Raw genomic sequence first — 115,343 nt, 5'->3', positions numbered from 1 at the left:
ATGTTTTTCTCAGGAAACCAGGTTTCTTCTTCTTTATAATAAGTGAAGTAATTGGTCGCACTGATGTCTAATATTCCCTTAAAACGATAAATTGATTTTGCAATGGCATAACTTTCCTTGTCGATGTACAATATCCCTTCCAGTTTTGATTTCTTCTTTTGATTTTTGTGCTTGAAGTGAATCATAAAAGCCTTTCGGTTACCTAAAAAAACGGTATCAAGAATTTTATAATTGTAGTGGCTCAGCGCGTCCTCTGCGACCGGATTGGCATATTTGGTTTCGAAGAGCACTATCTTATCCTCGTAAACAGAGAAGGACTGTAACTGCAAACCTATGAATTCATAAATGGGCTGTTTAAAACCGGCCATTCGCGTTGCTAAAACGGTTTCTTTTCGTCCCTGTTTTTTATTGAACTGTATTTCAGAAACTTTTTCAGTCTGGTACAGGTGTTGTTTCTGAATGATTTTTTTGAGTTTGAAATCCGACGAATCCAGTTTCTGGAAACGGGCCCCGAGTTTTTGGTAAATGAAAACGGAGTCAATTTTCCCGATGATGGAATCCGGGTTGGCAGTAATAATCAGCTTGTTGTACATCTTAAACTGAAAACTACTGAGTTTCTTCTCGGGATCATTGGCGCTTTTGGAAGCAATGGTTTTTCGGATAATGTCCAGCGCGGGATTTTCGCCGATCACCAGTTCATCAAGCTGCTGGGATTTCTCTTTGAGTTTTACCTCATAAAATTTCTGGTTGGTTTTCAGAAATACTTTTTCAGGGATGTAGCCGGTATAAGAAACACTAAAACTGATTACGTCGGCTGTGTTTTCAATGATGAATTTCCCGTCGACATCAACAATGATGGTTTTTCCGTTGCTCAGGTGAACCGTGGCAAAAGGGAGCGGTTTGTCGTTATTGCCGCGTACAATCCCGGAGACAGGATGCTGAGCATTAACCAAAATGCTGAAAAGGAAAAACAAAATGAGAAAAAATCGCTTCAAGATGCAGACGAGCTTTCGGATTGAATGTGTAAAGGTAGCTAAAGATATGAAATAAAAAATCCCGATGAAAAATCGGGATTTATAAATTATACTTTCATGATTTCGGCTTCTTTGATAGCCAAATGCTCATCGATTTTTTTGATGAAAGAATCCGTAAGCTTTTGAACATCGTCTTCTGCCGTTTTACAGATGTCTTCAGAAGTACCTTCTTTCTCTAATTTTTTGATATCGGTATTGGCATCTTTACGTGCATTTCGGATACTTACTTTTGCATCTTCTGCTTCCGCTTTGGCTTGCTTTACCAAATCTTTACGACGCTCTTCCGTTAATGGCGGAACGCTGATGATAATGTTTTCTCCGTTGTTCATCGGGTTGAAACCAAGATTGGCAATCATAATGGCTTTTTCAATAGGATGCAACATTGCTTTTTCCCATGGAGTAACGGTAATTGTTCTCGCATCGGGAGTGTTTACGTTAGCTACCTGAGAAAGCGGAGTCTGAGAACCGTAATAGTCCACAAAAACACTTCCCAGCATTTGTGGAGAAGCTTTTCCGGCACGAATGTTTAAAAATGATTTTTCCAAATGGGCGATAGAGCCGATCATCGATTCTTTAGTGCTATCTAAGATGAAATTAATTTCTTCGGTCATGATACTAATTTTTATAAATCAATATTAAATGTTAACAGTTGTTCCTACGTTTTGGCCTTCGCAAACTTTCAACAAATTTCCAGGTTTGTTCATGTCAAAAACGATGATCGGTAATTTGTTTTCCTGACTCAACGTGAAAGCGGTTGTGTCCATGATGTTCAGTCCTTTGCTCAATACATCATCAAAAGTAATGTTGTCGAACTTAACGGCATTGGCATTCTTTTCCGGATCCGAATCATAAACGCCGTCTACACGTGTTCCTTTTAAAATAACGTCACAGTCTACTTCAATTCCTCTTAAAACTGCTGCCGTATCTGTTGTGAAATATGGGTTTCCGGTACCGGCTCCAAAAATTACGATTCTGTTTTTCTCTAAATGACGAACTGCCCTTCTTTTGATATAAGGTTCCGCAATGGCTTCGATTTTTAAAGCGGTTTGAAGACGTGTTTGCATTCCGGTAGCTTCCAAAGCGCCCTGTAAGGCCATCCCGTTGATTACCGTTGCCAACATTCCCATATAATCGCCTTGCACGCGGTCCATTCCGTTACTGGCTCCGGCTACCCCTCTGAAAATATTACCGCCTCCGATTACAATGGCAATCTGAATGCCTTTGTCGTGAATTTGTTTAATTTCAGCTGCATATTCCGCTAAGCGTTTTGGGTCGATGCCATATTGATTCTCTCCCATTAGCGCTTCGCCACTCAGTTTCAGAAGAATTCTATTGTATTTCATTACGATGATTCGATTAGTGGTGCAAATATAGTTATAATCTCTTTTTTTAAAAGAGGTTAGGTGAAATTTATGGCAGAAGTTCTTCGTATGATTTTTTGGCGGCTTCATAACCTATTTTGAAAATCTGGTCCATCTTGGTTTTGCTGGTTTCGAAAGTGCTAAATTTTGCCAGTTCATCGGGCTGAATTATCCAATCACAAATATTGAATTTGCTCATGTTGGAGTTGGCGGATAACAAATCGAAAGCCCTTGCAGTAACTGCTTTTATGGAAGAAAGATCATTGGCCTCAATCTTTTGGATGGGGCTGACATATACTCCGATGAGGGTTTCGCACCGTCCTTGTAAAATATCAGTCGGGAAATGATTCAGGATTCCGCCGTCGCTGTACAGATTGCCATCAATTTCATAAGGTGAAACCACGCCGGGAAAGGAGGATGATGCCAGTATTGCATCAGTGACTTTCGTTTCCGGACCAAAAACCTTCAATTTCCCTTTTACAAGATCCGTTGCGGTTATGTGGGTGTGAATTTTTAAATCGCCAATCCGGGTATCTCCGAAAATCGAATGAAAGTAGAATTTGAACGCACTGGAATCGATAAATCCCGCTTTTTTAAACGTGAAGTGCTTCCAGTTAAAAAAATAGATGGATTTGAAAAATTCCAGGATCTCTTTCGGCGTTTTTCCATTGGCATACAACGCGCCAACAATGGAACCTGCGCTGGTTCCCGCGATATGATGCGGTTTTATGTTTTGCTCTTCCAGAAACTGTAATGCACCGGCATGGGCCAGTCCTTTCGTGCCGCCTCCTGAAAGTACCAATCCTAACGATTTTGTTTTTAGATCCATGGTAATTGTTTGCTATAAAATTACATTTTTTGATCCGTTAAGCTGACATTTATCAGCTACCAAATGCGATTTTTGGAGTAATTTTGTAGTATTAAATCTGAAGAATGAAAACAATTATAGAAAATAGCCTAAATAACAGCTACAATTATCCGGAATTCAGAGCAAAAGTATCAACATTACTGGCGGAAGGAAAATCATCCGGAAACGAACAATCCGATGATTTACTTCATTACAGTCAGCTAAATGAAGTGCGCATGAACCGTTTGGACAAGACCATTGTGGTTCCTGAAGATATAAAAGAGCAGTTAGGAAAACTGACCAAAAAATACATCTGGTTGGTTTTGGCGGAAGGCTGGTGCGGAGATGCTGCGCAGTTACTACCGGTAATGCAAAAAATGGATGAGGTTGCCGGCAACATAGACTTTAATATCGTCTTTCGCGATGAAAATGATCCGTTGATGCAGGAGTTTTTAACCAATGGTGCGCGTTCGATTCCGAAACTGATAATTCTTAATGCGGAAAGTCATGAAGTTTTAGCTGCGTGGGGCGCAAGACCGGAAGGAGCTACAAGGCTGATCAAGGAATTCAAAGCAAAATTTGGCGTAGTCAATGAAATCGCTAAAGCGGAACTTCAGAAATGGTACCTGCATGACAAGGGATTGTCAACAATGGAAGAAATTTCAAGAATTATGCTTGCTCTGGAATAAAAGTAGTTTCAAAATCGGTTATCGGTGTAGCATCTGTTACATTGAATTCCCCGATTTTTGTTCGGCGTAAGGCTGTTAAATGCGCTCCGGAATTTAAGGCCATTCCAAAATCATAAGCCAGCGAACGGATGTAGGTCCCTTTGCTGCACTTTACCCGGAAATCGATTTCGGGTAATTCGATTCGTGTGAGCTCGAATTCATAAATTGTGGTTTTTCTGTGTGCGATTTCCACTTCTTCTCCCGCGCGCGCGTGTTCGTATAAACGTTTTCCGTCTTTTTTAATTGCCGAAAAAATTGGCGGTTTCTGGTCGATTTCGCCTAAGAAACTCACGCGTACCTGCTCGATTAATTCAGGAGTGATATGCTCGGTCGGAAAAGTTTCGTCTACTTCAGTTTCCAGATCATACGAAGGTGTTGTGCCACCGATATGAAAAGTTCCCGTGTATTCTTTAGGCATGCCCTGTAATTCGGGAATCCGTTTTGTGAATTTTCCGGTGCAGATAATAAGCAGACCACTTGCTAACGGATCCAATGTGCCGGCGTGTCCGATCTTGAATTTCTTAGGAAGTCCGACTTTATTGATCAACGTATATTTCAATTTGTTGACCGCCTGAAACGAACTCCATTTCAAGGGTTTGTCAATCAGTAAAACTTGTCCGTTTATGTAATCTTCCGGTGTCAGCACTGTGGTTTATTTTAAATATGAGAAATAGATCAAAAGACCGATTCCGGCAATAATACGGTACCATCCCCAAGGTTTGAAACCGTATTGTTTGATGATTCCGATGAAGAATTTAATGGCTAAAACCGCAACGATAAAAGCAACTACGTTTCCGATGATAAACATTTTGATCGTATCGGAAGATTGTAAAATCAGCTCGTATCCTTTCATCTGAGTGTGTTCGTACGTTTTAAGAAAAACGGAATAGCAGGTTACGGCCAACATCGTAGGAACCGCCAGGAAAAACGAAAACTCGGCAGCGGCATGTCGGGTCAGTCCCTGTTGCATTCCGCCAATTATTGAAGCAGCAGAACGACTTGTTCCTGGCATCATTGCCAGACATTGCCAAAAACCAATGATAACCGCTTTTTTTATCGTAATGTCTTCTTCATTGGTAATCGTCGGGTTTTGAAAACGGCTGTCGATGAACAGCAGGATGATTCCGCCCACGATCAGGGTAATGGCGATCGGAATAGGATTTCCTAAAACCGCTTCAATTTTATCATCGAATAATTTTCCTAAAACCAAAGCGGGAACTACGGCACAGGCTAATTTTATGAAAAAATTCAGTTTGGAAAAGTTGAAAAATTTCTTCCAGTATAATGCTACCACGGCCAATATTGCTCCAAATTGGATGGAAACCTGAAACAGTTTTACAAAATCATCTTCCTGAATACCGAAATACGAGCTTGCAAATACCATATGTCCTGTGGAGGAAACCGGTAAATATTCTGTCAGACCTTCAATGATGGCAATTATTAAAGCTTGAAATAAATCCATTATTGCTTGTACTGTTGATCCGATTTTTTGAAAATGGAATAGATCGTGATGCCAAAACCGATTAAAACTACGGTTGGCGCAATTTTGATTCTGCGCGCATCAAAAATAGCATCGCTGAAAACTTTCGGATCATCGCTTCCGCCGCCGGCCATCAGGATAAAACCTAAAGCAATAACGCCTAATCCGACTAAAAGGATCTTGTAATTGATGTTTTCGAAAAGAAAATCTGGTTTTTGTTTGTTTTTCATATTGTCATTTTGAGGAACGAAGCAATCGCATCCTTATTATTTTCATATTAATAAAGATCGTCAGTGCGTAAGTTTAAAAAACGTTGAGTGGCAAAGAAGGTACTGATCCACGTGATTACAATTCCAACCAGTAAAACGCCGCCTAAAATGATGACCATGGATAAATAATCTTTGGCGATTCCCAGTTTCGGGAATAATCCGTCAACATAGAACGTCAAAGCGATAAGAGCAATGATGGCTAATCCGGAACCGATTAATCCCAAACGGATGCTTCTCCAGATAAACGGTCTGCGGATGAATGATTTTGTTGCGCCCACCATCTGCATGGTTTTGATGATAAAACGGTTGGAGTAAACCGAAAGACGCAGGGAACTGTTGATCAATAACATGGAAATTACGCCAAAAACGCCACTGATCACTAAGATCCAGAAACTGATTTTTTTGATGTTCTCGTTAGCTAGTTCGACTAATTTTTTATCATAGATGACCTCTGAAACCATTTCGTTGGTTTTGATGTCGCTTTCGATCTGTTTGATTTTCGATGATTCCACATATTCACTTTTTAAGTGGATGTCGAAGGAATTTGGCAATGGATTCATTCCTAAAAATTCCAGGAAATCTTCCCCTACAATGTCTTTGTTGTTTTTTGCTGCATCTTCTTTGGATACAAAAGCAAAATCTTTCACGAAAGCAGAACCTTTCAATTTGGTTTCAAATGCTTTTAGAATGGTATCATTTGCTTCGTCTTTGAAGTAAACCGACATTGGGATGTCTTCTTTAAAACTGTTCGAAATTTTTTCAGAATGGATTACAAATAAACCCAGTGCGCCCAAAAGGAACAACACTAAAAAAATACTTAAAATCACAGAAAAATAAGACGAAATAAGGCGTCTTCTCTGAAAGTTCTCGAATGATGGTGCCATAAGCAATCTGAATTTAAGCCGTAAAAATAGTAAAGAAAATCGTTTTTAACCTTTATAACGGTCAAAGTTTTATCTTTCTTATAATATAATGTATTTTTGCGCCTTGAATTTTAAGTGAGAACGACTTTGAGACTTTATCACTTTGCAACTATGAAGCTTTAAAAATGAAATACTTCCACAACGAAATAGAAGCCAAATGGCAACAGTATTGGGCAGAAAACCAAACGTTTGCTGCAAAAAATGATTCTGATAAACCAAAATATTATGTGTTGGACATGTTTCCTTATCCTTCGGGAGCAGGCTTGCATGTGGGGCATCCGCTGGGTTACATTGCCTCGGATATCGTAGCGCGTTACAAAAGACATCAGGGTTTCAATGTGTTGCATCCGCAAGGGTATGATTCTTTCGGATTGCCGGCCGAGCAATATGCGATTCAAACCGGACAACATCCGGAAAAAACCACGAAAGAGAATATTGCGCGTTACCGTCAGCAGTTGGATAAGATTGGTTTTTCGTTTGACTGGAGTCGTGAAGTGCGTACTTCAAATCCGGATTATTATAAGCATACCCAATGGATTTTCATTCAGTTGTTTAATTCCTATTACTGTAAAGACACAGATCAGGCCCGTCCTATTGAGGAACTGATCGAAGTTTTTCAACAGGAAGGAAATACCCGAATCCATGCGGTTTGTGATGAGAATGTTGCAACATTTAACGGAGAGGAGTGGAATGCATTTTCATCCGAAGAACAACAAAAAATCTTATTGCAATACCGATTAACCTATTTGGCGGAAACTGAAGTTAACTGGTGTCCTGCATTGGGAACTGTTTTAGCGAACGACGAAATTATCAATGGTGTTTCTGAGCGTGGAGGTCATCCGGTTATCCGTAAAAAAATGACCCAATGGTCGATGCGCATTTCAGTTTATGCAGAGCGATTATTACAAGGTTTGGAAACTATCGACTGGACAGAATCATTGAAAGAAAGTCAGAGAAACTGGATCGGAAAATCAGTTGGAGCTTCTGTTACTTTCAACCTGAAAAACCATGATGAGGTAATTGAAGTATTTACCACTCGTCCTGATACTATCTTCGGAGTAACGTTTATGACTTTGGCACCGGAACACGAATTGGTGGCTAAAATAACGACTCCGGAGCAAAAAGCAACCGTGGAAGCTTATGTGGAAGCTACTGCAAAACGTTCGGAAAGAGAGCGAATGGCCGATGTAAAAACCATTTCAGGTGTATTTACCGGGGCGTATGCCGAGCATCCGTTTACCAAAGAACCGATTCCGGTTTGGATTGGTGATTACGTATTAGCAGGTTACGGAACCGGAGCGGTAATGGCGGTACCTTGCGGGGATGAGCGCGATTACGCTTTTGCGAAACACTTCAGCCTTCCGATTGTAAATATTGTGGAAGGTGTGGATATTTCTGAAGCAGCTTACGACGATAAAAACAACACGATTTTAGCGAATTCCGAATTCTTGAACGGATTGAATTACAAGGAAGCGACTAAAAAAATCATAGAAGAATTAGAGAAAATAGGTGCAGGAACAGCGAAAGTGAATTACCGTTTGCGTGATGCTGTTTTCTCCCGTCAGCGCTATTGGGGAGAACCGTTCCCGGTGTATTATGTGAAGGGAATGCCGCAGATGATTGCCAAAGAACATTTGCCGGTCGTTTTACCGGAAGTGGAAAAATATTTGCCAACTGAAGACGGTCAGCCGCCACTGGGAAATGCATCCGTTTGGGCATGGAGTACGGAAACTAATCAGGTGGTAAGCAATGATTTAATTGATAATGTAAAAGTATTTCCTTTAGAATTAAACACGATGCCGGGTTGGGCAGGAAGTTCATGGTACTGGATGCGTTACATGGATGCGCACAATGATGCTGATTTTGCCTCAACCGATGCTTTGAAATACTGGGAAAATGTTGATTTATATATTGGTGGAAGCGAGCATGCGACCGGTCACTTGTTGTATTCCCGTTTCTGGAACAAATTCCTAAAAGACAGAGGTTTTGCACCAACGGAAGAGCCATTTAAAAAACTGATCAACCAAGGGATGATTTTAGGAAACAGTGCGTTTGTATATCGTACGGAAGATTCCAAAAAAATCATTTCAAAAGGATTAATCAAAGACTATAATGTTCATGCAATCCATGCTGATTTATCGGTAATCAACGACATCACCAACGAGTTGGATATTGAAAAATTCAAAGCACATCCTTTATATTCGGATTATAAAGATGCAGAATTCATTTTGGAAGATGGTAAATACATTGTAGGTCGTGAAGTGGAAAAAATGTCCAAATCGAAATACAACGTCGTGAATCCGGATGACATCTGCGAGCAGTACGGTGCTGACACGCTTCGTTTGTATGAAATGTTCTTAGGACCATTGGAGCAGGCGAAACCTTGGAATACGGCTGGAATTACGGGAGTATCCGGTTTCCTTAAAAAACTTTGGCGTTTGTATTTTGACGATAATGGTCTGATCGTAACCAATGATGAGCCGACAGCAGAGATGTACAAATCATTGCATAAGACCATCAAAAAAGTAACGGAAGACATTGAGAATTTCTCGTTCAATACATCGGTGTCGCAATTTATGATATGTGTGAACGAATTGGCACAGCAAAAATGCCGTCACCGCGCTATTTTAGAACCGTTGGCGATTTTGGTTTCTCCATACGCACCACATATTGCTGAGGAATTATGGAGCGCGTTAGGTCACGAAGGTTCTGTATCGACTGTGAAATTCCCGATTTTCGAAGCCAAATATTTAGTGGAGAGCGAAAAAGAATATCCGGTATCCTTTAACGGGAAAATGCGTTTTACGATTAAACTTCCATTGGACCTGAATGCGGCACAAATTGAAGAAATCGTAATGGCCGACGAAAGAACTCAGGGGCAATTGCAAGGCAGAATGCCGAATAAAGTAATTATCGTACCTGGTAAAATCATCAATTTGGTTGGATAATTTATAAATCAAAATAAATAAAAACGTCCCAAATTCTAACAGGAATTTGGGATTTCTTTTTGTAACCTTTTTCGGTTTTTACGTATAATAGTTATGTAAGGTGGTGAATGTCAAAATGGCATTAATTAAATCTGGTGCAAAATTTGATGTTTTCTATACGTTAATAAAGATAATTAAAACTACATAATTATGGTATTGATTTTAATGGGGGCCATTATGCTGGCGAGCTATTTGGTGAGCAGCAGGCTTCAAAGCAAATTTGATCATTATTCGAAAATGCACTTGCAGAATGGAATGAGCGGGGCAGAAATCGCCGAAAAAATGCTTGCCGATCATGGGATTTATGATGTACGAGTAATTTCAACTCCGGGACGTCTGACCGATCATTATAATCCGGTGGATAAAACCGTGAATTTAAGCGAAGCGGTATACAATCAGCGCAATGCGGCTGCGGCAGCAGTGGCGGCTCACGAATGCGGGCACGCGGTACAGCATGCGCAGGCATACAGTTGGTTGACTTTGCGTTCCAAACTGGTTCCGGTCGTTTCGGTTACGTCTAATTTTGTACAATGGATTTTACTGATTGGGATTTTAATGGTTAAAGTATTTCCAACGCTTTTATTGGTAGGAATCGTAATTTTCGCTTTAACCACTTTGTTTTCCATCATTACCTTGCCAGTGGAATACGATGCGAGTAACAGAGCGTTAGCTTGGTTGGAAAACAAAAGAATGTTAAGCCAGGCGGAACATGCCGGTGCTGCAGATGCTTTGAAATGGGCGGCAAGAACCTACGTGGTAGCTGCTATCGGTTCAATCGGAACTTTGCTGTACTACATTATGATTTATATGAACCGACGTTAATTCCTTTTGAATAGAAAAAGAAAAATTCACTGCCTACGTAGTGAATTTTTTTTGTTCCGACTTTTAGGTTTGAGAAATTGGAGGGCTAATTATAACTGAATCTGTCGTTCAATCTGCTGGTCCAGTGAAATGAACGTTTCCGTTCTTGAAACACCATCAATGGCTTGTATTTTTTTATTAAGCAATTGCATCAGATGTTCGTTGTCGCGGCATAGGATTTTGATCAGTATGCTCCAGTTTCCGGTGGTGTAATGGCATTCCAGTACTTCCGGGATTTTTTTTAGTTCTTTGACCGCTTCCGGATTACGGGCTGCTTTGTCAAGATAAATCCCAACGAAGGCCATCGTGCTGTAGCCTAGTACTTTTGTGTTGATCATTAGTCGGGATTCGGAGATGACGCCGGCCTGTTCCAGCTTTCGCAGTCGCTGATGAATTGCCGCACCGGAAATCCCGATCTTATGGGCGATCTGCAGAATAGGTTTTCTTGCATCTTCCATCAATTCGCGAAGAATCTGCTTGTCTATCCCGTCTATTTCTATCTGTAAGTGATTTAATTTCATATTTGAAAATTTGTAAGTTGTTATAACTTAAAAATATCAAATTTAGTAAAAAATGTTTTATTTGATTAAAAATTTTAAAACGTGTAAAAAATTACGCATCTTTAAAATATATAGGTTGACGTTATAGGTCAATCTGTAAATGATGTTTTGATATCAGATTACTATTAAACCCAAATCTAGTAAAATGAAAAATTTAACTCTAAAATCATGTCTTGTGGCCTTAATTGCGCTGCCGACATTTGTTACGGTCCAGGCTCAGGATATCGAAGCCGTGGCTGAGAAGCCGATCACCAAATCCACAGTTGAAAATCAGGTTAACGGAATTGTTGCTAATTCCGCCGAGCAAAATGGTGTAAAACTGGTCAGGAAGACAGATCTTGAAACGTTAAGATTTGATGTGATGACGCTTTTGTCCAGAAATGAAAATGATCTGGCAGATTCAAAAAAAGCAATTGAATCCAAAAACGGAGAACTAAAGGAATTGACGTTGAAATTGGACGAGGCAAACGCGAAAGCGTCAACCATCGATACGGCGAATGAAACGTTTTTGCTTTTTGGTATGTCGTTGTCTAAAACTTTATACCATTCCGTAATGTGGTCTCTGGTTTCCGTGTTACTGATATTTGCGGTTTTTTTAAGCGTTCGTTTTAAAGGGGCTAACAATATAACAAAAGATGCCAAACAGAAGTTGACGGAAGTGGAAGAAGAATTCGAAATGTTTAAACGCAATGCAATCGAGCGGGAGCAAAAACTCCGCCGTCAGTTGCAGGACGAAATTAACAAGCAAAAGAAAAAGCTTGCTGATGTTTCATAAAAAAAGCCCCTCCAAAGAGGGGCTTTTTGTTAATTATATCCTTTGTATTCGACAGCTTTTTCATTGAAAACCACACCATAGTCTTCTAATTCTTTTAAGATTGGCAAGTAGACTTCTTTGTTCAGCGGCAATTGCACACCCGGGGTTTTTATGTTGCCGTTTAAGATTTGCAATGTGGCCATGGCAACCGGCAATCCAACCGTTTTCGCCATTGCGGTGTAAGTCTGGTCATCACCAAGACATACCATGGTAGCGTCGATCTGTTTTTTCTCGCCGTTCAATTCGTATCCTATTTTGTGATACATGACAATCATGTCTTTATCGTCCGGTTGTAATGCCCAGGTGTCGGAAAGTATTTTTTCTAATATCTGTGCCGGAGTCGCATTTTTAAGGCCTATGATTTTATCTGCGTTGAATAAACCCAGTTCCACTAATTTATCCCACATGGCATCGTCCTGGTCAATTTTCAGGATATGGCGTAACTTTATTTCTATCGAATCGGTTGGGTGGTACGGCAGAAATAAATTAACGAATTCGCGATAGTTCATTGTTTCCGAATCATCAATCATATAACTGTCGTCGGTCATCCCCAATTGCACAAACATATCCCATGCTTTTGAAAATCCACAGCGACGGATGGTGCCTCTGAAAACGGTCAGTGCATCGTTTAAACCATATACGCCTCTGTATTTTAGAGAATCACGGTTCGCATAGCCTTCAAATTTTCCATAACCTTCTACTTCTAAAAATTCGGTTCTCCGGAATAATTTATGATACGGGATGTATTTGTATGTGCCTTCCTGAATGAATTTTGCAGCTCCGCCCTGACCGGCCAAAACCACATTTCTCGGAGCCCAAGTAAATTTATAGTTCCACAGGTTTGTGTCCGATTCCGGGGCAACCAATCCGCCGCAGAACGATTCGAACAAAATGATTTTTCCTCCTTTTTCACGGATTTCATCAATCACTTTCATGGCGCTTAAATGATCGATTCCCGGATCAAGGCCAATCTCGTTCATGAAGACAAGATTGTTCTCTTTAGCCGCTTCATCGAGGCTTTGCATAGCATCGGAAATATAAGAAGCCGTAACCATGTGTTTTTTATAAGTGATGCAGTCTTTAGCTACTTCTACGTGTAATTGGGCAGGTAGCATGGATATTACGATGTCTGCTTTCTGAATTTCTTCCCTACGCTGGTTTTCGTTGAAGATATCCAAAGCAATGGCCGAAGCGTTTTTATGGTTTTGTGTCTTTTTTTGGGCTAATTCTAAAGATAGGTCACCTATGGTGATGTGTAGTTTTTCGGCTTCCGATTTTTCCAGCAGATATTTAATAAGTGAGGATGCTGAACGACCCGCTCCTATGATTAGAATATTTCGCATGATGAGGTTTGTTTTAAAAAGTTCACGAAAATAGGAAATTGTTATATTATTACGAAATCGAAATCGGATTAGTTTTATTATTTAACGTTAAAAATTGTAGTAACTTTGGGCGTAATTTGAAAATTATGGATAGAAAAATCATTGCAATGGCTGCTTTTATGGGGGGTGTGGCTATTATTTTAGGTGCTTTTGGAGCACATGGCCTGAAATCAGTTTTAAGTGAAGCCGAATTAGCTACCTTCGAAACGGGGGTGCGTTATCAGATGTACCACGCCCTGTTTCTTCTTTTTGTCGGAATGACCGGTCTGATATCCTCAAAAACAAAAAAAATAATCGTAGGATTGGTTGCGACCGGAGTGATTATGTTTTCCGGTTCGATCTATTTGTTGTCGACCGCTTCGGTGACTTCGATCAACACAAAAATCATTGGTCCCATAACGCCTTTGGGAGGATTATTGATGATTTTAGGATGGATTGTGCTATTTGCTAAAATTCAGGTAGAAAAAGCAGAATAAATGGTTAAAAAAGGTCGACCGAAATTAATTTTTTTTATTTTTGCAATCTTATAAAACAAACAAACAACACATTTTTAATTATGAATGTTACCAAAACAATTTCATTAGAGAAATACGGGATTAAGAATACTGTGGAAGTTATCTATAATCCGTCTTATGATTTCTTGTATAATGAAGAGCTGAATCCTGCATTGGATGGTTTTGAAAAAGGGCAATTATCAGAACTTGGGGCGGTTAACGTAATGACGGGTGTATTCACGGGAAGATCTCCAAAAGATAAATATATTGTAAAAGATGATGTTACTACCGATACTATCTGGTGGACATCTGACAAAGCTGTAAACGATAATAAAGCAATTTCTCAGGATACCTGGAATGCTTTGAAAGAAACGACGGTTAACCAACTTTCTTCAAAAAGATTGTTTGTGGTGGATGCTTTTTGCGGTGCCAATGAAGATACACGTTTAAAAGTGCGTTTCATCATGGAAGTGGCATGGCAGGCACACTTTGTGAAAAACATGTTCATCCGTCCTACTGAAGCGGAATTGGAAAACTTCGGAGAGCCGGATTTCATCGTGATGAATGCTTCTAAAACAAGTTTTAAAGATTATGCTGCTCACGGATTAAATTCCGATGTTTATATTGCTTTCAACCTTACCGAGAAAATCCAGTTGATCGGAGGAACCTGGTATGGTGGGGAGATGAAGAAAGGATTGTTCTCAATGATGAACTATTATCTTCCTTTGAGAGGTATCGCTTCAATGCACTGTTCGGCGAATAAAGGAAAAGATGGTGATGTTGCTGTTTTCTTCGGATTATCAGGAACAGGAAAAACGACCTTATCTACGGATCCAAAACGTGAATTGATCGGAGACGACGAGCACGGATGGGACAATGATGGTGTTTTCAACTTTGAAGGAGGTTGTTATGCTAAAACCATTGATTTAAGTAAAGAAAACGAACCGGACATTTTTGGTGCTATCCGTCGTGATGCTTTATTGGAAAACGTTACGCTTGATGCAAATGGTGTGATTGATTTCAAAGATGGCTCATGTACGCAGAATACACGTGTTTCTTACCCGATAGACCATATTGACAACATTGTTAAACCGATTTCAAAAGCGGGTCATGCTTCCAAAGTAATCTTCTTAACTGCAGATGCATTTGGAGTAATGCCGCCGGTTTCGAAATTAACCCCGGAGCAGACAAAATACTATTTCCTTTCCGGTTTCACCGCTAAATTGGCCGGTACAGAAAGAGGAGTTACGCAACCGGAGCCAACATTCTCTGCATGTTTCGGAAAAGCATTCTTGTGCTTACACCCAACAAAATATGGGGAAGAATTGGTGAAGAAAATGGAAGAGCACAATGCCACGGCTTATATGGTAAATACAGGCTGGAACGGAACAGGAAAACGTATCTCAATTAAAGATACTCGTGCGATCATTGACAGAATCCTTGACGGTTCAATGGAGAAAGCAAATACGCAAATTGTGCCTATTTTCAACCTGGAAGTACCAACTGCTTTAGAAGGTGTAAATACGGAAATTCTTGATCCTAGAAACACTTACGCAGATGCTTCAGAATGGACTGAAAAAGCAACTGATTTAGCGGGAAGATTCGTTAACAACTTCGTTCAGTATACCGATAACGAAGAAGGTAAAAATCTTGTGAAGGCCGGTCCTCAATTGTAATTCATAAGAATACTTATATAGAAAATCCCACCCGCTTTGCGTGGTGGGATTTTTGTTTTTATGACCGTGCTGCTTCAACCCGGAAGAAATATTTGGGCATAAAAAAAGCAGTCATCGGACTGCTTTAGTATGGAATATGAGTAATGTTATTTTTCCTTAGATTCTTTATTAGCTTTAATGATATACTTCTCTAAAGCCATTGTCATGGAAGGAGTTTCCGGAGTTGGTGCCATAATGTCCACTCGTAAGCCGTGATCTAAGGCTTCTTTCTGAGTAGTGCTTCCAAATACCGCGATTCTCGTATTGTTTTGTACGAAATCCGGGAAATTCTTGAATAAGGATTTGATTCCTGTCGGGCTGAAGAAAGCCAAAACATCATAATAAACGTCTTTTAAATCGGAAAGATCGCTCATTACAGTTCTGTAAAAAGTTCCCGGAATCCAGTTTACTTTCAGGCCGTTTAATGTTTGCGGTACATCCGCATTCAATTGATCGGAAGAAGGTAAAAGAAATTTTTCATCCTTATATTTTTTGATAAGCGGCGACAAATCAACGAAGTCTTTCTGACCTACATAGATCTTACGCTTACGGTACACCACATATTTCTGTAAATAGAAAGCGATGGCTTCGGATTGGCAGAAATACTTTAAATCTTCAGGTACTTTATAACGCATTTCTTCAGCAACTCTAAAGAAATGATCCACCGAGTTTTTGCTGGTTAAGATGATCGCTGTAAAGTTGTTTAAGTCGATTTTCTGCGCTCGTACCTCTTTGGCTGGGACGCCCTCTACGTGAATAAAAGGTCTGAAATCAACTTTGATCTTCAGCTTTTGCTGTAGTTCAAAGTACGGTGAATTCTCCACTTTAGGCTCTGGTTGAGAAACCAAGATAGTTTTCACTTTCATAATCTAAATAAAATCAATTTATTCTAACTTTTTGTAAACCAATAATACATGAAATAATAGGGCGCTATTTCAAGTGCGCAAAGATACAAAATAAAATAAAAGAACTTGCTTAGGATTAAGTTTTGATAATTCTTCAAAGAAAAGAAGTATGTAGTCACGTTAATTATCAAAATGATTGAAATCACAACGAGAAGCAAGGTTTTTGACAAAAAATCATTGTAGAAAAGTAAAATATTCACCGGTAAAACCAAAAGTCCGATGTAGGTCCTATAGTTAACTTTCTGTAAATTAAACTGTTCGTTAAATTCCTCAATATTGAAAGTTGTGGCAATAATTTTCTCGATAAGGTACTTAGAAAGGATGAAAACACCTAGTAATGTTGTAATCTGTATGTAGGTTATCCAATTGTACTTCGTTGTCAACCCGAAATAACTCAACGTAATTTGAATCAAAAAGGCGAATGAGATCAACTGTACGAGAAACATAGAGATGGTAAACCAACTGTTCATGTTCCCGCTGTCTTTATAGATTTTCAGGTACTTATCCGAAACTGCGATTTTTATGAATTCGTTAAATCGGACTTCAAAGATAGTCCTGTTGATGGCAAGTATGGTAAAACACAGGACAAACAGTACCGTGGCCCAGTCTTTGCTTTCTATAGCTCTTTCGTTAAGTAGTAGATCCATCATATCGGATGTAAAAGTACTAATTTTTGCTTTCAAATGCACACCTCCTGATTTGGCCCGTTGTTAATGAACAGGTAGGGTTGCGCATTTTGTCGAAAGAAGTCAGTTTTCTGACAGATTGCGAAAATTTATTATAATTTTATTATGAAAAGCGAGTTATAAATAATGTATTTTTGCACGTAAATTTGAATTAAAAAATGAACAAAGGCGTAGTCATTATACCTACTTATAACGAAATCGAAAATATTGAAGCCATTATCCGCGCCGTATTTTCTTTAGCTACACCTTTTCATGTTTTAATCGTGGATGATAATTCACCCGATGGTACCGCTGCAAGAGTGGAAGAACTTCAGGCTGAATTTTCCGAGCGTCTTCACATTGAGAAACGATTGAAAAAAGCCGGTTTAGGGACCGCGTATGTTCATGGATTCAAATGGGCTTTGGAAAGAGGTTTCGATTATATTTTTGAGATGGATGCCGACTTTTCACATAACCCAAAAGACCTGGAGCGTCTTTATCAGGCCTGCATTAATGGTGCCGATTTGGCCATAGGTTCACGATATGTGACGGGTGTAAATGTTGTTAATTGGCCTCTTAACCGTGTGTTGATGTCCTATTTCGCATCGATGTATGTTGATTTTATAATGGGAATGCGAATTCACGATGCGACAGCCGGATTTGTTTGCTACCGCAGAAATGTACTGGAAACAATCAATCTCGATAAAATAAAATTTATCGGATACGCCTTCCAGATTGAAATGAAATACAGGACCTTCGTCAACAAATTTAAAATTGTGGAAGTGCCTATTATTTTTACCGACCGGACCAAAGGACAATCCAAAATGAGTAATGCCATCATCAAAGAAGCGATTTTTGGTGTGATTTCCTTACGAATCAGAAAAATATTCAACAGATTATAAAAAGCATGAATTCTACATTAATTAAAAACGCAAAGATTGTAAATGAAGGAGTAATTTTTGAAGGCGATGTGCTTATTGAAGGTGAATTCATTAAAGAAATTGGCACGGATATCAGTAATAAGCCGGGAATTGACCATGTGATTGATGCCGAGGGGAATTTTCTGATTCCGGGCGCTATCGATGATCAGGTGCATTTCCGTGAACCGGGACTGACCCATAAAGGAAACATCGCTTCCGAATCGCGTGCTGCGGTTGCCGGAGGGATTACCTCGTTTATCGAGCAGCCCAATACGGTTCCGAATGCGGTTACCCAGGAATTGCTCGAGCAGAAATACGAAATCGCATCTCATACTTCCTATGCCAATTACTCATTTATGATGGGCGGGACCAATGATAATCTGGAAGAAGTTTTAAAAACCAATCCGAGAAATGTAGCCGGAATTAAACTGTTCTTAGGTTCGTCAACCGGAAACATGCTGGTGGATAATGAAGAGGTATTGGAAAGGATTTTTTCAAGCACGCCGATGCTGATCGCGGTACATTGTGAAGACGAAGCTACTATAAAAGCGAATTTAGAAAAATATAAAGCGGAATACGGCGATGATATTCCAATGAAGTTTCATCACTTGATCCGAAGCGAAGAAGCCTGTTATCTATCGTCTTCGAAAGCTATTGAACTTGCTAAGAAAACAGGAGCACGCCTGCATATTTTCCATGTTTCCACAGCCAAAGAAACCGAATTGTTTAGTAATAAAATTCCGTTAGAGGAGAAAAAAATTACCGCAGAAGTTTGCGTACACCATTTATGGTTTACCGACGCGGATTACGATACTAAAGGGACTTTGATCAAATGGAATCCTGCGGTAAAAACACAAGCGGATAAAGACGGACTTTGGAAAGCTTTGCTGGATGACCGAATCGATGTAATCGCAACCGATCACGCGCCTCACACCTGGGAAGAAAAACAAAATCCTTATACCACTGCTCCTTCAGGCGGGCCTTTAGTACAGCATGCTGTCGTGGCTATGTTTGAAGCGTATTTGCAGGGGAAAATTTCGGTGGAGAAAATTGTGGAGAAAATGGCGCACAACCCGGCCAAAATTTTTAAAATAGAAAAAAGAGGTTTCATCCGTGAAGGGTATTACGCGGATTTAGCGATCGTGAATACCGCTCTGCCTTGGAATGTAAATAAAGACAATATTTTATATAAATGTGGTTGGTCTCCGTTTGAAGGGACGAATTTCAAATCGCGAATCTCACATACTTTCGTTAATGGACAATTAGTGTATTCGAATGCTAAAGTGAAAGAAGGATGTTTTGGTCAGCGTTTATTATTTGACAGGTAATATGAAAAGACTGCTATTTTTGTTTGCTTGCCTTGCTGTTTTCAGTTGTACTGATAAAGCAGTGGAGAAACCGGATAATCTCCTGAGTGAGGATGTTATGGTTGATATCTTGTATGATATCAGCGTACTTCAGTCGGCCGAGAATTTAAATTCGACGGAATTCGCCCAAAAAAGCATAAAGGTGAACGAGATCATTTATAAGAAATATAATATCGACAGCTTGACGTTTGCAAAGAGCAATCGTTATTACGCTTCGGATCCGCACCATTATCAGAAATTATTCAAGAAAGTGGCTGAAAAAATTGAAGCAAGTAAAAAAGCACTTAACGTACAGTCAGTGAAAGAAACCGGAAAGGAATTAAAACCTACTTATACGCCCGGCATACAGTAGTCAGGCAGTGTTCCATCGGTTGGAAGGAATGTTTCAGCTGATTGATAACTTTGGAATTATCGTAAATTTCGGTGGAATGGGATGATTTGGCAGTGGCTTTCGTAAACGTTCTCTTTTTATTCAAGAGTTTGGAAAGCAGCCAGTCCAGTCGCCAGTAAATAGAAGTCATATAAGGTCTTGCGTAAATGTAAGGCCTTTTTTTCTGCATCGTATCAGCAAGATTGTTTAACAGGTTCTGCAGCATAATGTTTTCGGATACGATCGTAAAACGCTCTCCGCTGATGTTGGCTTTCATCAACTGCATCATGATTTTTGTGACATCTTCCACGCAGGTGATTCCGGTTGAGCCTTTGGTGTAAAAAGGAAATCCGTTTTGGATTTTTTGCAGCAACTGACCGCTTCCCGCATCGCCAAATCCTTTGCCGAAAATCACACCCGGATTTACAACCACTACCTCAAGTCCTTCCTGAGAACCTCTCCAGACTTCCGTTTCGGCTCCGAATTTCGTAAGCGCATAATCACCGTGATTTTTTTCCGGATTCCACTCGGTTTCTTCGGTTATGATATTTTCACCTTCTCGTACATCGCCCAAAGCCGCTATGGAACTGACATGGCACAGTTTTTTTACGTCGAAATCAATGCAGCAGTTAACAATATTGGCTGTTCCTTCAATGTTGATTTTTCGCAGTTGGTCTTCATCTTTTGCATCAAATGAAATCAGTGCCGCACAATGGTAAACATATCCGATATTTTCAAAAGCTTTTTCCAGAGCTGGAATGTCGGTGATATCCGCCTGAACCCATTCGATTTTTTCAAACAGATCTGTCTTATTCTCGATTTCGAAAAGATTTTTTGTTTTTGCAATGGAAGCCGGATTACGGTAGATGGCCCGAACCGCATCATTTTCCTGAAGTAGCTGAAGTAGGAGATGAGCGCCTACTAATCCTGTGCCGCCGGTGACTAATATCATATAGCGAAAATACTAATTTAATTGCGATTGACAAATTACGAATTTGGGACTTAAATAAGAGGGTAACCAAATCCGCGAATTCATAATAAGTTTTATCTTTGCGGACGTACGGCCAAAAAGGTTGTAAACGAAAGTAAACCGTTTTTTAAAAATGAGAAATATAGTAGAAGAATTACGTTGGAGAGGATTGGTTCACGACATTATGCCGGGAACAGAAGAGCAATTGACAAAAGAATCTACCGCAGCATATATCGGATTTGATCCTACATCAGATTCATTACACATCGGAAGTTTGGTGCCGATTATCTTATTGGTACACCTGAAAAATTTCGGGCACAAACCTTTTGCTTTGGTAGGAGGTGCAACCGGAATGATTGGTGATCCGTCGGGAAAATCAGATGAGCGTAATTTATTGGATGAGGCTACCTTAGATAAAAACGTAGCTGGGATTAAAAATGTATTGTCCCGTTTTTTAGATTTTAGTTCTACTGATGCCAATGCGCCTGTTTTAGTGAATAACTACGACTGGATGAAGGATTTTTCGTTTATCAATTTTGCACGTGATGTGGGAAAACGCATTACCGTGAATTACATGATGTCGAAAGACTCGGTTAAAAAACGTCTGAGTGGAGAGGTTGGAGAAGGAATGTCGTTTACGGAGTTTACCTACCAGTTGATTCAGGGTTACGATTTTTACCATTTATATAAAGCAAACAACTGTCTGTTGCAGATGGGTGGTTCGGATCAGTGGGGCAATATCACTACGGGAACGGAGTTGATCCGAAGAATTGGTGGGGAAGGAGCGAAGGCTTATGCGATGACCTGTCCGCTGATCACAAAAGCTGACGGTTCTAAATTTGGTAAGTCTGAAGGTGGAAATGTGTGGTTGGATGCTGATAAAACGTCGCCATACAAATTTTACCAGTTCTGGTTGAATACTACAGATGTTGATGCGGAAAAATACATCAAAATTTTTACGTTTATCGGTCAGGAGGAAATCGAAAAACTGATTGCTGAACATCACGAGGCCCCGCACGTGCGTGTATTGCAAAAACGTTTAGCAGAAGAGGTGACTAAATTCGTTCATGGTAAAGAAGAGCTTGAAAAGGCAATTGAGGCTTCGGCGGCATTTTTCAGTCCGAGTATGGACGACCTGAAAAAATTGGATGAAAAAACGTTTTTAGAGGTTTTTGAAGGAGTGCCTCATGCGGAAGTAACGATGGCTGATGTTGAAGCGGGGATGGATATGATCGCTGCTCTTGCTGCCAAGACCGGATTCCTTGCTTCCAACAGCGACGCAAGAAGGGAATTGAAGCAAAATGCGGTTTCTTTGAATAAAGAGAAGGTGACTGAGGATTATATGATTTCAGTAAGCGATCTTATCAATGAAAAATTCCTGTTATTGCAAAAAGGTAAGAAAAATTATTATGTGATTAAAGTCAGATAATCAATTTAAAATATAAGTTAAGCCTGCAGTTCTTCTGCAGGTTTTTTTATGTCCAGATGTTTGTGATCAGTGAATCGGATTAGATAACCATCAGGTTACAGCCACGGATATCGGAATTGTCAAAACGTCCCAATACTTCGAAGGAATGGTTGGGATATTTTTTGCCCAGATCCTGAGTAGCGATGAACGAACAGGAGTTGATATTGGCCAGATCAATTACGTTGATACCGCCGGTTTTGCCTTCAGCTATGTAAGAAAGAGCATCTTCGGTATCGCGAATGAGAACTTCCATCCAGGGCGGACATTCGAAAATACCATCGCCTAACGAATAGGCTTGCGACAATAATTCTGTCATGCCATATTCCGAATGGATTTTGGAAACACCAAAACCATTACACAGGATTTCGTGCAATTCTTCTCGGATGATTTCTTTGCGTTTTCCTTTCATGCCGCCGGTTTCCATGATGATGGTGTTCTTTAGCTGAAAGTTTTGCTTCTCGATCAAATCCAATAAAGCATAGGTGACACCGATCAATAAAACGTTTTGTCCCGCGTTGTCCAATTCGGTTAATTTCTCAATCAGTTCATCGTAATTGTTTAGATAAAAGCCGCTTTCCGGTTGGTTGGAGCGTTCGATCAGATCTTCCACCATATAAATCAAAGAGGAACCTTCGCGTTCTAAATAAGAAGGGAGTAATGCTAAAACCACGTAGTCTTCAATGTTTCCGTAAAATTGGGAAAACCCCAGTCGGAAACTTTCTTCATAAAAATTCAAATCGGTCACCATATGACGGCTTGTGGTCATTCCGGTTGTGCCGCTGCTGGTAAATGTGGTTTGAACCGGTTCGGTGGAACTTAAGATTTCGTGCGTTTTGAAAAACTGTATGGGTAAAAACGGAATTTCTTTTAGTGATTTTACGTTTGTTTTGTCCTTCTTCAGCAGCTTGCAGAAATTTTGGTATACCGGATTGTTATCGTACTGATAACGGAATACCTTGAGCGTGATTTTCTCAAACTCTTTTTTGGAAGCGATGTGAAAAATGTCGGACGTTGAAAACATAGGGCAAATGTACAAAAATAAAAAAGCACCAACTTTCGTTGATGCTTTCTTTATAAGGTGAAAAAGAATTATTTGATAACTAGCTTTCTGTTAGCTGTTTTTCCTTCTTCAGTAATTTTAACCATATAGATACCAGCGTTTAATGAGGAAACGTTGATTACTTCGTTTGAAGTTGTTGTGTTTAATACCTGTTTTCCAACTACATCATAAATAGCAATGGTTTTAACGCCGTTTGCTGCTGTAGTGATGTGTAAATAGTCGGTAGCAGGGTTAGGGTAAACATTCAATCCTGAAATATTGTTAAAACTTGCTGTTGACAAAGTAAAGTTTGGAGTCGTAGCAATTCTTAACTCATCGATATTGATGGTTGGAGTTGTGTTTGCTGAATCCTGACGGAACATAAATCCTCCAATTGAACTTGGGCCGGATGTTAAAGTAACTGAAACTGAAGGGGCTGAACTACCTCCGATTGCAGGGTTTTCATTTAAAGTTAACAAGCTGTTTGCAAAGTTGTATCCAAGTGATAAATACTGAGTCGTTCCAGGATTGTACAAGTTGGAAGACCAAACAATGTTAGCACTGTTGGTTGTTGTTGATAAACCGTATTGGAATTGTGTTCCGTTTCTTCTCAGCCATATTCTGGCAGGAGTACTTCCGCTGCCATTATCGTTGAATACCGCAAAATAAGTTAGGTCTGTCAGATCATTTACAATATTCGAAATGTCCGAGATATTGATAATAAAGGATGCGAATATTGTTCCTGAAGTTGTTGGTGTGAACGGCGTTCTCGCTTCAGCTCCACCCCCAACAAAATTAATAGAGTTCCCTGTAGCTGTGATTCCGGTATAAGATAAGTTGCCTGAAACTGCGACAATGTCATCACCTGTGTTGTCTGTTGTCCACATTTGTGTTGCTCCTAAAGCCGTTCCTGCAGTGTAGTTGAATGGCTCGTTATATGGTAAAGTGTTTACTGGTTTACATTGTGTGGCAGGGATGAATTTGCTTAATCCACAAGTTCCTGTAATAGTTAGGGTTACATTTGTTCCTTCCGTTACATTTGAAATAGTGATGTTACCACTTGCCATTGCTGAAGGATTATCGCCTCCGATTGTACCGGCGTTGGTGGACAGGTTGTATGTTCCCGAGTTTCCGCCCGTAAAAGGAATTGTTATGTTGTAAGTGTCGATTCCCGTAGTTACAGCATTACAAGCAGCTGTTTCTGTTCCTAAAGTAAGGCTGCATGGCGTTGTACCCATCCAAGTTGAAGAAACATATAAAGCGTCAATGGTTTCATTTTGAGTTGAAGCAAATTGTCTTAAACAAATACGGTCAATATTTGCTTGTCCGCTTCCGGTTGCAGTTGCTTCCGGTGCTCCGGCAGCCGCTTCGTTAGCAGGAATTCCGCTTGATTTTATCCAAAGGCTGCCTGCTCCCGTAGTGGAATTGTTGTATTTGACAATAACCAGGTAGGTGGTGTTTAGACTTAATTCGGTTGTACCAAATGCAGATGTTGTAGTGGTAGTGTTCGAAAGACCAATATTGAAACTGGTGGTTGGGTTTGTCGCGGACGGCCTTACATACACTCTGGCAGCTTGGTTTGATGCGTTGCTTGGTGAAAGGTGCATGAAAAATCCAGTGGTTGCATCAGTAACATTAAGTAAAAAAGACACATAAATATCACTTCCGGCACCTGGAACAGTAGTAAGTGCTTTATTTACATCTTCTCCGGTATTGTCTACTTTAGCGGCATTTCCGGCGGTAGCTCCTGTGATGCTCCCAGCGCCGCTGTTGTAACCGGCATAAGTTAAGCCATTGGATGCGCCAACGTCAATTGCATTGGTTCCTCCACCGCTATGCGCGGTCCATCCGTTGCTGGTTAATAATGAATTGTCAGTATAGTTAAAGCTATCGTTAAGATAGTTTACCTGTCCGAACGAAAGTGTGCTAACCATCAATGTTAACAATAAAGCGTAAATTTGTTTCATTTTTGATTGAAATTAAAAATTGGACGACAAATATAACAAGTATTTACAGAATGTAAAACTTTTCAACGTAAAATTAAGGTAAAATACTAATGAACAGCCGAAACGTAATTATTTCACTATCAGCTTTCTTGTAGCTGTAGCTTCGCCTTCTCTTATTTTGATAATGTAAACGCCGGCATTTAGGTTGCCTATGTTTAGTTCCCTAGAACTAAGTGTGGTCTGAAGGATTCTTTTTCCAAGCACATCGAATATCTCTACCTCCTTGTCAAGCGCCAATTTAGATACGATGTAAATTTTATCCCCGCTGGTTGGGTTGGGGTAAATGCTTAATCCTTCAATAGTGTTTTCTTGGGTTTTGTTCACAGGTGCGGCCTTACCCTCCTGAGCCATTGCGCTCGCGGAAAATAAGAAGGCCGAAATAAGAATAATATAAAAGTAATTTCTCTTCATGTGAACTAATATTGTGTAAAGATATAAAAATATTTTCAAAATACATGCCAAAAAAACGCTCTTTGTAAAAAAGAGCGTTTTTGGCAGTAATTACAAGTTATAACTTATTGAATTAAGTTAATTCCGCTAACCGTAGACCATGTACCCGCTTGTAAAGAAGCCCCTGTAGCAGTGGTGTTAGTGGTGAATTTTCCAGCTGGGAAAGTTACTGTAATGGATGGTGTAGCACCCGCAACATTTTGAGATGTGTTAGTGATTTTAACACCTGTCAATTTAATTTTAGAGCCATTTACCTGATTATTATTAGTAGTGGCGTCCTGAATTTTAACAGCAGCACCTTGGTAAGTAGTACCTCCTTCAGTGTAGTTTCCGTATCCGTCGATAACAACATTTGTAAAGTCTCCGTTACCTTCTTTTTTGAACTGAATTGCATCAATCTGTACGTCCCCTGCAACTTCAGGAGTACATCCTGCTGCTCTTTTTAAAGTTACGTTAGTGAATTTAGGATAGAAATCATTGTTGTTTGCAGAAGCTTCGATTTCAATACCAAAGTTTCCTTTGTTTGTTTGGTAAGCATACCAGTTCGTGTTGTTCTGACCTTGCCATCCGTCTTGCCAGTCAAATGAATCATCATAGTTACCGTAAGAAATAGCATTTGTTAAACTTACAGTTCCTCCGTAAAATTCGAAACCGTCATCCGCGCCCATATAAGATACCAAGTGATCAAGAGTAGTTCCTGAACCTACTGAATAGAAAGAGAATCCGTTTAATTCTTTTGTTCCGTCCGCTAATTTTTTACCGGCATATTCTACACGTACATATTTTAAAGAACCTCCGTTGTGTGCAGGATTGCTTCCTCCGTAGTTCAATGACATTCCGTCTTCTGAGATCGAAGTGTTTCCACCGCCTAAAACTTTTACAGGTGCATCACCATACATAATGATTCCACCCCAAGATCCCGGAACTTTAGAAACTTCTGTGAAAACAACCGGAGAAGATTCTGAACCGTTGATGATTAATTTTCCACCGTTTTCAACCACTAAAGCGTTATCACCGTTGATTTTATCACATGTTACTGTACTTCCTGCAGCGATTGTCAAAGTTGCACCCGATTTCACTCTTACAATTCCTTTTAAAGTATAATTTCCGTAAGCGTAAGAAGTACTGGTTGTAATGTTTCCGCTGATTTCGCCTACTACCGGTGTTACAGGTGTATTGGTTTCTTCGTCATCTTTTGAACAACCTGTAAAAAGTGTACCTAAAATAGCTAAGCTTAATACTAATTTTTTCATTGTTTTTGTTTTTTGTTTCTTGTTGTTTTTCGTTTAATTCGTTGATACAAAGGTGTTTTAAATTCAGGAAGAACCAGTTAACTAAATATCAACTTATCATTAAAGGAATTTCAACTTTAGGTAAAGTAAAAGTTATCAGCATTAGGTAATTGTAATCAAAAAAAGCAACGGAGTCCGCTGCTTTTTATTTGTTCTTCTTCGTATCCCTTATGTTTAAAAGGTATATCCTAAATTAAATGAGAATCCTACTCCTTTTTTGTAATTTCTCATGATGTAAGAGCTTTCGTTGAAGGTGTTAACATTTTCCTTACCTAACTCAAATTTCGTATCCGGATTTAAAATATTGTCCGCAGATAATTTTAAATCGAAATGTTTGGATAATTTACTGTTCAGGACAAGATCCAATCGGCTTACCGGAAGTTCATAAATATGATCCAGTCCCGCTGTTCCCACACTGTAAATTCGTTTTCCGAAAACGGAATACACAACAGAAACCGTATTGGTCCAGGTGCTGTTCATATTGAACTGGTATTTCAAATCGGAATTGATCAACCATTTTGAAGCACCTTGTAATTCACGGTCTTTATGTGTTTCGATACTTGGCGACGTATTTCCGTTTGGTCCTGTTACCACATCCGGAACCGTTACTTTGGTTTGCATTAAGGACGTATTGAATCCCCATGATAAATCGGTAAGTGCAGAGGAGGCTCTTCCAAGGTCTAAAATGAATTCGGCTTCAAGACCATATAGTTTTGCGTTTTCAGAATTCAGGAACGTAACGATGGTCGATCCCGGACTTGCTAAATAAGAACGCTCGATCGGATTTTTGATGTTTTTTCCAAATAAACCGACAGCAAACATTTCCTTAGATGTAGGGAACATCTCGAATTTCAAATCCACGTTAGTGTTGTCACTGTTAACCAAGTATGGATTTCCCTGGAAAACGGTGTTGTCCGGATTTACGATCTGTAACGGATAAGATTCCATGATAACCGGTTTGGAATACGTCTGCGATGCTGCCAATCGGATATTTGTGTTCTCATTGATTGCATATTTCGCATTTAATGAAGGCAGTACATATAATTTGTTTTTATTTACGGTAGTGTAAGGCTGATCGAAAGCACCGATATTCTTGTACTTAGTGGTTCTGTCATAGTTTTCAGCTCTTACCCCTGCGTTTACATCGAATTTTTCGGAAAACTTGTAAAACAAATTAGCATATCCTGCATTGCTGAACTCGTTCAGTTTTGCTTTCCAGTTGGCATTACTTGATTCCTGGTAAGAGATTTCAAAATCCAATAAGTCGTTTTTGATCTGCGCGTTAGCGGTAAACGGATTCAGATTGAAAATACTGCTGGTGTTGAAGTTTTTGATAGTTTGGATGAATCGGTAAGAGGAAACGGTTCCATTGCTGTTTCCGTTGTATCCTACAGATAGTTTATGATCTTTTCCGAATTTAAAGTTGTATTCAAGGAAAGCCGAACTGAATACATCGTTTTTAACATCCAGATATTGTCTAAGGAAGTTGTTTCCTCCGTAACTCACTAATACATCGTCTTCCGCAAGCTGTTTTCCGGTGTATGAATTTCTGTCGGGCTGACCGTAAGTTGTTTTAGCTAAAGAAACGCCCATTTTTACCAAATGTTTTTTGTCTGATGTAAGTGCATAATCCCCGAAAAGCTGTCCGTTTAAATAGTTAGTTTCATCCAATTGATTGGTACGGATCAGGTAGTTGGTAACATCAGTTTGTGCATTCTGGTATCCTAACTGATCCTGAATCAAATTCTCAGAAGTTTTAAGATACAATACATTAGTCGATAAATTAAGTCGTTCCGAAGCATAATTCAATCCTAAAATCGAAGAGAAATTTGTCTTGTAATTGTAGGTTGTAGTGGTGAAGTTATTCGAATACTGGATTAAGTTACCGGGATTCAAAGTTCTGTCGCTTCCTTTTCTGGATTGGAACGCATTGTCAAAATTCAAGGAAATCAGATAGCTTATCTTATCGCTGTTTTTCAGGTTGAATTTCTCTGCGTGCAAAATTCCGACACTGGTGTTTAGGGGAGATTTGGTTTTTTTGATATCGAATCCGGTTTTGAAAGCGTCCACGGCATCCTGACGGTTAAGCGTCACCGGCGGATAAGGCGTATCATTGAATTCCGAAGGTAAAGCTCGGTCATTTCCGGTTAAACCGAAAAATCCTTTGGAATTGTCGGCATCGCTGGTGATGTAAAAATTGTTCAGATTGTTTTGGGTCACAAAACCGGCTCCAAACGATATTTTTGAAATACTCGTGTTGGTTTTGGAAGTAACGATATTGAAAGTCGCACCAGCAAAATCACCATAAATATTAGGATTGAAAGTTTTGTACGTTTCAATCACACTAACCACATCGGTTGGAATCAAATCCAAAGGAACAATCTTTTTAAACGGATTGTTCGAAGGAACCGCTAAATTGTTGATCAGTAAATTATTATATCGGTCTTCCAATCCGCGGACAAACAGACCTCTTGATCCCACTTTTGAAATTCCCGTCATTTTAGTAAGTCCTTCTTCAACGTCGCTCACTCCTTTTCTGGAAAGTTCCTGGGCACCGATAGATTGCTTGATTTCAACCGCTTTTTTCTGCTCCACCAAAAGTGCCGTTTCTTTTTCGCGGTTCTGGTCTACCTTAATAACGACATCCTGAAGTTCTACGCCTTTTGAACCAAGTGCCTGATTTACGGTTTTGGTCTCGTCTTTTTTGATTGTAAACGGAATTTCCACACTTTCATACCCTAAGAAGGAAATCATTAAGATATGACTACCTTCTGAAACCGAAATCGAATAGTTACCCTGTTCGTCGGTGTTCACCCCATTGGTTGTTCCTTTGATCATTACGGTAGCAAAAGGAAGCGCTTCATTATTCATATCCTTATCCGTAATGCGCCCTGTAACCGTTCCTTTTTGTGCAAAAGCAAAAACTGTAAATAAAAGGGCGGTTACTAAAAAGTTAAGTTTCATTTTCGTGTTGTTTAATTTTTCGGCAAAGGAACTCCTGCTGCGTTAATTTGAAGTTATAGGGTTGTTATGCTTTTGTTCGCATTCTATTATCAAATTGTTACCACATTAAATAATCGTTAAGTCAGGAAATACAACATAAAGCGTTTTGTATTATCTTTACCTTTACAACCCGAAAACACACTAGAGTGTCAATTATGAAAAAGAAAGACATTAAAATTTTGCTGGTTGATGATGAACCGGATATTTTGGAAATCGTTGGGTATAACTTAACGCAGGAAGGATATCAGGTAGTAACGGCAAACAATGGTAAAGAAGCCATTGTAAAAGCGAAAAAAGAACTTCCACAGCTTATCATCATGGATGTGATGATGCCGGAAATGGATGGGATGGAAGCCTGCGAGAACATTCGTAAAATTCCCGAATTAACCGATGTTATTATTACCTTTTTAACGGCACGAAGCGAGGATTATTCACAGGTGGCAGGTTTTGACGCCGGCGCCGATGATTATATAGCCAAACCGATCAAACCGAAATTGCTGGTTAGTAAAGTAAAGGCTTTGTTACGCCGACTTAAAGAGGAGGAAGCGAAGAGCGATGTGATCCGTGTTGGTGAAATTGTAATCAATCGTGAAGAATACAAGGTTATCAACGGTGAACAGGAAATCATACTCCCAAGAAAGGAATTTGAGTTGTTCTATCTGTTAGCAACTAAACCCGGAAAAGTATTCAAAAGAGAAGAGATTCTGGATAAGGTTTGGGGCAATGAAGTGGTCGTGGGCGGAAGAACCATCGACGTTCACATCAGAAAATTAAGAGAAAAAATCGGAGACGATTTGTTTAAAACCATTAAAGGAGTAGGCTATAAGCTCGAACTGTAAATGAGCATCAGTTTTAAGAAATCATACAAATTTGCTGTAAAATCTGCTTTCTATATCACGTTGTTTGCAGCTGGATTGCTGGCTATTTTGCTGTATTTTTTTCTTGAAATCAATTACTCGTTTTTGACCGCATTTACCATCGGTATTTTCCTTTTTTCTTTTTTTGTACTGCAGTTCCGCGTTGAGAAATTCATCTACAAACGCGTCAAGAAAATCTACGACGACGTATCCCTTTTGGATTCCACTACATTAAGAAGCCAGCCAATCACTACCGATATGGCGACCTTGACTCTTGATGTGCAGAAATTTGCCAGAGAGAAAAAAATCGAAATTGAAATGTTGAAAGTTCGTGAGGAATACCGCAGAGAGTTTCTGGGGAATGTTTCTCACGAGCTGAAAACACCTTTATTTACCGTTCAGGGCTATCTGTCAACATTGTTGGACGGAGCTATGAACGACAAATCCATCCGCAAGAAATACCTGGAACGTGCCGAAAAAGGCGTGGAACGACTGATTCATATCGTAAAAGACCTCGATATGATCTCCAAACTGGAAACCGGCGACCAGAATCTCAATTATACGAAATTCAATATCGTGGACGTGGTTCAGAATGTTTTTGATCTGTTGGAAATGAAAGCCGATCAGAAAAGCATCATGCTGATGTTCGACATGAAATACACCAAGCCTATTAATGTCCGTGCCGATCAGGAAAAAATCGAACAGGTATTAACCAATCTGATCGTAAATTCCGTAAAATACGGAAGGGAGAAAGGGACAACGGAAGTCAGCATCGAAAATCTTACCAATGAAAAAGTCATCGTGCGGGTTACGGATAACGGAGAGGGAATCGAGAGTCATAACATACCCCGATTGTTTGAGCGTTTTTTCCGCGTGGATAAAAGCGGGGCGCGTTCGGAAGGTGGTTCAGGATTGGGTCTGTCGATCGTAAAACACATCATTGAAGCGCATAACGAGAAAATTTATGTCGAAAGTAAATACGGTTTCGGCTCCGAATTTTCGTTTACCTTAGAAAAGGCTAAATAATTCTTCCCAGTTTGGTTCTTCGGAACTAATGTTTTTCATCCCTTGGTAAAGATCGGTCTGAAGCAAGTGTTCGGCTTTAAAATCACTTTGTTTTGATGAAGGAACTATGCCTTTCTTTTTTAATTTTTTAGCCAAATACTCCTGCTCATACTGTCCTGGCGTCGGAATAAAGAAAGCTTTTTTGCCCAATTTTGCCAAATCCATAATGGTCGTATAACCCGAACGCGACAGTACCATTTTACTTTGATTGAAAGCGGTTTCCAGTTCGGCTGAATTCATGTAGTTGTAGCAGGTCATGTTAAAACGCTTGCTGCTTTTTTGTTCTTCTTCCACCACACCTCGGACTAAAAGAATGGTGCCGTCGTAATTTTTTAATTCCACTTTCAGTTTTTCTTCCAATAAAGTACGTTGCGGTTCCGGACCCGATAAAATTACCATCAGATCGTATATTTCTTCAAATTCCTTTTTCTGAAAACGGCTTAACGGACCAATGTATTTCAGGTCAAGGCTGGTGCTTTTCAAATGCCCCAGTTTTCCGGATAAATTTGGTTTTTCAGCCACATCAGGAACCCAGCACTTGTCAAATTTTCGGATAAAAAGCTGATGTATCTTTGTTGTAATCCAGGAAGTGTTTCCGGTTAAGACATTTAATTGATGCGTAATGAAGACCGAAGGCGTTTTCTTAGAATGGACCCCCAAACGGTTATCCGAGATGATGCCGTGGATGTCGTATTGCTGTATCCATTGCTCCACTGTTTTGCGTTCATGACGAACCGCTTCCATCATATTAGGGATCTGCTGAAACAGTTTCCATTTGAAATTGGTCCCGTTTTGGGCATACTGAATTTTATAGGAAGGAAGTTCCAAGGCCCTGAGATGCGGGAATTCTTTTTTTAATAGCGCCAAGGCAACGCCATCAGAAGCAAGTATGGGTTCAAAACCGTTTTTTTCCAAGGCGTGAACTATTGGAATACAGCGTGTGGCATGACCCAAACCCCAATTTAAAGGCGCTACTAAAATTCTTTTTTTACTCATTTTTTTCAAGTGGAAGAACTAAATCCGCTTAACTGTTTAATAGCCAATTCTTTCAAAAGATTGTTTATCTTTGGCCGCGAAATAATACTGCAAAGTAAAACTATTTTTATTGCGGTATATTTCCTTAATTTTACCAAAATTTTAAATTACGTCGTGGGAAGTAAAAATAAGTTAAAAAGATTTAAGGAAAACGCTACATTTGATAACGTTTTTCAGCCAACAAGAGATGAGGTGGTTAACGGAACATTTCCGTTGAGAGGTAAGTGGAACAAGGAATTCTTCAAAAATGACCATCCGCTGGTTCTGGAATTGGGTTGTGGAAAAGGAGAATATTCCGTTGGTTTGGCAAATCGCTATCCCGAAAAAAACTTTATCGGTATCGATATTAAAGGAGCCCGCTTCTGGCGCGGAGCCAAAACAGCAGTAGATAACGACATGCATAATGTGGCTTTTTTACGGACACAGATTGAATTGATCGAGAATTGTTTTGCAGAAGGTGAAGTGGATGAGATCTGGATCACATTCCCGGACCCTCAGATAAAATACAAGCGCACCAAACACAGAATGACAAATTCCGAGTTCTTGCAACGCTACAAGAAGATTTTAAAACATGACGGACTGATGAATCTGAAAACCGACAGTGAATTCATGCACGGTTATACGTTAGGTTTGTTGCACGGACAAGGACATGAAGTGATTTATGCGAATCATAACGTGTATAAAAACGAAGGAGCGCCTGAAGTGGTTACGGCGATTCAGACATTCTACGAAAGCCAGTACTTGGAGCAGGATAAACCGATTACTTACATCCAATTCAAAATCAAATAATGAATTATTTTTTGCCGCTAATAATCGGTTTTACCGCAGCGTCAGTTGGTGTGGCTCCTCCGGGACTACTTAACATGACGGCGGCAAAAGTCAGTGCTTTGGACGGAAGAAACCGGGCTGTTATTTTCGCTTTGGGTGCCTGTGTAACGGTTTTTTTTCAAACGTATATAGCTGTTTTATTCGCAAAATTTATTGATAGAAATCCCGATATAGTTGTTCTTTTACAGGAAGTCGGGGTTTTTATTTTTTTAGCATTGACCGTCTATTTTTTTTGGGCCGGCAAAAAGAAAAAAAGGAAAGAGGAAGATGGTAGAAGGAGAACCAAAACCAGTCGTTTCTTTTTGGGCATGCTGCTGGCGTTTCTCAATTTACTGCCTATTCCGTACCATGTTGTGATAAGTATCTGGTGTTCCCGAAAAGGATGGTTTTTCTTTAACCAATCGGATATCTCATTGTTTGTTTTGGGTTCGGTCTCAGGGTCTTTTCTTATGTTTTATCTCTACATTTTATTTTTTAAGAGAAAAGAAGCTGATGAACCTTCGTTCCTGATGACCAACGGAAACTACATCATCGGAACCGTGACCGGAATCATTTCCTTGTTTACCATTTTCAAAATTTTAACCAGTTAAAAATGGCTTCGGATAACGATAATTTTTTTGAGAGAGTTTATGCGGTAGCCCGCCAGATCCCTTACGGAAAAGTTACGTCTTATGGTGCGATTGCCAAAGCTTTGGGAGCGGCCCGTTCCGCAAGAATGGTAGGCTGGGCCATGAATGCATCCCATTTGAAAGAGGATATTCCTGCACACAGAGTAGTCAATAGAAAAGGTGTGCTTACCGGAAAACATCATTTCGATGGCACCAATCTAATGCAGCAATTGCTGGAAAGCGAAGGCGTCAAAGTGGTCGATAATCAGATCGTTGATTTTGAAAAGCATTTCTGGCAGCCCGAAGTTCAAAAAATATCTTAAAAATTCACAAAACTTTTGCGTTTAGCCTTTTCTCTATTGAACTTTTCAAGTTATCTTTGCAATCTAAAATCAGTCTTAATAAAAGGCTGAAAAAGAAAGATTTAAAGTATTCTCATTATAATATGAAATTAGACAGAAAAGAAATTCTTAGCGCACTGGAAACCATTTCCATTGCGGGAGAAGGAAAAAATATGGTCGAAAGCGGCGCGGTGCAAAATGTAATCACTTTCGGAGACGAAGTAGTAGTCGATGTAACACTTCACACACCGGCCCTACACATTAAAAAACGTACTGAAGTAGATATCATCAAAGTAATCCACGAAAAGATCTACGAAAAAGCAAAAGTTAAAGTCAACATCAAAGTAGAAGCTCCCGAGAAACCGGAAATCAAAGGAAAATCCATTCCGGGTATCAGTAATATCATCGCTGTTTCTTCGGGAAAAGGAGGCGTTGGAAAATCTACCATCACGGCCAATTTAGCGGTGACTTTAGCGAACATGGGCTTCAAAGTAGGAGTTTTGGATGCCGATATTTACGGACCATCCATGCCGATCATGTTCGACGTTGAAAAATCAAAACCGATCTCCGTTGAGGTAGACGGTAAATCAAAAATGAAACCGATTACCAGTTACGGAGTGGAATTGCTTTCCATCGGATTTTTTACCAGCCCGGACCAAGCGGTGATCTGGAGAGGACCTATGGCATCCAAAGCGTTAAACCAAATGGTTTTTGATGCAGATTGGGGCGAACTGGATTTCATGTTGATTGATTTACCACCGGGAACCGGAGATATCCATTTATCCATCATGCAGTCGTTGCCTCTTACCGGTGCGGTTGTGGTGAGTACGCCTCAGGCTGTGGCTTTGGCCGATGCTAAAAAAGGGGTGGCGATGTTCCAGAACGAAAGCATCAATGTGCCGGTATTGGGAATCATTGAGAATATGGCTTATTTCACTCCGGAAGAATTACCGGAAAATAAATATTACATCTTCGGGAAAGAAGGCGCTAAAAACCTTGCAGAAGATTTGAATGTACCTTTCCTTGGTGAAGTGCCGATCGTTCAGAGCATCCGTGAAGCGGGAGACTACGGTCGTCCGGCGGCATTGCAAACGGCGACTGCTGTACAGGCAGCGTTCGAAGAATTGGCAAGAAGCGTGGTGTCGGAAACCGTAAAAAGAAACGACAGCCTTCCGCCAACCGAAGCAATAAAAATTACAACAATGGCAGGTTGTTCTGCGGTTAAAAAATAAATCAATGAGCGAATGAGATAATTTGAATCAGCAATTAGATTTCAGGTTATCTCATTTTCAAGTTATCTCATTTTCAAATTAGAAAAGATGAATACAGAAGAACTAACAACAAGCGTAGAAAAAGCATTGGCTGAAATCCGTCCGTTTTTGAATTCCGATGGAGGGGATATCTCCTTGGTGGAAATTGAAGACGGGAAACACGTAAAAGTACGTTTGGAAGGTGCTTGCATTTCCTGTAAAATCAACCAGATGACCCTAAAAGCAGGGGTGGAAACTACGATTAAGAAGTATGCTCCACAGATTGAAACAGTTGTGAATATTGCCTGATTTTTGGGCGTGACCACGGGGGTCGGGCTGTACGTTATATCTTTTTCGGTGACTTCGAGAGCCTCAGCCACCAAAAAAGGATGCCACTCCCATCCCTCACGCAAAACTGATATAAATCATGTTTGTTGATTTAACAACGTTGTAACTTTGTTACTTTGAAACTTAAAAAAAATGATTGAAACTGATATATTAATCATCGGTGCCGGTCCTACGGGGCTTTTTGCCGTTTTTGAAGCCGGACTTTTAAAACTGAAATGCCATATTATCGATGGTCTGCCACAACCGGGTGGACAATTGACCGAGCTGTATCCCAAAAAACCAATTTTCGACATTCCCGGATTTCCTTCCGTATTAGCGGGCGATTTAGTAAGCAATCTGATGGAGCAGATCAAACAGTTCCAACCCGGATTTACGTTAGGAGAAGTGGCCGAAAAAATCGAAAAACTGGAAGACGGTTCCTTCATCGTTACCACTAATAAGGGAACGGAACACAAAGCCAAAGCCGTTGCCATTGCCGGTGGTTTGGGAAGCTTTGAACCGAGAAAGCCGTTAATAGAAGATATAGAATTTTATGAAGATAAAGGAGTAGAATACTTTGTAAAAGATCCGGAAAAATTCCGTAACAAGCGAATTGTAATCGCAGGAGGAGGGGATTCCGCTTTAGACTGGAGTATTTTCCTTGCTGATGTAGCTAAAGAAGTTACATTAATTCACCGAAGAAATGAATTCCGTGGGGCCTTGGATTCCGTAGAAAAAGTTCAGGAACTAAAACATGCCGGAAAAATCCATTTAATTACACCTGCGGAAGTAGTTGGCTTAAATGGGTCGGAACATTTAGAATCCATCGATATTGATGAAAACGGGGCACACCGTAATCTCAAAACCGATTATTTCATTCCCCTTTTCGGACTGACTCCGAAATTAGGTCCGATCGCTCATTGGGGCTTGGAAATTGAGAAAAATGCCATTGTGGTAAACAATGCCTTGGATTATCAGACCAATATAGAAGGAATTTATGCTATTGGTGATGTAAATACTTATCCGGGTAAACTAAAACTGATCCTGTGTGGTTTCCATGAAGCCACATTGATGTGTCAGTCGGTTTACAACAGACTGAATCCGGGTAAAAAATACGTGTTAAAATATACTACAGTTTCCGGTGTTGACGGTTTTGACGGAACCCGAAAAGAAGCAGAGAAAGCCGTTGTAAAAGCAATTGATTAAGTTGATATGTCACAAGACGTTACCATAAAAATTATTGACCGAGAAGGAGTATCTCATGAGGTACAGGCGCCAACCGATATGAACATGAACATCATGGAATTGGTTCGTGCGTATGAATTGGCTCCTGAAGGTACTATAGGAATCTGCGGTGGAATGGCCATGTGTGCGTCCTGCCAGTGCTACGTTTTAAACGATGTGGAATTACCGGAAAAATCGGCCGACGAAGATGCGATGCTCTGGGAAGCCTTCAATGTAAAAGAAAATAGTAGGCTGGGTTGTCAGATCCACATAACGGAAGCCATCGACGGATTGGAAGTCGAACTGGCTCCGGAATCGTAAGAAATAAAAAAGAAAAGTCCCGAATCGATCGGGACTTTTTATTTATACTGCCAAATGGGTTTCGTGAATGTGTTCTTCGATCGCGTCCCACAATCCAATGCGTTTTTCCAGTGCCTGAATGGAAATGCTTTCCACTTCTTTCCATTTTTGGATGTCATTTCCGCAAAGTTCGGTTATCATCTGCATCGCCATTGGTCCGTGGTCGTCCGCATCCAATTCGATATGTCTTTCGAAATAATAAATCAGTTTGGACAAGTCGGTTTCCGGGAAATTGGCCTGGAAATTTTTCAGGATTTCAGAAAACATATCGGGAATCAGATCTTCTCTTCCAAAAGTAAAGGCGGCTGCAATTTCATGCGATTTTCCGTGCTCAATTACCTGAAATGTAAAGTCAAGGAAATCTTTGATCTTCGGATGTAAATCACTGATTTTAATCGATACGAAAATATTCTGCATTGAGATGACACTTTCTAAAAATGTATCGACAGTGTTCGTATTTGCGCCACAGGCTTTCATTGCATCCAGATACATCTCGAAATGACTTTGCCTTTTTCCGTCAAGACTTATGTCGGACTCTTCAGCCAGAACAATTTCATTGATCAGATAACGCATTTCGGCATTAGGAGAAGCAAACCAAGGTGTGGTGGTGCATGTCAGCTTTTGCTGAAGGGCTTTTAGCAATGACATGAAATCCCAAACGGCATATACGTGTCCTTCAAGGAAGTGGCGTAAGTCGTCTACGTTCTGAATTTGCTTATAAAGCGGATGGTTTAATAAGATATTCCTTTGGGTTTGGATATTCTTATTGATAAACTGAATATTCATAGCATTAGGTTTGAACAACAAATTTAAAAAAAGCTTCCCGAATCCGGGAAGCTTTTAACATTGATTTTTATTGTTACATGGACTGTTCGTCGGCAGTAGGCCCGTACATGCCTACTACTGTGGCGCCTACGGCTCTCAGGTAAGCGGTTAACTGCCCGCGGTGGTGAATCGTATGGTTCATGACAAACATTCTGTATACGGATACTTTTGGCATTGTGAAATATACGGTTTCACCGTTTTTCATTGTCCAGTTTTCCTGTAAAGTTTCGTTGCTGACTTCTTTCATCAGTTGAGTCGCCTCTGCTACATTAGCATCATAAAAGGCCAAAAGGTCGTTTACGGTTTGATGATTGGGTGCAATATATTTGATTTTTGCAAAATCCAATTCGGGATGTAAAAAAGTAGCCGGGATCCAGGTTGGTATTTCTGCAATATGATTTGCCAATTGTGAAAGACTCATCGCTTTTTCATTTGATTTGTAATCAAAATGTTCTTCTGATAATGAGGCTAATAGTTTTCTTGTGTTTGCCATTTCATGAAGAAACTCCGGCAGTAAAAATTCATTTAATTTCATAGGAAAAGTTTTATTTCAAATATACCAAAAAACCACAAAAAAAGAGAGCCTTTAGATAAGACTCTCTTTCTGAAAACATTTAATTTATTTTGCTCTATTATTTGAAAGCGGAGAATCCCGTAACATCCATACCTGTGATTAACAAGTGGATATCGTGAGTTCCTTCATAAGTGATCACCGATTCTAAATTCATCATGTGACGCATGATTGAATATTCTCCGGTAATACCCATTCCACCTAACATTTGACGTGCTTCACGTGCGATTTCAACTGCCATGTTTACGTTATTGCGTTTTGCCATTGAAATCTGAGCAGAAGTAGCTCTTCCTTCGTTTCTCAATACGCCTAATCTCCAAGTCAATAATTGTGCTTTGGTGATTTCAGTGATCATTTCGGCTAATTTCTTTTGTTGTAGCTGAGTTGCGCCAATCGGTTTGTCAAACTGTATACGCTCTTTAGAATAACGTAAAGCGGTATCGTAACAATCCATTGCAGCACCAATAGCGCCCCAGGCAATTCCGTAACGCGCTGAATCCAAACATCCAAGCGGCGCTCCCAAACCTGATTTGTTAGGTAATAAGTTTTCTTTAGGTACTTTTACGTTATCGAAGATCAATTCTCCGGTAGCCGAAGCTCGTAAAGACCATTTATTATGTGTTTCAGGAGTTGTAAATCCTTCCATGCCTCTTTCCACGATCAAACCGTGAATTCTTCCTTCTTCATTCTTAGCCCAAACTACTGCGATATCTGCAAAAGGAGCGTTGGAAATCCACATTTTTGCACCATTTAAAAGATAATGGTCGCCCATGTCTTTAAAGTTGGTTGTCATTCCGCCTGGGTTAGAACCATGATCCGGCTCTGTTAAACCAAAACAACCGATCCATTCTCCAGTCGCTAATTTTGGCAAATATTTCATTCGTTGCTCTTCGTTCCCGTATTTCCAGATCGGGTACATTACTAAAGAAGACTGAACCGATGATGTAGAACGTACGCCGGAATCACCACGCTCGATTTCCTGCATGATCAATCCGTAAGAGATTTGGTCCAGACCTGCTCCGCCATATTCTGCAGGGATGTAGGGTCCGAAACCACCGATTTCTCCCAAACCTTTTACAATCTGTTTCGGGAATTCTGCTCTTTGAGCGTATTCTTCAATAATCGGGGATACTTCTTTTTTTACCCATGCGCGAGCAGCATCACGCACTAATTTATGTTCGTCTGTCAGTAAGTCGTCTAACAGGTAATAATCAGGAGCTTGGAATAAGTCTGGTTTCATTGTAATAAAATTTTTGGTTCACAAAAGTAAGCAAAGAAATTTAACTATTCAATTTAGGAGTGTTATAATTTAAACCAAATAATCTTTGCCTAACCTAAATTAAATGTATATTGACTATTTTTGTATAAATTTTCGTAAAGAACGTAATGAGGCTATTATATTATTTTTCGGTTTTCCTGCTGACAAGCTCGCTTTTTGCCCAAAAAAGCGTGGTCTTGAGCAATGCGGAATATCTAAAAATGCAGGATAAAGCCAGGGCGCTGATTAATTCTGATGTAGATAGTTCGTTTTTTTACGCAAACAAAATTGAAAAATCTAATGATTATCTTCATCAGACTTTTGCGGTTGGGCTAAAATCCTATCTGTATCAGATAAAAGGAGACAGCATAAAATCAAAACAATTATATAAAACAGCTTTTGATTTACTAAAAAAAGTACCTTCCGGAACTGAAAAGAAAAAAATGAATGCCTATCTGTTTAATTATGGTGGATTGGCGGAATGGAAAAGAGGGAATTATGGCAAAGCACTTGAGTATTATCAAAAAGGAAAAAAACTGTCTGAAGAACTTGACGATTTAAAACAGGTAGTTAAGTTCAATAACAACATTTCTCAAATAAATAAAGAAGTTGGAAATTATGAATTAGCGATTCGCGCTGCTAAGGAATCGGATAGGATTACAGATAAGATCGAATACCTGTATGATGATGAGCAATTCGCAAACAGTAAAGCGTTGATCAATCTTAATTTAGGAGGCTTCTACGAAAAAAAATACATGCTTAACGAGAAGAACATTTCGATGCTGGATTCTTCGAAGTACTATTATAAAAAAACTATTTTATTTTCCGGGAATCTAAAGATTCTCAAAGTCAATGCCGAATTGGGTCTGGCTAATATATATTATCTGAAAAAGGATTTCGGTAACGCGGAAAAAATCTATCATAAATTATTGGTGGAAACCAAGTCCAACAATATGTTTAAAGAATACAGTGCCAGTAACTGCAACTTAGGTGAGGTGTATTATAACACTAAAGAGTATGATAACGCTTTGATCTATTTTAAAAAAGTGGATTCGATTTACAACAGCAGTAAGGAAAATATCAACCACTTTATTTATTCCAATTATTTTCAGGCAAAGATCTATGCCAGTAAAAAAGAATATGACAAAGCATTAAAGCATTCGAGATTATATCTGGAAAATTTTGAAAAAAATGAGGCTAAATTAAATAGTGAAACCATCGATGTTAACTATAATCTAAGCAGCAACGATTTACAGAATGAGATGAATGATTTGCAGAAGAGGTACAAAAATAAGCACCTGTTAACGAATGCTGCCTTTGTTTTCCTGGCGGTCTTATTCGTATTGCTTGTTTTGGGCTTAATAAAGTATCGAAGTGATAAACGTAAAACAGATAGAAAATTAAATGAACTTATCCTTCAGTACAAGGAAGAAAATGAAAAGAAGAATTTAATAGTAGAAGAAGTAACGGAAGTAGAAGAAACAGGGTTGGTTCCGCCTGATCCTATTATTGTTGAAAGTACAGCCAGGAAGGAAAATGCTATTATCAGTATTGATGAGATAAAAGAGAATGAAATAGTTGATAAACTAAAAAAACTGGAGCACAAACTCTTATACCTTAATCCGGATTTTACGCAGCAATTTGTTGCCAAAAAAATCAAAACAAATACGACATACCTGTCTTATGTGGTCAATAAACGATTTGGTAAATCATTTAGTGAATATTCCAACGAACTGAAGATTAATTATGTTATCAATGAGATGATAACCAATCCGACCTACCGAAAATATTCTACACAAGCCATCGCTGAAAGTGTAGGCTTTAAGAATGCAGTTTCATTTACAAAATCCTTTAGCAAAAGAACAGGTGTTACACCCGTTCAGTTTGCTAAAAAACTGGATAGTGAATTGTAAAGTTTATTAACCTATTATCTTTCCGTCTCCATTGTTCCCTCCTACAATTGGGGGAACTGTCGGTGTTGTTGTCGTTGTCGTTGATGATACCACTACAGGATCATCTATAAATGAAGCCGTCATCATTGGTGCATCTCCCTTTCCTAAAATCACCTTTTTTTGATTTCCTGATAATTCATTTGATGCAAAATCCGATAAATTTAATTTTTTAGTTTTCATGATTAGTTGTGTTTGACTATTGATTTTTCCAAAAGTATGTCGAAACTAAATGCAATACGCCGGATTTGTGTATTTGAAATCCTGCTTTTCTGCTTTTCTTGTTAAATTGTTGAAATACAGAATTTTATAATTTTTATTTACGTTGATAATTTATAAATTATGCATGTAATAATTTGCAAATTGTAAAAATGAGGGCTTTTTTTGTTAGTGAAAGAGCGGAATATTTGCCTTAAATATTTTGTTGTCTTACTGATAAAAATAAAAAAGCTATATGATAAACATCGTTAAAAGGTATCTGGTTAAAAATAATTATGCAGACCAAAAAGATGATTTTGGAACATTTTTCTTTTCCCATCCGAATTACCCAAGTGTATTTGCCATTACCGATTCTTTAAACTCATTGTCCATCCCCAATGCCGCCATCAAAATTCCGAAAGAACAGTTTGTGGAACTACCGGAATATTTTTTAACCCTCCTTAACGGAGATATGGTGTTGGCGCACAAAAAAGATATTTGTGTTACTGTCGAATTTGAAAACGGTAAAAAGAATGATGTCTCTTTTAATGAATTCCTTACCGACTGGGATCAGATCGTTATAGCAATTGAACCGAATGAAGTAATTGATATTAAAAAAGAATCTTTTAATACAAAATGGCTGCGTTATGCTCTTCCTTTGGTAGTCTTACTATCGATTTCATTGGCTTATAATGAATACAATGCCGGAAGTCTTGCTCTGTTGTTCACCTCCTTGATCGGATTGGTAGCGGGTGTTTTCATTCTTCAGGAACGTTTTGGTTATGCCAATGCTTTGGTTTCCAAAATTTGCGCTATAAAACCGAATGCTTCCTGTAATTCCGTAATCAATTCGACTTCAGGAAAAAAGTGGCTGCAGTTTTCGGATTTACCCTTTTTGTTTTTCGGGATCAGTGTTATGGCTATAGCGATCCAGCCAAAGGATTCGGCCATGATTGTCGGTTTCCTTAGTGTGTTTTCCCTTCCTATATTATTATACTCGATTTGGTTGCAAAAAGTGGAATTGAAAAAATGGTGCGTTTTGTGCTTAGCTATTTCCTTCATAGTGGTGAGTCAGGTTCTTATCTTCGTATTTGAGAACGAATCTTTTCCTGCGGCATTTTCGATCCGTTTCTTCGAATTTGTATTTACTGCTTTTTTCTTTGTTTCCGTTTGGATGTTGGTTAAACCGATTTTTGAAGCCAAGAGTATTGCCGACAGGGCAGTTGTCGAATCCGTAAAACTTAAAAGAAATTTTTCACTTTTTAATTTCCTTTCCAAAGAACTCGTTGCAAAACAAGATCTTGACGAACTTGAGGGACTGTCTTTTGGGAGTAAGAATGCTACCGCTCAGTTGACGGTGATAATCAGTCCGAGTTGTGGCCATTGCCATAATGTTTTTGAAGAAGCTTTTAAACTGGTTAGTAAATTTCCGGAGCGTATGGGCTTAAATGTATTGTTTAATATCAATACCGAAAACAATGAAAATCCGTATAAAGTGGTTGTCGAAAATATATTGGCTCTGAATGTTTCCTTTCCGGAAAAAGCAGCGGAGGCCATGATCAACTGGCACATCGAGAAAATAGGACTGGAGGAATGGAAAGCAAAATGGGCGAGTAACATTATAGACATGCGAATCAAACATCAGATGCACCAACAGTACCATTGGTGTCTTGCAAATGGTTTTAATTACACGCCGGTTAAAATCATTAACGGGAAGTTGTTTCCGGAAGGGTACGAAATAAGTGATCTTAAGTATTTCCTAAACGATTTTTCGGAAGAAAGGCAAATTTTGGAAGAAAATATGTTGGTACGCGCCTAAAAAAGATAGAGTATAGAGAACAGTACTGATGTTCTAAAACGAATATAGTTATTAACACACACTAAAAACTTTAATTATGCTAGAAAACATTTTACGTATCCAGGGAGTTGAGAAATTATCCAAGAACCTGCAAAAAAGCATTAAAAAAGAAAAAACTTTATGCCGCGAAAACAAAATGTGCGCTCAATACGGAAGTCATTGCGAAGAACTTGCCTGTAAACAAGTGCCACATTTTAAAATCGATTTTATTTAACCGAAAAATTCAGGTTCATCCTTTAAAATTAGTAGTTAGTTATTTTTAAATCTGGCAGAACGTTTTTTCTGCCAGGTTTTTATCGAAGATTTTTATAATTCAAAAGTGAAGATGCGTTGTTTCGTTGAGCGGAGCAGCGATCTGAAGAATTTCCCCTCAATTATTCAGAAAGCTATAGGTTGTTACGAGTTTCGGCAGTCTATAGCTTTTTTTATTCAAAAAAATAATTAAGTAGGCAAGGGGTTCTGGCAAAAAGATCATTGGAAACTATACTGTTGATGAAAATCATTTTGTAGACATTACTACAATGCTCTTGCATACTAATGACGAAGAGCGTCTTTCTTATTTTATGCCAAAAGTCAGAAGTTTTTTAGAAAGTGGAACAGCGGCGCCATACACCTACGCAGTGATGTACGATCAGTATCTTTTGTATAATGGCAAAGAGCAGTATTATGGCTCTTACGAAAATAGAACAGATGTTCCGGTTGCAGAACTGAATAAACGTAGAAGAACCATTGGTCTGCCAAATTATGGTTATGAAAAATGGAGGGTTAAGCAATTGTATCCTGATTTAGATAGTAATTTAAAAGAAGCTTCTAATAATTAACGTCGGTGATAAATTCTTACATCTCGCTTGATATAAGCTTAATATGATTGTTTTAAACAATTGGGATTGCTTATTCCTTTGATAGTATTTGTTTGTAGGAAAAATTGTAAAAAAGTAATAAATGTTTTGGCAGGTTCGTACAGTATTTATATATTAGCAGAATATTCTTACAAATTTAATTTATTTTGTGCGCAGAAATGATTTCTGATTTGTAATAGAATGTATAATGGTAAATATTTTTTAATTCTAAAACAGAGAAAAATGAAGAAACTGAGTGATTTTAAAAATGAGAAAACAGAACTGGGATTTATTTTAGGTGGCAGATTGCCAGAAGTAGCAAATTGGGTCCCGACTTCCAAAGATCCTTATAAAGATGCCAACGGTTGTACGGTTACAACTACGGATAGTTATAATGATGCGAATTATGACGGACAATATAATGAAGGAGAGTCGGCAACGGCATGTACCTCTATCTCTTGTCCTAATTGATCAAGTATGAAAAAATTAAGTGATTTTAAAGGATTGCAGAATTCTGAACTTTTAGAACTTCAAGGAGGTTTGGTATCAAAAAATTATGTAGGAGGATTTGTTCATACAGGATATGAATGTTTTGCCGGATATGTGAGTGATGTGTTTTATGATGAAGATGGGAATCATGAGATTAATTCAGAGAATGAGGAAAACTCGTATATCTCTGTAATTGCTGATGCTCCAAGACCATAAGATTATTAAAGTTGAACCATTAATTAAAGAAGTTGAACCATCTATTGGGGTTCGGCTTCTTTTCATGAAATTAAGATGAAATATTTATCAGTTATTATACTGTCGTTATGTTTTGTGTCCTGTTCTAAAAACTATTTGTTTAAGAGAGATCAAAAATACGTTTCTAATGAAATCAAATTAATGTTTTTTAACGATCAGGCCATTCGAAAGCAAAATACTATTTTGGAAAGAAAATACAAAATTAGGACGCCAAATTCGGTATGGGATAGTTTGGTTGACGCTGGGAATACAAATTTAAATGTAATTGATGTTTCAAAATTACCATCTGTTCCTAACCAACTAAATAAAATGTCTATTGAGCTAAAGGAGCGATTTGACCAAGAAATAAAAGAAAATAAGAAGTTGTTTTTTATTATCGACAGCATTAATGCAGACAAAACTTATAAGATTATATCTAAATATGGTTTTCCGTCTTATTATTTACGGGAATGGGAAAATGATTCTTTGAAGAAAGGTATTGTGACTATAATGACCCATATTAATCACACAAGTGCTGTTGGAAAGAAAATTACAATATTGATGGTAAAAGAATACAAAGCAGGTCGAGTTTCTGAAAGCGAAATGAAGCATTATTTATGGGATGTGGACGGAAGAAAGGACGCTTCTTTTGGCCAAGATATCAATATTGGTGAATGGATAAACAATTACAAAAAGTGAAAGGTCTAATCATTGTTACTGAAAGTAATGACAAGTCAACTGACAATGTGCTTGAATGGTTAGACTATTACGGCGCTGATTTTGAAAGGAGGAATGTGGATTCTGGTCGGTATGATTTTAATATTAGAATTTCAAGCGAAGGAACTTCGACTTCTCTTTCTGATTTTATTGTTTGGAACAGAAGAGGGTACATGCCTTTATTGCCTCCGGATTTAAAAAAAACTGAGTGGATAAGTTATTTGAAAAAAGAACAATTTTCAGTTTTGGCTGCTCTTGAAAAAAGCAATAAAAAAAATTATATAGGATCATATATCCATGAAGCAGAAAATAACAAACTTTACAATTTGCAAGTAGCTGCAAAGGTAGGGTTTGAAATACCAAAAACATTAGTCACTAACAATAAATATGATTTGTTAAATTTTGTTGAGATTAATAAAAAATACATCACGAAATCATTATCGTATTCTCCATTTCTTGAAAAAGAAAATTGTTTTTATAAAGGGAAAGGGACAATCGCTGTGGATTTTGAAAAAATACCTGAATGTTTTTCTTCGTCCCTAATACAAGAATATATTGAAAAAGAAATTGAGATAAGGGTCTTTTATATTTTGGATAATTTTTATGCAATGGCGATCTTTTCACAAAATGATGAAAAAACAAAAATAGATTTTAGAAATTATAATGAGGAGAAGCCAAACAGAAATGTTCCATTTAAGTTAGAGGGAACAGTGTTATCAAAAATAAAAGAATTTGTTAAGATTGTTGGTTGTGATTCAGGATCGATAGATTTGATTTTAACACCGAAGAATACATTTGTTTTTTTGGAAATTAATCCGATGGGGCAATATAATTGGGTTTCGGAATCATGCAATTACTATATCGATAAAGATATAGCTGAACTTTTAACTGAAAAAAAATATGAATGATTTTTGCAAACGTGGTTTTCCATTAGAATTCCAAAAAGTAGAAAAAGTGGAAAAAAGGGAACTTACACTGAGAAAGAGAATGACGATAGAAGTTGATTTTTACCAATCCAATCAAATTACTCCTCAGAATTTTTACAAACCCATATCAAAGATTTTTAAATTTGAGTTCGATTAAAAAAATTAAATTATTTGCATCGTGTATTGCAGTTAAGGGAGCAGAAAGGAGTTTGATATGTGATTTACAAAGGAATAAATTTGATTTCATTCCAAATGACTTATATGAAGTTTTAAATTTATATGAAGGTAAATCTGTTTGTGAAATAAAAAAAATATATAATAATCAGTATGATGAAACTATAGATGAATATATTGCTTTTTTATTAGAAAAAGAATATGTTTTTTTTACACTTAGGCCCGATTGGTTCCCTAAAATGAATCTTGATTGGCATGAGTCTTTTCAAATAAATAATGCTATAATTGATGTCGCGGATAATTTTAAATTTGAAAAAATATTTTTTGAATTAAATATCTTAAAATGTAAGGCTGTGGAGTTGAGGTTTTATGAAAACGATGCGATTCAAACTATAAATGATATTTTGATATATATTGAGAAAAATAAATCTATGATAAGTTCAGTAGGTTTTGTATTTCAATTTTCGGAAAACACATCAGAAGATAGTTTAAAAAAAATGGTTTTTAATAATCCGCGAGTTGCTTATTTTGTGATTACAAATTCTCCTAGGAGTAATTATATTGAGGGCATGCTTAATAACCGGGGTTATATTATTTACACAAAAGATATAGTAAACAATTCTATGCATTGTGGATTGATTACAAATATGGGTTTGGTTATAAATAAGAACCTTTTTACAGAATCTCAGCATCACAACACCTGTCTAAACCGCAAAATCTCCATAGACCTCCATAGACAAAGACGGCAACATAAAAAACTGCCCGTCAATGAAAGAGAGTTTCGGGAATATTAAAGATACTACGCTTGAACAAGCAATAAATCATCCGAACTTTAAAAAATACTGGAACATCACAAAAGATCAGATAGACGTTTGTAAAGACTGTGAATTTCGCCATATTTGCACTGATTGTCGCGCTTATACGGAAAATCCGGAAGACCAATATTCAAAACCTTTGAAATGTGGTTATAATCCATATACTAACGTATGGGAGGAATGGAGTACAAATCCGTTAAAGAAAAAGGCAATCGAATATTATGGTATGCAGGAATTAATTAAAAATAATGCTTAAAAATTTTCCCCACTACAAACAAGCCGACAGTAAAGATTGTGGCCCGACTTGCCTGAAAATAATATCAAGGTATTACGGGAGAATCCTGAACATCCAGACGCTGCGAAATCTTTCTGAAACCACCCGGGAAGGGAGTAACTTATTGTTTCTAAGCGATGCCGCGGAAAAGATCGGTTTCAGAAGTCTTGGGGTAAAATTATCGCTGGAAAAACTAAGCGAGGCGCCTTTGCCTTGCATTCTGCACTGGAACAACAATCACTACGTGGTTTTGTACCGAATAAAAAAGAATGTCTTTTACATCTCCGATCCGGCTCAGGGGCTTTTGGAATATTCCAAAGAAGAATTCCTGAAATTTTGGATAGGAAATAATGCTGATGACACTACTGAAGAAGGTATTGCCTTATTGTTAGAGCCTACTCCAAATTTCCATCGGTCTGAGTTTGATGAGGATGAAAAAGAAGGACTGGGTTTTGGTATGCTGTACCAATATTTATGGCGTTATAAATCTTTTCTGGTTCAGTTAAGCATAAGTTTGATGGCCAGCAGTTTGTTGCAACTGATTTTCCCATTTCTTACACTGAGTCTCGTCGATATTGGAATCCAAAATCAGAATATGAATTTCGTATATCTTATTTTGTTTGCCCAATTGTTTTTGTTTGCGGGAAGAACTGGTTTGGAATTAATTCGAAGCTGGATACTACTGCATCTTTCCACAAGAATAAACATTTCGCTGATTTCCGATTTTTTTATCAAACTGATGAATCTACCGATCTCCTTTTTCGATGTTCGAATGACCGGAGACATCATGCAGCGCATCAACGACCATCGCCGTATCGAACGAATATTGACAACTTCCTCCTTAAATGTTTTGTTCTCGGTGATCAATATGATAATTATGGGAGGAGTTCTGGCGTATTATAATATGCAGATTTTCTTCGTGTTTTTTGCCGGAAGCGTTTTGTATTTCGGATGGATAACCCTGTTTTTAAAACGAAGAGAAGCATTGGATTACAAAAGGTTTTCCGAAGTCAGTAAAGAACAGAGTAAAGTAATGGAACTTATCAACGGCATACAGGAAATCAAACTGCACAACGCTGAAAAGCAAAAGCGATGGGGTTGGGAATACGTGCAGGCAAGATTGTTTAAGGTCTCCATAAAAGGGCTGGTATTGGAGCAGACTCAAACCATTGGCTCTTCGGTAATCAACGAATTGAAAAATATTTTTATCCTGTTTTTATCGGCCAAACTCGTAATTGATGGTGAAATCTCCATGGGGATGATGATGGCTATAAGTTCGATAGTAGGAAGTTTGAACGGGCCAATAACACAACTCATTGGATTTGTCAGAGAAGTTCAGGATGCGAAAATTTCATTGGCCCGTTTGTCTGAAATCCACGAAAAAGAAGATGAAGTCCAACAGGAAGAAAATCAGACCCATGATGCACCGAAAAATGAAGATATACACGTAAAAAATCTTTCGTATCGATATTTGGGCTCCGACATTCCGGTTTTGGAAAATCTGAATCTGACCATTCCTGCCAACAAGGTTACAGCTATTGTAGGTGTGAGCGGAAGCGGTAAAACAACATTGATGAAATTACTGCTGAAGTTCTATGAGCCCGAAAAAGGCGAGATTTCGATAGGAAATACACAACTTAAAAACATTTCCCAAAAAGCATGGCGAAGCAATGTAGGTGCCGTGATGCAGGAAGGGTTTATTTTTAACGATACGATCGCTAACAACATCGCAATTGGGGTTGATATTATTGATAAGCATCGATTGGTTTACGCTGCAGACGTGGCTAATATCAAGGAATATATTTCTGGACTTCCATTAGGTTATAATACTAAAATAGGTTCTGAAGGAGTCGGAATGAGTACTGGTCAAAAACAACGTTTGTTGATAGCAAGAGCTGTTTATAAAAATCCAGAAATGTTGTTGTTCGATGAAGCAACGTCGGCTTTGGATGCCAATAATGAAAAAGAGATCATGCAGAAGTTGGAGTACTTTTTTAAAGATAAGACCGTTGTCGTGATCGCACACCGTCTAAGTACCGTCATGAACGCCGACCAGATCGTGGTCTTGGATAAGGGAAGAATTATCGAAATGGGGAACCACTCAGCTTTAGTAGAGCAAAAAGGAAATTATTTCGAATTGGTCAGAAACCAATTGCAGTTAGGAAATTAATCATGGAAGATAAAAATAAAGATACATTCGAACTACGCAGTGAGGAAGTTCAGGACATCCTCACACAAGTGCCGCATTGGATGATTCGTTGGGGAACCGTTCTGATTTTCGGAATCATCGTCATGTTGTTTTTTACTTCCTGGTTTTTGAAGTATCCGGATATTGTATCGACGGAAATCGTAATCACTACAAATATTCCGCCGGAGAAACTGGTGGCAAAAGTTTCCGGACGCATTGAAGCGATCTTGGTGAAGGATAAAAGTGTTGTCGGTGAAAACACGCCGCTTGCCATTATTGAAAATGCGGCAAATTATAAGGATGTTTTTCATTTAAAGAAACTGATGAATGAGTTAAAACCGGGTGAGAAATTCCCTTTTGAGAAATTGAATAATGCACAATTGGGTGAAATTGAAAGTGCTTATGCTGTTTTTCAGAAAGATTTTATTGCGGAAGGACTGAATGCTAATCTGCAACCATTTGAAGTTGAGAATAAGGCTCAGAAATCGGAAAGTGTCCAAATTCAGCGGCGATTGGATTTGTTGATGCAGCAAAAAAGCATCAACCAGCAGGAGCTGAAACTCCAGAAGAATGAAATGGATCGTTATACTGCATTGCATAATAAAGGGGTGATATCTGATCAGGAATTTGAAACCAAAAAGCTGAATTACCTGCAATCGGAAAAAAATTATAAAAACCTTTTATCTTCCATTTCGCAGTTGAAATCATCATTGATTGAAAACACCAGAGCGGTCAAAGGAATAGAGATAAGCGGCACAAAAGAAGAAGTGAATTTGCACAGAAATGTAACGGAATCCTTTTACCAGCTGAAGAAAATAATCAAAGATTGGGAGCTTAATTATGTTTTGAAATCATCCATTGAAGGGGAGGTTGCTTTTGCTCAGATCTGGGTGGAAAATCAAACTATTTCGGCTGGTGAAAATGTTCTTTCAGTAGTTCCGAAGGCGGAAACAAAATTTATCGGAAAAGTAAAAGCGCCTGCACACAATTCGGGTAAAATAAAAGTGGGCCAGAAAGTCAATATCCGTTTGGCTAATTATCCCGACCGTGAATTCGGAGTGCTGAAAGGAGAAGTGAAAAACATCTCGTTGGTTCCGGATAAGGACGGGAATATAATGATGGATATTACCTTGCCACAAAGTTTAAGGACGAATTACAAAAAAGAGATACCATTTCAACAGGAAATGAAAGGTACGGCTGAAATCATTACCGAAGATTTGCGACTTCTTGAGCGCATTTTATATCAGTTCAGGGATATTTTTAAACCGAATTAAAGTTTCAGATAAAAATCCTTGGTTAGTTCAATGTACTCTGGAGTGTATTTATGACGGGCGGTTTCAATTACTAATTCGTCAACAAGCGGAGTTTGCTCAATGCGTGTGAAAGCTAAAAGACTGCGTTTGATTTCGGTCGTTGGAGTGCCTTTAACGCGGGTTATTTTTAGTGGGTATAATTCATTTTCTTTGGCCAGGCCTATAAAATGTTCTTCTTCTTTGTATGGGATAATAACAGCAAAAATTCCGTTATCCGAAAGCAGGATGGAAGCGGCTTCCGCTAATTCTTCGAAAGGCATTGCGTCTTCAAATCGCGCTAAATCGCGTTGTGAATCATCCGTTTTAAAGTTGTCCGTGTAAAATGGCGGGTTTGAAACAATCAGGTCGTATTCTTCTTCCATTTCGTCCACAAATTCGTCCAAACCGGCATGATAACAAAACAAACGGTCGTTCCACCGACTGTTTTCAAAATTGTCGGCAGCCTGCTCGTAGGCCTCATCGTCAATTTCTATGGCATCGATCTGTTCCGCATCACTGCGTTGTGCAAGCATCAGGGCAACCAAACCGGTTCCGGCGCCAATATCCAAAATAGTATAGGGGTTGTTGATGAGCGGAGTCCAGGCTCCCAATAAAACACCATCTGTACCCACTTTCATGGCGCAGCGGTCTTGTTCTATTTTGAACTGCTTAAATTGAAACATGATCAGTAAGTTCTGTTTGAAATATGGGTAATTTACCCCAAGTAAAGATCCACTAATCCTTCCGGTGTGTTCAAAACCACTTTTTTGTTGGCTCTGTCGATCTGAACGATGAATTCATCGATCATCGGGATTAAGATTTCAGTACCGTCTTTCATGATCTCGAAAAGCGGTTGTGCGCTCGAATCATTAATGGAAACGATTTTTCCGATATTGCCCAAGCGAACATCTTCAACATCAAAACCAATCACTTCGTGGAAATAAAATTTGTTGCCTTCGAGTTTTGGCAACGAACTTAATGGAAGATAGATCGCGCTGTTGATCAGGCGGTCGGCATCTTCTTCGCTGTCCACTTCTTCAAATTTAACTCTCAGAAAGTCGCCTTTATGAAGTGCGCTTTTTTCAATAAAAAAAGGAATCAGGTTTTTGTTGAATTCAACAAAAACCGATTCCAGATCTTCATACATTTCGGGTTCGTCCGTATCAAGATAGATAAGAACTTCCCCTTTGAAACTAAACTTTTTGGCGATTTTGCCTAAATAGAAACAATCTTCTTTACGCATGGAACCGCCTAAAATTATGCTTGAGTTTCTTCGTTGTTTTCTTCAACAGCAGGAGCTTCTTCAGTTGCAGCTTCTTCAGCTACTTCTTCAGTTGCTTCAGCAGCTTTAGCCGCTTCTGCCTGAGCAGCAATACGTTTTTCGTTTGCTTCTTTCTCAGCTTTTAAAGCTTTTGCTTTAGCATCAGCTTCCGCTTTAGTTAAGCCAGCTTTTTTAGCATCAACTTGACCAGCTTTAGATTCTAACCAAGCAGTCAATTTAGCGTCAGCTTGCTCTTGAGTTAAAGCACCTTTACGAACACCTCCGTCTAAGTGGTGTTTCAATAAAGCACCTTTATAAGAAAGGATAGCTCTTGCAGTGTCAGTTGGCTGAGCACCATTGTGTAACCATTGTACAGCGCTATCAAGGTTTAAGTCGATAGTTGCAGGGTTAGTGTTTGGATTGTAAGTTCCGATTTTCTCTAAGAATCTACCATCTCTTTTCGCGCGAGCATCAGCTGCTACGATCCAGTAAAAAGGTTTCCCTTTTTTACCATGTCTTTGTAATCTGATTTTTACTGACATAATCTTTTTTGATTAATTTGAGGTACTCGACCTCGGTTATTTAAGGGTGCAAAGATATAAAAAAATCTGTAACGCAATAACTTTAAGGATTCAATTTTAGAATGTGTTATCGATTGATAGTCTGTTGATTGAACTTTAAGAGAAAAAACTTGGAAATAATCAGATAAAAGCTATTTTTGTGGAAGCAGATTTAACTTAAACATGAAATCAGTACAAATGAAAAAAATAGTATCGTTATTCGTTTTGGCAGTGGCATTTGCTTCTTGCAGTGAAGATATACAGTTTAACAGCCCTGCCGTACAGGCTACTAAAAATGGGGCACTATGGAAAGCGAATGACATGCACGCTTCTGATGAAGGCGGATTGACTATTGTTGCTGCCGTGGGAACTGATATTGTGACGTTACATACCGGTTCAACAGCTCCCGGGACTTATACTCTTGGTGTTAATGATGTAAATACTGCAACCTATGAATCGCTTGACGGAGAAGGGGATATATACCAAACCGGAGCAGGGATTGGAGAAGGTAAAATTGTTATTTCTGTAGTAGGTAATATAGTTACCGGGAATTTTGACTTTATCGCTGAAAATGAAGAAGGTGTTAAAGTGAATTTTACAAAAGGGGTATTCTACCAGGTTCCTTTGGATTAAAATGCTCTTATTAGATATTGAGAAAGACCACTTCGAAAGGAGTGGTCTTTTTGTGATAAATTTTATTTTGAAAAGAAAAGTGTAACAATGTGTGTTTTGTAAATTTAATATGCTATCTTTATCAAAATTATTTAGAATATGAACATATTTGTAGGAAGTCTTCCGTTTTCAATTGACGAAGCAGATTTAAGAAGTTCTTTTGAAGTTTACGGAGAAGTGACTTCAGTTAAAATTATCACCGATAAATTTACAGGTAGAAGTAAAGGGTTTGGATTCGTGGAAATGGCAGATGATGCTGAGGCTCAGAAAGCTATCGAAGAATTAAACGGGGCTACCGTAGGCGGTCGTACTATTGTAGTGAATAAGTCCGAGCCGAAACCGGAAGGTGAAAGAAGAAGTTTTAATAACAACCGTTCTGGTGGTGGTTATGGAAACAATCGCGGTGGTGGAAGCTACGGCGGTGGAAATCGTGGAGGAAGATACTAAAATAAAGCATTTTCGATACAATTTAAAACCATCTCAATTGAGGTGGTTTTTTGTTTTTTTTCAAAGATTGAAATTTGGTTTTTTTGGCGCGAATATCCCGATAGCTATCGGGACGGGCTTTTTTGTAATTCCTGTTCCAGTCTTTGCGTCAAGCGCTGATTTAGCAAGCGTCTTTTGTATTTGTTGATAACTAAAATTGACATTCCGCTTCTCAAATTGTACTTTTGTTTTCTTGTAAACTTTGCTTGTAGCGTAAGGCTTACAGCTTAAAAATCAGCTGAATGTATTTAATTTTCGATACCGAAACTACCGGATTGCCACGCAGTTGGTCGGCACCTATTACCGATACCGACAACTGGCCACGTTGTATCCAAATCGCCTGGCAGCTGCACGATGAATTGGGAAATCTTATCGAGCATCAGGATTATCTGGTAAAACCGGAAGGTTTCAATATTCCGTATGATGCCGAACGAATTCATGGTATTTCCACGGAATTGGCCATGGAGCAGGGAATTCCGCTTTTAGAAGTGTTGGAGAAATTCAACATTGCCTTGTCGAAAGCTAAGTACATCGTAGGACAGAACGTTGGTTTCGACGTGAACATCATGGGGTGTGAATTTCACCGTATGAGCGTCGGTTCCGACATGTCAAAAATGCCGGTTTTGGACACCTGTACCGAAACCACAGCCGAGTTGTTAAAACTACCGGGAGGTCGTGGCGGAAAATTCAAATTACCCACACTAACCGAGTTACACCAATACCTTTTCGGAGAACCGTTTGCAGAGGCACACAATGCGACTGCCGACGTCGAAGCAACCACACGCTGTTTCCTTGAATTGATCAAACGCGAGGTTTTTACCAAAGAAGAACTCGACGTAACCGAAGATTATTACCACCGTTTCCGTGAGAACAATCCGCAGGAAATCAAGTTGATCGGCTTAAAGCATATCAACCTGAAAGCAGCTTCCGATGAAATCCGTGCGCGATTAAAACAGATTCAGCAGGAAGAAGTCGGGCAGGTTATTTCCGAAGAAGATAAAAAAGATCTGGAGCATGCGTCTTTCGCGCATTTGCACAACCATTCGCAGTTTTCGGTATTACAGTCCACCATATCTATTGGTGCTTTGGTAAATGCAGCCGTAAAGAATAAAATGCCGGCGGTGGCGATGACCGATGTCGGAAATATGATGGGTGCATTTCAATTTGTGAGTGCGGTACTGAATCATAATAAAGGTGCTGAAGCCAAAAACAAAGCTGCTGAAGAAAACGGAGAGGAACCAACGGAGACTATTGTAAAACCAATCGTTGGTGCCGAGTTTAATGTTTGTGATGACCACAAAGACAAATCCAAAAAAGACAACGGTTATCAGGTCGTTTTTCTGGCAAAGAATAAAAAAGGTTATCACAATCTGGCGAAAATGGCATCCATCGCCTATACGGAAGGTTTCTATTATGTACCTCGTATCGATCGCACGGTAGTGGAAAAATATAAAGAAGATATTATTGTTTTGTCGGGTAATCTCTATGGTGAAATCCCGAGCAAAATTTTAAATATTGGTGAAAATCAGGCAGAAGAGGCATTAATTTGGTGGAAGTCCCAATTCCAGGAAGATTTCTACATCGAAGTAATGCGTCACAATCAGGAAGACGAAAACCGCGTGAACCAAACCCTGATTGCCTTCGCCCGAAAACACAATATCAAACTGATTGCGACCAATAATACCTATTATGTAGCCAAAGAAGACGCCAACGCTCACGATATTTTATTGTGTGTAAAAGACGGTGAAAAACAGGCAACACCTATTGGTAGAGGTCGAGGTTATCGTTTCGGTATGCCGAATCAGGAATACTATTTCAAATCGCAGGCGGAGATGAAAAAGATCTTCGCCGATTTGCCCGAAGCGATCATCAACATTCAGGAAATCATTGATAAAGTAGAAGCTTATTCGTTGTATCGCGACGTATTGCTTCCAAAATTCGACATTCCTGAAGAATTCATGGTCCCCGAAGATAAAGCGGATGGAGGTGTAAGAGGTGAAAATGCCTATCTAAGGCATCTGACCATGAACGGAGCCCAAAGAAGATATGAGGAAATTACGCCTGACATTCAGGAACGATTGGATTTTGAGTTATTGACCATCTCCAATTCGGGATATCCGGGTTACTTTTTGATCGTACAGGATTTCATTGCCGAAGCGCGTAAAATGGGAGTTTCGGTAGGGCCTGGACGTGGTTCTGCAGCGGGTTCTGCAGTGGCGTATTGTTTAGGAATCACCAATATCGACCCCATTAAATACGACCTGCTTTTTGAGCGTTTCCTTAATCCCGACCGTGTATCCATGCCCGATATCGATATCGACTTTGATGACGAAGGCCGTGGATTGGTTATGGATTACGTAATCAACAAATACGGCGCGAATCAGGTGGCACAGATTATCACTTATGGTAAGATGGCAACCAAATCGGCGATTCGTGATACTGCCCGTGTATTGGATTTACCGTTGTTTGAAGCAGATCGAATCGCAAAACTGATTCCGGCGATGATGCCTGGTAAATGGAATCTGGCGCGTTTTCTGGCAGAAGACGAAAGCGAAGTGAAAAAGGCATTGAAATCTTCCGAAGAATTCGATCGCGTCAAAGAACTGATTGCGATTGCCGGCGAAGAAGATTTGGCAGGAGAAACCATTCAGCAGGCAAAAATGCTGGAAGGATCTCTTCGTAATACGGGTATTCACGCCTGTGGGGTAATCATTACGCCGGATGACATTACCAATTTCGTACCGGTAACTACAGCCAAAGATTCCGATTTGTACGTAACCCAATTCGACAACTCGGTGGCGGAAAGTGCCGGTCTGTTGAAAATGGACTTCCTGGGGTTAAAGACCCTTACCCTAATTAAAGATACGGTCAAATTGGTAAAATACCGTACCGGAATCCAGCTCGATCCGGATACTTTTCCAATTGATGACCAAAAAACATACGAACTGTTCCAGCGGGGCGAAACTGTCGGAATCTTCCAGTATGAGTCACCTGGGATGCAGAAATATATGAAAGAGCTGAAGCCAACCGTTTTCGGGGATTTGATTGCGATGAACGCATTATATCGTCCGGGGCCGTTGGAGTACATTCCGTCTTTCGTCCGAAGAAAAAACGGTGAAGAAGAAATCACCTATGATTTGGACGCAAACGAAGAATACCTTGCCGAAACCTATGGAATTACGGTATACCAGGAGCAGGTAATGCTTCTGTCTCAGAAACTGGCGAATTTCTCCAAAGGTGATGCCGACGTTCTTCGTAAAGCTATGGGTAAGAAGCAGAAAGACGTCTTAGATAAGATGAAATCCAAGTTCATCGATCAGGCGATGGCCAACGGTCACGATGAAAAAAAACTGGATAAGATCTGGACCGACTGGGAAGCGTTTGCGAGTTACGCCTTCAACAAATCCCACTCGACCTGTTATGCATGGATTGCTTATCAAACCGCGTATCTGAAAGCGCATTATCCTGCGGAATATATGGCGGCGGTACTTTCCAATAACATGAACGATATCAAACAGGTTTCGTTCTTTATGGAGGAATGTAAGCGTATGGGCTTGGATGTATTAGGTCCGGATGTGAATGAGTCGTTCTATAAATTTACGGTAAATGAAAACTACGCCGTTCGTTTCGGAATGGGAGCAATCAAAGGCGTTGGAGAAGGTGCCGTGAAAACCATAGTGGATACCCGTAAAGAAGGGAAATACAAATCCATATTCGATTTGGCCAAGCGTATTGATTTGCGTGCAGCCAATAAAAAAGCTTTTGAAAACTTAGCGCTGGCAGGAGGATTCGATTGTTTTATCAATACGCACCGTGCGCAGTATTTCCATCATGACGGCGATAATATTACGTTTTTGGAAAAAGCGATGCGTTACGGTTCAAAAACGCAGGAAAATGAAAACTCGTCGCAGGTAAGTTTATTTGGGGATGCTTCCGAAGTACAGATTCCGGAGCCTACCGTGCCGCCTTGTGAAGAATGGTATACCATGGAAAAACTCGCCAAAGAGAAAGAAGTGGTAGGGATTTACATTTCAGGACATCCGTTGGATGATTATAAATATGAAATGAAATATTTCTGTCCGAGCCGTTTGGATTCATTGAAAGATTTAAATCAGCTTGTTGGGAAAAATGTGGCTTTCGGTGGAATTGTAACTAATGTCCAGCACCGAACCGCAAAAAACGGAAAAGGCTGGGCGACTTTCAATTTGGAAGGTTACGATGAAAGTTACGAGTTCCGGATTTTTGATGAGGAATATCTGAAATTCCGTCATTATTTGGGTCAGAATAATTTCGTGTATATAAAGGTGAATGTGAAAGAAGGGTGGGTAAATCGGGAAACCGGTAAGAAATCCGATCCTCGTTTGCAGTTTATAGATGTGATGCAATTGCAGGATGTGTTGCCGAAATTCGCCAAAAAGCTGATCTTAATGTTTTCTATCAGTGAATTACGCGAACAGGTTATTATGGAACTCAACGAATTATTTAAAGCCAATGCCGGGGAAACTACGGTTACTTTTGAAGTGATGGAACTGGAACGCATTAAAAAAATTGTAGAAGTTCCGGTAGTGAGTGAGATGAACGAGTCCGATGAGGTGGGCGATACCGATGAGAGTATGGATGAAGTCGAAATAACCATCCCGGAAGAAAAAGAAGAAATTAAAGTGGTGACCAAACTCACCATGCCTAGCCGAAAACTCAAAGTAGGGGTTTCGAATGAGATGTTAGGTGAGTTGGAACGGTTACAGATTAACTTCAAACTGAATTAATCGCTTTGAACTATGGAAAATTTAAAATTGCATTCGGACGGGAAAGATGATTTTCTGCAAGAGCTCAAAAAACAGTTCGATAAAATTGTGTCGGAAATAAGAAAAAAAGAAGACCTCAGTATTGAGGAAAAGCTTCGGGAAATAGAAAAGGCTGCGGTTGATTTTGAAAAAGCCAAACAGGACGCTTCAAAAAGTTCTTTCTGATCAGTATAAAAAATATCAATTTAATCATAATTAAAACTGATTTTCAATAGGTAAACAATTCAAAATAATATTCTACTTTTGTCAGACAATTTAAAAAATGAAATTATGGCTTTAGCAATAACAGATGCAACTTTTGATGAAGTGGTATTGAAATCAGAAAAACCGGTATTAGTAGATTTTTGGGCAGCTTGGTGTGGACCATGTCGTATGGTGGCTCCAATCATTGATCAGATCAGTGAGGAATATGCCGGAAAAGCAGTAATCGGAAAAGTTGATGTTGATGCGAATCAGGAGTTTGCAGCAAAATATGGTGTTCGTAACATCCCAACTGTATTGGTTTTCCAAAACGGTGAAGTTGTAGGACGTCAGGTAGGAGTTGCTCCTAAAAACACATACACTGAAGCAATCGACGCATTATTATAATCGATAGTTCGAAAAAATAAACAAGGCCTAACGAAAGTTAGGCTTTTTTTATGCAAAAACTAAAGTGAATCGGGTTCCCTTTTCAAGAATGTCAACATTAATTCTGCAGTCAATGGCTTTGGCCAGATCGCGAATAAGATGCAGTCCCAACCCGGTCTTTATCCCTACGACTTCTTTTTCATCGTATAACGCTTTAAACTTTTCCTGCGTTCCCCCCGGACCATTGTCAGTAATGGATAAATAGTTTTGCCCGTTTTCCTTCCAGGCTTTCCAAACAATGGTAGGATTGCTTGTTTTTTCCAGTGCTTTTATCGCATTTGCCGTTAGGTTTCGGAGGATGGTTTTTGCATAATTTTCATCCGTTGTTATTTGAAGCAGATCCGTATTTTCAAATGCAATTGTTATATGTTCCACACCGGAAAAATGATTGGCAATGTCTTCAAATAATGTTGTGACCACTATGTTTTTTGGCTGAGGCTTGAAATTTTCCATTTGCCCTTTACTCCAAAGCAACAGGTCTTCCATGGTGTTTAAAAGATTTTCAGCGCCGGTAATCGTTTTCTTTTCCATGCGTTCTTTACTTTCATCATCCAATAGTTCCGGATGTTCTTTTTGTAGGTAAAGGAATTGAATCAGATTAGCGACAGGACTTCTTAAATCGTGATTTAAAATGCTGAAAAACTGGGTTTTTACTTTATTGGCCTGATCCAGTTCGGTATTTAACAAGAGTAGTTTTTTATTGGTTTTCTTAGTGTTTTGGCTCTGCTTATACAGTAATGAAGCAATAATCAAAAGGAGAACGAAACCGGTTGCAAGATAGATTTGCTGTTTTCGCGTACTTTCGATTTGGAGGTTTTTTAGTCTGTTTTCTGATGAAAGCGCACTGATCTTCTCCTGTTTTGATTGGTTTTGATATTTGCCTTCAGCGTTGGCAATGCTTTGTTTTGCTGATTCCGTGAGCATCATCTCATTGCTTTCGCTGTAAATTACCTGGTATTTGTACGCGTTTTGCCACTCGCCTAAAGCGTCATAACATTGCGATAATTTTTTATTTATAATGATGAAGCATTCCTTGTCAAATTCATAAGCATATTTTGAAGCTGAACTGAGTGTTTTGATCGCATCCTGATATTTTTTCTGTTCGTATTCCAATTTTCCTTTACAGATATTGGCTTCCATTAAAATCTCCTCGTCATTGGATTTCAAGGCATAAAAAACAGCATTTTTTGCATAATCTGAAGCTTTGTCTATTTGTTTGTTTGCCATGTAATAGTCGGCCATCAGTCGGTTTGCGGCGCTGATGTTCAAATGCAGCGAATCTTCTTTGCTAACCAAGGCATGAATTTCCGAATAGTATTTTCGCAGCCTGACTGGCTCATTCAAAGCGACATAACATTTCATGTAGTCAACATCAAGAAAAGCGACTGCATTTGCTGAAGTTTTCAGATAAGGCAATGCATAATCCGAATATTCAATGCTTTTTTGATATTGTTTCATCTTGATGTAGGCGCTGGCTATCTGTGAGTAGGAAATGCCAATATTCACTATGTTGTTGGCATCGTCTTTAGGGAATTTTTTCCGGTACTGTATGGCTTTCAGTTTATAACCGATGAATTTTTCGTATTCGGATTTATCGAGATAATATTCACCCATACTGCCATTTAAAATTCCTTGCGTATAGATATTTTTAGTGGTGTCGAGTACTTTCTTAATATAACCGATCAGTTTTTCCCTGTCATCAAATCTCTTCGTAGAGTAATACAGATAATTTAACCGCATCAGGGCCAGGGTTTCTTCTTTTAAGTGTTTTCCTTTTTTGGAATAAGCCAATGATTTTTCATAAAAGGGAACGGCAGCTTCGTAACGATTGTTATCGTATTCGTAACCGTAAGCCTTGAAGTAATAAAATCGGGATAAGAAATAAGCGTTGTTGTCCGCCTTGTCAATTCCTTTAGAAGCAGCGATAATCAATTGCTTGTAATCGTTGTTTTCAAGAAGGTTTTCACAATTTCTGATGAGCAGATTCAGTTCTTTAATAGTTGCTTGTGAAAACAACAGAATCGGGCAAAATACTAACAGCCATAAAAAGATTTTTCTCATGAGATGGAGCTCAAATTATCTTTATAACTACGGCCGATCGGAATCACAACATTATTGTTCAATTCAATTTCCTGTGAGCCAATTTTCCTGATGAATTGTTTCTGTACCGCAAAACTTCGGTGAATTCTTATGAAAGACTGAAAATGACTTTCCTTTAGCAACATACCGATACTTGATAAAACACAATGTCTTTTTTGGGAAGTAACAATGAGTGTGTAATCCTTTAAAGCTTCCAGATACAAAATATCGTGAAGTTTAACTTTGGTTTGCTGATGACCTTCTTTGATGTAGACGGTATCGCCGCCGATGCTGGCTTCAAAAAGAGATGCTTTGTGTTTGATTTCCATGAATTCGGAAATGCGGGTCATAGTTTGCGAAAAACGATCCAGTTTTACCGGTTTTACGATGAAATCCAGTGTTTCCAGTTCGAAACTTTCCACTGCATGTTCCGGATGGGACGTTATGAAAACGCAAACGGGGATATGCAGCGTTTTTTTTCGGAAATCCAGGCCGCTAATAATGGGCATGTCGATATCCAGAAAAAGAACATCGACTGTTTCTTTTTCAATCAATTCCAGCGCTTCTTCGGCCGATTCATAAACCCCCACGATGTTGAGATTAGGGAATTTTTTGGCATGTGAAACAACCGTCAGGCGATCGATTTCATCGTCATCAATTATTATGCAGTTTAAGTTTTTCATAAGGGATTGCCACTGAGCCAAATGTATAAAAATTTTAACAAAAATAAAGTCGTCCGTCTATTTAAAAAGTCGTTCGTCTATTATCGCTTTTTTATGGAAAATAGTTGATCCATTTTTGTATACCCCAAAAGTACAGTCAGCCTTTATAGAATCAAGTATGAAAAAAAAGTTACCCCTTCTTGGATTGATTTTCCTTTCTTTTGAAGCCTTTTCGCAGGTAGGAATTAATACAACTACTCCGAACGCACAATTGGATATTAAGTCCAGTAATCAGGCGGTCCCTTCCATTATGGATGGGCTCCTTATTCCGAAAATAGATGTTTTTCCAGCGGTAAATCCGGGTGCAGCACAGACCGGGATGATGGTTTATCTTACTACAACAGCAGCAGGCAATCAGCCGGGATTTTATTATTGGGATAATGGCTCCACAAGCTGGGTCGGCATAAAAGGCAAAGCGGGTTGGGAATTAACTGGGAATTCCGGAACGACAGACGGGGTTCATTTTTTAGGTACAACCGATAATGTCCCTTTAAATTTTAAGGTGAATAATCAGAAGGCCGGCCGAGTAGATGCTGGAGGTGTTGTCTTTCTGGGTTATCAGGCCGGAAACAGTAATACAACAGGATTTCGTAATGTAGCACTGGGATATCAGGCCATGCTTTCCAATACAACGGGTAGCATAAATATTGCCATCGGTTCAGAGGCTCTTTATTCGAATACTTCGGGGAATTTTAATGCTGCTCTTGGTACGCTATCGCTTGCAGCAAATACTACTGGAAGTTTTAATACCGGAAATGGGAGCTACACGCTTTTTTCAAATGCAACGGGAGTAAATAATACAGCCTCAGGATATGCTTCGCTTTATTCCAATACTACAGGCAATTACAATACGGCAAGTGGAGTCAACTCACTTTATATGAATACCGTTGGCGGTTACAACACGGCAAATGGATTTGATGCGCTTTTTACGAATACAACCGGAACTAATAATACAGCAAGTGGATGTTTTGCATTGATGAACAATTCGACAGGTTATAGTAATACCGCTACAGGCCTTTCTGCACTGCGTTACAATACAACGGGGTATGGTAACATAGCAACAGGAGTTGAGGCAATGCTTAACAATACAACAGGTTTTTTTAATGTAGCCTATGGGCATCAGTCTCTTTATAGTAATATTTCAGGTACAGAGAATACGGCCGTAGGATACCGATCACTTTATACAAACTTTAATGCTATAAGAAATACGGCAATCGGATATCAGTCGTTAATGAACAATACTACCGGAAGTTCCAATACTGCTACCGGAGTAAACGCATTGCGTGACAACAGTGTAGGAATCGGTAATACGGCGATGGGTACCGAAGCATTGCTTTCCAATACAACAGGAATGGAAAATGTGGCAAATGGTTATCGAGCTTTAGGTTCCAGCACTACAGCTTCTTTTAATACAGCTAATGGAACTTATGCCCTCGCTGTTACCACAACTGGAGGCGGAAACACGGCTGACGGTTACCAGTCTCTTTTTCAAAATACAACCGGATACGGGAATATTACAATGGGTTCGCAGTCCCTATACGCAAATACTACAGGTTTCTACAATACGGCCTTGGGTACCCAATCCCTTTTCTCCAATACTGCTGTTTCTCATCTTGTTGCTGTTGGTTATCAGTCGTTATACAGCAATACAAGTGGCACGTATAATACAGCACTGGGGACGCAATCCCTTTACTCCAATACAGTCGGAGCTGAAAATACGGCTTTGGGTTATAAATCCTTGTATTCCAATATTAATGCGGGCAGAAATACGGCTGTAGGAACGCAATCATTGTATACTAACGCCTACGGGTTCTATAATACTGCAATCGGGTATAATGCCTTGTATAGTAATTTTGATGGCGATTATAACTTTGCTGCCGGGCCATCTGCTTTGTATACCAATACTTCAGGTAATGATAATATTGCTGTTGGAAGCTATTCCCTGTATAGCAATACTACCGGATCCAATAATGTTGGAATTGGAAGTGGGGCGATAAGAAACAATAGTACAGGATGGAACAATGAAGCGATAGGTTACAATGCACTTTTCAATAATACCACAGGTAATGAAAATTCAGCAACGGGTGCCTTTACCCTTTATGCCAACACAACAGGAAACAGTAATGCAGCCAGTGGAGCATGGGCTCTTCGCAGCAATACCGGCGGAAATGAAAATACGGCTCATGGTAAAAGGGCTCTATATTCCAATACCACTGCAAGCAATAATACGGCTATGGGTTCAGAAGCGTTGTATTTCAATACGACAGGAAACAACAATACTTCGGTGGGATTCAAATCCCTGCATGCCAATACTACCGGAGCGGAAAATGTTGCTACAGGATATAATGCTTTGTATTCCAATACTGTAGGAATGTCTAATACGGCAAATGGTAGCGGTGCGCTTTATACGAATACCACAGGGAATTTTAATTCGGCTTCTGGCGGTTATTCGCTGAATCTAAACACAACAGGTAGTTATAATACCGCAACTGGGTATGCTGCCCTTTTTACAAATTCGACAGGAAATGAGAATACCGCAACCGGATTGAATGCAATGTTTTCCAATACCGACGGAAGTCAGAATACGGCTACTGGGAACAGTACCTTATACTCTAATACTACCGGAAATTTTAACACTGCCACGGGAGTCATTTCGTTAAGATCAAATACCACAGGAAGCAAAAACACTGCTGCAGGTTACGGTTCCTTAAGTGCTAATTCAACAGGAAACGAAAATACTGCTATAGGCTATGAAACGCTAAATGCCAATACAACAGGAATTGGTAACACTGCTACGGGGCTAAGTGCACTTAATGACAATACTACTGGGAGTTATAACACTTCAAATGGTTGGAATACGTTAGCATTAAATACCACGGGGGGGTATAATTCAGGTTTCGGAACTCAGGCGCTTAAATCCAATACCACAGGAAGTGATAATGTCGCTGTTGGATTGAATGCACTTTATACCAATACTTCCGGAAATGGTAATACGGCAATTGGGAGAGGTGCTTTGGTGGCCAATACCACCGGAAATTACAACGTGTCAAGCGGGATGAGTTCACTTTTCGGCAATACAACGGGATATTATAATGTTGCTAATGGGACGTCTGCTCTTGTTGCTAATACCACCGGTTTCCAAAATACAGCGGTTGGAGGCGGTTCACTTACTACAACCACAACAGGATCATACAATACAGCACTTGGATATAACACGGGACCTAATACCAATACTTTCTTCAACACGACCTGTTTGGGGATTGATGCGACAGCAACCGCGAGCAATATGGTACGTATCGGAAATGTTTTTGTTAGCTCGATCGGAGGGTACCAAAACTGGACCAATATTTCAGATGGCCGTTTTAAGGAAGATATTAAGGAAGACGTGCCGGGACTTAAATTTATCCAGCAGTTGCGCCCGGTGACTTATCGTTTGAACCGTGAAAAAATCAATGAGATGACAGGGGTTTCTAAAGGGAAAACTACCGACGCTTCCGGGTTGAGCGGTGAAAAATACTCAGAAATCACTACCGGTTTTATCGCACAGGAAGTAGAAGCAGCAGCCAAAGCGAACAATTTTGATTTCAGCGGGGTTGACAAACCTAAAAACGAAAACGATTTCTACGGATTGCGTTACGCAGAATTTGTCGTGCCTCTGGTAAAAGCGGTTCAGGAACAGCAGAAAATCATCGAACAGGAGCAGGAAAAAAACAAACAACTTCAAACCACCGTTCAGGAACTTGAGCAAAGACTTAAAGCAATTGAAGAAAAGCTTAGTAAGATGTAATAAAAAAGGCTAACGAAAATGTTAGCCTTTTTTCTATTTAGATGTTTCGCAAATTGATGATTTCCTGTTCGGTAAGGAATCTCCAATTGCCTCTTGGTAAATTCTTTTTTGTCAAACCTGCAAAAACCACTCGGTCAACTTTTAGAACGTCGTATTTCAGATGTTCGAAAATGGAACGCACCACTTTTACATTGGACGTTTTCATTTTGATTCCGATTTCACTTTTCGGCTGATCTTCGATATACGATACTTCTTCCACAAAAACACGGTGACCGTCGATGGTCAATCCGCTTCCGATTCGTTCCAGATCTTCATATTTCAGATTCTTATCCAAAGAAACCTGGTATACTTTCGAAGAGCGTTGATTCGGAATCGTAAACTTACGAACGATGTCGGTGTCATTGGTAAATAATAACAAACCGGTCGTTGTTTTGTCCATTCGTCCTACCGCTTGTAATTTGGCTCTCGTAGCACCACGAACCAAATCCAATACGTTATTGGCATTGATGTCTTCCTCTTTGGAAGTGGTGAAACCTTTTGGTTTGTTCAATAAAATATATTCTTTTTTCTCCGGCGTAATGGTGTTCCCGTCGAAGTTTACGACGTCATTCAGTTGGACTTTGTACCCCATTTCGGTAACGACTTCACCGTTTACTTTTACGTTTCCGGACTGGATGTAAATATCGGCATCACGGCGTGAGCAAACGCCCGAATTGGCAATGTATTTGTTCAGACGGATTTCGTCCGGATTGGCAGGTTTTTTAGGTGCTTTTGGTTTTTTATCGAAAGCAGGTTTTGCTTTAGGGAAACCGGTTTTTTTATCATCTTTCTTAAACGTAGCTTTAGCCGGACCGCTTGATTTTTTCGAACCGCCACTTGTTTTTTTTGATGTAGAACCTTTTTTATTATTTCCTTTTCCGTTGTTCATTTCACTATAATTTGTGCAAAGATAAGGATTTAGGATTTGGAAATGGGGATTTTGTTACAACACGGACAAAACGATTGTTTTACTACGTTTCAGATGTAAATATTAGGATTTAGATCTTCAAAACAGCCCGACCGTGAACCAAAACCGAAGGATCGATAAGTACAATGCAGAAAACACCGGCTACAATAAGTAGTTTCATGGTGTTGTGCAGTTTCACATATTCATCGTGCGTTTGGGACTTCCACAGTTTTAAAAGGAAAAAGATTAGGACGATCAGGCTGATGTAAAAGTAGATGTCCATATAGCCTACATCAAATCTTGCGATCAGAATGTAAATAGGAAGCACGGTTGAAATGGTCAGCACCGTTATGAGTTGTTTGGATGTTTTTTCGCCGAAACGTACCGGAATGGTTTGGTAGTTATTGGCTACATCGCCTTTTATGTTTTCAAGATCTTTGATCATTTCACGGATTAGGATCAGCAGAAATAAAAAGGTGGCATGGGCAAAAATAACGTGATAGAAATTCTTAAAATACAGTAAAATACCGAAGAACGGCAAAACTGCTAATAAAGAAGCGGTCAGGTTTCCGATGATTGGATATTTCTTGAGTTTGTGCGAATAGAACCAGATCAGGAAAATGTATACCGCAAAGAACAAAGCGGCGCGCCATGAAATGATAAAAGCGAGCGCTGTTGCCAAAAAATTCAATCCGAAATAAACCTGAAGTTTCGTTTTCTGACTGACCAAACGATCGAGCATTGATTTATTAGGACGGTTGATCAGATCTTTCTCTGAGTCGTAGAAATTATTGATGATATAACCCGAAGCAATCGTTAGGGTGGAAACAAAAACAATGATAAAAAGACGCCAGTCCAGTAAAACATCCAACGCTCTTTTCTCAGGTGCCAAAATAAAAATGGACGACAGATATTGTGCGATGACAATTATAGGGATGTTATACCCCCGCACCACAGAAAACAAACTGAGGATTTTCATCAGTAACATTTTTGTTTTACGAGTGAGCATCTACTAAGTTTTAAAAGTTTTAGAGTTATAAGTTGTTTTTACTCTTGAGAAAATTTCTTTTCTAAAATGGAATATGGTTGTTACAATGAAAAATGTCAAAACACTTATTGCTACTTCAATCAAAATATCACCTTGGTACATTGTCCATGTTGAGGGTAAATAATCCCTGTGAAATGCTGAAAAAAATATGTATGTCCTCTCAAAAGAAAAAATAAAGAAATAAGTTAGTAAGAAAATCAACCATTTCTTGTTTTTGACAAAATTAAACCAGAACAGTTGTGTTGGTATGCAGAGAAATAAAATCGGAATAATAATGGCAAGCCAAATATTATTTAATATCACATTTCCTAAAAAAGCATACTGTTCATAAGAAACACCGGAGTACCATGCCATAAAAAATGTTATCGCATAATTGCAAACACAGGAAACAAGGTACAAAATCCCTATGACAGGAATGATTTTATTACCGGACGTAAACAAAGCTATTTTGCCAGATTGTCGAACAAAGAAAGCTAACACAAAAAGCAATGCAAAGCCAAACAAATAGGATTGGCAGTAATATGCAACATCACGGAATATTTCTTCTAAATAATGCAATGTTTGATCGACCTGTCGTTACAATTTAAAACCATGGGTTAAAACTGATACACCACTTCCAGTTTATAGTCTTTCAACGCATTTTTGGCTTTTTCCAAATCCTGTGTGAATCCTAAAATATAACCACCACCACCGGAACCGCAAAGTTTCAGGTAATAATCGTTAGTCTCGATTCCTTTTTGCCAAACCTGGTGGAATTGCTCAGGGATCATTGGTTTGAAGTTGTTCAAAACCACTTTGGAAAGCTTTTTAGTGTTTTCAAAAAGGGATTTCATATCGCCGTGCAGGAAGTTTTCCACACAGGCGTCGGTGTATTTTATGAATTGGGATTTCAGCATTTTGCGGAATCCTTCTTCTTTTAAATTTTCCATAAAGATGTTCACCATCGGAGCTGTTTCGCCCACAATCCCCGAATCAATTAAGAAAACGGCACCCTTTCCTCCAGTACTTTGTGAAGGAATGCCGGTCGGCTCAATATTGTCTTTGGAATTGATTAAAATCGGTAAGCTCAAATAGCTGTTCAACGGATCAAGACCTGAACTTTTTCCGTGGAAAAACGATTCCATCTCAGAAAAGATCGCTTTCAGCTGCAATAATTTTTCACGGGTAAGGTTTTCCAAAACTGTAATTTTCTTGTTGGCATATTTATCATAAATCGCCGCCACCAGTGCACCACTGCTTCCTACGCCATACCCTTGCGGAATGCTGGAGTCGAAATACATCCCCCGCTCCACATCTGCTTTTAAAGCATCCAAATTGAAGGTTACCAACTCAGGCTGTTCGCTCTGTAAATCTTTCAGGTAAGAGACAAATCGCTTTAAACTTGCATTGGATTTTTGGGCCTCTTCCGATAGATTTTCATCTACTTTCAACGCTCCGTTATAGAAATTATAAGGGATAGACAAGCCTTTAGAATCTTTGATGATTCCATATTCTCCAAAGAGTAAGATCTTAGAATAAAAAAGCGGTCCTTTCATTTTTGTTCTGGTTTTGGATATTCGTAATAACGTAAAAGTAGTAAAAAATCAATTATAATTTACAGCTCCCGTGCCAATTTCGTCACAAATGTACTGACCATTTTGACAATAGCCAACCAATTCGTCCTGAATAAATTGTAAAACCTGTTCTTTCACATTGTCCGGATACAGCACATGTACATTCGCGCCGGCATCCAGGGTGAAACAAACCGGAATTTGTGTTTCGTTCCGATATTTCCAGATCTTATTGATGATTTCCAGTGTATTAGGTTTCATCAGAATAAAATAAGGCATTGAGGTCATCATCATCGCGTGTAAAGTCAGCGCCTCACTTTCCACGATTTTGATGAACTGTGCTATATCTCCATTTTCCAAAACGTTCCTGATGGCTGATAAATTGTGATGCGCCTGAGAAAAACGTTGTTCCGCAAAAGGATGTCCGAACATCAGATCGTGTCCCACCGTGCTGGAAACCTGTTTTTCGCCTTTGTCTACCAATAAAATCGTGTCCTGGTATTTTTTGAAATTTTCGTGAATAGGGGAAGGGAATTCCACACCAAACAAATCAGAACTTCCGTCAATTTCTGCATGATTTCCCCAAACAACTACTTCACCTTTTACGCTTCGACACGCACTTCCTGAGCCCAATCGCGCTAAGAAAGAAGCTTTTTGGTTGAAATGTTCTTCCGAAATAGCCGGATTCAAAGTCTTTTCCAGACTCATGATGTTCACTGCCAAAGCCGCCATTCCCGATGCCGATGAAGCAATTCCTGAGCTGTGCGGAAAAGTGTTTTGGGTGTCGATCGTGAAATGGAAGTCTTTCAGATACGGACAATATTCAAAAATACGCTCGAAAAATTTTTGGATCTTCGGCTTGAAATCTTCTTTAGGTTGTCCTTCAAAAAGCAGATCGAATGAAAAAGTGCCGTCATTTTCTTTTTTTGCGAAACCCAATTTGGTGATCGTCTTGCAGTTGTTCAGCGTAAAACTGATCGAAGGATTGGCCGGAATCTGGTTGTCTTTCTTTCCCCAGTATTTAACTAATGCGATATTGCTGGGAGCGCTCCATTCGAAATTGCCGCTTTCTGTGGATACGGTATAGTTTTTTTGGATAAAATCCTTTTCAGAAATCATAAAAGTTGAAAAATTTAAGCAAAGATACATTTTTAGTTAGTTCAGTGCTAAAGTGCTTTGGAATCTGCGGTTTTTTCCTATTTTTGAAAACCTAATTTATCCAAATGCAAAAAATCACTCGAATCCTTACCGTTGTTGTTACCTGCCTGTGCATGGGTTATTTTTCCAAAATCATCATGGGCGATAGTGTTGAGGTTTGGTATCCAACCCTGATAAAACCGGGATTCACGCCTCCCAATTGGGTTTTTGCTCCGGTTTGGTCCGTGCTTTTTATCATGATGGGAATATCGGCTGGTCTGGTCTGGGATCGCATGGAGTTGGATCGGATCAACGTTCGTAAAGGACTGCAGTTTTTTGCGATTCAATTAGGGTTGAACATCTTATGGACCTATCTTTTCTTCGGTCTGCATAACCCGTTGCTGGCTTTGGCTGAAATAGCACTGCTTTGGCTGATGATCTATGAAACCTATATTGTCTTCAGAAGGGTGGATAAAATAGCGGCAATGTTGCTTTTACCTTATTTGGGATGGGTTAGTTTTGCGGCCATTTTAAACGCTGCCATTGTTTATCTGAACTGGTAGTTTTTTCGTCGACTTTTTCTGCTTTTTATCTATAACAACACTTTTGTAGCGAGCGGTAATTTCTTTTATCGTTAAATTTACGGTTACCCAAAAATCGCTCCGGAATCACATTTCTTCAGGGTTTCATTTTCTTAACCAACTGTTTGTTATATGGATTTTTGAATCAACTAAAAAATTAGAAATATGGGAGCTTTTGTTGTTTTACTTATTGGTTTAGTCGGTGTTTTGTTAGGCTATGTTATTGGGAAATCGGGTGTAAATTCAAGTTCAAAGGATGCTTCTGAAGTTGAAAAACTAAAAAGAAGAATGGCTGTGCTTTTATCTGAAAATGAAGTTTTAAAAGCGAAACTTGCGTCCGGTAGTCATGTTTTGGGATTCTCAGCCGAGCCAATGTCATTTCACGAGTTTGATCACGATTTTGCCTCTTCGGTTTTGGGAAGAGATGTGGAAGAGAATGATCTGAAGGTAATTGAAGGTGTAGGGCCAAAGATTGAACAGTTATTTAAAACCTCGGGTATTTTGACCTGGAAGAGTTTTGCTGAAATGTCGGTAGACCGCTGTAATGAGATTCTGAATAAAGCAGGGGAACAATTCGCTTTCCATAATCCTTCGACCTGGCCGCGTCAGGCACGATTGGCTTATGAAGGAAAATGGCGTGACTTAAAGCTATGGCAGGAATCGTTAAAAGGAGGTTTGGAGTAACGACCTTATTTTTCAGTGATGGCACGTGCCGCTAAAAATCCTCCTGTCCAGGCGTTCTGAAAATTAAATCCGCCTGTGATCGCATCGATATTTAAAATTTCCCCGGCAAAGTAAAGTTTGTTGTGGATTTTGCTTTGCATGGTCTTAAAGTCGATTTCCTTTAGATTGATGCCTCCTGCGGTTACGAATTCTTCCTTAAAAGTACTTTTTCCGTTTACCTGAAACTGTCCGTTGGTTAACTGATTGGCTAAATCGGTCAGTTGTTTTTTGGACAGATCGGCCCATTTGGTCTCAACTGAAATTCCCGATGCATTAACTAAGCTCTCCCACAAACGTTTCGGAAAATCAAACGGGCAGAATTTCACGACCAGTTTTTTTGCATTTTCATCTTTCAGATCTTTCAGAGTGTCCATGGCTTCTTCGAAATCGGTTTCGTGGAGCCAATTGACTTGTAAAATAAATTGATAGTTTTTGGTTGCCAATTCTCTTGCTCCCCATGCGGAAAGGCGTAAGATTCCGGGTCCGCTCATGCCCCAGTGGGTTATCAGTAAAGGTCCGGATGCTTTGAGTTTGGAGTCTTTCACTTTAACGGAGGTAAAGGCTGAAACGCCCATCAGATCTTTAATTCTCGCATCTTTGATGTTGAAGGTGAACAGCGAAGGAACCGGTTCTTCAATAGTATGTCCGAAAGAATTCAGCATTTCCCATATCTTCGGATTGCTGCCGGTTGCAATCACAAGCGTATCACATTTGAATGATTGCTGATTGGTGTCTGCTTTCCAATAATTTTCTCCTTTAAAAATGGATTGAACACTTTGCCCGGTCAGAATATCAATTCCTAATTTCTTCGTGGCTGTTAAAAAACAATCGATGATGGTTTGCGAACTGTCCGATATCGGAAACATTCTGCCGTCCTCTTCGATTTTGAGTTCCACGCCGTGTTTTTCGAACCATTCTATAGTATCTCCAGAACAAAACTGATGAAAAGGGCCTTTTAATTCCTTTTCGCCTCTTGGGTAGAATTTCACCAGATCATTGGGAATGAAACAGGCATGAGTAACATTGCAGCGCCCGCCACCTGAAATTTTCACTTTGGAAAGTACTTCTTTTCCCCGTTCAAGAATGGCGATCTTTAATGTCGGATCGTTTTCTGCGATATTGATGGCGGTAAAGAATCCGGCCGCACCGCCGCCTATAATAAGTATGTCGTAATTTGTACTCATAATCTATCCGGGAAATCGGAAATAATTCCGTCGATAATATGGGCTTCCAGACGTTCGATATCTTCGTAATGATTTACGGTCCAAACGTTTATTTTGTAGCCTTTCTTTTTGGCTTCGTGAATGTTGTCGCTGGTCAGTAGTGAAAAATGCGGATGAATAGCGTAGGCTGAGAGTTCGTCTGCCCATTCCAAAGCCTGTTCCACACTGGCTTGGGATAAAGTGGCTAATCGGATTTTAGGATTGATGGCTTTTGCTTTTTCCAATTCGTCTTTTTGGAAACTGGAAACGATGAAATCTTCGTAGGTCCAGCCTTTTTCGGTAATGTATTTTTCAATCAGTTCGCAGGTCGGCTGGGCAGTTCCATGTCCTTTCAGTTCGACATTGATCCAGCACTTTCGGTTTATTGAATCGAAGACTTCGGTCAGGGTCGGAATTTCAAATTCGCCGTTTACTTTTAGCTCTTTTAATTCGGACAAGGTCAGTTTGTGAACCTCACCCTTGCCATCGGTCATTCGTTCTACGGTAAAATCGTGAAAGACTACCACTTCGCCCGAAGCACAAACGTGAACATCGAGTTCGATTCCGTGAACCCCTAAATCCAGTGCTTTTTGGAAGGATTCCAATGTGTTTTCGGCCAGATATCCTTTGGCGCCGCGATGTCCGATTTTCTGAACCATGAAAATTTTGACGTTTATTTAACTATACAAAGATATAATAGATTGTAGTCTGGTGCGTTAAGATAGTTAGGATTAATGATGAAAGCGTATGAAAAATATAGTTACTTTTTTGCTGATGGTGGTTTTTGCCATAGGGTGTTCGTCTAAGAAAACAGTTGCAGAAGAAAAAAAAGAGCCTACGGTTCAATATCGTGATGATTTCAGATCTGTTTCCCAAAGTTCCAAAAAGAAATTTTTGTCGGAGATGAAAGCTACCGGCGAAACAGCGTCGGTTATTATTCTGACCAAAGGTTTCAAAGGAGAAAAAGTCACCGTCACCAATGAAAAGAAATCGATTTATTCCGGAGTTCCGATCAGTAATCTGAGTACGGGAATTGCAGGTTACATCACTATTGATAATACACTTGACACCAAAATAACAGATGAAGGAAGTAAAAAGGAAGCGGTGATCGATACTAAAAATGCTAAAAAGCATAAGTTTATTTATGTGATGAAGGATCCTTCGCAATCAAATCCGTATGTGATCACTTACAGTAATACACTTCGTCCGTTAAAATAAAAAACGAACTTTTTTATTTTGTTGTTTCGTTGATTTCGTCTGTTTTTTGCACAATCTGGTTCACTACGGAATCCAGATTTTCTGTTGCGGTTTTGAGTTTTTGGATGATTTCGTAATTCTTCGGGTCGTTCGGGTCGTCAAAATTGATGATGCTGATTAATCCTTCGATGCTTGCTACAGGGCCTCTAACCATGTGCGATTGAAATTGTGAAATTTCGACCAGTTTTTCGTTTCGGAGTTTTATGGCTTCTTCTGATTTGATTCTCAGTTCCAATTCTTCCTGGGATTTTGCTAAGGCCTTTCGTAATGTTTCAACAGAAAGATTCTCCAGTAAACACAATAAAAAAATACTGGTTATGGTGAATATCCAGTGAATTACAGGGGTAAGTCCGAGTGGCTCTTTTCGGGTGAGTAAATTGAAATGTTCTGCTAAAACAAGAAGGAAGCTTCCCAATGCGGCAATGATTCCGAAAACCCATATTTCCCTTTTTCCCATGGTCAGACCGGCAAATAATACGACAATCGGCAGAAGCTTGATGCCGTGCGCCTTGATTCCGCCACCGCTCCACGAGAACAGGATGATCATGATCAGTAGAAAAGAAATGTAAAATGATGCGACCGCCCGTACGTTGCCTTTCTTTGCGAGGAACGCTGATATTAAACTTACCGTCCAAACGATGGAAAGGATTAAAGAATAACGCAGAATATGTTGGCTCTGAAAGAACATGCCAATGAAAAGTGAAACAGAAAGGATAAAAAGAAAAATCAGGATTATTTTCACGAGGATTAATCTTTTGTCGTTAAGATCCGTGTCCTGTAAACCGAAAAATGAAATTATTTTTAACATGGCATTACTTTTTTGCTGACCTTTTTAAAGAATGCGGTAATCAGTTATTTGAAATTCAGGCGAAAGTGTTTTTATTAACCTTAAATTAATAACTGAATTTACTTATTCTGAATCACTTTAATAAGCCTAAAGGTAGTTTAATTTTTCCTTTGAGGCTATTTTTGAGTGTTGATATTTATTGAAAAGCCTAATGTGGAAGTTGTGGATATCCGATAATCTCAGAAAAATAAAGGCATAAAAAAAGCTTCCCGATTTGAGAAGCTTTTGTGCGGGTGATAGGACTCGAACCTACACACCGTGAGGCACCAGATCCTAAGTCTGGCGTGTCTACCAATTTCACCACACCCGCAGGCTTATAAAACAAGTAGTTGTTTCATTAAGTGGGGCAAAGATATACATAACTTTTAAAACTGCAAACTTCAAAAGGTAAATTCGCAAAACTTTTTACGCTGAGTAAGGTAACTGTTTTACTTTTAGAGATTTGTGATTTGTGAATTTTCATGAAAAATACAAATTGAGTATTGAAATTCGGAATTGAGTATTTTCTTTTTGATTTTTTGTACATTTGGCTTTCATCATTTTAACAACATAATGGACAATATCAAACAGTACGTTCAGGACAATAAGGAACGTTTTCTTAATGAGTTAATAGAATTATTGAAGATCCCTTCTGTAAGTGCAGACAGCGCTTACTCCCAAGATGTAATCGATACTGCCAATGCGGTAAAAGCAAGCCTGGAAAAAGCAGGATGTGATTTGGTGGAATTGTGTGAAACACCAGGATATCCTATCGTTTACGGAGAAAAAATCATCGATAAAAATTTACCGACCGTCTTAGTTTATGGTCATTATGATGTTCAACCGGCGGATCCAATTGATTTGTGGACTTCACCACCATTTGAGCCGGTTATCAAAGCTACTGAATTACATCCTGAAGGAGCAATCTTCGCACGCGGTGCCTGTGACGACAAAGGTCAGATGTATATGCATGTGAAAGCGTTCGAATACATGATCCAAAACAATTGTCTTCCTTGTAACGTGAAATTCATGATTGAAGGGGAAGAGGAAGTAGGTTCTGCAAGTTTAGGCTGGTTCGTGGAGCGCAATCAGGCGAAATTAGCCAATGATGTGATCTTGATTTCCGATACGGGAATGATTTCTAACCAACAGCCTTCGATTACAACAGGTCTTCGCGGATTAAGTTATGTAGAAGTGGAAGTTACGGGCCCGAATCGCGATTTACATTCCGGATTATACGGAGGTGCCGTTGCGAATCCAATCAACGTACTGACAAAAATGATTGCTTCAATGCATGACGAAAACAATCATATTACCATTCCGGGATTCTATGACAATGTAGAAGAACTTTCTACAGAAGAAAGAGCCGAAATGGGCAAGCGTCCGTTCTCCGAAGATGATTATAAAAAAGCATTGGACATTGCTGATGTTTACGGAGAAAAAGGATATACAACAAACGAAAGAAATTCCATCCGTCCTACGCTTGACGTAAACGGAATCTGGGGCGGTTATACCGGAGAAGGCGCTAAGACGGTAATTGCAAGCAAAGCTTATGCTAAGATTTCTATGCGACTGGTTCCGAATCAAGATTGGGAAGAAATCACCCAATTGTTCACTAAGCATTTCGAAAGCATTGCGCCGAAAGCGGTAAAAGTAAAAGTAACGCCGCACCACGGTGGTCAGGGTTATGTAACTCCGATTGATTCTGTAGGATATCAGGCAGCAGCGAAAGCATATGCGGATACTTTTGGCGTACAACCGATTCCGGTGCGTTCCGGAGGAAGTATTCCGATTGTAGCGTTGTTTGAAAAAGAACTGAAATCCAAAACCATTATGATGGGCTTCGGTTTGGACAGTGACGCGATTCACTCGCCAAACGAGCATTTCGGAGTGTTCAATTATCTGAAAGGTATTGAAACGATTCCTTTGTTCTACAAATATTTTGTGGAGTTGAGCAAATAAGAATTAGTCCATAAAAAACAAAAATCCGCTTTTCGAGAGAAGAAGCGGATTTTTTTATTGTCCTTATCAACACTATTTTTCAAGTCCGGGTACCGAACGGTAAATATAGTCGGAATGCGTTTTTTGAAAATACTTGCCTATTTTTTTATCAAATTCTTTTTGGGATTTTTCATCTTTCCACTGTGCTTTAAAGAGTTCGTCGTCTCTTTTAAAAGCTTTTTCAATGTCGCCTAACGATTCTACTACAAAGACTTCCAAAAAATCGGTACTGTTGGAACCCCATGCATGCGAATGCGGATAATAGGCTTTTATGAATTCGTTCTTATTAGTTACAGCATCAAATAACTGTTTGTTCAATTCATTGAATTCTTTATCGGTTCCGTCTTTCGGGTTGGCAAAAGAACTTTTTCTGACGTAATAAATCATTTGTTTATCGGCTATTTTTGGCATCAGCTTAGCGCCCGGAAGTGCAGCGTAAATTTCATCGGAATGATGACCATCGTAAAAGCTGCTTCGTTTTTCAAAAAAGGCAGTTCGTTTTTTTTCATCCGGCCAGGCTTGTTTTACCAGCTCTTCATTGCGATCCCAGGCTTTTTTGATGTTGTCCCAGCTTTCATAGGCATACACGAAGATGATTTCAGTATTATCGGCCGTAAAATAATGGGTAACAACATTGGCTCCTTTTATGAACTCGTTTTTCATAATCACCTTATCGAAGTACTCTTTTTCGACGGCTTTCCAGTCATCCATAGAAGGATTATCAAGTTTGGTGTTCCAATGCATGGTCGTTGCGGTCAGATACATGTGTTTATCGGCTTCTGCCTGACTAAAGAGCAAATTATTCACAAAGAATAGAACCAAAAAGGGCAATAAGAATTTGTAGTGGACAGTTTTCATAAGTTCAAAATTTAATATTTCGGAATCAGTGAGTAATCCTTATGTGAAATTTGAAAAGGGGCTTTTGAAAACTTGCGGTATAAGATACAAATTTAACAATTATTTTAACACAAATACCTGATAATCAGCAAAATATAATTGTTTGGAATTTTCATATAAAAAGATTTGTAATGCCGATATAGATATGGAACGGAATGTAGATTAAAATAAATCATTGGTTTACAGTATAATATAAAAAATGGCGTTAAATTTGCAGTATCATCATCAATCAAAAATCATCATCATGTTAAAACGTTTTTTTATCCTGTGCTCCGGCGCAGATAGAACTTTGCTCGATACTTGCAGCGAAGGCGAACAAACCAAGTATGTCGGCGTAGGTGCCACCGTTTTCTTCACAGCAATTATGGCTTTTATTGCCGGAAGTTATGCCTTGTTTACGGTTTTCGACAATGTATATTACGCTGTTTTTTTTGGAATAGTCTGGGGTTTACTTATTTTCAATCTGGATCGTTTTATCGTTTCGACCATCAGAAAACGCGATAAATTCAGAAGTGAATTATTACAGGCTTCTCCGCGAATCGTGTTGGCCATGATCATCGCTATCGTGATTTCAAAACCGCTGGAAATCAAAATCTTCGAAAAAGAAATCAATACGGTTTTACTGAAAGAGAAAAATGAAATGGCCATTGCTAATAAAAATCAGGTGACCAATTATTTCAAAGGCGATGTAACGAAAAACCAATCAGAAATCGACAGCATCAAATCAAACATCAAGGCCAAAGAAAAAGAAGTAGCCGATTTATACCAATCCTACATTACGGAAGCGGAAGGTACCGCCGGAACCAAAAAAATGGGAAAAGGCCCGATTTATAAAGAAAAGAGATCGGCCCACGATTTGGCTTTAAAACAGTTAGATTCGTTAAAATCCGCATCGGCTAAAACCATTGCCGATAAAGAAACGCGATCCAAAAACCTGCAAGCCGATTTAGACAAAAAAGTAGCCGATTCAAAACCTATCATTGACGGATTCGACGGACTGATGGCCCGAATCAATGCCTTAGACAAATTGCCTTGGTTGCCGTCGTTCTTTATTATGTTACTGTTCTTAGCAGTTGAAACTTCGCCGATCATAGCTAAATTATTGTCTCCGCGTGGGGAATACGATTTCAAGCTGGAAGACAATGAAACAGCACTGAAAGTATGGATCGAGCAGCATGTGTACCAACGTAATCTGCAAAAACAAACCGATGCAGGCATTTATGATAAAGTGTATGCTGATATACGGGAAGACAAGGAAATTTACGATTACAAACGCAAAGCAGCTTCCGAGTTGTTAAAACTGCAATCGGATGCTTATGTTGAGAAGCAAAAGAGTGTGCTGTAGGTTTTAGGGAGCCGGGAAAAAGTAAAAAGAGACAAGAACCAAGAGTCAAGAATCAAAAAGAAAGGGATAAGTTGTAATAAAACCACTTATCCCTTTTTACTTTTTGCTTATCCCTGTTTTTTACATATACTGTAAAATTTCGGCTTTTAATTTGTCGTATTCACCCTGAAGGATCAATCCGTTGTCCAACAGTTTTTTGTAATTCTGCAATTTGGCAAACAATTCATCACTGCTCATCTCACTTAGTTTTTTTTCACCTGAAGTTGGCTGAGGAGCCGGATCTTCATAAGTTTCCTGAATAGCAGGAGTTGTCGGCATGATTTCGGCAAATGAAGTTACTTCTTCTGTTTCGATCTCTTCTATCGGTTCTTCCTGAATAGGAGTTGGTTCTGCAGTAGGAACTGTTTCTACAACAGGAGCAGGAGCAGCAGTCATGCCAGGATTTTTCAACAAGTCCAATTGTTCTTTGGCAAATGTATATAGTTTTCGAGCCTGATTTTTTGGCAAATAGTCAACGGTATGCGTCAATTCGGATTTGGTTGTGAAAGTGAAATCAGCACCTAGAATTCCTTCTTTTACAAATGCAGCTGCAATATCGTCCCAGTCATAATCCGTGAATTCCATTGACAAGCCTAAATTTTTCGGTTTGCAAAGGATGATTCTTTTGTTGGTTACCACAATGCTGTCCGGTAAGATGGTTACGGCCGGTTTTTTCTGCACGGCGATGTAGCCCACTTCTTCATTGCTCATTAATAAATTTTCCAGTTTAGAAGTGATTTTTTCGATCGCTTTCGGATCCTGGTCTTCGTTCAATATTTTCTTTAAATTGTCAATCATCGTTATTGAATAAAAATTTGTCGTGAAATTGGCATCAAATGTAGTGCCTATTTTTAAAAATTGTTGATTTCCTCTTGTTGTTTTTTTGTTAAACCCTTAAAAACCAAATTATAAGAATGGTCAATAAGTTCTTTAATAAATGAATCCGGAATCGAAGCGTTTATTTTTACGGTATTCCAATGCACTTTACTCATGTGATAGCCTGCCTGAATATCATCATACTGGCCCCGTAATTCAAGTCCCCAATCGGGATCACATTTGAGGTTTACCGAAGGCGTCCCGTTCTCCCATTCCTGTAATGACGACAAGGCAAACATTTTTCCGCCTACCTTAAATACCAAAGTGTCTTCATCAAAAGGAAAATGTTCGGTAACTCCTTTTTTTGCCAGACAGTAATCGTAATAGACATCGATAGTCATTTCTAAATTTGGTTTATGGTTTACACTATTGAATACAGCACGGGTTTGCTCGGACTGGCATCATTTTCAAACGATGCAATCTGCAGGTTTAGTATGTAACTGCCATCCGGGATTTCATCATTTACATAAATGAGTTCCGTAATAGTGCAATTCATCCTTGCATCGCTGTTCAGGTTGTTTACATCTTTTACATTCCAAAAGGCTTTGTGTGCCAATAGTTTTCCTTCGTCATGTTCTTTATCCACGCTTGGCAAATCAATCAGCAAATGTTGGATACCGCTTTCGCGGATAAAAGTCGCGGCTTCTTCCAGCAGATAAGGCCAGTTGGTATTCGAATATTTTTTCGAAGTCTTTTCTGTGGAATTAGGTATTGTTCTGATAATGATGGCCTCGGGCGACTTACCTTCTAAAGCCTTTTCAACCTGTGATTTGGTGATCACAAAATCCTCACCCTGCGATTCGGGCAAAACGGAAATTACTTCTGCTGTAAAAAAGAAATGCTTTAGTGACTGATTAATACTGTAAAAATCACGCGTGATATGTCCTAAGCACTCGGTATGGGTGCCGTGTCCGTGCGGATTGAAAAAGATATTGTTGAAATTGGTAGACGAACTTCCTTCCGAAACTTTACCTATCCAATCTCCGAAACGAACCGGTTCAATTTCCGGTTTTTCGATGTACCAGGCAATCGGATTTTGGTCGGTATTGCTTAAGGGTAACGAAATATCCAGTGGTTTTGATAAATCTATATTGAAAGTTTGTTCGTTGTGTTGTATAGTGGCTTTCATTTATGTTTCATGCTGAATTTGGTGCACTCGTCATGCTGAATTTATTTCAGCATCTACAATTTAAAAATATCCTGAGAATCAGTTCAGAGTGATGATGTAAAAAAATCTTATGTCACACTGAATTTATTTCAGCATCTAAAATAATATTAATTCCGTTAATTCTGGGTTGTTTTCCTTAATCAAATTCCATTTCCAGTCTTTGCGCCAGTTTTTCAGCTGCTTTTCCCTTGCAATAGCCTGAGTAATATCTGTGAATTCTTCGAAATAGATCAGTGTTTTAAGATTGTATTTTTGGGTAAATAAAGAACCGGTGCCGTTTTTATGTTCTGAAATTCTTTTCGGTAAATCCGATGTGACACCTATGTATAAAATTGTTCGGGAAGTATTGGTTACTAAATAGACGTAGCTTGTTTTCATAAACTTAAGAATATCCTGAAACAAGTTCAGGATGACGTGGCGGATAAAATGTTGCGGTTCTGTTTTTATTCCTCCAAATTTAAGTAAAACAAGTCAGACGCAATTCCGTCGCAAAAGAATTTTCCTTTTTTAGTGGTTTTGAGAATGTCGTCTTGTAAAATCAGTTTTTCATCGTCAAGATACCGCTGCGCATTTTCAAGCAGATAATGCAGCATATTCTCCCCGAATTCGACTTTGATCCTTTCCAAAGAAACGCCCCAAGTGGTGCGCAAACCGGTCATGATGTATTCGTTATAACGATCAGTTACAGTTAATTCTTCCGTTTCGGAAGGTAATCTGTTTTCAGTTAAAGCTTTTATGTAAAGTGAATTGTTGGCGATATTCCAACTTCGGTTGGTTCCGTCATAACTGTGTGCCGACGGACCGATGCCAATATATTTTTTGCCGAGCCAATACGCCGAATTGTTTCGTGAGAAATAATTCTCCTTTCCGAAATTAGACAACTCATAATGTATGAATCCGTTAGCTTCGAGTGTGTTCACCAACATTAGAAACTGTTCGTGTGCCACAGCATCATCAGGTTGGGGAACAATTCCTTGTTTGATGAATTTCTGCAACGCGGTTTTTGGCTCCACCGTTAAGGCATAGCTCGAAATGTGAGGAATGTTCAAGTCCAGAACGGTTTGGATATTATGCAGCCAATTTTCATTAGTAAGACCCGGAATTCCATAGATCAGATCGACCGAAATATTGTCGAAGTACTTCGTGGCAATTTCCAGACATTTTTTCGCTTCCGCCGAATTGTGAGCCCGGTTCATCAGTTTTAAATCGTCTTCATAAAAAGACTGAACGCCGATGGAGAGTCGGTTTATTCGGTTATTTGCTATTTCGGCAATACGTTCTTCTGATAGATCATCCGGATTGGCTTCTACCGTTATTTCCGGATTTTCGGAGACCGTATAGTTTCTATAAACTTCATCTATCAAAAGTCGTAAATCCTCGATGGGTAATATAGAAGGCGTTCCACCGCCAAAATAAATGGTTTCCACAATTTCGTTGTCAAACTCGTTTTTACGCAAGCTTATTTCTTTGACCAGGGCCATAACCATCTCGTCTTTCTTCTTAAGTGAAGTCGAAAAATGGAAATCGCAGTAGTGACATGCCTGCTTACAAAAAGGGATATGGATATAAATTCCTGCCATAAAAAAAAGGGCTGATAACAGCCCTTATTAGTTTTGTTTACGGAATCAATTCTTTGAAAGTTCCGTTGCTGATTGTTACTGTAGAACCATTAGTTGGGTGCGTTGCTGTTAAGCTAAACGTTCCTTTAACATAATTTGGAGTAGCTTCCGTGTATGTTATTGTTCCCGATACATTGTATTCAATATTTTGGTGAGTGGCAGTATCGTATTTCGAGAAAGCAACTCTTTTGTTTGCGGTATTGTCGCTAAAATTGAACGTTCCTGTAGTCGGAGAGAAGTAAGGATAAACAATCCCAATCTCATACTGCGTTCCGTTTTTGATATTTAACGTTGTAGTGGAAAGATCACCTGTTGACCCACTTTGCACAGCATACCAATCCTGATTGTTTATTTTGGCATAAGTTCCAAGACCTGTCACTGTTGGGGTGTAGTCAATATAAGAAATCTGGAATGAACCGCTAACAGTACTGTAGGCTGATGTATGATCGTATTCGTCATCATATACTTTTCCGTTGAAAGTAACTTTGATCGTTTTGTTAGTAGTGTTGATTTCTGTCAGATCAAAGTTAAAAGTATCGTCACTATAGTAAGCAAATGAAGTCTGCAACGGGAAGGTGCTTGACATCGAATTTGGGTGCGTAAAAGACTGATAAAGGTTTCCGTGTGTGTTGAATTTTAAAGAAAGACCCAAACCATCCGGAGTATCCGCACTAACTTCAATAAAACCTTCTTGTTTTATTGCATTCCAGTTGTTTACGGTTTTTGATGTTCCGTTATAGGTAAGGTTAAAGTACTCTCCTTGTTGTTGAGACGAGTCCGAAGAACTGTCAGATGAACAGGAAAATAAAGAGGCTGCCAATACGAACACAGCCAAAAATTTAAACATTTTCATACTTGTTTTTTTTAAATGATTCTTACAAATATATTCTTATTTTTTTATTCTGTCTTCATTCTGTTTCACAAAAGAATCCCAGCCGGAATAACTTTTTCCGATCTCAACTCTGCCCGAATTGAAAAAATGACAAACCGCTGCTGCCAGTCCGTCTGTGGAGTCTAAATTCTTCGGTAATTCTTTTAAACCGAGCAATTGCTGCAGCATTTTGGCTACCTGTTCCTTACTGGCGTTTCCGTTTCCGGTAATGGCCATTTTTATTTTCTTGGGCTCATATTCGGTTATCGGAATGCCTCGCGACAAACCCGCTGCCATAGCTACTCCCTGGGCACGTCCCAATTTTAACATCGACTGAACGTTTTTGCCGAAGAACGGTGCTTCAATCGCAATTTCATCCGGATGATAGGTCTCGATCAGTTCGATAGTGCGCTCGAAAATCCGTTTCAGACGCATGTAATGATCGTCCATTTTATTGAGCTGCAATTCGTTCAGCTGAATGAATTCCATTTTTTTATTGATGACCCTGATCAGTCCGAAACCCATAATGGTCGTTCCGGGGTCAATTCCTAAGATGATGCGTTCGTTTACCATTTGTGAGTTATCGGTTTACAGTTCTTGAAAACGACGGTATTCATTTTCAAATTTTCAAATCGCCACATTTTCAAATTGATTACTTTTGTACCGATGATTCCAATACCCCACAAAGCTAAACAATTCCTTGTTCTTCTGATCAAACTTTTGGTTGTGGGGGGCGCATTTTATTTTATTTATGATCAGTTGGCCAACAACGACAAACTCGATTGGTTTAAATTCATGACGCTTTTAAAAGAAAAAAAATCATTTGGGAATATTGTCCTGATTTTATTCCTCACTTTTTTAAACCGTTTTCTGGAAATTTTGAAATGGCAGAATTTAGTGGAAGTCATCAATAAAATAAAATTAAAGGAAGCCTCAAAGCAGGTTTTGGGGGCATTGACCGCCGGATTGTTTACGCCAAACGGCATCGGGGAATATGCAGGGAAAGCCTTGTTTTTTGATAAGTCGCAAACCAAAAAAATAGTTTTTCTGAATCTGATCTGTAACGGTATCCAAATGATACTTACGGTGATTTTCGGGATTTTCGGATTGTTGTATTTTAATGCGAAATTCGAAATAATTACCGCAGAAACGGTTGGGATTTTATTCGGAATATTGGTTCTGGCAGCCGGCGTTTTATTCTTCATCAAGAAGATCGATATCAAAGGATATTCCCTTGAAAAACTCATTCACAAAATAAACGGAATTCCGAAAAGTATTCATCAGAAAAACATTTTATTAGCCGTCGGGCGCTATTTGGTTTTTTCGCATCAGTATTATTTCCTATTTTTAATTTTCGATGTTGAAATTCCGTATCTGCTGTTAATGGCGGCCATAACCAGTGTTTATTTTTTAGCATCGTCGTTACCCACGTTTCAGTTTCTGGATTTTGCCGTGAAAGGAAGTGTTGCGGTTTATTTCTTCGGAATGTTGGGTGTAAACGAATGGATTGTCATATTTATCAGTACGCTGATGTGGTTTTTGAATGTAGTAATTCCTGTGGTAATCGGGAGTTATTTTGTTTTAAATTTTAAAGCGCAATGGAAATCGTAAACTTACTTATAGTGTTGATTTATATCAATTACGTATTCTTTATCGGATTGTTGATTTGGGGTTTTTCGAGAGTGAAGTATTTTCAGGAAATGACTTCCGAAAAAAAAACCGGATTTTCCGTTGTGATTCCCTTCCGGAACGAAGAAAATAATCTTCCGGATTTATTACAGTCCCTGTCTCACCTGAATTACCCGAAAGATCAGTTCGAAATTATTTTTGTGGATGACGAATCAAAGGATGAATCTGTTCGGGTTATTAACCGTTGGCGCATGGAAAATCCTTGGGTACAACTTACAATATTAGATAATGTGAGGGTTTCCAAATCACCCAAAAAAGATGCGATTACCCGTGCGGTGACCATTGCAAAACATCCGTGGGTCATTACTACTGATGCGGATTGTATTGTCCAGAAGGATTGGCTTACTGTTTATGATGCCTGTATTCAGAACAGCGATGCTGAAATGATAGCCGGAGCAGTTAAATTTCCAACAAAAGGCGGAATCCTGTCTCATTTTCAACAGATGGATTTGCTGAGTTTGCAGGGTGCGAGTATCGGAAGTTTCGGTTTGGACGAAGCTTTTATGTGCAACGGAGCCAATTTTGCTTATACCAAAACATTTTTTTCTGATTTGAAAGGATTTCACGGAAACAATCATATTGCAAGCGGAGACGATGTTTTTCTTTTGCAGAAAGCGATAGCCAAATTTCCTGAAAAAGTACGCTATTTGAAAAACAACGATGCTGTCGTAACTACAAAACCGGAGAAAAGCTGGTTCAGATTATTCAAACAACGAGTGCGTTGGGCTTCAAAAGCATCCGCTTACCAAAGTGATTTTGCCAAAGGATTAGCGATTATGGTTTTTGTAGCCAACTTTTTTCTGGTTTTCGGTTTATTGTTGACCGTTTTCAACCTGATGGATTGGGAATTCCTTCTGATTTTGTTTTCGGTGAAATTTGTCGTGGATTTTATTCTGATGTACCAAACCAATCGATTCCTCAAAATGTGCATGTATTCCGTAGTGATAAGTGGTTTGATCTATCCTTTTTTCAGCACCTTCGTAGCCTTGTACTCCCTGGTTGGAGGCTTCGAATGGAAACGCGAAAATATCAAATAGGCTATTCGGTTTTCAAAATAACCGGCAAGACGAATTGTGTTTTTACCGGGATCCCTCGTTTAATAGCCGGGTTTACTTTTGGCAAATCCACTAGCTTGGCGTGTAAAATGCTGTCGATTTTAATCTTATCGTAAGTAACGCTGTCTTTCGGGAATTGTGGTTCGAATTGTAAACGGGAATCGGGAAATACTGTTACCTTTACTTCAATGGTGTCAATGTCTGGATAAAGAATCGCTAAGGTGTCAACGCTCAATTTTTCCTGTATGGTCTGCGTTAAATATTCAAAGAAACATTGTTTACGCTGGGCTTCATCCGTAATTACGTCGCAGGCATCGATTGACGGGAACGCGTCCACTTTTTTCCAGTCGATTTTCTTTAGTTCTTTTTGCAGCAATTCGTCTTCAGACGGCGTCTTCTTGTCGAAAAGTTGACATGAAAAAACCGTTAGTGAAAAGACAGTTAATGCAAAAAGTTTTTTAGACATTGTAAAAGCTTAATTTTAAGTGCCAAAAATAGTAAAAAAAAGATGGAATACTTTTTATTAATCACCGGTTTTGTGTTTATGCTTGTCGGAATATTGGGAAGTGTCCTTCCTGTGTTGCCGGGGCCGACTATTAGTTGGGCAGGTTTACTTTTGTTGTATCTAACCAAAGCGGTTCCGGATAATTATTGGGTTTTGGGAATTACTTTGGTGATTGTAGTTGTTGTAACGGTTTTGGATTATGTAATTCCGGCCAAAGGAGCCAAACGGTTTGGAGGAAGTTCCTATGGTGTTTGGGGAACCAATATCGGCCTGCTTGTCGGTCTGATAGCGCCGATTCCCTTAGGTGTTGTTGTTGGGCCGTTTCTGGGTGCTTTGATTGGGGAATTAATTTACGATAGTAAGGATCATAAAAGAGCCATGAAAGCTGCTGCGGGTTCTTTCATAGGTTTTCTTACTTCCACGTTTATGAAGTTTGTTGTTTGTGTGATTTACTTCGGATTGTTCCTGGCAAAGGCGTGGGAATACCGAAACTTCTGGTTTTAGTTTTGATTCCGTCTAAAGAAAGTGATGCTGATTCCGAATAAAATGATCATACCGCCCAGTATCATTTGAAGCGTAATTGTTTCTTTCAGAAAAATCCATGCGATGATTGGTGTTATTAAAGCCTGACTGAGTAGGCTTAGGGAAACGCGGTTGGCTTCCATTTTTTGCGTTGCATAACTGATCAGTGTCCATGCTACCAGCTGACACAAAATTCCCTGAACGAGTAGAACGCTCCAAACGGTAGTTGAAAATCCGTAAAAGGGTTGTTTGAAAATCAACAGAATGAGCGCAAGAAAAATACTTGAAACGCTCATGCTGTATGTCATAAAACTTACGGGCTGCATCTGATTAAGAACATATTTGCTCAGTAATATGTAGGCGGAGTAAAAAATTCCCGAAAGCAATCCAAAGCAAAAACCGATGTCGAATTCGAACTGGTAGAAGGTTTCGTAACCAATTAAGACAATCATTCCTACAATAGCGAAGAAAGCGCCGATCCAGAAACTTCTTTTGGGTTTTTCCGGCAGAAAGAAAAACATGCCCAGTCCAACCCAAACCGGAGCTAAATTAGTCAGCAATGTAGCTTGTGTTGCGGAAGATTGCTGAATGGCAATGTTCCAAACGGCGATATCAGACCCAAAACAGATTCCGCATAACAATATAATCAAAGCGGTTTTTTGATTGGGGATTTCCAGTTTTTTTCGGAGCAATACAATGGGAACTGCTATAGCTGTCGCGATGGCCATTCGAAAAAACGCCGAACTTAAACCGGAAACCGGCGTCCATTTCACCAATATCGGGAAAATGGAAATGCAAAAAATACCGATCAGTAATGCCAGTCGCGGGTTTTTCATAGTGCTGGGGTTGAAAGCAAATATAGGTAAAACAAAAAAAGCTCCGATTTCTCGAAGCTTTTTTGTTACTGGCGGTCTGGACGGGACTCGAACCCGCGACCCCATGCGTGACAGGCATGTATTCTAACCAACTGAACTACCAAACCAGTGCTTTATTGCGTTGCAAAAGTAAGTCGAAATTTGTCTTTATGCAATATTTTTTAGAAAAAAATCAATAAATTTTTTAAGTGACTGACTTTCAGTTTTTAAAAAATGCTTGGGGTTGTAAATTAAAAAAGCTCTCCATAAAAATGGAAAGCTTTTCATTGGTCTAACTACTAAACCTGGTACTTTCGTACCTAAACAACACAACTGTTTTAAATATTATCTAAGAGGGCAAAAAAGCCTTTCTTTTCGAAAGGCTTTCTTTTACTCTTTACTGGCGGTCTGGACGGGACTCGAACCCGCGACCCCATGCGTGACAGGCATGTATTCTAACCAACTGAACTACCAAACCAGTGCTTTATTGCGGATGCAAATATACAACCATTTTCAACCCTTGCAAATGTTTTGATGAAAATAATTTTATTTTTTTTAACCTGTTTATCTAAACTTTTGTTTTTCAATAAGATACGTGGTTAGTATTTTTTCAAATTTTTCGTCAACCGAGACGGGAACGTACTTTATTTTGTATTGCGAACAGGTATTTGCCACCTTTTCAAAATAGGCTTCCACCAGTTTTTCGTAGTCTTTTTTGATGTTTTCGGCAAATAGGTTGACCTGTTCACCTGTTTCCACGTCGATAAATTTTCGCGGTGCGTTGTCAAAATCGAAATTAAATTCGGTTTTCTTATCAATAACATGGAACAGAACTACCTTGTGCTTGTTGTGTTTTAAATGCTGAAGCGCTTTGAACAACCGTTCGTCATCTTCACCCTGAAACATATCCGTGAATAAAATGATCATGGAACGGCGGTGCATTTTTTCTGCAATATGATGCAGATAGGTAATGGTGTCGGTTCTTTTGGTTTCTTTCGGCGCCTGCAGAATCGATTCCAGCTGATTTAAAAGCATACGATGATGACGCTCGCTTCCTTTTTCCGGAGCATAATAATCATACGTGTCGGAATAAATGCTTAATCCCACAGCGTCACGTTGTTTTTTAAGCAGGTTCATCAAAACTGCCGAGGCCAAGACAGAAAATCCAATCTTGTTTTCATAAAAGAACTGTCCGTCTTTCAGTTTCGGATAATGCATCGAAGACGAATTGTCAATGATCAAATGGCAGCGTAAGTTGGTTTCTTCTTCGAAACGTTTTGTATACAAACGATCTGTTTTTGCAAATAACTTCCAGTCGATGTGTTTGGTACTTTCGCCCGCGTTGTAGATTTTATGCTCGGCAAATTCGGCAGAAAAACCATGAAACGGACTCTTATGCATGCCGGAAATAAAACCTTCCACAATCTGGTTGGCTAAAAGTTCCAGGTGTTCAAAACGGGATATTTTCTCTATTTGACCTTCTATCTTCATAAATCCAAAGATATGAAAAAAGGAGTGATGCAGATTTGGATTTTATTTCCAATATTTGTGTTGTTAATATACTACACGATGAGTCCGGAAACATTACAATCAATAGCCTTTCGTTGGTTTGAGGCATTCAATACCAAACAACTTGAAAAATTATTGGCGCTTTATGACGATGAGGCGCAGCATTTCAGTCCGAAATTAAAAATCCGTCAGCCCGAAACCAATGGTCTTGTGGTTGGAAAAGAAGCGATGCGCAACTGGTGGCAGGACGCGTTTGATCGTTTGCCGAGCCTTCATTATAAGGTAACTTCGTTAACAGCAAATACGGACAGAATTTTCATGGAATACGTTCGTCAGGTGGATGGAGAAGAGGATATGTTGGTGGCTGAGGTTTTGGAGGTCCGTGAAGGGAAAATTATTGCTTCGCGAGTGTATCACGGTTAAAACTTATTTGATCTAAAATTCAAAATATGAAAAAAAAGCTTTCTATAGCGTCGGTTTTGTTGGCTTCATTGCTATTTGTAAACTGTAAAAAAGAAGAAAAAATGGTCGTTGATTTTAAATCGGTTACCGATAATTATTTTAAGGAAAAGAATGCGCTCAATCCTTTGGACGCAACATTGAACGGTCAGAACGATTACAACGATCAGTTTGTGTTTGAGATGACCGATGCCTACAGAGAAAAACAAGGTAAATTTTTCGATAAATACGAAAAACAACTTTCTGACGTGGATACTACCGGTCTTTCTGCGGAAGAAAAAATCAGTTATGAGATCATCAAATGGGAAATGGCCATTGGGAAAGACCTGTTGAAACAGGAAGCGAATCTCATGCCGATCCACCAGTTTTCGGGTACGCATCTGACCATGTCGCAATTTGCAAGCGGAACCAATGCTCAGCCTTTCAAAACGGAGAAAGATTATCGCAATTTCCTGAAGCGAATGGAACTGTATTCGGTTTGGATTGATTCGGCGATGATCTACATGGAAAAAGGAATTCAGAAACGAATGGTACTGCCGGCCGTGCTTACGGAAAAAATAATTCCGCAATTCGAAGGACAGATTACCCAAAACGTTGAAGACAATATTTTCTATTCGACCATTAAGACAATGCCTAACACGTTTTCGGAAGAATCAAAACTTTCCCTAAAAGCGGATTATACGAAGGTTATCAACGAAAAACTGATGCCGCAATTCCAAAAAATGGCTGAGTTTTTAAAAACTAAATACCTTCCGGCTTGCAGAAAAACCAGCGGTATAGGAAGTCTTCCGAACGGAAAAGATTTATATGCAGTGTACGCAAAACAATGGACGACTACTGAGATGAAACCTTCCGATATTCACGAATTGGGATTGAAAGAAGTAGCGCGTTTAAAAGCGGAGATGGAGAAGGTAAAAGAACAAGTTGGTTTTAAAGGAACGATCGTGGAATTCTTCGATTATGTCCGAAATAAACCGGAACTAATGCCTTTCAAAAAACCGGAGGAAGTGATTGCGAATTTTGAAGCAATTCATAAAAAGATAAAGCCTAACGTAGACAAACTTTTCTCGTTACAGCCAAAGACACCGTTTGAAATCCGAAGAACGGAAGCATTTCGTGAAAAAACGGCCAGCGCAGAATACATTCAGGGAACGGCCGACGGCTCAAGGCCGGGAATTTTCTATGTGCCGATTCCGGATGTAAAAAAATACAATTATTACGGTGATGAAGATCTGTTTCTTCACGAAGCGATTCCGGGACATCATTTCCAGATCTCACTACAACAGGAAAACAAAGAATTGCCTGATTTCAGAAAATTCAATTGGTTCGGCGCTTATGGCGAAGGATGGGCGTTGTATACGGAAAGTTTAGGTAAGGAACTGGGATTGTATACGGATCCGTATCAGTATTTCGGAATGCTGGGCAATGAAATGCACCGCGCGATCCGACTTGTAGTTGATACCGGATTGCATGATAAAGGCTGGACACGCGAGCAGGCCATCAAATATTCTTTGGAAAATGAAGCAGAAAGCGAGGCCAGCATTATTTCAGAAATCGAGCGTTATATGGCGATGCCGGGTCAGGCCTTATCGTATAAAATCGGTCAGATGAAAATTATTGAACTTAGAAAAAAAGCTGAAAATAAACTGAAAGACAAATTCGATATCAGAGTATTTCATCAAAAAGTATTGGAATCCGGCGTGATGCCACTGGCGTTACTCGAGAAAAAAATAAACGATTGGATTGAGAAGGGGAATTAGTTTCCCCTTTTTTTATGTTCTGTAGGAAGCATTTCAACGGATATATAAGGCGTTAGGTAGGCAAATTCGTTATAAAACAGAAATGGCTTGTAATTTTGTAATATGAGTACAAATCGCAAGTCCATATCAATTAAGTTGTTAAAGATCACTATTATAGCGATTAGCTCTGTATTGTTTCTAATGTTCATTTTGCCGATTTTGTTCCCCGGAAAAATTGCTCAGGAGGTTAGGACGATGGCGAACAAAAGGTTGAAAGGGGAATTGAATTTTACCAAAGCCAACCTTTCCTTCTTTCATCATTTTCCGTCCTTAACCCTTACGGTTGATGATTTTTCTTTAAAAGGGTCGGCGCCTTATGAAAAGCAGAAGTTTGTTTCTTCGAAAGAAGTTGCGTTCGGGATCAATATTAAGTCGCTTATTTTCGAGGGAGAAGTCAAAATCGATGAGATTATTATTTCCGAAGCCGATATCCATGTGATGATCAATGAGAAAGGAGAAGCGAATTACAATGTTTATGTTTCAGAGAGCAAAAAGAAAAAGGACGACTCAGAAGCTTCGTTGCGACTTGATAAAATAGTCATTCAGGATAGTCGTTTTGTATATGATGATAAGTCGTCTAAAATTCTGATTAACGCCAGAGGGTTTAACTACACAGGAAAAGGTGATTTGCATGAAGCCATTTTTGATTTAAAAACAAAAGCGACCATTGCTTCTTTTGATCTTATTTTTGAAGGAGAAGAATATCTTAAGAATAAAAAAATCGACGCAGAACTCCTAACCAGCATCAATACCAATTCGCTGGCTTTTGTTTTTCAGCAGAACAATCTGATTTTAAACAAACTTCCTATCGATTTTAATGGGAAACTGAACATTCTTAAAAGTGGTTATGATATTGATTTAAGTGTAAAATCCAAAAACAGCAAGTTACACGATTTCTTCACTGCACTCCCTCCTCAATACATAAAATGGCTGGAACAAACAGAAATAAGTGGAACCACGGATTTTTTATTGGTCTTTAAAGGGATTTCGGATGTATCCAAAAAACGGAATCCGGATTTAAATTTTAACATGAAGGTTCGTGACGGTTTTGTTTCCTATAAAAAAGCCAATATTCCGGCATCAAACATTTATCTGAATTTCGACACCAAAATACCGGCGTTGAATCCCGATAATATGTATGTGAAAGTAGATTCGTTGTTTTTTAATGTCGGGAAAGATTATTTCAGCGGCATTGCCGAAGTGAAAGGATTGGAAACGCCTGATATCAATGCTAAAATCAAATCACAACTCGATTTAGGAAAACTGCATCGCGCTATTGGGATTCAGAATATGAGTTTCAAAGGAATACTGAATGCCGATATTAAGGCAAATGGGGAATTTGATCAGAAAGCGCATCTGTTTCCGGTAACGAAAGGCGCTTTGGTGTTGCAGAAAGGCGCCATCAAAACAGCATACTATCCGAATCCGATCGAAAATATAAACATTACCGCAAATGTGCTGAACACTACCGGGAAATATAAAGATATGAAGGTTACCCTTAAACCTGCACAGTTCGATTTTGAAGGGAAACCGATTTTTGTTGATGCCGACCTGGCGAATTTCGATGATATTACCTATGATGTCAAGGCCAATGGAGAATTGGATCTGGGACGCATTTATAAAGTCTTTTCCAGAAAGGATCTGGATGTTCAAGGCTATGTGAAAGCTGATGTGAGCCTGAAGGGAAGACAAAGTGATGCGGTAAATGGCAATTATAATAAGCTGAATAATAAAGGGACCATGGTCTTGCGCGATATCAGAACCAAATCGGATTATCTTCCTTTGCCTTTTGTGATCAAAGAAGGCATATTTACGTTCAATCAGAACGATATGTATTTTAAGGATTTCCGGGCAGTTTATGGTCAGTCTGATTTTAAGATGAACGGAAAAATGCAGAATGTCATCAATTTTGTCATGTCAGACAACGCGGTGCTGAAAGGACAATTCTCAGTTGATTCCGATTATATTAATGTGGATGAATTTATGTCCGGTACTTCTAACGATTCTTTAGCTGTCACAACCAACGATAGTATCTCTAAAACTGAGGTGCCAGAAACAGGGGTGGTAATCATTCCGTCCAATTTCGATTTCAATCTGAAAGCCAGAGCCAAAAAAGTCAATTTTCAAGGATTGAATATTGACGGCCTGAATGGAGAACTGGCTATGAAAAACGGAACAATTAATCTCAGGGATACTAAGTTCGGGATGATCGGAAGTCCGTTTGTCATGAATGCAACATACTCGGCAATAAACACCCAAAAGGCGGTTTTCGACTATTCGATCAAAGCCAATGATTTTGATGTCAAAAAAGCCTACAACGAGATAAAGATGTTTCGCGAGATGGCTTCGGCTGCTGAAAATGCGGAAGGAATTGTTTCCTTGGATTATAAAATCGGCGGACATTTAGACGGGAATATGGATCCGATTTATCCTTCATTGTCCGGTGGAGGTGTTTTGTCGGTGAGAGATGTTAAAATGAAGGGGTTCAAATTGTTTAATGCGGTCGGTAATAAAACGAATCATGATGAAATCAAGGATCCTAAGCTGTCACAAATCGATATAAAAACCACAGTGAAAAATAACATAATGACTATTGAGCGGTTCAAATTCAAAGTCTCCGGTTTTCGTCCGAGAATCGAAGGGCAGGTCTCTCTTGACGGGGAGTTGAACCTGAAAATGCGTTTGGGATTACCGCCATTTGGAATCATTGGTATCCCTATGGTTATTACAGGGACAGCTGATAATCCTAAAATAAAAATAGGCAAGCAAACTGAAGATCTGGAAGAAAAGGAATATGACAGTACGATTACCGGAACCGGTGTAGCTCACATACCTTAATTTTTTATTGTTTGCAAAAATGGTAATGCCCCGAATGTTTCATGTTTCATTCGGGGTTTTAATTATTTTGTCTCTGCGTTGATGAATTGCTGCAAGTCGACCATAGACTGTTGGGATACTCTGATGAAGTTGTTTTGTGGACGGTCCAGTATGGCTATTAAAGTAATCACAATCGAAAAAGAGAGTGCCAGAATAAGTGTAGACCACCATGATCTGCTGGAGCCGGCTATGGCCATTTGGTATCCGACCGAGAACATGGAAAGGATGATGAGGATGTAAAGGATAATCCAAAATCCGTTTGGGATTCTTGCCTGCCAGCCGACGGCTACGCGCGTATGATGCAGATTAATCATTTCGTTTATGGATTCGACGTATAAGGCGCCTATGTCCGAATTTAAATCTTTCTTACCATTTCGGACTGCAATCTCGAAGAGTCTGCTGTGGATTTCGGAAGATAAAGCAATTGTCTTTTCGATTCGTGCTGATTTCTGCTGAAATGACTCGTCGGTCCCAGGCAGATTAGCGCGTAAACCAACATATTCTTTAATTAGTTTTTGACTCTCATTGCGGTCTGATTCCGGAAGAAATTCAGACCGGAGCCATACACTTCGGATTGCATTCGCTTCTTCACGCACCAGTGCTTTTTTGGTGTCGTATCTTTCGGAAACGATATTAAAAGTAAACACCAGGATAAAGACCAATAACCCTAAAATGGAAGCTGAAATACCGGATACAGATGATTCTTTTTCTTTATCTGATTTTTTATGGATCTGGTTTCCAATACGATAACCTCCGTCAATGGAAGATACCACTAACAAGCAGGTCAGTACAAAGATGAGCCATAGAGGTATATCATCAAGATTCATAGCCTAATTGCTTTAAACGTTTAATGCCAATACTATCAGACTTTTATATGCTTAAAGTTACAAAAATTGTAAGGATTGTAAACGAAAAGCTGAATCGATTTTTATGGTAAGTAATTGATATTGAGGAGGTGTGTTTTTTTAAACACGATTGTTGTTTCAAAATAATTTTTTTTCAATTTGAAACAGTTTTTTTGCTGAGAAATTAGGATGTTGAGGTTGAAGGATTTTTTTGCTTTAGAAAGCCTTCTAATTTTATGTAATGACATAACTTAGCTTTTTATTTGATATGTCTTAATTTATTCAAAATGACAAAAAAAAATAATTTTTCCCGTGTACTGATACTGCTGTTGCTTTTTTTGCATTTCAATTGTTCGCAAAAAAAGGAAAGCGGGAATGAGAAAGAACCTGAAGTAAAAGAAAAAGTGACGAGTGTTCCAAAAGACACCGTTGTCAAAGTTAAAAAGGTTCATCCCGGACAAGCAGTCAAAAATACTGCTCCTGATGCCAGCTGTGAACCATGTGTCAAAATTTTGGATAAGTTGGTCAAAACAAGTGATTTCAATACTTCTTTTAAAAGAAGGATAGGTTATGACTATTCAATTGTTATAAATGAAGCCACACAAGAGAAGGTGACAATTCAGATCGTTTTACTTAATGAAGATAAGAGTACCGTTCCTATGGGCTGGCTGGAATTAGATCTTGAAAACGGGAAATTATTTGATGTCACAAATGACCCGGAAGCGCCCCTATTGGTGAAATTTGATCAATCCTTACTAGATGAATTTAAAGCCAAGTGTATGCAGTGTTGTACGGACTAACGATACGGCATGTTGGGACTCTTGTCAAACTGGAGCCGGAGATGAATTCAAAACAACTGGTATGGAAAAAGCAGACAAAAATCATTAAAAATCATTTTAATTTTACTATTGGTTAGTATAATGGTAGGTTGTGATAGACGAGGTGATGCTTTTTTTGAGAAGGTTTTGGATAATTATATTGAACACAATAATTTGACAGATAAAAATTATTTAATGGTTAATACCAATAAATGGTCGGATTCAACAAGCGTAATTGTTTTGGAATATAGATTTAAAGACAGCGATAAAGTGAGTTTGCCAAAAACGTACTATAAAAGTTCTTATAAGAATATTGATATTTATTGTGTAAATACTTCTGGAGACTCGTTGCCGGTTCCGAATCGTTTGATTTTTGACAAACAAACGAATAAAAATACTGTTACTCATGGATTTCAAGCTTCCAATGAGTATTTTAACGAATTACAGTTTGAGTATTATCCAAAAAGTAAACAAATTTTGCATCTGATATCAGATAATTCAAACGGGTATTTTAAAAAGAAATTTATGGATGAAGGTCTGATGTATAAGCGGAGATAAGATCTAAGGCATTTTATACATAGGTACAAAACAATCCCGATAGCGCGGATTTGTAATCCGTGCTCCCAAAGCAGATAAAAAACTACAACCATAAAAGTTGTAGTTTTGTTTTTATAGCGAACAGCTGATTGAACTAAAATATAAACAATAAAAGCACGGATTGCAAATCCGCACTATCGGTGGTTGTACCGATTAGTAAAAAAACCTGCAAACCATTTCAAACAAAAAACCCTAACCGTACAGTTAGGGTTTTTTAGTAAACTTAATTTAAATTCTTATCAGAAATAATCAAAGTAGAAGGAATGTCCGATAACCAAAGGTTTTTCGATTCCACTTGTTTCTTCCAGCTTTCCAGGCTGATGATCATTAGATCCTGCAGCTGCAGAAAGTCTTTTTCAATCGCTTTCTGACTTTGAAGCGTAATGTGATTCGGCGCATTTTGTTCAATAGCGCGGATTCTTTCCTTGGTTTCCGCGTCGTTTTTGATCTGCCCGTTTGCATCCAGAATAATGACCTGAGCTCCCGAATTGTGAATCAGTTTCTGCGCATAAGCTATAAGAGAACTGTCACTGGGTTCAAAAATCGGAATGAAAATCCTCTCGGCTTTCGTATATTCTTTGTCAATCAAAACACCTACCGGAATGCTTGATTTGGTCAAAATGTTTTTGGTGCGGTCGTCAAAAGGCGAGGAATCGAACAGGTTTTCCTTTCCGGTCACCGTGTTCAGTAAAACTTCCGGATTAATGATTCGGGTCGTAAAACCAAGTACTTTTCCTAACAGTGTTCCTTCGTAAATCGACTGCCCTAAACCAATTAAAAGCAAATCGTAATCCCCTTTGTTGGCAACAGTCGAAATATCATTGTCAATATCGGTCGACGCTTTGTACAATGTGGTGATTTTTCGGTTTAAGGTTTCTGATTCTTCCACGATTTCCTTAAAGCTTTCCTTTTCGTATTGTCCGATATCATAATGATGCAGTTCGTCTAATGGCGAAAGGTGCATGGCAGTCAGTTCCGCATTGTTGTTTAATTTTTTGGTCAGGGAATTCGCCAGTTTGAAAAGCGATCTTCCCGATTCCGGATCCTTGAACGAGAATAAGATTTTGTATTTACTGTTCTCTTTCACTTCCTGAGGAATTTCTTCCGCTTTAGATTTGAATGCCCAATTGATCAGATCCAAAGCCGGTCCGGTCATGAAAGTGGTTATCAACGCCATGATCACCATCATCGAAAATACTTTTGGATCCAATACACCCAAATCGTAACCGATATTCAATACTACCAGTTCCATTAATCCCCGGGTGTTCATCAGGGCGCCGATGGACAAACTGTCTTTCCAGTTCTGACCCACAAATTTGGCAGCCAGCGTACTTCCGAAAAATTTCCCGGCTACGGCAACCAAAATGATCAATCCGGTTATTTTCCACAAGTAAGGATCGTTCAGTAAACCGATCTGCGTGCGTAAACCGGTAAATACGAAGAATAACGGCAATAATAGCACTAAGGCAACATCTTCAATCTTTTCAATGAACAAACTGCGGAATTTCACATTTTCAGGCATGATTGCCCCCGTCATGAAGGCTCCGAATAAGGCATGGATTCCAATAACTTCGGTAGCGTATGCTGAAATGATAAGCGTTAAAAAGAAGATAGCAACAATCGGTTTACTCATGCTTTCTTTCGAAGTATGCAAATCACCGATGCGTTTTAAAAACGGACGAACGACTTTTATCATAAGGAAAACGTAAGCCACAGCCATCAAAATGGTATAGAACGAACTAACAACCGAACCGGCTTTTGCGATCGCAATTACAGCGGCAAGTATACACCAGGCCGTGATATCATCGGCGGCGGCGCACGTGATTACAATGGTTCCGAGTTTTGTTTTGTTGATATTACGCTCCTGTACAATCCTCGCCAATACCGGAAAGGCGGTGATGCTCATGGCAATTCCCATAAACAGTCCGAAAGAAAGGAAACGAACGCCTTCCGGAGCAAACGAATCGTAAATGAAGTACGCCAGTCCCAATCCTAAGGCAAACGGGAAAATTATACTGGCATGGCTGATCACCACAGCGTCGTGCGCTTTATTTTTTAAGATTTTCAGATCGAGTTCCATTCCGACGATGAACATGAAAAGGATCAATCCGATCTGGCTCAGGAACTTCAGGTTACCTAAAGATGCTTCCGGGAAAAGGGTCGCTGAAAACTCAGGAAAATACATGCCGACTAACGATGGCCCTAATACGATTCCGGCAACCATCTCACCGATTACTGTAGGTTGTCCTATTTTGGTACAAACCCAGCCGAATAATTTAGCGGCCAATACAATGGTAACGATCTGAGCAAGCAAAATAGCTAACGGATGCTGCAGGTTGTGCATGAACGCTTCCGTAAAGCTGCTCCACTGGTCAGTTTGCGCCGGCATTTTAATGTTTTTGCCTAATTCCAGTTTGGTACCGAATTCGATGATCCAGTACATTAAGAAAGAAAAGAGGGTAATGATTCCGATGTAAAAAAAACTGTTCTTTAGTGTTTTCATGATCTTATTTATAGAGCGTTGCTTTTAACTTTTCAGACGGTAACCCACACCGATGCCAAGATTCCATTCCCCGTTAGATGTAGCTGTTTTTGTGTTGTAATAAAAGGGAAGCTGAATGGCGAACTTTTTGTAAATATAAGTCAAACCGCCGCCCAATGTTGGGGTAACCATGGAGTTCTTGGTAGTGCCGTGGTCTTCTTTAATGCGAAGGGAAGGCAGCATGCCAAGAATTAATTTGTGGTTGTTTTGGGTCCAGTTGATGTTGGGTCCGGTAAAATTCAGAAAGGCGCCGTCGTCCACATAACCGGCTACTATTACGCCGTCAAAAAAAGCGAATTTTGTTTTTGGTTCTTCCTTGGCAGGGGTATTCTGCGCTTGGTTTTGGGCCATCAGTCCTGAACTTTGAAAACCGATCAAAATCAGGAGTAACAAGTACAATCTCATAGGTAGTGTAGTTTAAATCCCTACAAAGTTGAGATTAATAATTCAGCTAAAAACCGGGTAGAAGTAAATGGAAACAAATATGTAATGAGTAGGGAAAAATAAGTAACGAAACTTACATCTTCACTTTCTGCAGGAATTCCGTACGATAGGTTTCGCTCAAAATCAGTTTCAGGTTTTGTCCCGACGGCAAATGAATGTTGGTGATGATCTCATCAAACGAAAACACCTGAACGCTTTTTAAGGCGATGATTTCCTTTTTATTGATTCGGACAAAATTGTTTTTTGGCAGTATGTTTATCAGTTTGTCAAACGAAATGTTTTTCAGGGTGATTTCGGAACCGTCAAAGAACTGGATGATTTTGTCACGACTGTCGATTTCGGCTACTTTTATGTAACAGACCTGATCGAAGAAAATAAGCGCTTTTCCTTTACTGGTGTTCAGCTGAATAAAATCTTTTGATTTTTTTGCCGTGTTGAGGCGTGTTCGCGCTTTGGCAATGGCCTGTTGCAAACGCTCCATTTTTACAGGCTTCCGAACGTAATCCACCGCGTCAATGTCGTAAGCTTCGGCAGCATATTCTTTATAGGCAGTGGTGAAAATAATAAGTTTGCCATGTAGCAGATTGGCTACCTGCAAACCATTCATCTCCGGCATTTCGATATCCATGATACACAGATCGAAATCCAAATTGGGTACTTCTCTCAAAAAAGTCTTCGGATTGTTAAAAGCTCTGACAATCTCGAGTTCCGGAATTTGTTCGCACAGCATTTTCAGATACGTAAGCCCGGGCAGCTCATCATCCAGTAGCAAGCATTTTATTTTTGTGTTCAAGTAAATCGATTTTTAAATGCGCAATATAAATATCGTCTTCGATAAATCGGTCAAGTTTATAATGGTCTTTGTATAAAATCTGCAAACGTCTTTCCAGTGTTTCGGATCCGATGCCGCCTTTTTCTTTTTTAATGGGTGATTTGGGTGAAATCTTATTTGAAACCGAAAGCAGAAAGGCATTGTTTTTAAATTCGAAAACTATCGAAATAAAAGAATCTTCTCCTTGTAAGTCGGCGTGTTTGAATGCGTTTTCAATTAAATCGATGGAAATTAACGGTGCTAAAAGCCTTTGTTCGTAAAGGGGTTCCGATTCGTCGATCTTGGTTTTTACTTTCAGTTCGAAAAGCGGACTTATTTTGATCTTGTTGATTTCAATCAGGTTAAGTGCAAACTCGATTTCTTCTTTTGGGCTGACATATTTGTTTTTGCTTTCGTATAAGATGTAATCCAATACATTGGCCAGTTTGTCCAATGCAAAATACGTTTGATAAGCGTGTGACTGAATGGAATTTAAAATATTCTTGAACAGATGCGGATTTAACCGTGACTCCAGATTTTCAAGTTGTATGGGATTGACTTGATTTTCCAATTGTTGGAGTTTTTCTTCGGAAATCTTTTTTTCTTTTTCCGCTTTTAATAATCGGATAAACAGATACACGAGGGCCGTTGCAAGTAGCAATACCATACCCCAAAGAATATAAGAAAGCTCAATTGTTATGTTGTTGTCGGAATTCACAAATGCATTGGTCTTAATTGTGAGGGTCAAAGATAGTGATAAACGATAAAAAACAAAAAACCCTTGAAATCGTATGAAGTCAAGGGTTTTTAAGTGGTGCCTCCAGGAATCGAACCAGGGACACATGGATTTTCAGTCCATTGCTCTACCAACTGAGCTAAGGCACCATTATGTCTGCTTTCGTTAAGCGTGTGTTGCTTGCTGATTGCGAGTGCAAATATAGAGTCATTTTTCATTTCTCCAAAACATTTTTTTAAAAAAATCAATTTGTATCTTTGTTTTCACAATCCAAAAAATATGCTTTTAGCCATAGATGTGGGGAATACCCGAATTAAAGTTGCTGTCTTTGAGAAACATACCATTTTGTTTCAGGATGTTTTTTTGAGAGAAGAGGCACAAAAAAAAATTGAAAATATTTTTAAAAAAAATCCTGAAATTACAGAATCGGTGCTTTCATCGGTCGGAAAACTTGATGTTGAGGTTGTAGATCTGCTAAAAAAACATTCGATTTTGAATGTGATTTCCTCTGAAAGCCATTTTCCTTTTCAAAATAATTATGAAACGCCGAAGACCTTAGGGGTCGACCGAATGGTTCTTGCTTCGGGCGCCACACTGGTGTATCCGAATCAAAATCGGCTGATCATCGACGCGGGTACATGCGTTACCTATGATTTTGTTACCGCAGACGATGTTTATTTGGGCGGTGCAATTTCGCCGGGGTTGCATCTGCGTTATGAGGCTTTGCATAATTATACGGCAAAATTACCGTTACTTGAATTGGAACAACCGGAGCATTATATCGGGAATTCCACCAAACAGGCGATACACTCGGGAGTGGTGAACGGAATTTTAAATGAAATCGACGGATTTGTAAATCAATACCTTCAACAGTATAAAGTTTTAACAGTAATTTTAACAGGAGGCGATGCTGATTTTTTGGCTAAAAACATAAAAAACACCATATTTGCCAATTCAAATTTTCTTTTGGAAAGTTTGAGCCATATACACCATTATAAAATCGAAAATGATTAATAAGATAATTTTAGGCATTAGTTTGCTTTTTTCTACTGCGCTTTTGGCTCAGGAAAGTGTTTCTTCGCCCAATTCATTTTACGGAATAGGAGATGCCAAGTTTAAAGGAACCAATGAGAACAGAGCCATGGGGAGTGTCGGAACAATTGTAGACAGTATCCACATCAACCTTCAAAATCCCGCGTCTTATTCTTTTTTGAAATACACTGCATTGACACTTGGGGCTACAAGTACGAAAACTACGTTTAAGACGGATTCCGAAAAAGAAACCGCAAACAGAACTTCCATAGATTATCTTGCCATCGGTTTACCTTTAGGTAAAGCTGCAGTTGGTTTCGGATTAGTGCCTTATACTTCCGTGGGGTATAATGTTAAGAGTATAGCGACAAATGATGCGGGGACAGAAACAAGAACCAAGACCTATCAGGGTGAAGGAGGACTTAATAAGGTTTTCCTTGGCGGAGCCTACAAAATAACACCGAAATTTAGTTTTGGTCTGGACCTTCAATATAATTTTGGAACTATTGAAACGACTTCAATTGTATTTATTACCGAACCGGAAGTTCCGCTAGGATCAAGAACGCGAAATAAAACGGTTTACAGCGGAGTTGGAGTGGTGACCGGATTGTATTATCAGACTAAATTGCAAAACAAAATGGAGTGGGCCAGTAGTTTAACCTACACGCCGCCAAGTAATTTGGATGCTGAAATTACAAGAAATGTGGCAACTGTGAGTTACGGTGTTTCAGGGACGGAATTTGTGAGTGAAAATCAGGATGTAGATGTGCCCGATGAAACAATTAAGACGCCTTCAAAGGTGTCTTTGGGAACAGCTTTCGGTAGAAGCAAAAAATGGTTTGTAGGGACGGAGCTGACATTTCAAGGTAAGAATGATTTAGGAAACCAGGGTAATTTGCCAAATGTGGGTTTAAAAAATTCGACGCGATTTGCATTAGGAGGTTATTATATTCCTAAATACAATTCGTTCAGGAATTATTTTGACCGAGTAGTATATCGTGCGGGATTCCGTTATGAAAATACTGGATTGGTTCTTAATGATAAAACAATAACAGATACAGCGTTTACCTTAGGGTTTGGGTTTCCGGTTGGGGCCAATGTTTCCAATATCAATATCGGTTTGGAATATGGAAAAAAAGGTACAACAAGCAACAGTCTGATCCAGGAGAACTATTTTTCTGTGAATGTAGGTTTGTCATTGAGCGACCGATGGTTTGTTAAACCGAAATACGACTAATCAAATTCTGCGCATGAAGAGGGATACTCTTAAAAACAACATAATCACTATGGTCACGGTATTAGCCGTGACTGTGTTTTTTTCGTGCGAAAGTAATTTTAAGGACGTGCGCCGAATCAATTCGGTTGCGTTTTCGCCTTCCGGAGAAGCTGACAATGTTGATTTGAAATATACGGATTCAGGAAAGATAAAAGCAATTCTGGTAAGTCCTAAAATGCTGGATTATTCCAATGCAAAATATCCGTTTACGGAGTTTCCGAAAGGGGTTCATGTGACGCTTTACGATGATCAGCAAAATAAGAGTTATGTAGATGCGGATTATGCCATTACCTATGCCAGAACGGATATTATCGATCTGCAGGGCAATGTACGCATTACCTCCCATGACGGTAAACTACTTCAAACGGAGCAGTTGTATTATGATCAGAAAAATGAATGGTTTTTTACCGAAAAACAATTTAAATATACCGATGAGGCCGGTGGATACCTGGAAGGTCCCGGAGTGGATTTCAGCAGGGATTTCAAAGTCTTTAACATGCAGAACAGTAGAGGAGAAGTAACTAAATTAGAATAGAAATGAAAATTTTACACTACATACATTATATATATCTTTTTATGGCAGCCCTGTTTATTTACGACGGGATACTGAGATTGCAGAACAACGAAAATGCAATATTGAGTTTTCTTTTTGCAGCGGCAGCCGTATTCATGTTTTTCTTTAGAAGACGTTTTTCGCAAAAAATTAAAAATAACAACAAATAATTCGGAATTAGGGGCTAAAAAAATTTGCATACTATTTTATTATTTAATAGATAATTGTATTTTCGCCCACTGAATAAAAAATTTAACTAAATAAGAAATGGCAGTTTTATCAAAAATTAGACAACGTTCAATCTTGCTTATCGGAGTGATTGGATTTTGTTTATTGGCATTTGTGGTTGGTGATGTTATCCAAAACGGAGGCTTTAATCAAACCTCAAGAAACGTAGGGAGCGTAAACGGAGAGGATATTTCGGCTCAGGAATTTTTACAGAAAGTTTCCATGGCAGAGAAAAACGGCCAGGGAATCAGCAATACTCAGGCAGCGAATGGTGTTTGGGAGCAGGAAGTAAAAAGAATCCTTTTAGAAGGTGAATACGAAAAGTTAGGTTTGAAAATTGGAAAAGACCAATTGTTAAACGTAATGAAGCAAAATCCAAACTTTGCGCAAAATCCTCAGTTTTTAAATTCTGCCGGAGTTTTTGACGTTAATAAATTCAACGAATATTTAGCAACAATTAAAAGTTCTCAGCCAGAGCAATGGAATGCTTGGTTGGATTTTGAAAAGCAAGTTGAGCAAATGGCTACTGAGCAGATGTACACTACTATGGTGAAATCTGGTTTGGTAACAACAAAACTTGAGGCTAAAGCGGCTTACGCTGTTGAAAACGATAAAGTTGATTTTGATTATGTGACTGTGGCTTATTCTACGATCAAAGACGATCAGGTAAAAGTTTCTGATTCTGAAATCATGGACTACATGAAAAAGAACGAGAAGAAATACAAATCTGAAAATTCAAGAGATATCGAGTTCGTTTTCATCGAAAACAAACCTTCTGCAGCTGATGAAGCTGAAATGAAAACTACCATCAACGGGTTATTGTCAGGAAGAGTAGTTTATAATGACAAAACCGGTAAAAATGATACTTTGCCTGGATTTAAAGCAGCAGTTAATGCGGAAGAATTCGTAAACGCGAATTCAGATGTTAAATTTGATTCTACTTACGTTGCTAAAAAAGACTTGCCATTAGAAAACCAAGAGCAGTTATTTAACTTGCCTACTGGTGAAGTTTTCGGACCTTACTTGTACAACGGTTACTACTGTTTGTCTAAAATGTTAGGAAGACAGGCTGGATCTTCAGCTAAAGTTAGTCATATCTTACTTTCTTATGAAGGAAGCAAAGCACCGGCAGCTGTAAAGCGCACAAAAGAAGAAGCTAAAGCTAAAGCTGATGAATTATTGGCTCAAGTAAAAGCTAATCCTGCAAGTTTCCCAATGTTGGCTATGATCAACACGGATGATACAGGTTCTAAACAAAACGGTGGATCTTATGACAATGTTACTAAAGGTCAAATGGTAAAACCGTTTAACGATTTCTTATTCAACAATCCGGTTGGAGCAATGGGAATCGTTGAGACAGAATTCGGATACCATGTAATTAAAGTAGATGCTAAATACGATGCAGTTCGTTTAGCTACAGTTGCCTTAAAAGTTGAGCCATCTGAAACTACAGCGGATCAGATCTATACAACAGCTACTAAATTCGAAGCTGATGCTAACGAAAAAGATTTCGAAACCGTGGCTAAAGAGGCTAAGTTAAAAGTTACTCCTGCAACTGTAAGAGGTATCGATGAATATCTTCCGGAAGTTGGAGCTCAAAGAGCTGTTATTTCATGGGCTTTCGGTAAAGACACTAAAGAAGGTGCTGTTAAGAAATTTGACAACATGCAAGGGCACATCATTGCCAGAGTTAAAGCTAAAAATGAAACAGGACTTATGTCTGTTGAACAAGCCAGAACTGCAGTAGAGCCTATCTTGAGAAATAAGAAGAAAGCTGAGTTGATCAAAGCTAAAATGGCAGGTGCTACTTTAGAAGCTGTTGCTCAAAAGTCAGGCGCAAGTGTTTTAAATGCGACTGGTTTATCACTTACAAATGCTGCTATTCCAAACGTTGGTTACGAGCCTAAAGTTGTAGGTAAAGCATTTGGATTAGGTGCAGGTAAGACTTCAAAATTGATTGACGGTGAAATGGGAGTTTACATGATCAGAACTAAAGCGGTTGCAAAAGCACCGGCTTTACCTAATTATACTGCTTATGTGACTAAACTTAAATCACAAAATCAAGGGTCAGCTTCAGGAAGAGTTGTAATGGCTCTTAAGAATGCTGCTAAAATCGAAGATAACAGAGTAGAATTCCAATAGGAATTTAACTCCAGAATCCATAAAAAAAACGCTCCGTTTAACGGAGCGTTTTTTTTATTTTATCATGTCCTTATAAGGGACGACAATGGGATAACCTCTGGTTTTAAAATACGGTGCAGGATTACCGTCGGAAACGGCCAGTACAAAATCGCCTCCCCATGCGCCTAAACTTTTTACGGTGCCCGGAAAGTCAGGAAAAAAAACTTCTTTTACCGTTTGCATCTCCAGAACATGCGACATAACGACTTCATGGAAGTTAAGCGCTTCTGAAAACGTGATGAGATTACCGGTGTTCAGAATGATGTTTGTAATGGCATTGATCTTTTCAATGGTTTCGGTAATATTCTGTTGCTTTTTGTAATAAGCCGCTATCGCCTCTTTACTGTTCTGTTTCTGATTGAGGTATACGAAGTAAAGGTGTTCCGCGAAACTTGGCTTGAAAGCAACCTGTTCAATTATTGGGGTTTCATTTTCCAGATGGTACAAGAGTGGAAAATCATTTTGTGCGCAGGCAATATCATAACCGCTTCCTCCAAAACTTTTTCGCAGCAGTTCAAATGCATCAATTTCGAGCCACTGCGCAATGTTGTTGATCAGTGTTGATGAAGTTCCTAATCCCCAGAATCTTGGGAATGTTAATTCGGTAGTGATAACGTAACCTTCAGCATTGTTTATAAAATCGCTGTTTTGAATATAGGCTTGGTGTAAAATTTCAACAAGTGTATTCTTTATGCCTTGCGTGGGATCAAAGTGGTTTTTGTCTGTGATGTCTGAAAAAAGAATCGTGTCTTCAAACCATACAGAACCATCCGAATCGTAACTCTTCCATGAAAATGAACGATCTTTTCCAGGACGAATGCGAAGAAACTGACCAAATTTTGTAGGCAGCGCCAAAGCTCTTGCCCCGTCAAGCACTACATATTCGCCTGTCAGTAAAAGTTTGCCGTTGCTGTAAAATGTTGTTTCCAAAGTTCTTTTATTTTCGGATTTCTTCAAGATAAGCCACCACTGCCGAGTGAGAAACGGTATGGTGCTCAAAATGTTTTGATACTAATTTTCTTTCGCTCTCATTGGCATTGAACTGATTCAAAATGTTCATGAGGTGCATTTTCATATGTCCTTGCTGGATACCTGTCGTAGTTAAGGAACGTAGTGCAGCAAAATTCTGCGCAAGACCTGCTACGGCTACGATCTGCATTAATTCATGGGCGGATGGATTTTCCAACATCTCCATCGACATTTTTACCAGCGGATGTAAATTTGTAAGTCCGCCAATAGTTCCCAGCGCTAACGGGATTTCCATCCAAAAGGTGAAAACACCGTTTTCTACTTTGGCATGGGAAAGGCTAGAATAACGGCCGTTTCGGGAAGCATAGGCATGTATTCCCGCTTCCACAGCCCTGAAGTCGTTGCCGGTCGCCAAAACCACTGCGTCAATGCCGTTCATGATACCTTTGTTATGGGTAACCGCTCTGAAAGGCTCTACTTCAGCAATTTGGACCGCACGGATAAATTTTTCAGCAAATTCTTCCTGCGAAATATGTTTGTCTTCTTTTAGTTCTGAAACAAGGCAGGAAACTTCAGCCCTAACGATACAGTTCGGGACATAGTTAGATAAAATGCTCATCACGATCTGAATGTTTTTTTCTTCCTCAGACAGTAAAGTGCTTTTCTGCGCTTGTTCTTTTAATGTTTTTGCAAATTGCTCCAGACAGGAATTAATGAAATTCGCGCCCATACTGTCTTTGGTTTCAAAAGTAGCATGCAACTGGTAATAGTTTGCTAAATCACCGGTTTTGTCGCGTAGCTCAATATTCAGGATGCCGCCGCCCCGTTTCTGCATGTTATTAGTAAGGCTCTCTGTTTCGCTGAAGAACTTCGGTTTGATTTCGTTTATAAACTGATTTAGTTTTTCCTTATTTCCAGCGTAAATAAAATGTACCTGCCCAATTTTTTCTGAGTTGATCACAGTGGCTTTGAAACCACCTCGATGTGACCAGAATTTTGCGGCTTTAGAAGCGGCAGCCACAACTGAACTCTCTTCAATAGCCATCGGAATCGTGTAGTTTTTTCCGTTGATTAAAAAATTCGGCGCTACCCCCAGAGGCAGATAAAAATTGGTAATCGTATTTTCAATGAATTCATCATGCAGTTTTTGCAGATCGGGATCGGCGTTCCAATATTTCTTTATGGTTGTTACAGCCTGATCCGGATTTGAAAAGTGCGTATTTGCAATCCAGTTTATTTTTTCGTCTTTCGATAATTTCGAAAATCCGCTTACCGCTTTAGTCATTTTATTTTTGTTGTATACATTTGACTGCAAAGATACATTTTCGGAATTTATAATTTAGCTTTTCAATTTTTTCGTACCCCTGATAAGTGCTTGTTCCAATACCTTTTTTTCAATCGGTTTGGTAACATAATCATTCATTCCTATGGATTTTGACAGTTCCTTTTCCCCTTCAATAATTCCGGCGGTCAGCGCAATGATAATGCAATCGTTGTCTTTTTTCCTGATTTCCTGTGTGGCTTCATATCCGTTCATTAAAGGCATTTGAATATCCATTAAGATGATTTCCGGATGATAGAGTTCGAACTGTTCCACTGCTTCTATTCCGTTTACGGCTTCATAAATGATGGCATTCGGTATTATTTTCTGTATCAGCGTTTTCGACAGAAGCATGTTGATCTTGTTATCTTCGACGATCAGTACTTTATAAATCTCCTCTATGATAACCGCCTTAGTGTCTTTTTCTTCTTGAATTAATTTTTCATCTGTTGCCAAATTGTTGATTTCGTTCAGGACATGCTGCAATACATGTATTTTTACCGGTTTTACAATTGGTTTTACGTTTGTTTTTACCGGAAGTACAATTTCTGTGGCATTGGAATTCTGCATCAGGATTATAGGTTTGTCGAATTTGGAAAGTTCCTGCAGCCCTTCTTTACCTATCAGTTCATAATCCGCAAAAAACAGATCGACTTCCGATAAATACTTGTATGCATTCTGGTAGTTTTTATTGACAAGTACTTCAATTGAATAATGGTTCAGCATTCGGCTAATGACATGTACATTGTTTTCATTGTTGTCAATCAGTAAAACCTTGCTTATTTTGTTGTTTTCCAATTCTTTCAGACTTCCGCATGGTTTTGCATTAACATCCAGATCAAAGAAGAACACCGTTCCGCCGCCCGGTCGGTCTTCAATTTTAAGTCCACTGTTCATCAATCGCAATAAACTCTCTGAGATTGGAATTCCAAGTCCTGTTCCACCATATTTTCTGGTGGTGGAATTATCCTCCTGCGAAAATGCTTCGAATATTTTTTTCTTGTTTTCCGGACGTATTCCGATACCCGTATCTTTCACCATGAATTTCATCCTTGTCCGTTCATCTTCTAAGGTCTCATACTTGATTTCCAGCTCTATTTCACCTTCCTGCGTGAATTTGATCGCATTGGACAATAAGTTGATGAGGATTTGTTTTAACCTGATTTCGTCAATCCAGATTAGACATGGCATGTTTTCATCGATATTGATGATCAGATCCAGTTTTTTCTCGTGGGCCGAATATTTTACCATATCGATGATCTGGTTGATGAGATCATGTAAATTGGTTTTTGTAATATAAAGTTCAAGTTTTCCGGCTTCGATTTTAGACAGATCCAGAATGTCGTTCACGATTTCCAGCAAGGCATCGGCAGATTGATTGACCGTTACCATGTATTGTTTCTGTACGGAATTTAGGTCGGATTTCAATAGCAGATTACTAAATCCGATAATTCCGTTCAGCGGAGTACGAATTTCGTGACTCATGTTGGCCAGGAATTGGGTCTTGGCTTTATTGGCTGCCTGTGCAATTTCTTTCTCCTTGATGGCATCCTGCATTTTTCGGCGTTCGGTGGTTTCGATGATAACCCCTTCCAAATACGAAATCTCACCTTCACCGGCTACCGCTTCTCCGTATTCCTCTATCCAGACTACTTCTCCGTTTTTCTTAATAAGTCGGCATGAAATATGGAAAGGAACGCCTTCTTTTATAGCTTTATCGATGTCGAAACGAACCTGTTTTCTTTCATCCGGATGATATAAGTCATAGATGTCAATGTCACCTTCGAAAAATTCCTCTTTGGAATAGCCTGTCAGTTTTTCAATTTCATCGTTCAAGAAAATTTTGGTTCTTTCCGCGTTGTATTTGACAAGATATACTGTTGCCGGAATGTTATTGGCCAGCAATCGGAATTTTTCCTCGCTTTCTTTTATGGCTTTTTCGTTGTTGATTCGTTCAATGGTAGACGCAAAATTATTGGTGAATGTCTGAAGGATATTGATTTCATCCACTGACCATTCTCTTTCTTTACTGCAATCATCAAAACCGATAAAACCATAAAATGTGTTTTTAATGAACAGCGGAAGGATCAGGAAAGATTTTATATTGAAATCCTCCAGAAATTTTCTGATTTCCGGATCCTCGATACTACTTACCGTTTTTTGATAAGGTTTGTTCTCGAGAAGCTGAGCAGCAAATTGAGGGTAATCCGAAAGTGGGAAATTCTGAAATTTAGAACTGTCAATTTTGTCGAATTTTTCATCTCGTACCCACTGGAGACGCTGGCTTATGTTATTGGTCTTCGTATCATTCTCAAAATAATACATGCGGTCGGACTTAGTAGCTTCACCGATATAGCCCATGGCTTCTTCAAAAATTTCGTTTAGACTATTGCTTTTCAATAATTTTTCGGTTGTTTTCGAAATGGACGATAAAACCTCACTTTTGTATACGATCAGTTCTTCTGCACTTTTTCTTTTCAGGGTCTCTATGGCTAACGCAATTACGTCGGAAACAGTTCTGGCAAAATTAATTTCATCGCTGGTCCAGTTTCTGGCTTCTCCTGTATTTTCATAGCAGGTAACTCCTTTTAATTTTCCTGAAACGTAAATAGGGAAATCGAGTAGAGATCTGATGCCGTTAGTTTTAAAATAGTTGTCCTTAAATTCAAGTGTTTCCGGACTGGAATCAACATCGGAAGACACGATGAAAGGTTTGGTCTCGATAGCGTTAAAATAAACAGGGAAGTCGGCTTTTTTCATAGAAGCGTTATTGGAAAAATAGTCGCCGTCCTTTTCATAAAGGCAAAACAGTTCAATGCCTTCTTCGGTTTTATTCCATAAACTGACCCTGCTTATGTCGAGTGCTAATGCGGCCTCTTTGATGATATGTCCGATAAGGCTTTCCTGGTTTGGATAAGTCAGGAAGTTTAAGGTGGAAAGTTGATTCAGCGTCAGGTTTAGGAAATGGTTTTTTTTCTGACGCAGACCTTCTTCCAGTTCAATTTTTTTCAGTTTGGTGATGTCCCTTACAATCGCGGAGTAGCCGATTATTTTTCCGTTTTCATTTTTTTTGATGGTTACTTTCTGTGAAACCCACATTTCGTCACCATCGCTTTTTAAAATTGGAAATTCAATGATATCGAAATCAGTTTGGTTCTCACTTTGTTTGATGTAGAAATCTTCAATTTTCTTGGCGTGTTCCGGTTTGATAAGGGTTGAAAAATGTTTTCCGATAAAGTAGTCCATCGGATATCCCAAGGATTTTTCGGCAAATTGATTTACAAAAGTGAAATAGCCCTTTTTATCCACCTCGAAGATGATATCGGAAGCAAACTGAACGAGATTTCGGTATTGTTCCTCCACAATTATTTTACCGGTGATGTCCTGTCCGTTGGCCACAAAAAGATTGTCACTGTACTTTTGGTCGGTCCATTGTATGTATTTGTAGTCGCCGTTTTTACATCTGAGTTTTCGCGTGTAAATGGAATCCGGGACATAAATGTCGTTGTAATCAATGTCCTGGAATTCTGTGTCCTGAGTTAATTTCCAGAAGTTTTCGCCCATAACTTCTTCAGGAGTATATCCTAAGATTTTTTGGATTGATTTTCCGCAGAATGTTAATCTTCCTTTTCGGTCGGTCGCAATGGTTAAGGAATTTGAATTGTTGATGATGCTGTTAGAGAACAATACCTTATCATTATTGTTTAAAATCGATATGCGTCGGGCATAATTAATAACCAAAACAATAAAGGACGTATTGATGAGGGTAATGATCTGCTCGGTTTCCGAAGGAATGTTGAAAAGTAAAATCAACAGCGATGCCAGCAATGCCACAACAAAAACAACATAATGTCTCACATTTTTAAAAGCACTATAGGAGAAAAACAGGATAAGTAGGAATTCCGTATACGTGATTTTATCAAAGGGTTGTGTGGCAATTTTCGAAACAACATGAACCGCATAACTCACCAAGATCACAATAAAAATGGTTCTAAGGTATTTGTTGAGGGCGTTAGATCGTTTGGAAAAAAGATATAGGGAAATAAACGACATTCCGATAATGAGGTTGACCAGTAACTCCGAATTGGCTCGTTTTATGAAATAGAGATTGATGACTTCGGTGATTGGGAAAATGATTCCTAAAAAGAAAAAGAAGGTCTGTATTTCTCTGTTGTCATCATCCGTTTCGGATAAATTCTTAATGAAATCTTTATTATAAGTGGA

General features: G+C 39.0%; 109 protein-coding genes and 4 tRNA genes (2 of these 113 running past the window's edge). 54 read left to right on the top strand and 59 right to left on the bottom strand.

Annotated elements, in window-relative coordinates:
* From AC3E9U_RS07780 to AC3E9U_RS07765, 4 genes are all read right to left on the bottom strand, one after another.
* A protein-coding gene (locus AC3E9U_RS07780) for a DUF5686 family protein (protein WP_488746340.1) crosses the window boundary here: on the bottom strand, positions 1 to 995 show its start. It extends 1,507 nt beyond the left edge of the window; only the first 995 of its 2,502 coding nucleotides appear in the window; it begins with the start codon at positions 993 to 995; the stop codon falls past the left edge of the window.
* Positions 996 to 1,081: 86 nt separating this feature from the next.
* Entirely contained in the window at positions 1,082 to 1,645 is a 564-nt protein-coding gene (gene frr / locus AC3E9U_RS07775; RefSeq protein WP_488746339.1) for a ribosome recycling factor, read from the bottom strand.
* Between the two features lie 24 nt (positions 1,646 to 1,669).
* Positions 1,670 to 2,377: a UMP kinase gene (gene pyrH, locus AC3E9U_RS07770; RefSeq protein WP_488746338.1), complete on the bottom strand. Its 708-nt coding sequence runs from the start codon at positions 2,375 to 2,377 to the stop codon at positions 1,670 to 1,672.
* Positions 2,378 to 2,444: 67 nt separating this feature from the next.
* Positions 2,445 to 3,224 carry a patatin-like phospholipase family protein gene (locus AC3E9U_RS07765; RefSeq protein ID WP_488746337.1) on the bottom strand — a complete coding sequence of 260 codons (780 nt, stop codon included), beginning with the start codon at positions 3,222 to 3,224 and terminating at the stop codon, positions 2,445 to 2,447.
* Positions 3,225 to 3,328: 104 nt separating this feature from the next.
* Here AC3E9U_RS07765 and AC3E9U_RS07760 point away from each other — a divergent pair, with 104 nt between their 5' ends.
* A complete protein-coding gene (locus AC3E9U_RS07760) occupies positions 3,329 to 3,931 on the top strand; it encodes a thioredoxin family protein (RefSeq protein ID WP_488746336.1) in 603 nt (200 codons plus the stop codon).
* On the opposite strand, the gene truB is transcribed toward AC3E9U_RS07760, so the two are convergent.
* From truB to AC3E9U_RS07740, 4 genes are read right to left on the bottom strand one after another with little or no spacing between them, the layout of a single operon-like run.
* Positions 3,912 to 4,613, bottom strand: a complete 702-nt coding sequence (gene truB / locus AC3E9U_RS07755; protein WP_488746673.1) for a tRNA pseudouridine(55) synthase TruB — start codon at positions 4,611 to 4,613, stop codon at positions 3,912 to 3,914. The genes AC3E9U_RS07760 and truB overlap by 20 nt on opposite strands.
* A 9-nt stretch (positions 4,614 to 4,622) precedes the next feature.
* On the bottom strand, positions 4,623 to 5,432 hold the full coding sequence (locus tag AC3E9U_RS07750) for an undecaprenyl-diphosphate phosphatase (protein ID WP_488746335.1): 810 nt from the start codon (positions 5,430 to 5,432) through the stop codon (positions 4,623 to 4,625).
* Entirely contained in the window at positions 5,432 to 5,680 is a 249-nt protein-coding gene (locus AC3E9U_RS07745) for a DUF3098 domain-containing protein (RefSeq protein WP_488746334.1), read from the bottom strand. The genes AC3E9U_RS07750 and AC3E9U_RS07745 overlap by 1 nt, the downstream gene beginning before the upstream one ends.
* Positions 5,681 to 5,727: 47 nt before the next feature.
* The gene (locus AC3E9U_RS07740) at positions 5,728 to 6,603 is read right to left on the bottom strand and encodes a cell division protein FtsX (RefSeq protein WP_488746333.1); all 876 of its coding nucleotides are present in this window, start codon (positions 6,601 to 6,603) and stop codon (positions 5,728 to 5,730) included.
* A 164-nt stretch (positions 6,604 to 6,767) separates the two neighbouring features.
* Between AC3E9U_RS07740 and leuS the strand changes: the two genes are divergently transcribed.
* Both leuS and AC3E9U_RS07730 read left to right on the top strand, forming a co-directional pair.
* Positions 6,768 to 9,590, top strand: coding sequence for a leucine--tRNA ligase (leuS, locus tag AC3E9U_RS07735; protein WP_488746332.1), 2,823 nt, complete (start codon positions 6,768 to 6,770; stop codon positions 9,588 to 9,590).
* A gap of 189 nt (positions 9,591 to 9,779) precedes the next feature.
* On the top strand, positions 9,780 to 10,451 hold the full coding sequence (locus AC3E9U_RS07730; protein WP_488746331.1) for a zinc metallopeptidase: 672 nt from the start codon (positions 9,780 to 9,782) through the stop codon (positions 10,449 to 10,451).
* A gap of 89 nt (positions 10,452 to 10,540) precedes the next feature.
* Here the strand turns inward: AC3E9U_RS07730 and AC3E9U_RS07725 are convergent, their stop codons facing one another.
* Positions 10,541 to 11,011, bottom strand: a complete 471-nt coding sequence (locus tag AC3E9U_RS07725; protein WP_488746330.1) for an Lrp/AsnC family transcriptional regulator — start codon at positions 11,009 to 11,011, stop codon at positions 10,541 to 10,543.
* Between the two features lie 184 nt (positions 11,012 to 11,195).
* Here AC3E9U_RS07725 and AC3E9U_RS07720 point away from each other — a divergent pair, with 184 nt between their 5' ends.
* Positions 11,196 to 11,825, top strand: coding sequence for a hypothetical protein (locus tag AC3E9U_RS07720; protein WP_488746329.1), 630 nt, complete (start codon positions 11,196 to 11,198; stop codon positions 11,823 to 11,825).
* Positions 11,826 to 11,854: 29 nt separating this feature from the next.
* Here AC3E9U_RS07720 and AC3E9U_RS07715 read toward each other — a convergent pair whose 3' ends face one another.
* Positions 11,855 to 13,207, bottom strand: coding sequence for a saccharopine dehydrogenase family protein (locus AC3E9U_RS07715; RefSeq protein ID WP_488746328.1), 1,353 nt, complete (start codon positions 13,205 to 13,207; stop codon positions 11,855 to 11,857).
* Between the two features lie 125 nt (positions 13,208 to 13,332).
* Between AC3E9U_RS07715 and AC3E9U_RS07710 the strand changes: the two genes are divergently transcribed.
* Both AC3E9U_RS07710 and pckA read left to right on the top strand, forming a co-directional pair.
* Entirely contained in the window at positions 13,333 to 13,722 is a 390-nt protein-coding gene (locus AC3E9U_RS07710; RefSeq protein WP_488746327.1) for a DUF423 domain-containing protein, read from the top strand.
* A gap of 80 nt (positions 13,723 to 13,802) precedes the next feature.
* Positions 13,803 to 15,416, top strand: coding sequence for a phosphoenolpyruvate carboxykinase (ATP) (gene pckA, locus AC3E9U_RS07705; protein ID WP_488746326.1), 1,614 nt, complete (start codon positions 13,803 to 13,805; stop codon positions 15,414 to 15,416).
* 146 nt (positions 15,417 to 15,562) lie between these two features.
* On the opposite strand, the gene AC3E9U_RS07700 is transcribed toward pckA, so the two are convergent.
* Complete coding sequence (locus AC3E9U_RS07700) at positions 15,563 to 16,321, bottom strand: uroporphyrinogen-III synthase (protein ID WP_488746325.1); 759 nt, start codon at positions 16,319 to 16,321, stop codon at positions 15,563 to 15,565.
* A gap of 23 nt (positions 16,322 to 16,344) precedes the next feature.
* Positions 16,345 to 17,010 (bottom strand): DUF4271 domain-containing protein, encoded by a 666-nt coding sequence (locus tag AC3E9U_RS07695; RefSeq protein WP_488746672.1) that lies wholly within the window; start codon positions 17,008 to 17,010, stop codon positions 16,345 to 16,347.
* Between the two features lie 194 nt (positions 17,011 to 17,204).
* Between AC3E9U_RS07695 and AC3E9U_RS07690 the strand changes: the two genes are divergently transcribed.
* From AC3E9U_RS07690 to AC3E9U_RS07680, 3 genes are read left to right on the top strand one after another with little or no spacing between them, the layout of a single operon-like run.
* Positions 17,205 to 17,927 (top strand): polyprenol monophosphomannose synthase, encoded by a 723-nt coding sequence (locus AC3E9U_RS07690; RefSeq protein WP_488746324.1) that lies wholly within the window; start codon positions 17,205 to 17,207, stop codon positions 17,925 to 17,927.
* Positions 17,928 to 17,932: 5 nt separating this feature from the next.
* Positions 17,933 to 19,273: a dihydroorotase gene (locus AC3E9U_RS07685; protein ID WP_488746323.1), complete on the top strand. Its 1,341-nt coding sequence runs from the start codon at positions 17,933 to 17,935 to the stop codon at positions 19,271 to 19,273.
* Between the two features lies 1 nt (position 19,274).
* Complete coding sequence (locus tag AC3E9U_RS07680; RefSeq protein WP_488746322.1) at positions 19,275 to 19,664, top strand: DUF4296 domain-containing protein; 390 nt, start codon at positions 19,275 to 19,277, stop codon at positions 19,662 to 19,664.
* On the opposite strand, the gene AC3E9U_RS07675 is transcribed toward AC3E9U_RS07680, so the two are convergent.
* Entirely contained in the window at positions 19,639 to 20,634 is a 996-nt protein-coding gene (locus AC3E9U_RS07675) for an NAD-dependent epimerase/dehydratase family protein (RefSeq protein WP_488746321.1), read from the bottom strand. The two genes, AC3E9U_RS07680 and AC3E9U_RS07675, sit on opposite strands and share 26 nt — an antisense overlap.
* Positions 20,635 to 20,785: 151 nt before the next feature.
* Between AC3E9U_RS07675 and tyrS the strand changes: the two genes are divergently transcribed.
* A complete protein-coding gene (tyrS, locus tag AC3E9U_RS07670; protein ID WP_488746320.1) occupies positions 20,786 to 22,081 on the top strand; it encodes a tyrosine--tRNA ligase in 1,296 nt (431 codons plus the stop codon).
* Positions 22,082 to 22,160: 79 nt separating this feature from the next.
* Here the strand turns inward: tyrS and AC3E9U_RS07665 are convergent, their stop codons facing one another.
* The 5 genes from AC3E9U_RS07665 to AC3E9U_RS07645 all read right to left on the bottom strand — a co-directional run bounded on the left by AC3E9U_RS07665 (position 22,161) and on the right by AC3E9U_RS07645 (position 29,871).
* Positions 22,161 to 23,141: a LuxE/PaaK family acyltransferase gene (locus AC3E9U_RS07665; RefSeq protein WP_488746319.1), complete on the bottom strand. Its 981-nt coding sequence runs from the start codon at positions 23,139 to 23,141 to the stop codon at positions 22,161 to 22,163.
* Positions 23,142 to 23,209: 68 nt separating this feature from the next.
* A complete protein-coding gene (locus AC3E9U_RS07660; protein ID WP_488746318.1) occupies positions 23,210 to 25,126 on the bottom strand; it encodes a T9SS type A sorting domain-containing protein in 1,917 nt (638 codons plus the stop codon).
* A gap of 108 nt (positions 25,127 to 25,234) precedes the next feature.
* Positions 25,235 to 25,576, bottom strand: a complete 342-nt coding sequence (locus AC3E9U_RS07655; RefSeq protein ID WP_488746317.1) for a T9SS type A sorting domain-containing protein — start codon at positions 25,574 to 25,576, stop codon at positions 25,235 to 25,237.
* A gap of 104 nt (positions 25,577 to 25,680) precedes the next feature.
* Complete coding sequence (locus AC3E9U_RS07650; protein WP_488746316.1) at positions 25,681 to 26,868, bottom strand: hypothetical protein; 1,188 nt, start codon at positions 26,866 to 26,868, stop codon at positions 25,681 to 25,683.
* A 213-nt stretch (positions 26,869 to 27,081) separates the two neighbouring features.
* Positions 27,082 to 29,871 (bottom strand): TonB-dependent receptor, encoded by a 2,790-nt coding sequence (locus AC3E9U_RS07645; protein WP_488746315.1) that lies wholly within the window; start codon positions 29,869 to 29,871, stop codon positions 27,082 to 27,084.
* A 194-nt stretch (positions 29,872 to 30,065) separates the two neighbouring features.
* Between AC3E9U_RS07645 and AC3E9U_RS07640 the strand changes: the two genes are divergently transcribed.
* On the top strand, positions 30,066 to 30,749 hold the full coding sequence (locus tag AC3E9U_RS07640) for a response regulator transcription factor (protein ID WP_488746314.1): 684 nt from the start codon (positions 30,066 to 30,068) through the stop codon (positions 30,747 to 30,749).
* Positions 30,750 to 31,793 (top strand): sensor histidine kinase, encoded by a 1,044-nt coding sequence (locus AC3E9U_RS07635; RefSeq protein WP_488746313.1) that lies wholly within the window; start codon positions 30,750 to 30,752, stop codon positions 31,791 to 31,793.
* On the opposite strand, the gene AC3E9U_RS07630 is transcribed toward AC3E9U_RS07635, so the two are convergent.
* Positions 31,776 to 32,828 (bottom strand): glycosyltransferase, encoded by a 1,053-nt coding sequence (locus AC3E9U_RS07630; protein WP_488746312.1) that lies wholly within the window; start codon positions 32,826 to 32,828, stop codon positions 31,776 to 31,778. The two genes, AC3E9U_RS07635 and AC3E9U_RS07630, sit on opposite strands and share 18 nt — an antisense overlap.
* A 153-nt stretch (positions 32,829 to 32,981) precedes the next feature.
* Here AC3E9U_RS07630 and trmB point away from each other — a divergent pair, with 153 nt between their 5' ends.
* The 7 genes from trmB to AC3E9U_RS07595 all read left to right on the top strand — a co-directional run bounded on the left by trmB (position 32,982) and on the right by AC3E9U_RS07595 (position 37,766).
* Complete coding sequence (gene trmB / locus AC3E9U_RS07625; protein ID WP_488746311.1) at positions 32,982 to 33,656, top strand: tRNA (guanosine(46)-N7)-methyltransferase TrmB; 675 nt, start codon at positions 32,982 to 32,984, stop codon at positions 33,654 to 33,656.
* A complete protein-coding gene (locus AC3E9U_RS07620; protein ID WP_488746310.1) occupies positions 33,656 to 34,285 on the top strand; it encodes a LysE family transporter in 630 nt (209 codons plus the stop codon). The genes trmB and AC3E9U_RS07620 overlap by 1 nt, the downstream gene beginning before the upstream one ends.
* 2 nt (positions 34,286 to 34,287) lie before the next feature.
* Positions 34,288 to 34,626: an MGMT family protein gene (locus AC3E9U_RS07615; RefSeq protein ID WP_488746309.1), complete on the top strand. Its 339-nt coding sequence runs from the start codon at positions 34,288 to 34,290 to the stop codon at positions 34,624 to 34,626.
* A 122-nt stretch (positions 34,627 to 34,748) separates the two neighbouring features.
* On the top strand, positions 34,749 to 35,876 hold the full coding sequence (locus tag AC3E9U_RS07610; protein WP_488746308.1) for an Mrp/NBP35 family ATP-binding protein: 1,128 nt from the start codon (positions 34,749 to 34,751) through the stop codon (positions 35,874 to 35,876).
* Between the two features lie 87 nt (positions 35,877 to 35,963).
* Positions 35,964 to 36,203, top strand: a complete 240-nt coding sequence (locus AC3E9U_RS07605; protein WP_488746307.1) for a NifU family protein — start codon at positions 35,964 to 35,966, stop codon at positions 36,201 to 36,203.
* A gap of 171 nt (positions 36,204 to 36,374) precedes the next feature.
* Positions 36,375 to 37,427 carry an NAD(P)/FAD-dependent oxidoreductase gene (locus tag AC3E9U_RS07600; protein WP_488746306.1) on the top strand — a complete coding sequence of 351 codons (1,053 nt, stop codon included), beginning with the start codon at positions 36,375 to 36,377 and terminating at the stop codon, positions 37,425 to 37,427.
* 6 nt (positions 37,428 to 37,433) lie between these two features.
* Positions 37,434 to 37,766, top strand: a complete 333-nt coding sequence (locus AC3E9U_RS07595; RefSeq protein WP_488746305.1) for a 2Fe-2S iron-sulfur cluster-binding family protein — start codon at positions 37,434 to 37,436, stop codon at positions 37,764 to 37,766.
* A 42-nt stretch (positions 37,767 to 37,808) separates the two neighbouring features.
* Here the strand turns inward: AC3E9U_RS07595 and AC3E9U_RS07590 are convergent, their stop codons facing one another.
* The 3 genes from AC3E9U_RS07590 to AC3E9U_RS07580 all read right to left on the bottom strand — a co-directional run bounded on the left by AC3E9U_RS07590 (position 37,809) and on the right by AC3E9U_RS07580 (position 40,441).
* The gene (locus AC3E9U_RS07590; protein ID WP_488746304.1) at positions 37,809 to 38,591 is read right to left on the bottom strand and encodes a DUF3050 domain-containing protein; all 783 of its coding nucleotides are present in this window, start codon (positions 38,589 to 38,591) and stop codon (positions 37,809 to 37,811) included.
* A 73-nt stretch (positions 38,592 to 38,664) separates the two neighbouring features.
* Positions 38,665 to 39,165, bottom strand: coding sequence for a DinB family protein (locus AC3E9U_RS07585; RefSeq protein ID WP_488746303.1), 501 nt, complete (start codon positions 39,163 to 39,165; stop codon positions 38,665 to 38,667).
* A gap of 97 nt (positions 39,166 to 39,262) precedes the next feature.
* Positions 39,263 to 40,441: an acyl-CoA dehydrogenase family protein gene (locus AC3E9U_RS07580; RefSeq protein ID WP_488746302.1), complete on the bottom strand. Its 1,179-nt coding sequence runs from the start codon at positions 40,439 to 40,441 to the stop codon at positions 39,263 to 39,265.
* Between the two features lie 146 nt (positions 40,442 to 40,587).
* On the opposite strand from AC3E9U_RS07580, the gene AC3E9U_RS07575 reads away from it, so the two are divergent.
* Positions 40,588 to 42,372, top strand: a complete 1,785-nt coding sequence (locus tag AC3E9U_RS07575; protein ID WP_488746301.1) for a helix-turn-helix domain-containing protein — start codon at positions 40,588 to 40,590, stop codon at positions 42,370 to 42,372.
* A gap of 6 nt (positions 42,373 to 42,378) precedes the next feature.
* Here AC3E9U_RS07575 and AC3E9U_RS07570 read toward each other — a convergent pair whose 3' ends face one another.
* On the bottom strand, positions 42,379 to 42,591 hold the full coding sequence (locus tag AC3E9U_RS07570) for a hypothetical protein (RefSeq protein ID WP_488746300.1): 213 nt from the start codon (positions 42,589 to 42,591) through the stop codon (positions 42,379 to 42,381).
* Between the two features lie 271 nt (positions 42,592 to 42,862).
* On the opposite strand from AC3E9U_RS07570, the gene AC3E9U_RS07565 reads away from it, so the two are divergent.
* The 11 genes from AC3E9U_RS07565 (at position 42,863) to AC3E9U_RS07515 (ending at position 52,394) form a co-directional block, all read left to right on the top strand.
* Positions 42,863 to 44,425, top strand: coding sequence for a vitamin K epoxide reductase family protein (locus AC3E9U_RS07565; RefSeq protein WP_488746299.1), 1,563 nt, complete (start codon positions 42,863 to 42,865; stop codon positions 44,423 to 44,425).
* Positions 44,426 to 44,501: 76 nt separating this feature from the next.
* Entirely contained in the window at positions 44,502 to 44,678 is a 177-nt protein-coding gene (locus tag AC3E9U_RS07560) for a hypothetical protein (RefSeq protein WP_488746298.1), read from the top strand.
* A 307-nt stretch (positions 44,679 to 44,985) separates the two neighbouring features.
* Complete coding sequence (locus tag AC3E9U_RS07555; protein ID WP_488746297.1) at positions 44,986 to 45,285, top strand: hypothetical protein; 300 nt, start codon at positions 44,986 to 44,988, stop codon at positions 45,283 to 45,285.
* Between the two features lie 261 nt (positions 45,286 to 45,546).
* Positions 45,547 to 45,774, top strand: a complete 228-nt coding sequence (locus tag AC3E9U_RS07550) for a hypothetical protein (RefSeq protein ID WP_488746296.1) — start codon at positions 45,547 to 45,549, stop codon at positions 45,772 to 45,774.
* 6 nt (positions 45,775 to 45,780) lie between these two features.
* A complete protein-coding gene (locus AC3E9U_RS07545) occupies positions 45,781 to 46,008 on the top strand; it encodes a hypothetical protein (RefSeq protein WP_488746295.1) in 228 nt (75 codons plus the stop codon).
* A 135-nt stretch (positions 46,009 to 46,143) separates the two neighbouring features.
* Positions 46,144 to 46,725 (top strand): hypothetical protein, encoded by a 582-nt coding sequence (locus tag AC3E9U_RS07540; protein WP_488746294.1) that lies wholly within the window; start codon positions 46,144 to 46,146, stop codon positions 46,723 to 46,725.
* Positions 46,701 to 47,651 carry an ATP-grasp domain-containing protein gene (locus AC3E9U_RS07535; RefSeq protein WP_488746293.1) on the top strand — a complete coding sequence of 317 codons (951 nt, stop codon included), beginning with the start codon at positions 46,701 to 46,703 and terminating at the stop codon, positions 47,649 to 47,651. Before AC3E9U_RS07540 ends, AC3E9U_RS07535 begins: the two co-directional genes overlap by 25 nt.
* Before the next feature lie 161 nt (positions 47,652 to 47,812).
* Positions 47,813 to 48,637: a hypothetical protein gene (locus AC3E9U_RS07530; protein ID WP_488746292.1), complete on the top strand. Its 825-nt coding sequence runs from the start codon at positions 47,813 to 47,815 to the stop codon at positions 48,635 to 48,637.
* On the top strand, positions 48,612 to 48,914 hold the full coding sequence (locus AC3E9U_RS07525) for an SPASM domain-containing protein (RefSeq protein WP_488746291.1): 303 nt from the start codon (positions 48,612 to 48,614) through the stop codon (positions 48,912 to 48,914). Before AC3E9U_RS07530 ends, AC3E9U_RS07525 begins: the two co-directional genes overlap by 26 nt.
* On the top strand, positions 48,907 to 51,102 hold the full coding sequence (locus AC3E9U_RS07520) for a peptidase domain-containing ABC transporter (protein ID WP_488746290.1): 2,196 nt from the start codon (positions 48,907 to 48,909) through the stop codon (positions 51,100 to 51,102). The genes AC3E9U_RS07525 and AC3E9U_RS07520 overlap by 8 nt, the downstream gene beginning before the upstream one ends.
* A gap of 2 nt (positions 51,103 to 51,104) precedes the next feature.
* Complete coding sequence (locus tag AC3E9U_RS07515) at positions 51,105 to 52,394, top strand: HlyD family secretion protein (protein ID WP_488746289.1); 1,290 nt, start codon at positions 51,105 to 51,107, stop codon at positions 52,392 to 52,394.
* On the opposite strand, the gene AC3E9U_RS07510 is transcribed toward AC3E9U_RS07515, so the two are convergent.
* Genes AC3E9U_RS07510 through AC3E9U_RS07500 form a run of 3 tightly spaced genes read right to left on the bottom strand, consistent with a single transcriptional unit; the run spans position 52,391 to position 54,215 of the window.
* Positions 52,391 to 53,095, bottom strand: coding sequence for a tRNA1(Val) (adenine(37)-N6)-methyltransferase (locus AC3E9U_RS07510; RefSeq protein ID WP_488746288.1), 705 nt, complete (start codon positions 53,093 to 53,095; stop codon positions 52,391 to 52,393). The genes AC3E9U_RS07515 and AC3E9U_RS07510 overlap by 4 nt on opposite strands.
* 32 nt (positions 53,096 to 53,127) lie before the next feature.
* Positions 53,128 to 53,655, bottom strand: a complete 528-nt coding sequence (gene rimM, locus AC3E9U_RS07505; RefSeq protein WP_488746287.1) for a ribosome maturation factor RimM — start codon at positions 53,653 to 53,655, stop codon at positions 53,128 to 53,130.
* Positions 53,656 to 53,669: 14 nt separating this feature from the next.
* Complete coding sequence (locus AC3E9U_RS07500) at positions 53,670 to 54,215, bottom strand: 30S ribosomal protein S16 (protein WP_488746286.1); 546 nt, start codon at positions 54,213 to 54,215, stop codon at positions 53,670 to 53,672.
* Positions 54,216 to 54,431: 216 nt separating this feature from the next.
* On the opposite strand from AC3E9U_RS07500, the gene AC3E9U_RS07495 reads away from it, so the two are divergent.
* The 5 genes from AC3E9U_RS07495 to trxA all read left to right on the top strand — a co-directional run bounded on the left by AC3E9U_RS07495 (position 54,432) and on the right by trxA (position 60,784).
* Entirely contained in the window at positions 54,432 to 54,866 is a 435-nt protein-coding gene (locus AC3E9U_RS07495) for a DUF6252 domain-containing protein (protein WP_488746285.1), read from the top strand.
* Between the two features lie 138 nt (positions 54,867 to 55,004).
* Complete coding sequence (gene rbp / locus AC3E9U_RS07490) at positions 55,005 to 55,352, top strand: RNA-binding regulator (RefSeq protein WP_488746284.1); 348 nt, start codon at positions 55,005 to 55,007, stop codon at positions 55,350 to 55,352.
* 281 nt (positions 55,353 to 55,633) lie between these two features.
* Entirely contained in the window at positions 55,634 to 60,157 is a 4,524-nt protein-coding gene (dnaE, locus tag AC3E9U_RS07485; RefSeq protein ID WP_488746283.1) for a DNA polymerase III subunit alpha, read from the top strand.
* A 12-nt stretch (positions 60,158 to 60,169) separates the two neighbouring features.
* Positions 60,170 to 60,361: a hypothetical protein gene (locus AC3E9U_RS07480; RefSeq protein ID WP_488746282.1), complete on the top strand. Its 192-nt coding sequence runs from the start codon at positions 60,170 to 60,172 to the stop codon at positions 60,359 to 60,361.
* A 105-nt stretch (positions 60,362 to 60,466) separates the two neighbouring features.
* Positions 60,467 to 60,784 (top strand): thioredoxin, encoded by a 318-nt coding sequence (gene trxA, locus AC3E9U_RS07475; protein WP_023572993.1) that lies wholly within the window; start codon positions 60,467 to 60,469, stop codon positions 60,782 to 60,784.
* Positions 60,785 to 60,832: 48 nt separating this feature from the next.
* Here the strand turns inward: trxA and AC3E9U_RS07470 are convergent, their stop codons facing one another.
* Both AC3E9U_RS07470 and AC3E9U_RS07465 read right to left on the bottom strand, forming a co-directional pair.
* Positions 60,833 to 62,884, bottom strand: coding sequence for a tetratricopeptide repeat-containing sensor histidine kinase (locus tag AC3E9U_RS07470; protein WP_488746281.1), 2,052 nt, complete (start codon positions 62,882 to 62,884; stop codon positions 60,833 to 60,835).
* Entirely contained in the window at positions 62,881 to 63,585 is a 705-nt protein-coding gene (locus AC3E9U_RS07465) for a LytR/AlgR family response regulator transcription factor (RefSeq protein WP_488746280.1), read from the bottom strand. Before AC3E9U_RS07465 ends, AC3E9U_RS07470 begins: the two co-directional genes overlap by 4 nt.
* A 157-nt stretch (positions 63,586 to 63,742) precedes the next feature.
* Between AC3E9U_RS07465 and AC3E9U_RS07460 the strand changes: the two genes are divergently transcribed.
* Complete coding sequence (locus tag AC3E9U_RS07460) at positions 63,743 to 67,411, top strand: tail fiber domain-containing protein (protein WP_488746279.1); 3,669 nt, start codon at positions 63,743 to 63,745, stop codon at positions 67,409 to 67,411.
* A 37-nt stretch (positions 67,412 to 67,448) separates the two neighbouring features.
* Here AC3E9U_RS07460 and AC3E9U_RS07455 read toward each other — a convergent pair whose 3' ends face one another.
* The 5 genes from AC3E9U_RS07455 to AC3E9U_RS07435 all read right to left on the bottom strand — a co-directional run bounded on the left by AC3E9U_RS07455 (position 67,449) and on the right by AC3E9U_RS07435 (position 72,074).
* Positions 67,449 to 68,339: a pseudouridine synthase gene (locus AC3E9U_RS07455; protein WP_488746278.1), complete on the bottom strand. Its 891-nt coding sequence runs from the start codon at positions 68,337 to 68,339 to the stop codon at positions 67,449 to 67,451.
* A gap of 109 nt (positions 68,340 to 68,448) precedes the next feature.
* Positions 68,449 to 69,366 carry a geranylgeranylglycerol-phosphate geranylgeranyltransferase gene (locus AC3E9U_RS07450; RefSeq protein WP_488746277.1) on the bottom strand — a complete coding sequence of 306 codons (918 nt, stop codon included), beginning with the start codon at positions 69,364 to 69,366 and terminating at the stop codon, positions 68,449 to 68,451.
* A gap of 3 nt (positions 69,367 to 69,369) precedes the next feature.
* Positions 69,370 to 69,963, bottom strand: coding sequence for a hypothetical protein (locus AC3E9U_RS07445; RefSeq protein ID WP_488746276.1), 594 nt, complete (start codon positions 69,961 to 69,963; stop codon positions 69,370 to 69,372).
* A 38-nt stretch (positions 69,964 to 70,001) separates the two neighbouring features.
* Positions 70,002 to 70,940 carry a mevalonate kinase family protein gene (locus AC3E9U_RS07440; RefSeq protein ID WP_488746275.1) on the bottom strand — a complete coding sequence of 313 codons (939 nt, stop codon included), beginning with the start codon at positions 70,938 to 70,940 and terminating at the stop codon, positions 70,002 to 70,004.
* 48 nt (positions 70,941 to 70,988) lie between these two features.
* A complete protein-coding gene (locus tag AC3E9U_RS07435) occupies positions 70,989 to 72,074 on the bottom strand; it encodes a diphosphomevalonate decarboxylase (RefSeq protein ID WP_488746274.1) in 1,086 nt (361 codons plus the stop codon).
* Positions 72,075 to 72,178: 104 nt separating this feature from the next.
* On the opposite strand from AC3E9U_RS07435, the gene AC3E9U_RS07430 reads away from it, so the two are divergent.
* Both AC3E9U_RS07430 and AC3E9U_RS07425 read left to right on the top strand, forming a co-directional pair.
* A complete protein-coding gene (locus tag AC3E9U_RS07430) occupies positions 72,179 to 72,655 on the top strand; it encodes a TspO/MBR family protein (protein WP_488746273.1) in 477 nt (158 codons plus the stop codon).
* A 183-nt stretch (positions 72,656 to 72,838) separates the two neighbouring features.
* On the top strand, positions 72,839 to 73,357 hold the full coding sequence (locus AC3E9U_RS07425) for a hypothetical protein (RefSeq protein WP_488746272.1): 519 nt from the start codon (positions 72,839 to 72,841) through the stop codon (positions 73,355 to 73,357).
* Between the two features lie 5 nt (positions 73,358 to 73,362).
* Here AC3E9U_RS07425 and AC3E9U_RS07420 read toward each other — a convergent pair whose 3' ends face one another.
* Both AC3E9U_RS07420 and AC3E9U_RS07415 read right to left on the bottom strand, forming a co-directional pair.
* Positions 73,363 to 74,580 carry a BaiN/RdsA family NAD(P)/FAD-dependent oxidoreductase gene (locus AC3E9U_RS07420; protein ID WP_488746271.1) on the bottom strand — a complete coding sequence of 406 codons (1,218 nt, stop codon included), beginning with the start codon at positions 74,578 to 74,580 and terminating at the stop codon, positions 73,363 to 73,365.
* On the bottom strand, positions 74,577 to 75,257 hold the full coding sequence (locus tag AC3E9U_RS07415; RefSeq protein ID WP_488746270.1) for a glycerophosphodiester phosphodiesterase: 681 nt from the start codon (positions 75,255 to 75,257) through the stop codon (positions 74,577 to 74,579). Before AC3E9U_RS07415 ends, AC3E9U_RS07420 begins: the two co-directional genes overlap by 4 nt.
* An 88-nt stretch (positions 75,258 to 75,345) precedes the next feature.
* Between AC3E9U_RS07415 and AC3E9U_RS07410 the strand changes: the two genes are divergently transcribed.
* Positions 75,346 to 75,816, top strand: coding sequence for a hypothetical protein (locus tag AC3E9U_RS07410; RefSeq protein ID WP_488746269.1), 471 nt, complete (start codon positions 75,346 to 75,348; stop codon positions 75,814 to 75,816).
* A 13-nt stretch (positions 75,817 to 75,829) separates the two neighbouring features.
* Here AC3E9U_RS07410 and AC3E9U_RS07405 read toward each other — a convergent pair whose 3' ends face one another.
* Together AC3E9U_RS07405 and AC3E9U_RS07400 are read right to left on the bottom strand one after the other, a co-directional pair.
* Positions 75,830 to 76,663 carry a hypothetical protein gene (locus tag AC3E9U_RS07405; protein WP_488746268.1) on the bottom strand — a complete coding sequence of 278 codons (834 nt, stop codon included), beginning with the start codon at positions 76,661 to 76,663 and terminating at the stop codon, positions 75,830 to 75,832.
* 267 nt (positions 76,664 to 76,930) lie between these two features.
* A tRNA-Leu gene (locus AC3E9U_RS07400) sits at positions 76,931 to 77,012 on the bottom strand.
* 242 nt (positions 77,013 to 77,254) lie between these two features.
* Here AC3E9U_RS07400 and AC3E9U_RS07395 point away from each other — a divergent pair.
* The gene (locus tag AC3E9U_RS07395; RefSeq protein ID WP_488746267.1) at positions 77,255 to 78,643 is read left to right on the top strand and encodes a dipeptidase; all 1,389 of its coding nucleotides are present in this window, start codon (positions 77,255 to 77,257) and stop codon (positions 78,641 to 78,643) included.
* A 72-nt stretch (positions 78,644 to 78,715) separates the two neighbouring features.
* Here AC3E9U_RS07395 and AC3E9U_RS07390 read toward each other — a convergent pair whose 3' ends face one another.
* The gene (locus AC3E9U_RS07390; protein WP_488746266.1) at positions 78,716 to 79,540 is read right to left on the bottom strand and encodes a hypothetical protein; all 825 of its coding nucleotides are present in this window, start codon (positions 79,538 to 79,540) and stop codon (positions 78,716 to 78,718) included.
* A 283-nt stretch (positions 79,541 to 79,823) separates the two neighbouring features.
* Between AC3E9U_RS07390 and AC3E9U_RS07385 the strand changes: the two genes are divergently transcribed.
* Entirely contained in the window at positions 79,824 to 80,924 is a 1,101-nt protein-coding gene (locus AC3E9U_RS07385) for a DUF4407 domain-containing protein (protein WP_488746671.1), read from the top strand.
* 120 nt (positions 80,925 to 81,044) lie between these two features.
* On the opposite strand, the gene AC3E9U_RS07380 is transcribed toward AC3E9U_RS07385, so the two are convergent.
* The 7 genes from AC3E9U_RS07380 to ruvC form a co-directional block, all read right to left on the bottom strand.
* Entirely contained in the window at positions 81,045 to 81,761 is a 717-nt protein-coding gene (locus tag AC3E9U_RS07380) for a PH domain-containing protein (RefSeq protein WP_488746265.1), read from the bottom strand.
* Positions 81,762 to 81,814: 53 nt separating this feature from the next.
* Positions 81,815 to 82,180, bottom strand: a complete 366-nt coding sequence (locus AC3E9U_RS07375) for an MmcQ/YjbR family DNA-binding protein (RefSeq protein WP_488746264.1) — start codon at positions 82,178 to 82,180, stop codon at positions 81,815 to 81,817.
* Positions 82,181 to 82,200: 20 nt separating this feature from the next.
* The gene (locus AC3E9U_RS07370; RefSeq protein ID WP_488746263.1) at positions 82,201 to 82,968 is read right to left on the bottom strand and encodes a cyclase family protein; all 768 of its coding nucleotides are present in this window, start codon (positions 82,966 to 82,968) and stop codon (positions 82,201 to 82,203) included.
* A 135-nt stretch (positions 82,969 to 83,103) separates the two neighbouring features.
* Entirely contained in the window at positions 83,104 to 83,385 is a 282-nt protein-coding gene (locus AC3E9U_RS07365; protein WP_488746262.1) for a GIY-YIG nuclease family protein, read from the bottom strand.
* 65 nt (positions 83,386 to 83,450) lie between these two features.
* Positions 83,451 to 84,587 (bottom strand): radical SAM family heme chaperone HemW, encoded by a 1,137-nt coding sequence (gene hemW, locus AC3E9U_RS07360; RefSeq protein ID WP_488746261.1) that lies wholly within the window; start codon positions 84,585 to 84,587, stop codon positions 83,451 to 83,453.
* Positions 84,588 to 84,624: 37 nt separating this feature from the next.
* On the bottom strand, positions 84,625 to 85,479 hold the full coding sequence (locus tag AC3E9U_RS07355; RefSeq protein WP_488746260.1) for a DUF6252 domain-containing protein: 855 nt from the start codon (positions 85,477 to 85,479) through the stop codon (positions 84,625 to 84,627).
* 36 nt (positions 85,480 to 85,515) lie between these two features.
* Positions 85,516 to 86,070, bottom strand: coding sequence for a crossover junction endodeoxyribonuclease RuvC (gene ruvC / locus AC3E9U_RS07350; protein WP_488746259.1), 555 nt, complete (start codon positions 86,068 to 86,070; stop codon positions 85,516 to 85,518).
* 93 nt (positions 86,071 to 86,163) lie between these two features.
* Between ruvC and AC3E9U_RS07345 the strand changes: the two genes are divergently transcribed.
* Both AC3E9U_RS07345 and AC3E9U_RS07340 read left to right on the top strand, forming a co-directional pair.
* Positions 86,164 to 87,108 carry a hypothetical protein gene (locus AC3E9U_RS07345; RefSeq protein WP_488746258.1) on the top strand — a complete coding sequence of 315 codons (945 nt, stop codon included), beginning with the start codon at positions 86,164 to 86,166 and terminating at the stop codon, positions 87,106 to 87,108.
* On the top strand, positions 87,096 to 88,223 hold the full coding sequence (locus AC3E9U_RS07340; protein WP_488746257.1) for a glycosyltransferase family 2 protein: 1,128 nt from the start codon (positions 87,096 to 87,098) through the stop codon (positions 88,221 to 88,223). Before AC3E9U_RS07345 ends, AC3E9U_RS07340 begins: the two co-directional genes overlap by 13 nt.
* A gap of 1 nt (position 88,224) precedes the next feature.
* Here the strand turns inward: AC3E9U_RS07340 and AC3E9U_RS07335 are convergent, their stop codons facing one another.
* Positions 88,225 to 88,707: a hypothetical protein gene (locus AC3E9U_RS07335; protein WP_488746256.1), complete on the bottom strand. Its 483-nt coding sequence runs from the start codon at positions 88,705 to 88,707 to the stop codon at positions 88,225 to 88,227.
* A gap of 42 nt (positions 88,708 to 88,749) precedes the next feature.
* Between AC3E9U_RS07335 and AC3E9U_RS07330 the strand changes: the two genes are divergently transcribed.
* Positions 88,750 to 89,250, top strand: coding sequence for a DUF456 domain-containing protein (locus AC3E9U_RS07330; RefSeq protein WP_488746255.1), 501 nt, complete (start codon positions 88,750 to 88,752; stop codon positions 89,248 to 89,250).
* Here the strand turns inward: AC3E9U_RS07330 and AC3E9U_RS07325 are convergent.
* From AC3E9U_RS07325 to AC3E9U_RS07310, 4 genes are all read right to left on the bottom strand, one after another.
* Positions 89,247 to 90,104 (bottom strand): DMT family transporter, encoded by an 858-nt coding sequence (locus tag AC3E9U_RS07325; RefSeq protein ID WP_488746254.1) that lies wholly within the window; start codon positions 90,102 to 90,104, stop codon positions 89,247 to 89,249. The genes AC3E9U_RS07330 and AC3E9U_RS07325 overlap by 4 nt on opposite strands.
* Before the next feature lie 69 nt (positions 90,105 to 90,173).
* Positions 90,174 to 90,250, bottom strand: a tRNA-Asp gene (locus tag AC3E9U_RS07320).
* Positions 90,251 to 90,523: 273 nt separating this feature from the next.
* A tRNA-Asp gene (locus AC3E9U_RS07315) sits at positions 90,524 to 90,600 on the bottom strand.
* 86 nt (positions 90,601 to 90,686) lie between these two features.
* Complete coding sequence (locus AC3E9U_RS07310) at positions 90,687 to 91,613, bottom strand: DUF58 domain-containing protein (RefSeq protein WP_488746253.1); 927 nt, start codon at positions 91,611 to 91,613, stop codon at positions 90,687 to 90,689.
* 12 nt (positions 91,614 to 91,625) lie between these two features.
* Here AC3E9U_RS07310 and AC3E9U_RS07305 point away from each other — a divergent pair, with 12 nt between their 5' ends.
* The 3 genes from AC3E9U_RS07305 to AC3E9U_RS07295 all read left to right on the top strand — a co-directional run bounded on the left by AC3E9U_RS07305 (position 91,626) and on the right by AC3E9U_RS07295 (position 96,727).
* Positions 91,626 to 92,054 carry a nuclear transport factor 2 family protein gene (locus tag AC3E9U_RS07305; RefSeq protein ID WP_488746252.1) on the top strand — a complete coding sequence of 143 codons (429 nt, stop codon included), beginning with the start codon at positions 91,626 to 91,628 and terminating at the stop codon, positions 92,052 to 92,054.
* A gap of 26 nt (positions 92,055 to 92,080) precedes the next feature.
* Entirely contained in the window at positions 92,081 to 93,850 is a 1,770-nt protein-coding gene (locus tag AC3E9U_RS07300) for a DUF885 domain-containing protein (RefSeq protein ID WP_488746251.1), read from the top strand.
* 102 nt (positions 93,851 to 93,952) lie between these two features.
* Positions 93,953 to 96,727: an AsmA family protein gene (locus AC3E9U_RS07295; RefSeq protein WP_488746250.1), complete on the top strand. Its 2,775-nt coding sequence runs from the start codon at positions 93,953 to 93,955 to the stop codon at positions 96,725 to 96,727.
* Positions 96,728 to 96,789: 62 nt separating this feature from the next.
* Here the strand turns inward: AC3E9U_RS07295 and AC3E9U_RS07290 are convergent, their stop codons facing one another.
* Positions 96,790 to 97,593 carry a bestrophin-like domain gene (locus tag AC3E9U_RS07290; protein WP_488746249.1) on the bottom strand — a complete coding sequence of 268 codons (804 nt, stop codon included), beginning with the start codon at positions 97,591 to 97,593 and terminating at the stop codon, positions 96,790 to 96,792.
* A gap of 305 nt (positions 97,594 to 97,898) precedes the next feature.
* On the opposite strand from AC3E9U_RS07290, the gene AC3E9U_RS07285 reads away from it, so the two are divergent.
* Both AC3E9U_RS07285 and AC3E9U_RS07280 read left to right on the top strand, forming a co-directional pair.
* Positions 97,899 to 98,411 (top strand): hypothetical protein, encoded by a 513-nt coding sequence (locus tag AC3E9U_RS07285; protein ID WP_488746248.1) that lies wholly within the window; start codon positions 97,899 to 97,901, stop codon positions 98,409 to 98,411.
* A gap of 213 nt (positions 98,412 to 98,624) precedes the next feature.
* Positions 98,625 to 98,987, top strand: coding sequence for a hypothetical protein (locus AC3E9U_RS07280; protein ID WP_488746247.1), 363 nt, complete (start codon positions 98,625 to 98,627; stop codon positions 98,985 to 98,987).
* Positions 98,988 to 99,249: 262 nt separating this feature from the next.
* Here AC3E9U_RS07280 and AC3E9U_RS07275 read toward each other — a convergent pair whose 3' ends face one another.
* The 5 genes from AC3E9U_RS07275 to AC3E9U_RS07255 all read right to left on the bottom strand — a co-directional run bounded on the left by AC3E9U_RS07275 (position 99,250) and on the right by AC3E9U_RS07255 (position 103,708).
* Positions 99,250 to 101,529 carry a cation:proton antiporter gene (locus tag AC3E9U_RS07275; protein WP_488746246.1) on the bottom strand — a complete coding sequence of 760 codons (2,280 nt, stop codon included), beginning with the start codon at positions 101,527 to 101,529 and terminating at the stop codon, positions 99,250 to 99,252.
* A gap of 24 nt (positions 101,530 to 101,553) precedes the next feature.
* Positions 101,554 to 101,973: a hypothetical protein gene (locus tag AC3E9U_RS07270; protein ID WP_488746245.1), complete on the bottom strand. Its 420-nt coding sequence runs from the start codon at positions 101,971 to 101,973 to the stop codon at positions 101,554 to 101,556.
* 112 nt (positions 101,974 to 102,085) lie between these two features.
* Complete coding sequence (locus AC3E9U_RS07265; protein ID WP_488746244.1) at positions 102,086 to 102,805, bottom strand: LytR/AlgR family response regulator transcription factor; 720 nt, start codon at positions 102,803 to 102,805, stop codon at positions 102,086 to 102,088.
* Positions 102,771 to 103,490: a sensor histidine kinase gene (locus AC3E9U_RS07260; RefSeq protein WP_488746670.1), complete on the bottom strand. Its 720-nt coding sequence runs from the start codon at positions 103,488 to 103,490 to the stop codon at positions 102,771 to 102,773. The genes AC3E9U_RS07265 and AC3E9U_RS07260 overlap by 35 nt, the downstream gene beginning before the upstream one ends.
* Positions 103,491 to 103,635: 145 nt before the next feature.
* A tRNA-Phe gene (locus AC3E9U_RS07255) sits at positions 103,636 to 103,708 on the bottom strand.
* Positions 103,709 to 103,838: 130 nt separating this feature from the next.
* On the opposite strand from AC3E9U_RS07255, the gene AC3E9U_RS07250 reads away from it, so the two are divergent.
* The 4 genes from AC3E9U_RS07250 (at position 103,839) to AC3E9U_RS07235 (ending at position 108,790) form a co-directional block, all read left to right on the top strand.
* The gene (locus AC3E9U_RS07250) at positions 103,839 to 104,573 is read left to right on the top strand and encodes a type III pantothenate kinase (protein WP_488746243.1); all 735 of its coding nucleotides are present in this window, start codon (positions 103,839 to 103,841) and stop codon (positions 104,571 to 104,573) included.
* Entirely contained in the window at positions 104,566 to 105,828 is a 1,263-nt protein-coding gene (gene bamG, locus AC3E9U_RS07245; RefSeq protein ID WP_488746242.1) for a BamG family beta-barrel-assembly machinery protein, read from the top strand. The genes AC3E9U_RS07250 and bamG overlap by 8 nt, the downstream gene beginning before the upstream one ends.
* Positions 105,829 to 105,841: 13 nt before the next feature.
* On the top strand, positions 105,842 to 106,402 hold the full coding sequence (gene lptC / locus AC3E9U_RS07240; RefSeq protein WP_488746241.1) for an LPS export ABC transporter periplasmic protein LptC: 561 nt from the start codon (positions 105,842 to 105,844) through the stop codon (positions 106,400 to 106,402).
* 285 nt (positions 106,403 to 106,687) lie between these two features.
* Positions 106,688 to 108,790, top strand: coding sequence for a peptidylprolyl isomerase (locus tag AC3E9U_RS07235; RefSeq protein ID WP_488746240.1), 2,103 nt, complete (start codon positions 106,688 to 106,690; stop codon positions 108,788 to 108,790).
* A 54-nt stretch (positions 108,791 to 108,844) separates the two neighbouring features.
* On the opposite strand, the gene AC3E9U_RS07230 is transcribed toward AC3E9U_RS07235, so the two are convergent.
* The 3 genes in view from AC3E9U_RS07230 to AC3E9U_RS07220 are tightly spaced (at most 54 nt apart) and all read right to left on the bottom strand, a layout consistent with a single transcriptional unit that may run on beyond the window.
* Positions 108,845 to 109,759, bottom strand: coding sequence for a GYDIA family GHMP kinase (locus tag AC3E9U_RS07230; RefSeq protein ID WP_488746239.1), 915 nt, complete (start codon positions 109,757 to 109,759; stop codon positions 108,845 to 108,847).
* Between the two features lie 7 nt (positions 109,760 to 109,766).
* On the bottom strand, positions 109,767 to 111,083 hold the full coding sequence (locus AC3E9U_RS07225; RefSeq protein WP_488746238.1) for a hydroxymethylglutaryl-CoA reductase, degradative: 1,317 nt from the start codon (positions 111,081 to 111,083) through the stop codon (positions 109,767 to 109,769).
* A gap of 54 nt (positions 111,084 to 111,137) precedes the next feature.
* Positions 111,138 to 115,343 carry the 3' portion of a PAS domain S-box protein gene (locus AC3E9U_RS07220; protein WP_488746237.1) on the bottom strand. 2,301 nt of this gene lie beyond the right edge of the window, so 4,206 of the gene's 6,507 nt are visible here — the last part of the coding sequence; the start codon falls outside the window, past its right edge; its stop codon occupies positions 111,138 to 111,140.

Source organism: Flavobacterium sp. 21.1 (genome assembly GCF_057801535.1).
Note: the sequence above shows the minus strand (reverse complement) of the source record. Positions and strands in the feature narration are given on the sequence as shown.

Bases quoted from the DNA above. Each gene is read 5' to 3' on its own strand.
- frr (WP_488746339.1), bottom strand. From the start codon at position 1,645: ATGACCGAAGAAATTAATTTCATCTTAGATAGCACTAAAGAATCGATG.
- pyrH (WP_488746338.1), bottom strand. From the start codon at position 2,377: ATGAAATACAATAGAATTCTTCTGAAACTGAGTGGCGAAGCGCTAATG.
- AC3E9U_RS07765 (WP_488746337.1), bottom strand. From the start codon at position 3,224: ATGGATCTAAAAACAAAATCGTTAGGATTGGTACTTTCAGGAGGCGGC.
- AC3E9U_RS07760 (WP_488746336.1), top strand. From the start codon at position 3,329: ATGAAAACAATTATAGAAAATAGCCTAAATAACAGCTACAATTATCCG.
- AC3E9U_RS07750 (WP_488746335.1), bottom strand. From the start codon at position 5,432: ATGGATTTATTTCAAGCTTTAATAATTGCCATCATTGAAGGTCTGACA.
- AC3E9U_RS07745 (WP_488746334.1), bottom strand. From the start codon at position 5,680: ATGAAAAACAAACAAAAACCAGATTTTCTTTTCGAAAACATCAATTAC.
- AC3E9U_RS07740 (WP_488746333.1), bottom strand. From the start codon at position 6,603: ATGGCACCATCATTCGAGAACTTTCAGAGAAGACGCCTTATTTCGTCT.
- leuS (WP_488746332.1), top strand. From the start codon at position 6,768: ATGAAATACTTCCACAACGAAATAGAAGCCAAATGGCAACAGTATTGG.
- AC3E9U_RS07730 (WP_488746331.1), top strand. From the start codon at position 9,780: ATGGTATTGATTTTAATGGGGGCCATTATGCTGGCGAGCTATTTGGTG.
- AC3E9U_RS07725 (WP_488746330.1), bottom strand. From the start codon at position 11,011: ATGAAATTAAATCACTTACAGATAGAAATAGACGGGATAGACAAGCAG.
- AC3E9U_RS07720 (WP_488746329.1), top strand. From the start codon at position 11,196: ATGAAAAATTTAACTCTAAAATCATGTCTTGTGGCCTTAATTGCGCTG.
- AC3E9U_RS07715 (WP_488746328.1), bottom strand. From the start codon at position 13,207: ATGCGAAATATTCTAATCATAGGAGCGGGTCGTTCAGCATCCTCACTT.
- AC3E9U_RS07710 (WP_488746327.1), top strand. From the start codon at position 13,333: ATGGATAGAAAAATCATTGCAATGGCTGCTTTTATGGGGGGTGTGGCT.
- pckA (WP_488746326.1), top strand. From the start codon at position 13,803: ATGAATGTTACCAAAACAATTTCATTAGAGAAATACGGGATTAAGAAT.
- AC3E9U_RS07700 (WP_488746325.1), bottom strand. From the start codon at position 16,321: ATGAAAGTGAAAACTATCTTGGTTTCTCAACCAGAGCCTAAAGTGGAG.
- AC3E9U_RS07695 (WP_488746672.1), bottom strand. From the start codon at position 17,010: ATGATGGATCTACTACTTAACGAAAGAGCTATAGAAAGCAAAGACTGG.
- AC3E9U_RS07690 (WP_488746324.1), top strand. From the start codon at position 17,205: ATGAACAAAGGCGTAGTCATTATACCTACTTATAACGAAATCGAAAAT.
- AC3E9U_RS07685 (WP_488746323.1), top strand. From the start codon at position 17,933: ATGAATTCTACATTAATTAAAAACGCAAAGATTGTAAATGAAGGAGTA.
- AC3E9U_RS07680 (WP_488746322.1), top strand. From the start codon at position 19,275: ATGAAAAGACTGCTATTTTTGTTTGCTTGCCTTGCTGTTTTCAGTTGT.
- AC3E9U_RS07675 (WP_488746321.1), bottom strand. From the start codon at position 20,634: ATGATATTAGTCACCGGCGGCACAGGATTAGTAGGCGCTCATCTCCTA.
- tyrS (WP_488746320.1), top strand. From the start codon at position 20,786: ATGAGAAATATAGTAGAAGAATTACGTTGGAGAGGATTGGTTCACGAC.
- AC3E9U_RS07665 (WP_488746319.1), bottom strand. From the start codon at position 23,141: ATGTTTTCAACGTCCGACATTTTTCACATCGCTTCCAAAAAAGAGTTT.
- AC3E9U_RS07660 (WP_488746318.1), bottom strand. From the start codon at position 25,126: ATGAAACAAATTTACGCTTTATTGTTAACATTGATGGTTAGCACACTT.
- AC3E9U_RS07655 (WP_488746317.1), bottom strand. From the start codon at position 25,576: ATGAAGAGAAATTACTTTTATATTATTCTTATTTCGGCCTTCTTATTT.
- AC3E9U_RS07650 (WP_488746316.1), bottom strand. From the start codon at position 26,868: ATGAAAAAATTAGTATTAAGCTTAGCTATTTTAGGTACACTTTTTACA.
- AC3E9U_RS07645 (WP_488746315.1), bottom strand. From the start codon at position 29,871: ATGAAACTTAACTTTTTAGTAACCGCCCTTTTATTTACAGTTTTTGCT.
- AC3E9U_RS07640 (WP_488746314.1), top strand. From the start codon at position 30,066: ATGAAAAAGAAAGACATTAAAATTTTGCTGGTTGATGATGAACCGGAT.
- AC3E9U_RS07635 (WP_488746313.1), top strand. From the start codon at position 30,750: ATGAGCATCAGTTTTAAGAAATCATACAAATTTGCTGTAAAATCTGCT.
- AC3E9U_RS07630 (WP_488746312.1), bottom strand. From the start codon at position 32,828: ATGAGTAAAAAAAGAATTTTAGTAGCGCCTTTAAATTGGGGTTTGGGT.
- AC3E9U_RS07620 (WP_488746310.1), top strand. From the start codon at position 33,656: ATGAATTATTTTTTGCCGCTAATAATCGGTTTTACCGCAGCGTCAGTT.
- AC3E9U_RS07615 (WP_488746309.1), top strand. From the start codon at position 34,288: ATGGCTTCGGATAACGATAATTTTTTTGAGAGAGTTTATGCGGTAGCC.
- AC3E9U_RS07610 (WP_488746308.1), top strand. From the start codon at position 34,749: ATGAAATTAGACAGAAAAGAAATTCTTAGCGCACTGGAAACCATTTCC.
- AC3E9U_RS07605 (WP_488746307.1), top strand. From the start codon at position 35,964: ATGAATACAGAAGAACTAACAACAAGCGTAGAAAAAGCATTGGCTGAA.
- AC3E9U_RS07600 (WP_488746306.1), top strand. From the start codon at position 36,375: ATGATTGAAACTGATATATTAATCATCGGTGCCGGTCCTACGGGGCTT.
- AC3E9U_RS07595 (WP_488746305.1), top strand. From the start codon at position 37,434: ATGTCACAAGACGTTACCATAAAAATTATTGACCGAGAAGGAGTATCT.
- AC3E9U_RS07590 (WP_488746304.1), bottom strand. From the start codon at position 38,591: ATGAATATTCAGTTTATCAATAAGAATATCCAAACCCAAAGGAATATC.
- AC3E9U_RS07585 (WP_488746303.1), bottom strand. From the start codon at position 39,165: ATGAAATTAAATGAATTTTTACTGCCGGAGTTTCTTCATGAAATGGCA.
- AC3E9U_RS07580 (WP_488746302.1), bottom strand. From the start codon at position 40,441: ATGAAACCAGACTTATTCCAAGCTCCTGATTATTACCTGTTAGACGAC.
- AC3E9U_RS07575 (WP_488746301.1), top strand. From the start codon at position 40,588: ATGAGGCTATTATATTATTTTTCGGTTTTCCTGCTGACAAGCTCGCTT.
- AC3E9U_RS07570 (WP_488746300.1), bottom strand. From the start codon at position 42,591: ATGAAAACTAAAAAATTAAATTTATCGGATTTTGCATCAAATGAATTA.
- AC3E9U_RS07565 (WP_488746299.1), top strand. From the start codon at position 42,863: ATGATAAACATCGTTAAAAGGTATCTGGTTAAAAATAATTATGCAGAC.
- AC3E9U_RS07560 (WP_488746298.1), top strand. From the start codon at position 44,502: ATGCTAGAAAACATTTTACGTATCCAGGGAGTTGAGAAATTATCCAAG.
- AC3E9U_RS07555 (WP_488746297.1), top strand. From the start codon at position 44,986: ATGCTCTTGCATACTAATGACGAAGAGCGTCTTTCTTATTTTATGCCA.
- AC3E9U_RS07550 (WP_488746296.1), top strand. From the start codon at position 45,547: ATGAAGAAACTGAGTGATTTTAAAAATGAGAAAACAGAACTGGGATTT.
- AC3E9U_RS07545 (WP_488746295.1), top strand. From the start codon at position 45,781: ATGAAAAAATTAAGTGATTTTAAAGGATTGCAGAATTCTGAACTTTTA.
- AC3E9U_RS07535 (WP_488746293.1), top strand. From the start codon at position 46,701: ATGGATAAACAATTACAAAAAGTGAAAGGTCTAATCATTGTTACTGAA.
- AC3E9U_RS07525 (WP_488746291.1), top strand. From the start codon at position 48,612: ATGAAAGAGAGTTTCGGGAATATTAAAGATACTACGCTTGAACAAGCA.
- AC3E9U_RS07520 (WP_488746290.1), top strand. From the start codon at position 48,907: ATGCTTAAAAATTTTCCCCACTACAAACAAGCCGACAGTAAAGATTGT.
- AC3E9U_RS07515 (WP_488746289.1), top strand. From the start codon at position 51,105: ATGGAAGATAAAAATAAAGATACATTCGAACTACGCAGTGAGGAAGTT.
- AC3E9U_RS07510 (WP_488746288.1), bottom strand. From the start codon at position 53,095: ATGTTTCAATTTAAGCAGTTCAAAATAGAACAAGACCGCTGCGCCATG.
- rimM (WP_488746287.1), bottom strand. From the start codon at position 53,655: ATGCGTAAAGAAGATTGTTTCTATTTAGGCAAAATCGCCAAAAAGTTT.
- AC3E9U_RS07500 (WP_488746286.1), bottom strand. From the start codon at position 54,215: ATGTCAGTAAAAATCAGATTACAAAGACATGGTAAAAAAGGGAAACCT.
- AC3E9U_RS07495 (WP_488746285.1), top strand. From the start codon at position 54,432: ATGAAAAAAATAGTATCGTTATTCGTTTTGGCAGTGGCATTTGCTTCT.
- rbp (WP_488746284.1), top strand. From the start codon at position 55,005: ATGAACATATTTGTAGGAAGTCTTCCGTTTTCAATTGACGAAGCAGAT.
- dnaE (WP_488746283.1), top strand. From the start codon at position 55,634: ATGTATTTAATTTTCGATACCGAAACTACCGGATTGCCACGCAGTTGG.
- AC3E9U_RS07480 (WP_488746282.1), top strand. From the start codon at position 60,170: ATGGAAAATTTAAAATTGCATTCGGACGGGAAAGATGATTTTCTGCAA.
- trxA (WP_023572993.1), top strand. From the start codon at position 60,467: ATGGCTTTAGCAATAACAGATGCAACTTTTGATGAAGTGGTATTGAAA.
- AC3E9U_RS07470 (WP_488746281.1), bottom strand. From the start codon at position 62,884: ATGAGAAAAATCTTTTTATGGCTGTTAGTATTTTGCCCGATTCTGTTG.
- AC3E9U_RS07465 (WP_488746280.1), bottom strand. From the start codon at position 63,585: ATGAAAAACTTAAACTGCATAATAATTGATGACGATGAAATCGATCGC.
- AC3E9U_RS07460 (WP_488746279.1), top strand. From the start codon at position 63,743: ATGAAAAAAAAGTTACCCCTTCTTGGATTGATTTTCCTTTCTTTTGAA.
- AC3E9U_RS07455 (WP_488746278.1), bottom strand. From the start codon at position 68,339: ATGAACAACGGAAAAGGAAATAATAAAAAAGGTTCTACATCAAAAAAA.
- AC3E9U_RS07450 (WP_488746277.1), bottom strand. From the start codon at position 69,366: ATGCTCACTCGTAAAACAAAAATGTTACTGATGAAAATCCTCAGTTTG.
- AC3E9U_RS07440 (WP_488746275.1), bottom strand. From the start codon at position 70,940: ATGAAAGGACCGCTTTTTTATTCTAAGATCTTACTCTTTGGAGAATAT.
- AC3E9U_RS07435 (WP_488746274.1), bottom strand. From the start codon at position 72,074: ATGATTTCTGAAAAGGATTTTATCCAAAAAAACTATACCGTATCCACA.
- AC3E9U_RS07430 (WP_488746273.1), top strand. From the start codon at position 72,179: ATGCAAAAAATCACTCGAATCCTTACCGTTGTTGTTACCTGCCTGTGC.
- AC3E9U_RS07425 (WP_488746272.1), top strand. From the start codon at position 72,839: ATGGGAGCTTTTGTTGTTTTACTTATTGGTTTAGTCGGTGTTTTGTTA.
- AC3E9U_RS07420 (WP_488746271.1), bottom strand. From the start codon at position 74,580: ATGAGTACAAATTACGACATACTTATTATAGGCGGCGGTGCGGCCGGA.
- AC3E9U_RS07415 (WP_488746270.1), bottom strand. From the start codon at position 75,257: ATGGTTCAGAAAATCGGACATCGCGGCGCCAAAGGATATCTGGCCGAA.
- AC3E9U_RS07410 (WP_488746269.1), top strand. From the start codon at position 75,346: ATGAAAAATATAGTTACTTTTTTGCTGATGGTGGTTTTTGCCATAGGG.
- AC3E9U_RS07405 (WP_488746268.1), bottom strand. From the start codon at position 76,663: ATGTTAAAAATAATTTCATTTTTCGGTTTACAGGACACGGATCTTAAC.
- AC3E9U_RS07395 (WP_488746267.1), top strand. From the start codon at position 77,255: ATGGACAATATCAAACAGTACGTTCAGGACAATAAGGAACGTTTTCTT.
- AC3E9U_RS07390 (WP_488746266.1), bottom strand. From the start codon at position 79,540: ATGAAAACTGTCCACTACAAATTCTTATTGCCCTTTTTGGTTCTATTC.
- AC3E9U_RS07385 (WP_488746671.1), top strand. From the start codon at position 79,824: ATGTTAAAACGTTTTTTTATCCTGTGCTCCGGCGCAGATAGAACTTTG.
- AC3E9U_RS07380 (WP_488746265.1), bottom strand. From the start codon at position 81,761: ATGATTGACAATTTAAAGAAAATATTGAACGAAGACCAGGATCCGAAA.
- AC3E9U_RS07375 (WP_488746264.1), bottom strand. From the start codon at position 82,180: ATGACTATCGATGTCTATTACGATTACTGTCTGGCAAAAAAAGGAGTT.
- AC3E9U_RS07370 (WP_488746263.1), bottom strand. From the start codon at position 82,968: ATGAAAGCCACTATACAACACAACGAACAAACTTTCAATATAGATTTA.
- AC3E9U_RS07365 (WP_488746262.1), bottom strand. From the start codon at position 83,385: ATGAAAACAAGCTACGTCTATTTAGTAACCAATACTTCCCGAACAATT.
- hemW (WP_488746261.1), bottom strand. From the start codon at position 84,587: ATGGCAGGAATTTATATCCATATCCCTTTTTGTAAGCAGGCATGTCAC.
- AC3E9U_RS07355 (WP_488746260.1), bottom strand. From the start codon at position 85,479: ATGAAAATGTTTAAATTTTTGGCTGTGTTCGTATTGGCAGCCTCTTTA.
- ruvC (WP_488746259.1), bottom strand. From the start codon at position 86,070: ATGGTAAACGAACGCATCATCTTAGGAATTGACCCCGGAACGACCATT.
- AC3E9U_RS07345 (WP_488746258.1), top strand. From the start codon at position 86,164: ATGATTCCAATACCCCACAAAGCTAAACAATTCCTTGTTCTTCTGATC.
- AC3E9U_RS07340 (WP_488746257.1), top strand. From the start codon at position 87,096: ATGGAAATCGTAAACTTACTTATAGTGTTGATTTATATCAATTACGTA.
- AC3E9U_RS07335 (WP_488746256.1), bottom strand. From the start codon at position 88,707: ATGTCTAAAAAACTTTTTGCATTAACTGTCTTTTCACTAACGGTTTTT.
- AC3E9U_RS07330 (WP_488746255.1), top strand. From the start codon at position 88,750: ATGGAATACTTTTTATTAATCACCGGTTTTGTGTTTATGCTTGTCGGA.
- AC3E9U_RS07325 (WP_488746254.1), bottom strand. From the start codon at position 90,104: ATGAAAAACCCGCGACTGGCATTACTGATCGGTATTTTTTGCATTTCC.
- AC3E9U_RS07310 (WP_488746253.1), bottom strand. From the start codon at position 91,613: ATGAAGATAGAAGGTCAAATAGAGAAAATATCCCGTTTTGAACACCTG.
- AC3E9U_RS07305 (WP_488746252.1), top strand. From the start codon at position 91,626: ATGAAAAAAGGAGTGATGCAGATTTGGATTTTATTTCCAATATTTGTG.
- AC3E9U_RS07300 (WP_488746251.1), top strand. From the start codon at position 92,081: ATGAAAAAAAAGCTTTCTATAGCGTCGGTTTTGTTGGCTTCATTGCTA.
- AC3E9U_RS07295 (WP_488746250.1), top strand. From the start codon at position 93,953: ATGAGTACAAATCGCAAGTCCATATCAATTAAGTTGTTAAAGATCACT.
- AC3E9U_RS07290 (WP_488746249.1), bottom strand. From the start codon at position 97,593: ATGAATCTTGATGATATACCTCTATGGCTCATCTTTGTACTGACCTGC.
- AC3E9U_RS07285 (WP_488746248.1), top strand. From the start codon at position 97,899: ATGACAAAAAAAAATAATTTTTCCCGTGTACTGATACTGCTGTTGCTT.
- AC3E9U_RS07280 (WP_488746247.1), top strand. From the start codon at position 98,625: ATGGTTAATACCAATAAATGGTCGGATTCAACAAGCGTAATTGTTTTG.
- AC3E9U_RS07275 (WP_488746246.1), bottom strand. From the start codon at position 101,529: ATGAAAACACTAAAGAACAGTTTTTTTTACATCGGAATCATTACCCTC.
- AC3E9U_RS07270 (WP_488746245.1), bottom strand. From the start codon at position 101,973: ATGAGATTGTACTTGTTACTCCTGATTTTGATCGGTTTTCAAAGTTCA.
- AC3E9U_RS07260 (WP_488746670.1), bottom strand. From the start codon at position 103,490: ATGGTATTGCTACTTGCAACGGCCCTCGTGTATCTGTTTATCCGATTA.
- AC3E9U_RS07250 (WP_488746243.1), top strand. From the start codon at position 103,839: ATGCTTTTAGCCATAGATGTGGGGAATACCCGAATTAAAGTTGCTGTC.
- bamG (WP_488746242.1), top strand. From the start codon at position 104,566: ATGATTAATAAGATAATTTTAGGCATTAGTTTGCTTTTTTCTACTGCG.
- lptC (WP_488746241.1), top strand. From the start codon at position 105,842: ATGAAGAGGGATACTCTTAAAAACAACATAATCACTATGGTCACGGTA.
- AC3E9U_RS07235 (WP_488746240.1), top strand. From the start codon at position 106,688: ATGGCAGTTTTATCAAAAATTAGACAACGTTCAATCTTGCTTATCGGA.
- AC3E9U_RS07225 (WP_488746238.1), bottom strand. From the start codon at position 111,083: ATGACTAAAGCGGTAAGCGGATTTTCGAAATTATCGAAAGACGAAAAA.